Source organism: Cloacibacterium rupense (assembly GCF_014645495.1).
Classification (GTDB): Bacteria; Bacteroidota; Bacteroidia; order Flavobacteriales; family Weeksellaceae; genus Cloacibacterium; species Cloacibacterium rupense.
This window is the reverse complement of the sequence record NZ_BMLV01000001.1, coordinates 173,015-288,357: the sequence shown is the minus strand read 5'-3', so window position 1 is coordinate 288,357 and position 115,343 is coordinate 173,015. Positions and strand designations below refer to the sequence as shown.

At 31.8% G+C, this 115,343-nt stretch carries 107 protein-coding genes and 1 other RNA gene (1 of these 108 cut by a window edge); 36 read left to right on the top strand and 72 right to left on the bottom strand.

Features of this window, described 5'->3' with window-relative positions:
- Window positions 1–66: the start of a dual-specificity RNA methyltransferase RlmN gene (gene rlmN / locus IEW40_RS01335; protein ID WP_188616276.1), read on the bottom strand. Its footprint begins 966 nt before the window's first position; the window shows 66 of its 1,032 coding nt (coding positions 1–66); the start codon lies at window positions 64–66; its stop codon lies beyond the left edge, outside the window.
- 184 nt (window positions 67–250) lie between these two features.
- On the opposite strand from rlmN, the gene IEW40_RS01330 reads away from it, so the two are divergent.
- Window positions 251–1,030: a copper resistance protein NlpE N-terminal domain-containing protein gene (locus IEW40_RS01330; RefSeq protein ID WP_188616275.1), complete on the top strand. Its 780-nt coding sequence runs from the start codon at window positions 251–253 to the stop codon at window positions 1,028–1,030.
- A gap of 76 nt (window positions 1,031–1,106) precedes the next feature.
- On the opposite strand, the gene queA is transcribed toward IEW40_RS01330, so the two are convergent.
- The 6 genes from queA to IEW40_RS01300 all read right to left on the bottom strand — a co-directional run bounded on the left by queA (window position 1,107) and on the right by IEW40_RS01300 (window position 10,703).
- Window positions 1,107–2,156 (bottom strand): tRNA preQ1(34) S-adenosylmethionine ribosyltransferase-isomerase QueA, encoded by a 1,050-nt coding sequence (gene queA, locus IEW40_RS01325; RefSeq protein ID WP_188616274.1) that lies wholly within the window; start codon window positions 2,154–2,156, stop codon window positions 1,107–1,109.
- A gap of 105 nt (window positions 2,157–2,261) precedes the next feature.
- On the bottom strand, window positions 2,262–2,753 hold the full coding sequence (locus IEW40_RS01320; RefSeq protein WP_188616273.1) for a DNA-deoxyinosine glycosylase: 492 nt from the start codon (window positions 2,751–2,753) through the stop codon (window positions 2,262–2,264).
- 63 nt (window positions 2,754–2,816) lie between these two features.
- A complete protein-coding gene (locus tag IEW40_RS01315) occupies window positions 2,817–4,817 on the bottom strand; it encodes a S9 family peptidase (RefSeq protein ID WP_188616272.1) in 2,001 nt (666 codons plus the stop codon).
- Window positions 4,818–5,032: 215 nt separating this feature from the next.
- Window positions 5,033–5,560, bottom strand: a complete 528-nt coding sequence (locus tag IEW40_RS01310) for a DUF1697 domain-containing protein (protein ID WP_188616271.1) — start codon at window positions 5,558–5,560, stop codon at window positions 5,033–5,035.
- Window positions 5,561–5,623: 63 nt separating this feature from the next.
- Window positions 5,624–7,114, bottom strand: a complete 1,491-nt coding sequence (locus IEW40_RS01305) for a DUF8728 domain-containing protein (protein WP_188616270.1) — start codon at window positions 7,112–7,114, stop codon at window positions 5,624–5,626.
- 103 nt (window positions 7,115–7,217) lie between these two features.
- A complete protein-coding gene (locus IEW40_RS01300; protein ID WP_188616269.1) occupies window positions 7,218–10,703 on the bottom strand; it encodes a glycosyltransferase family 117 protein in 3,486 nt (1,161 codons plus the stop codon).
- A gap of 271 nt (window positions 10,704–10,974) precedes the next feature.
- Between IEW40_RS01300 and IEW40_RS01295 the strand changes: the two genes are divergently transcribed.
- The 5 genes from IEW40_RS01295 (at window position 10,975) to IEW40_RS01275 (ending at window position 17,170) form a co-directional block, all read left to right on the top strand.
- The gene (locus IEW40_RS01295) at window positions 10,975–12,012 is read left to right on the top strand and encodes a PLP-dependent cysteine synthase family protein (protein ID WP_188616268.1); all 1,038 of its coding nucleotides are present in this window, start codon (window positions 10,975–10,977) and stop codon (window positions 12,010–12,012) included.
- Window positions 12,013–12,072: 60 nt separating this feature from the next.
- Window positions 12,073–13,344 carry an aminotransferase class I/II-fold pyridoxal phosphate-dependent enzyme gene (locus IEW40_RS01290; RefSeq protein ID WP_188616267.1) on the top strand — a complete coding sequence of 424 codons (1,272 nt, stop codon included), beginning with the start codon at window positions 12,073–12,075 and terminating at the stop codon, window positions 13,342–13,344.
- A gap of 211 nt (window positions 13,345–13,555) precedes the next feature.
- On the top strand, window positions 13,556–14,020 hold the full coding sequence (locus IEW40_RS01285) for a glucosaminidase domain-containing protein (protein WP_188616266.1): 465 nt from the start codon (window positions 13,556–13,558) through the stop codon (window positions 14,018–14,020).
- 130 nt (window positions 14,021–14,150) lie between these two features.
- Complete coding sequence (locus IEW40_RS01280; protein WP_188616265.1) at window positions 14,151–15,512, top strand: SGNH/GDSL hydrolase family protein; 1,362 nt, start codon at window positions 14,151–14,153, stop codon at window positions 15,510–15,512.
- On the top strand, window positions 15,509–17,170 hold the full coding sequence (locus IEW40_RS01275; protein WP_188616264.1) for an MBOAT family O-acyltransferase: 1,662 nt from the start codon (window positions 15,509–15,511) through the stop codon (window positions 17,168–17,170). The genes IEW40_RS01280 and IEW40_RS01275 overlap by 4 nt, the downstream gene beginning before the upstream one ends.
- A 236-nt stretch (window positions 17,171–17,406) precedes the next feature.
- Here IEW40_RS01275 and IEW40_RS01270 read toward each other — a convergent pair whose 3' ends face one another.
- Complete coding sequence (locus IEW40_RS01270; protein ID WP_229663345.1) at window positions 17,407–18,720, bottom strand: GDSL-type esterase/lipase family protein; 1,314 nt, start codon at window positions 18,718–18,720, stop codon at window positions 17,407–17,409.
- A gap of 71 nt (window positions 18,721–18,791) precedes the next feature.
- Here IEW40_RS01270 and IEW40_RS01265 point away from each other — a divergent pair, with 71 nt between their 5' ends.
- A complete protein-coding gene (locus IEW40_RS01265; protein ID WP_188616262.1) occupies window positions 18,792–20,993 on the top strand; it encodes a B12-binding domain-containing radical SAM protein in 2,202 nt (733 codons plus the stop codon).
- 98 nt (window positions 20,994–21,091) lie between these two features.
- Here IEW40_RS01265 and IEW40_RS01260 read toward each other — a convergent pair whose 3' ends face one another.
- Window positions 21,092–21,376 carry a FoF1 ATP synthase subunit delta/epsilon gene (locus IEW40_RS01260; protein ID WP_188616261.1) on the bottom strand — a complete coding sequence of 95 codons (285 nt, stop codon included), beginning with the start codon at window positions 21,374–21,376 and terminating at the stop codon, window positions 21,092–21,094.
- Window positions 21,377–21,445: 69 nt separating this feature from the next.
- A complete protein-coding gene (gene atpD, locus IEW40_RS01255; RefSeq protein ID WP_188616260.1) occupies window positions 21,446–22,954 on the bottom strand; it encodes a F0F1 ATP synthase subunit beta in 1,509 nt (502 codons plus the stop codon).
- Window positions 22,955–23,056: 102 nt separating this feature from the next.
- On the opposite strand from atpD, the gene IEW40_RS01250 reads away from it, so the two are divergent.
- Entirely contained in the window at window positions 23,057–23,977 is a 921-nt protein-coding gene (locus IEW40_RS01250; RefSeq protein WP_188616259.1) for a bifunctional riboflavin kinase/FAD synthetase, read from the top strand.
- Here IEW40_RS01250 and IEW40_RS01245 read toward each other — a convergent pair.
- Window positions 23,974–24,648, bottom strand: coding sequence for a TetR/AcrR family transcriptional regulator (locus IEW40_RS01245; protein ID WP_188616258.1), 675 nt, complete (start codon window positions 24,646–24,648; stop codon window positions 23,974–23,976). The genes IEW40_RS01250 and IEW40_RS01245 overlap by 4 nt on opposite strands.
- Before the next feature lie 163 nt (window positions 24,649–24,811).
- On the opposite strand from IEW40_RS01245, the gene IEW40_RS01240 reads away from it, so the two are divergent.
- Complete coding sequence (locus IEW40_RS01240; protein WP_188616257.1) at window positions 24,812–25,453, top strand: leucine-rich repeat domain-containing protein; 642 nt, start codon at window positions 24,812–24,814, stop codon at window positions 25,451–25,453.
- Between the two features lie 131 nt (window positions 25,454–25,584).
- Here IEW40_RS01240 and IEW40_RS01235 read toward each other — a convergent pair whose 3' ends face one another.
- Window positions 25,585–25,935, bottom strand: coding sequence for an MmcQ/YjbR family DNA-binding protein (locus IEW40_RS01235; RefSeq protein ID WP_188616256.1), 351 nt, complete (start codon window positions 25,933–25,935; stop codon window positions 25,585–25,587).
- Between the two features lie 85 nt (window positions 25,936–26,020).
- On the opposite strand from IEW40_RS01235, the gene IEW40_RS01230 reads away from it, so the two are divergent.
- Together IEW40_RS01230 and IEW40_RS01225 are read left to right on the top strand one after the other, a co-directional pair.
- Window positions 26,021–27,397, top strand: coding sequence for a T9SS type A sorting domain-containing protein (locus IEW40_RS01230; protein WP_188616255.1), 1,377 nt, complete (start codon window positions 26,021–26,023; stop codon window positions 27,395–27,397).
- A gap of 36 nt (window positions 27,398–27,433) precedes the next feature.
- Window positions 27,434–28,090 carry an NAD(P)H-binding protein gene (locus IEW40_RS01225; RefSeq protein WP_188616254.1) on the top strand — a complete coding sequence of 219 codons (657 nt, stop codon included), beginning with the start codon at window positions 27,434–27,436 and terminating at the stop codon, window positions 28,088–28,090.
- Between the two features lie 69 nt (window positions 28,091–28,159).
- On the opposite strand, the gene IEW40_RS01220 is transcribed toward IEW40_RS01225, so the two are convergent.
- The 9 genes from IEW40_RS01220 to IEW40_RS01180 all read right to left on the bottom strand — a co-directional run bounded on the left by IEW40_RS01220 (window position 28,160) and on the right by IEW40_RS01180 (window position 36,634).
- The gene (locus tag IEW40_RS01220) at window positions 28,160–28,675 is read right to left on the bottom strand and encodes a glutathione peroxidase (protein WP_229663365.1); all 516 of its coding nucleotides are present in this window, start codon (window positions 28,673–28,675) and stop codon (window positions 28,160–28,162) included.
- Window positions 28,676–28,791: 116 nt separating this feature from the next.
- Window positions 28,792–29,478 carry a hypothetical protein gene (locus IEW40_RS01215; RefSeq protein WP_188616252.1) on the bottom strand — a complete coding sequence of 229 codons (687 nt, stop codon included), beginning with the start codon at window positions 29,476–29,478 and terminating at the stop codon, window positions 28,792–28,794.
- A gap of 24 nt (window positions 29,479–29,502) precedes the next feature.
- Window positions 29,503–30,165 (bottom strand): histidine kinase, encoded by a 663-nt coding sequence (locus IEW40_RS01210; RefSeq protein WP_188616251.1) that lies wholly within the window; start codon window positions 30,163–30,165, stop codon window positions 29,503–29,505.
- Between the two features lie 66 nt (window positions 30,166–30,231).
- Window positions 30,232–30,993, bottom strand: coding sequence for a 3-deoxy-manno-octulosonate cytidylyltransferase (gene kdsB, locus IEW40_RS01205; protein WP_188616250.1), 762 nt, complete (start codon window positions 30,991–30,993; stop codon window positions 30,232–30,234).
- Between the two features lie 80 nt (window positions 30,994–31,073).
- Window positions 31,074–32,327 (bottom strand): pyridoxal phosphate-dependent aminotransferase, encoded by a 1,254-nt coding sequence (locus IEW40_RS01200; RefSeq protein WP_188616249.1) that lies wholly within the window; start codon window positions 32,325–32,327, stop codon window positions 31,074–31,076.
- 166 nt (window positions 32,328–32,493) lie between these two features.
- Window positions 32,494–34,245, bottom strand: coding sequence for a phospho-sugar mutase (locus IEW40_RS01195; protein ID WP_188616248.1), 1,752 nt, complete (start codon window positions 34,243–34,245; stop codon window positions 32,494–32,496).
- A gap of 81 nt (window positions 34,246–34,326) precedes the next feature.
- Window positions 34,327–35,031: a GIN domain-containing protein gene (locus IEW40_RS01190; RefSeq protein WP_188616247.1), complete on the bottom strand. Its 705-nt coding sequence runs from the start codon at window positions 35,029–35,031 to the stop codon at window positions 34,327–34,329.
- Window positions 35,032–35,037: 6 nt separating this feature from the next.
- Window positions 35,038–35,991 carry a glycosyltransferase family 2 protein gene (locus IEW40_RS01185; RefSeq protein WP_188616246.1) on the bottom strand — a complete coding sequence of 318 codons (954 nt, stop codon included), beginning with the start codon at window positions 35,989–35,991 and terminating at the stop codon, window positions 35,038–35,040.
- Window positions 35,992–36,055: 64 nt separating this feature from the next.
- On the bottom strand, window positions 36,056–36,634 hold the full coding sequence (locus IEW40_RS01180) for a DUF4199 domain-containing protein (protein ID WP_188616245.1): 579 nt from the start codon (window positions 36,632–36,634) through the stop codon (window positions 36,056–36,058).
- A gap of 73 nt (window positions 36,635–36,707) precedes the next feature.
- Between IEW40_RS01180 and ffs the strand changes: the two genes are divergently transcribed.
- Window positions 36,708–36,805, top strand: an RNA gene (gene ffs / locus IEW40_RS01175) — signal recognition particle sRNA small type.
- 31 nt (window positions 36,806–36,836) lie between these two features.
- Here ffs and IEW40_RS01170 read toward each other — a convergent pair.
- The 3 genes from IEW40_RS01170 to IEW40_RS01160 all read right to left on the bottom strand — a co-directional run bounded on the left by IEW40_RS01170 (window position 36,837) and on the right by IEW40_RS01160 (window position 39,673).
- Window positions 36,837–37,517 carry a metal-dependent hydrolase gene (locus IEW40_RS01170; protein ID WP_188616244.1) on the bottom strand — a complete coding sequence of 227 codons (681 nt, stop codon included), beginning with the start codon at window positions 37,515–37,517 and terminating at the stop codon, window positions 36,837–36,839.
- A 310-nt stretch (window positions 37,518–37,827) separates the two neighbouring features.
- Window positions 37,828–38,757 (bottom strand): 1,4-dihydroxy-2-naphthoate octaprenyltransferase, encoded by a 930-nt coding sequence (gene menA, locus IEW40_RS01165; protein WP_188616243.1) that lies wholly within the window; start codon window positions 38,755–38,757, stop codon window positions 37,828–37,830.
- A 76-nt stretch (window positions 38,758–38,833) separates the two neighbouring features.
- A complete protein-coding gene (locus IEW40_RS01160) occupies window positions 38,834–39,673 on the bottom strand; it encodes a 1,4-dihydroxy-2-naphthoyl-CoA synthase (protein ID WP_188616242.1) in 840 nt (279 codons plus the stop codon).
- 222 nt (window positions 39,674–39,895) lie between these two features.
- On the opposite strand from IEW40_RS01160, the gene IEW40_RS01155 reads away from it, so the two are divergent.
- The 4 genes from IEW40_RS01155 (at window position 39,896) to IEW40_RS01140 (ending at window position 44,156) form a co-directional block, all read left to right on the top strand.
- Window positions 39,896–41,032 (top strand): putative porin, encoded by a 1,137-nt coding sequence (locus IEW40_RS01155; protein ID WP_188616241.1) that lies wholly within the window; start codon window positions 39,896–39,898, stop codon window positions 41,030–41,032.
- A 174-nt stretch (window positions 41,033–41,206) separates the two neighbouring features.
- Window positions 41,207–42,343, top strand: a complete 1,137-nt coding sequence (locus IEW40_RS01150) for a Re/Si-specific NAD(P)(+) transhydrogenase subunit alpha (protein ID WP_188616240.1) — start codon at window positions 41,207–41,209, stop codon at window positions 42,341–42,343.
- A 10-nt stretch (window positions 42,344–42,353) separates the two neighbouring features.
- On the top strand, window positions 42,354–42,662 hold the full coding sequence (locus IEW40_RS01145; RefSeq protein ID WP_188616239.1) for an NAD(P) transhydrogenase subunit alpha part 2: 309 nt from the start codon (window positions 42,354–42,356) through the stop codon (window positions 42,660–42,662).
- Window positions 42,663–42,749: 87 nt separating this feature from the next.
- Window positions 42,750–44,156, top strand: a complete 1,407-nt coding sequence (locus tag IEW40_RS01140; RefSeq protein WP_188616238.1) for an NAD(P)(+) transhydrogenase (Re/Si-specific) subunit beta — start codon at window positions 42,750–42,752, stop codon at window positions 44,154–44,156.
- Between the two features lie 158 nt (window positions 44,157–44,314).
- On the opposite strand, the gene IEW40_RS01135 is transcribed toward IEW40_RS01140, so the two are convergent.
- On the bottom strand, window positions 44,315–45,241 hold the full coding sequence (locus IEW40_RS01135; RefSeq protein WP_188616237.1) for a cation diffusion facilitator family transporter: 927 nt from the start codon (window positions 45,239–45,241) through the stop codon (window positions 44,315–44,317).
- An 86-nt stretch (window positions 45,242–45,327) separates the two neighbouring features.
- Here IEW40_RS01135 and IEW40_RS01130 point away from each other — a divergent pair, with 86 nt between their 5' ends.
- Window positions 45,328–45,759: a hypothetical protein gene (locus tag IEW40_RS01130; protein WP_188616236.1), complete on the top strand. Its 432-nt coding sequence runs from the start codon at window positions 45,328–45,330 to the stop codon at window positions 45,757–45,759.
- 191 nt (window positions 45,760–45,950) lie between these two features.
- Here IEW40_RS01130 and IEW40_RS01125 read toward each other — a convergent pair whose 3' ends face one another.
- The 4 genes from IEW40_RS01125 to IEW40_RS01110 form a co-directional block, all read right to left on the bottom strand.
- On the bottom strand, window positions 45,951–47,363 hold the full coding sequence (locus tag IEW40_RS01125) for an APC family permease (RefSeq protein ID WP_188616235.1): 1,413 nt from the start codon (window positions 47,361–47,363) through the stop codon (window positions 45,951–45,953).
- 26 nt (window positions 47,364–47,389) lie between these two features.
- Window positions 47,390–47,860 carry a hypothetical protein gene (locus IEW40_RS01120; RefSeq protein ID WP_188616234.1) on the bottom strand — a complete coding sequence of 157 codons (471 nt, stop codon included), beginning with the start codon at window positions 47,858–47,860 and terminating at the stop codon, window positions 47,390–47,392.
- Window positions 47,861–48,023: 163 nt separating this feature from the next.
- Window positions 48,024–50,561 (bottom strand): adenosylcobalamin-dependent ribonucleoside-diphosphate reductase, encoded by a 2,538-nt coding sequence (locus tag IEW40_RS01115; protein ID WP_188616233.1) that lies wholly within the window; start codon window positions 50,559–50,561, stop codon window positions 48,024–48,026.
- 278 nt (window positions 50,562–50,839) lie between these two features.
- Window positions 50,840–51,946, bottom strand: a complete 1,107-nt coding sequence (locus tag IEW40_RS01110) for a M14 family zinc carboxypeptidase (protein WP_188616232.1) — start codon at window positions 51,944–51,946, stop codon at window positions 50,840–50,842.
- A 359-nt stretch (window positions 51,947–52,305) separates the two neighbouring features.
- Between IEW40_RS01110 and IEW40_RS01105 the strand changes: the two genes are divergently transcribed.
- Both IEW40_RS01105 and IEW40_RS01100 read left to right on the top strand, forming a co-directional pair.
- On the top strand, window positions 52,306–53,391 hold the full coding sequence (locus IEW40_RS01105) for a TerC/Alx family metal homeostasis membrane protein (RefSeq protein ID WP_188616231.1): 1,086 nt from the start codon (window positions 52,306–52,308) through the stop codon (window positions 53,389–53,391).
- A gap of 236 nt (window positions 53,392–53,627) precedes the next feature.
- On the top strand, window positions 53,628–54,161 hold the full coding sequence (locus tag IEW40_RS01100) for a helix-turn-helix domain-containing protein (protein WP_188616230.1): 534 nt from the start codon (window positions 53,628–53,630) through the stop codon (window positions 54,159–54,161).
- A gap of 90 nt (window positions 54,162–54,251) precedes the next feature.
- On the opposite strand, the gene rplS is transcribed toward IEW40_RS01100, so the two are convergent.
- The 4 genes from rplS to rpsA form a co-directional block, all read right to left on the bottom strand.
- The gene (gene rplS, locus IEW40_RS01095; RefSeq protein WP_188616229.1) at window positions 54,252–54,605 is read right to left on the bottom strand and encodes a 50S ribosomal protein L19; all 354 of its coding nucleotides are present in this window, start codon (window positions 54,603–54,605) and stop codon (window positions 54,252–54,254) included.
- A 119-nt stretch (window positions 54,606–54,724) separates the two neighbouring features.
- Window positions 54,725–54,952 carry a hypothetical protein gene (locus IEW40_RS01090; RefSeq protein WP_188616228.1) on the bottom strand — a complete coding sequence of 76 codons (228 nt, stop codon included), beginning with the start codon at window positions 54,950–54,952 and terminating at the stop codon, window positions 54,725–54,727.
- A gap of 30 nt (window positions 54,953–54,982) precedes the next feature.
- Complete coding sequence (locus tag IEW40_RS01085; protein WP_188616227.1) at window positions 54,983–55,240, bottom strand: hypothetical protein; 258 nt, start codon at window positions 55,238–55,240, stop codon at window positions 54,983–54,985.
- Between the two features lie 277 nt (window positions 55,241–55,517).
- A complete protein-coding gene (gene rpsA / locus IEW40_RS01080; RefSeq protein ID WP_188616226.1) occupies window positions 55,518–57,296 on the bottom strand; it encodes a 30S ribosomal protein S1 in 1,779 nt (592 codons plus the stop codon).
- 268 nt (window positions 57,297–57,564) lie between these two features.
- On the opposite strand from rpsA, the gene IEW40_RS01075 reads away from it, so the two are divergent.
- Window positions 57,565–58,872 (top strand): DEAD/DEAH box helicase, encoded by a 1,308-nt coding sequence (locus IEW40_RS01075; RefSeq protein WP_188616225.1) that lies wholly within the window; start codon window positions 57,565–57,567, stop codon window positions 58,870–58,872.
- Between the two features lie 45 nt (window positions 58,873–58,917).
- Here the strand turns inward: IEW40_RS01075 and IEW40_RS01070 are convergent, their stop codons facing one another.
- On the bottom strand, window positions 58,918–59,817 hold the full coding sequence (locus IEW40_RS01070; protein WP_188616224.1) for an SMP-30/gluconolactonase/LRE family protein: 900 nt from the start codon (window positions 59,815–59,817) through the stop codon (window positions 58,918–58,920).
- Window positions 59,818–59,900: 83 nt separating this feature from the next.
- Between IEW40_RS01070 and IEW40_RS01065 the strand changes: the two genes are divergently transcribed.
- Window positions 59,901–60,245 (top strand): MerR family transcriptional regulator, encoded by a 345-nt coding sequence (locus IEW40_RS01065; protein ID WP_188616223.1) that lies wholly within the window; start codon window positions 59,901–59,903, stop codon window positions 60,243–60,245.
- A 64-nt stretch (window positions 60,246–60,309) separates the two neighbouring features.
- Window positions 60,310–61,647, top strand: a complete 1,338-nt coding sequence (locus IEW40_RS14285; RefSeq protein ID WP_188616222.1) for a ComEA family DNA-binding protein — start codon at window positions 60,310–60,312, stop codon at window positions 61,645–61,647.
- A gap of 1 nt (window position 61,648) precedes the next feature.
- Here IEW40_RS14285 and IEW40_RS01055 read toward each other — a convergent pair whose 3' ends face one another.
- From IEW40_RS01055 to IEW40_RS01040, 4 genes are all read right to left on the bottom strand, one after another.
- On the bottom strand, window positions 61,649–62,374 hold the full coding sequence (locus IEW40_RS01055; protein WP_188616221.1) for a phage tail-like protein: 726 nt from the start codon (window positions 62,372–62,374) through the stop codon (window positions 61,649–61,651).
- An 88-nt stretch (window positions 62,375–62,462) separates the two neighbouring features.
- Window positions 62,463–63,302, bottom strand: coding sequence for a phage tail-like protein (locus IEW40_RS01050; RefSeq protein WP_188616220.1), 840 nt, complete (start codon window positions 63,300–63,302; stop codon window positions 62,463–62,465).
- A gap of 26 nt (window positions 63,303–63,328) precedes the next feature.
- Window positions 63,329–64,135, bottom strand: coding sequence for a phage tail-like protein (locus IEW40_RS01045; protein ID WP_188616219.1), 807 nt, complete (start codon window positions 64,133–64,135; stop codon window positions 63,329–63,331).
- 349 nt (window positions 64,136–64,484) lie between these two features.
- Window positions 64,485–66,380, bottom strand: a complete 1,896-nt coding sequence (locus IEW40_RS01040; RefSeq protein ID WP_188616218.1) for an endonuclease — start codon at window positions 66,378–66,380, stop codon at window positions 64,485–64,487.
- Window positions 66,381–66,548: 168 nt separating this feature from the next.
- Here IEW40_RS01040 and IEW40_RS01035 point away from each other — a divergent pair, with 168 nt between their 5' ends.
- From IEW40_RS01035 to IEW40_RS01010, 6 genes are all read left to right on the top strand, one after another.
- Entirely contained in the window at window positions 66,549–67,688 is a 1,140-nt protein-coding gene (locus IEW40_RS01035) for an acyl-CoA dehydrogenase family protein (RefSeq protein WP_188616217.1), read from the top strand.
- Window positions 67,689–67,820: 132 nt separating this feature from the next.
- Entirely contained in the window at window positions 67,821–71,087 is a 3,267-nt protein-coding gene (locus IEW40_RS01030; RefSeq protein WP_188616216.1) for a zinc-dependent metalloprotease, read from the top strand.
- A gap of 107 nt (window positions 71,088–71,194) precedes the next feature.
- Complete coding sequence (locus IEW40_RS01025; protein ID WP_188616215.1) at window positions 71,195–72,415, top strand: cation:proton antiporter; 1,221 nt, start codon at window positions 71,195–71,197, stop codon at window positions 72,413–72,415.
- Between the two features lie 17 nt (window positions 72,416–72,432).
- Entirely contained in the window at window positions 72,433–72,900 is a 468-nt protein-coding gene (locus IEW40_RS01020) for a pyrophosphohydrolase domain-containing protein (RefSeq protein ID WP_188616214.1), read from the top strand.
- Window positions 72,901–72,920: 20 nt separating this feature from the next.
- Complete coding sequence (locus IEW40_RS01015; RefSeq protein ID WP_188616213.1) at window positions 72,921–73,436, top strand: thioredoxin domain-containing protein; 516 nt, start codon at window positions 72,921–72,923, stop codon at window positions 73,434–73,436.
- Between the two features lie 28 nt (window positions 73,437–73,464).
- Window positions 73,465–74,070 (top strand): DUF4230 domain-containing protein, encoded by a 606-nt coding sequence (locus tag IEW40_RS01010; protein WP_188616212.1) that lies wholly within the window; start codon window positions 73,465–73,467, stop codon window positions 74,068–74,070.
- A gap of 98 nt (window positions 74,071–74,168) precedes the next feature.
- Here the strand turns inward: IEW40_RS01010 and leuB are convergent, their stop codons facing one another.
- The 4 genes from leuB to IEW40_RS00990 form a co-directional block, all read right to left on the bottom strand.
- Window positions 74,169–75,290 (bottom strand): 3-isopropylmalate dehydrogenase, encoded by a 1,122-nt coding sequence (gene leuB, locus IEW40_RS01005; protein WP_188616211.1) that lies wholly within the window; start codon window positions 75,288–75,290, stop codon window positions 74,169–74,171.
- Window positions 75,280–75,879: a 3-isopropylmalate dehydratase small subunit gene (gene leuD, locus IEW40_RS01000; RefSeq protein WP_188616210.1), complete on the bottom strand. Its 600-nt coding sequence runs from the start codon at window positions 75,877–75,879 to the stop codon at window positions 75,280–75,282. Before leuD ends, leuB begins: the two co-directional genes overlap by 11 nt.
- Window positions 75,880–75,975: 96 nt before the next feature.
- Window positions 75,976–77,352: a 3-isopropylmalate dehydratase large subunit gene (leuC, locus tag IEW40_RS00995; protein WP_229663344.1), complete on the bottom strand. Its 1,377-nt coding sequence runs from the start codon at window positions 77,350–77,352 to the stop codon at window positions 75,976–75,978.
- Between the two features lie 185 nt (window positions 77,353–77,537).
- Entirely contained in the window at window positions 77,538–78,701 is a 1,164-nt protein-coding gene (locus IEW40_RS00990; protein ID WP_188616209.1) for a 2-isopropylmalate synthase, read from the bottom strand.
- A gap of 145 nt (window positions 78,702–78,846) precedes the next feature.
- Here IEW40_RS00990 and IEW40_RS00985 point away from each other — a divergent pair, with 145 nt between their 5' ends.
- From IEW40_RS00985 to rplT, 5 genes are all read left to right on the top strand, one after another.
- Window positions 78,847–80,382 (top strand): hypothetical protein, encoded by a 1,536-nt coding sequence (locus tag IEW40_RS00985; RefSeq protein ID WP_188616208.1) that lies wholly within the window; start codon window positions 78,847–78,849, stop codon window positions 80,380–80,382.
- A 157-nt stretch (window positions 80,383–80,539) separates the two neighbouring features.
- Window positions 80,540–82,477 (top strand): threonine--tRNA ligase, encoded by a 1,938-nt coding sequence (thrS, locus tag IEW40_RS00980; RefSeq protein ID WP_188616207.1) that lies wholly within the window; start codon window positions 80,540–80,542, stop codon window positions 82,475–82,477.
- An 83-nt stretch (window positions 82,478–82,560) separates the two neighbouring features.
- Complete coding sequence (gene infC, locus IEW40_RS00975; protein WP_188616206.1) at window positions 82,561–83,091, top strand: translation initiation factor IF-3; 531 nt, start codon at window positions 82,561–82,563, stop codon at window positions 83,089–83,091.
- 153 nt (window positions 83,092–83,244) lie between these two features.
- A complete protein-coding gene (rpmI, locus tag IEW40_RS00970; RefSeq protein ID WP_069799163.1) occupies window positions 83,245–83,442 on the top strand; it encodes a 50S ribosomal protein L35 in 198 nt (65 codons plus the stop codon).
- 119 nt (window positions 83,443–83,561) lie between these two features.
- Window positions 83,562–83,906, top strand: a complete 345-nt coding sequence (gene rplT / locus IEW40_RS00965) for a 50S ribosomal protein L20 (protein ID WP_188616205.1) — start codon at window positions 83,562–83,564, stop codon at window positions 83,904–83,906.
- A 56-nt stretch (window positions 83,907–83,962) separates the two neighbouring features.
- Here rplT and IEW40_RS00960 read toward each other — a convergent pair whose 3' ends face one another.
- The 13 genes from IEW40_RS00960 to IEW40_RS00900 all read right to left on the bottom strand — a co-directional run bounded on the left by IEW40_RS00960 (window position 83,963) and on the right by IEW40_RS00900 (window position 95,222).
- Entirely contained in the window at window positions 83,963–84,403 is a 441-nt protein-coding gene (locus tag IEW40_RS00960) for a hypothetical protein (protein WP_188616204.1), read from the bottom strand.
- A gap of 65 nt (window positions 84,404–84,468) precedes the next feature.
- On the bottom strand, window positions 84,469–85,089 hold the full coding sequence (gene hisIE, locus IEW40_RS00955; protein WP_262891237.1) for a bifunctional phosphoribosyl-AMP cyclohydrolase/phosphoribosyl-ATP diphosphatase HisIE: 621 nt from the start codon (window positions 85,087–85,089) through the stop codon (window positions 84,469–84,471).
- 49 nt (window positions 85,090–85,138) lie between these two features.
- A complete protein-coding gene (gene hisF / locus IEW40_RS00950; protein WP_188616202.1) occupies window positions 85,139–85,891 on the bottom strand; it encodes an imidazole glycerol phosphate synthase subunit HisF in 753 nt (250 codons plus the stop codon).
- A 30-nt stretch (window positions 85,892–85,921) separates the two neighbouring features.
- Window positions 85,922–86,278 carry a four helix bundle protein gene (locus tag IEW40_RS00945; RefSeq protein ID WP_188616201.1) on the bottom strand — a complete coding sequence of 119 codons (357 nt, stop codon included), beginning with the start codon at window positions 86,276–86,278 and terminating at the stop codon, window positions 85,922–85,924.
- Between the two features lie 45 nt (window positions 86,279–86,323).
- Window positions 86,324–87,046 (bottom strand): 1-(5-phosphoribosyl)-5-[(5-phosphoribosylamino)methylideneamino]imidazole-4-carboxamide isomerase, encoded by a 723-nt coding sequence (hisA, locus tag IEW40_RS00940; RefSeq protein WP_188616200.1) that lies wholly within the window; start codon window positions 87,044–87,046, stop codon window positions 86,324–86,326.
- Window positions 87,047–87,111: 65 nt separating this feature from the next.
- The gene (hisH, locus tag IEW40_RS00935; RefSeq protein ID WP_188616199.1) at window positions 87,112–87,696 is read right to left on the bottom strand and encodes an imidazole glycerol phosphate synthase subunit HisH; all 585 of its coding nucleotides are present in this window, start codon (window positions 87,694–87,696) and stop codon (window positions 87,112–87,114) included.
- Between the two features lie 85 nt (window positions 87,697–87,781).
- Window positions 87,782–88,879, bottom strand: a complete 1,098-nt coding sequence (hisB, locus tag IEW40_RS00930; RefSeq protein ID WP_188616198.1) for a bifunctional histidinol-phosphatase/imidazoleglycerol-phosphate dehydratase HisB — start codon at window positions 88,877–88,879, stop codon at window positions 87,782–87,784.
- A 71-nt stretch (window positions 88,880–88,950) separates the two neighbouring features.
- Window positions 88,951–89,979 (bottom strand): histidinol-phosphate transaminase, encoded by a 1,029-nt coding sequence (gene hisC, locus IEW40_RS00925; RefSeq protein WP_188616197.1) that lies wholly within the window; start codon window positions 89,977–89,979, stop codon window positions 88,951–88,953.
- Between the two features lie 66 nt (window positions 89,980–90,045).
- The gene (hisD, locus tag IEW40_RS00920) at window positions 90,046–91,329 is read right to left on the bottom strand and encodes a histidinol dehydrogenase (RefSeq protein ID WP_188616196.1); all 1,284 of its coding nucleotides are present in this window, start codon (window positions 91,327–91,329) and stop codon (window positions 90,046–90,048) included.
- Window positions 91,330–91,438: 109 nt separating this feature from the next.
- Entirely contained in the window at window positions 91,439–92,296 is an 858-nt protein-coding gene (hisG, locus tag IEW40_RS00915; RefSeq protein WP_188616195.1) for an ATP phosphoribosyltransferase, read from the bottom strand.
- Window positions 92,297–92,521: 225 nt separating this feature from the next.
- Window positions 92,522–93,613, bottom strand: a complete 1,092-nt coding sequence (locus IEW40_RS00910; RefSeq protein WP_188616194.1) for a glycosyltransferase family 4 protein — start codon at window positions 93,611–93,613, stop codon at window positions 92,522–92,524.
- A gap of 157 nt (window positions 93,614–93,770) precedes the next feature.
- Complete coding sequence (locus IEW40_RS00905) at window positions 93,771–94,583, bottom strand: 2,3,4,5-tetrahydropyridine-2,6-dicarboxylate N-succinyltransferase (RefSeq protein ID WP_188616193.1); 813 nt, start codon at window positions 94,581–94,583, stop codon at window positions 93,771–93,773.
- 96 nt (window positions 94,584–94,679) lie between these two features.
- Window positions 94,680–95,222 (bottom strand): C40 family peptidase, encoded by a 543-nt coding sequence (locus tag IEW40_RS00900; protein ID WP_188616192.1) that lies wholly within the window; start codon window positions 95,220–95,222, stop codon window positions 94,680–94,682.
- Between the two features lie 258 nt (window positions 95,223–95,480).
- On the opposite strand from IEW40_RS00900, the gene IEW40_RS00895 reads away from it, so the two are divergent.
- Window positions 95,481–96,125: a hypothetical protein gene (locus tag IEW40_RS00895; protein ID WP_188616191.1), complete on the top strand. Its 645-nt coding sequence runs from the start codon at window positions 95,481–95,483 to the stop codon at window positions 96,123–96,125.
- A gap of 368 nt (window positions 96,126–96,493) precedes the next feature.
- Here the strand turns inward: IEW40_RS00895 and IEW40_RS00890 are convergent, their stop codons facing one another.
- From IEW40_RS00890 to IEW40_RS00825, 14 genes are all read right to left on the bottom strand, one after another.
- Window positions 96,494–97,408, bottom strand: coding sequence for an ATP-grasp domain-containing protein (locus IEW40_RS00890; RefSeq protein WP_188616190.1), 915 nt, complete (start codon window positions 97,406–97,408; stop codon window positions 96,494–96,496).
- Between the two features lie 155 nt (window positions 97,409–97,563).
- Window positions 97,564–98,388, bottom strand: a complete 825-nt coding sequence (locus IEW40_RS00885; RefSeq protein WP_188616189.1) for an SIR2 family NAD-dependent protein deacylase — start codon at window positions 98,386–98,388, stop codon at window positions 97,564–97,566.
- A 474-nt stretch (window positions 98,389–98,862) separates the two neighbouring features.
- Window positions 98,863–99,300, bottom strand: a complete 438-nt coding sequence (locus IEW40_RS00880) for a hypothetical protein (RefSeq protein ID WP_188616188.1) — start codon at window positions 99,298–99,300, stop codon at window positions 98,863–98,865.
- A gap of 333 nt (window positions 99,301–99,633) precedes the next feature.
- The gene (locus IEW40_RS00875; RefSeq protein WP_188616187.1) at window positions 99,634–100,479 is read right to left on the bottom strand and encodes a hypothetical protein; all 846 of its coding nucleotides are present in this window, start codon (window positions 100,477–100,479) and stop codon (window positions 99,634–99,636) included.
- Between the two features lie 130 nt (window positions 100,480–100,609).
- Complete coding sequence (locus IEW40_RS00870) at window positions 100,610–102,100, bottom strand: hypothetical protein (RefSeq protein ID WP_188616186.1); 1,491 nt, start codon at window positions 102,098–102,100, stop codon at window positions 100,610–100,612.
- Between the two features lie 188 nt (window positions 102,101–102,288).
- Window positions 102,289–102,909, bottom strand: a complete 621-nt coding sequence (locus IEW40_RS00865) for a dihydrofolate reductase family protein (RefSeq protein ID WP_188616185.1) — start codon at window positions 102,907–102,909, stop codon at window positions 102,289–102,291.
- Between the two features lie 208 nt (window positions 102,910–103,117).
- Window positions 103,118–103,759 (bottom strand): hypothetical protein, encoded by a 642-nt coding sequence (locus tag IEW40_RS00860; RefSeq protein ID WP_188616184.1) that lies wholly within the window; start codon window positions 103,757–103,759, stop codon window positions 103,118–103,120.
- A 679-nt stretch (window positions 103,760–104,438) separates the two neighbouring features.
- Window positions 104,439–104,870 carry a hypothetical protein gene (locus IEW40_RS00855; protein WP_188616183.1) on the bottom strand — a complete coding sequence of 144 codons (432 nt, stop codon included), beginning with the start codon at window positions 104,868–104,870 and terminating at the stop codon, window positions 104,439–104,441.
- Window positions 104,871–105,209: 339 nt separating this feature from the next.
- Complete coding sequence (locus tag IEW40_RS00850) at window positions 105,210–106,211, bottom strand: tetratricopeptide repeat protein (RefSeq protein WP_188616182.1); 1,002 nt, start codon at window positions 106,209–106,211, stop codon at window positions 105,210–105,212.
- A gap of 13 nt (window positions 106,212–106,224) precedes the next feature.
- Window positions 106,225–107,001 (bottom strand): hypothetical protein, encoded by a 777-nt coding sequence (locus tag IEW40_RS00845; protein WP_188616181.1) that lies wholly within the window; start codon window positions 106,999–107,001, stop codon window positions 106,225–106,227.
- 31 nt (window positions 107,002–107,032) lie between these two features.
- Window positions 107,033–107,647 carry a hypothetical protein gene (locus tag IEW40_RS00840; protein WP_188616180.1) on the bottom strand — a complete coding sequence of 205 codons (615 nt, stop codon included), beginning with the start codon at window positions 107,645–107,647 and terminating at the stop codon, window positions 107,033–107,035.
- Window positions 107,648–107,697: 50 nt separating this feature from the next.
- Window positions 107,698–108,510 carry a hypothetical protein gene (locus IEW40_RS00835; RefSeq protein ID WP_188616179.1) on the bottom strand — a complete coding sequence of 271 codons (813 nt, stop codon included), beginning with the start codon at window positions 108,508–108,510 and terminating at the stop codon, window positions 107,698–107,700.
- Between the two features lie 20 nt (window positions 108,511–108,530).
- Window positions 108,531–109,376: a hypothetical protein gene (locus tag IEW40_RS00830; protein ID WP_188616178.1), complete on the bottom strand. Its 846-nt coding sequence runs from the start codon at window positions 109,374–109,376 to the stop codon at window positions 108,531–108,533.
- Between the two features lie 623 nt (window positions 109,377–109,999).
- A complete protein-coding gene (locus IEW40_RS00825) occupies window positions 110,000–110,908 on the bottom strand; it encodes a hypothetical protein (protein ID WP_229663343.1) in 909 nt (302 codons plus the stop codon).
- Between the two features lie 297 nt (window positions 110,909–111,205).
- On the opposite strand from IEW40_RS00825, the gene IEW40_RS00820 reads away from it, so the two are divergent.
- A complete protein-coding gene (locus tag IEW40_RS00820; RefSeq protein ID WP_188616177.1) occupies window positions 111,206–111,556 on the top strand; it encodes a DUF2200 domain-containing protein in 351 nt (116 codons plus the stop codon).
- Window positions 111,557–111,620: 64 nt separating this feature from the next.
- Here the strand turns inward: IEW40_RS00820 and IEW40_RS00815 are convergent, their stop codons facing one another.
- Window positions 111,621–112,016: a hypothetical protein gene (locus IEW40_RS00815; protein WP_188616176.1), complete on the bottom strand. Its 396-nt coding sequence runs from the start codon at window positions 112,014–112,016 to the stop codon at window positions 111,621–111,623.
- Between the two features lie 190 nt (window positions 112,017–112,206).
- Between IEW40_RS00815 and IEW40_RS00810 the strand changes: the two genes are divergently transcribed.
- Entirely contained in the window at window positions 112,207–113,079 is an 873-nt protein-coding gene (locus IEW40_RS00810) for an AraC family transcriptional regulator (RefSeq protein WP_188616175.1), read from the top strand.
- 438 nt (window positions 113,080–113,517) lie between these two features.
- Here IEW40_RS00810 and IEW40_RS00805 read toward each other — a convergent pair whose 3' ends face one another.
- Window positions 113,518–114,282: an SDR family NAD(P)-dependent oxidoreductase gene (locus tag IEW40_RS00805; RefSeq protein WP_188616174.1), complete on the bottom strand. Its 765-nt coding sequence runs from the start codon at window positions 114,280–114,282 to the stop codon at window positions 113,518–113,520.
- A gap of 89 nt (window positions 114,283–114,371) precedes the next feature.
- Entirely contained in the window at window positions 114,372–115,298 is a 927-nt protein-coding gene (locus IEW40_RS00800; protein WP_188616173.1) for an AraC family transcriptional regulator, read from the bottom strand.
- Window positions 115,299–115,343: the final 45 nt, after the last annotated feature.

Sequence of the window (115,343 nt, the reverse complement as noted above, 5' to 3'; positions counted from 1 at the left end):
TTTTTCGCCAAGAGTGACAAAATATTCTTTGAGTTGTTCTAAAGTTAAAACGCGGATATCTTTCAAAATAAAATTTTAAAATTATAATTACAAAATGTAATCAAATATTAACAGACCACAAAGATAAGTCTTTTAAAAAAAATCAAAACGAAAAAAAAGTGGTCTATTATTTGATAACATATGAAAACTGATTATTTATTTGTAAATTTACATAGATAATAATCATGTTTAACCTTAAAATAAAATGAAAATGAAAAGCTTTACAAAAAAAACTGTTTTCGCATTAATTTTGGCTTTCTTATTCGTAAATCTCACCTCATGCCAAAACCAAGTGAGTAATAATAATACTCATAATGCTCAGAATTCCTTAGATTATGATGGCATTTATAGAGGCACATTGCCTTGTGCTAGTTGTGAAGGTATTAAAACTACCATCTACTTAAACCGAGATTCTACGTATAAAGTGGTAACTTCTTACTTAGGAAAAGAACAAAACACTCAAGAAGAGACTGGTAAATTTACTTGGGACAAAACTGGTACTATTATTAAATTAAAAAGTAATAACTCTTCTGCAGTTACCCAATATTTTGTAGGAGAAAATATGCTTACTCTATTAGATAAAAGTGGAAATAAAATTACAGGAAATCTAGCACCTAATTATATTTTGACTAAAGAGAATTATGCGCTGCTCAATAAAAAATGGAGACCAATAGAAATACTTGGTAAACCAGTAATTCTAAACGAAAAAAACACCAAAGAACCCACATTAACTTTTGATGATAATAGCAATAGATATTTAGCGGTTACAGATTGTAATAACATTTCTGGAGGATTCGAGATTTTACCTTTTAATAAATTAAAATTTTCACCAGGAATGTCTACTATGATGGCTTGTGAAAGCATGGAAATAGAACAAAAACTTGGTGAAGTTCTAAGACAAGCCGATGGATTTATCATTAATGGAGACGAACTTACTCTAATTAAAGGTAGAATGGCACCTTTAGCAAAATTTAAAACTCCAATGCACTAAGAATTGATTTAGAAAAATTAAATAAAAAAGAACCTTCAATTTTTTTGAAGGTTCTTTTTTTATATGGATGATTTTTTTATAAAATCAACATTGCATCTCCGTAAGAATAGAATTTATATTCATTTTTGATGGCTTCTTCATAAGCATGCATTACAAAATCTCTTCCAGCAAATGCTGCAATCATCATAATCAAAGTAGATTTTGGAGTATGAAAATTGGTAATCATAGCATTTGCTACACCAAAATCGTATGGAGGATAGATAAATTTATTGGTCCAACCTTGATATGCAGAAAGTTTTTTATTAGATGACACAGAAGTTTCTAGAGCTCTCATGGTAGTAGTACCTACCGCACAAATTCTACGGTTTTCTTCAGCCGCTTTGTTGATGATATCTGCTGTTTTTTCATCAATAATTGCTTCTTCACATTCCATTTTGTGCTTAGAAAGGTCTTCTACTTCGATTGGATTAAAAGTACCTAAACCTACGTGTAATGTAACTTCTGCAAAATTAATTCCTTTGATTTCTAATCTTTTCATTAGATGTTTAGAAAAGTGTAAACCTGCAGTTGGTGCAGCTACAGCACCTTCTACCTTTGCATAAATCGTTTGATAACGCTCTGCATCTTCTGGTTCTACGTCTCTTTTGATGTATTTAGGAAGTGGAGTTTCACCAAGTTCTGTTAATTTTTGACGGAATTCTTCATAGCTACCATCAAAAAGGAATCTAAGAGTTCTACCTCTAGAAGTGGTATTGTCAATAACTTCTGCCACTAGAGATTCGTCTTCTGTGAAGAACAATTTATTACCAATTCTGATTTTTCTAGCAGGGTCTACCAATACATCCCAAACTCTGGTTTCCCTATCGAGTTCTCTTAGTAAGAAAACCTCAATTTTAGCGCCAGTTTTTTCTTTGTTACCATATAATCTTGCAGGGAAAACTTTGGTATTGTTAAAGATAAATAAATCGTCTTCGTTAAAATAATCTATTACATCTCTGAAAAGTTTATGTTCAATGGTTTGAGTTTTTCTGTCAAGAACCATTAATTTAGCTTCGTCTCTGTTTTCTGATGGGTGTTCTGCCAAAAGATGTTCTGGCAAATGAAAATTAAAATCTGATGTTTTCATTAAATCTTTTTTAAATTACGGTTTAAAAATTTCGAGCTGCAAATATACGATATGAAAACAGGGGTTGTCAAGTGTTTTTAGAAGTATTTTAAAAAATCTTAAAATTTATTGCAATTTTTCTAAAATAATAAACCACGATTTTAGCTTTTCAAAATAGCTCAACCCCGCATAAGCAGGACTAGTAGAAGGTAAAACAACAATAGGCAATCGAAAATTTTTTCCTAATATTTTTATGAGATTTTTGTGAGATTTTTGTCCATTGCAGAAAACAGCTTTTATATTCGGGAAATTCTGGAGTAATTCTTCTATTTTATTAGCTTCCTCATTTCTAATTTCAGAATCTAGACTGCCTTTTCTTTCACAAGAGTCTATCACATCCCAAAGTGCAATGTAATGTTTTTCTAGAATTTTAATTCTTTCTGTATAATCTATAGTAAAATCTTCATTAAAAATCTCACAAATAATTTTCCAAAATTTGTTTTGTGGATGGGCATAATATTGTTGCATTTCCAAAGATTTTACTCCAGGAATAGAACCTAAAATCAGTATTTTAGAATCTTTGTTGATAATTGGTGGAAATGATGAGATTTTTTGCATAAAAAATTGCGATAGAAATCTACCGCAATTTAATATTAATTCTTATTTTTTAATTTTTAATTCTCACAAAGTTTCTTTCAACCAATCAAAGAATTCTCTTTGCCAAACCAAACCATTTTGAGGGTGTAAAACCCAATGATTTTCGTTCGGAAAATAGAGAAATTTGGTTTTAAGACCTTTCAATTTCGCTGCTTGAAAAGCTTCTTGACCTTGTTCATAAGGAACTCGAAAATCTATTCCCCCTTGAATGACCATAATTGGTGTATTCCATTTTTCTACAAAATTGCTTGGGTTGTAATCTGTATAAGCCTTTGGCTGAGGATTTTGCCAGTAATTACCACCTAAATCCCAATTGGCAAACCACAATTCTTCCGTAGTTCCGTACCAAGATTTCATATCAAAAAGGCCATCGTGAGCAATAAATGTTTTGAATCTATTTTCGTGAATTCCTGCCAACATAAATACGCTATAACCACCATAACTAGCTCCTACAGCTCCCATTCTACTGCCATCTACAAATGGTAAAGTCTTTGCAAAATCTGCCGCTGCTAGATAGTCTCTCATTGGTTGTCCGCCCCAATCTTTAGAAATATCTTCGTTCCATTTTGTTCCCCAACCTGGCATTCCTCTTCGGTTTGGTGCTACCACAATGTAACCATTAGCAGCCATTAAAGCAAAATTCCAACGGGTAGAGAAAAACTGTGTTAAGGCAGACTGAGGACCACCTTGACAATATAAAAGTGTAGGATATTTTTTATTTGGATCAAAATTTGGAGGATAATGAAACCACACTCCCATTTCTTTTCCGTCAGAAGTTTTCACCATTTTCAATTCAGATTTACTAGGTGTAAGATTGGCATAATTTTCTTTATTTACCTGAGTAATTTGAAGCATTGAACCATCTTTCAAATTCAACTTAAATAAATCTGCATTATGGTTAATATCAGTTCTAGTTACAAAGGCAAAATCATTCTGAAAAGCCACAATTTCATTTACATCAAAAGTCCCATCTGAGATTTGTTTCACTTTTGCATCTTTAGGATTAAGAGCAAAAAACTGTTTGGTTCCTCTTTTAGCGGTTGTGAAATAAATCATTTTAGAATCTTTGCTCCAAGCTACATCACCTACTATGCTTTCATCCCAATTTTTGGTAAGATTTATTTTCTTTTTAGAAGTCCAATCCATCACTACCACATCATTTTTATCTGCCTCGAAACCATCTCTTGCCATAGATTGCCAAAGAAGAGATTTTCCGTCTGGCGAAAATTTAGGGTTTACATCATAGCCAAGCATTCCTTCTGTAAGGTTTTCGGTTTTACCAGAAGCTAAATCATAAGCATAAATATCTGTATTAGTGCTGGTTGCATATTCTTTTCCAGATTTTTTCTTACATACATAGAGCAATTGAGAAGAATCTGGATTCCAAATAAAATCTTCACTACCGCCGCTTGGTTTTTGTGGCGTATCAAATTTTTGTCCGTCTAATAAATCTTTGGCTTTAGAAACATCATCCGAGATACTGGCTACAAAAACGTGATTGTATTTTCCTTCGTTCCAAGCGTCCCAATGTCTGTGATTGAGGTCTGTATAAATCTGCGCTGTCGTTTTCGGTAAATCAGCATATTTATCTTTTCCCAAAAGATTTTCTACTTGTACCGCCTTGCTAAAAGCTACTTTTTTACCATCTGGTGAAACCACGATATTGTCTGCATCGCCAATCGTATAAAATTCTGCCCAAGACAAACCAATGTCTTTAGAAATATAAATTTTATCTCCTTCTGTGGCGTAAACTCCGTTTTTATCCCATTGAAAAATAGATTTTTTACCTAAAATATCCATTTTCTGGATTTGATTTTTTTCAAAATTAAGGTAAAAATTTTGTCTATTGGTTTTCTCTGTTTTTAGGTCAACTTTTCCTACGGAATAGATGATTCCTGCGTGAGAAGGTTCTACAGCCGTCACCGAAAATTTATTGAGTGTCCAAAGAATTTCTGGGGTCATTACTTGTTGAGCTTTCATAAGGAAAGGCGCTGCTAGAGCGATAATTGTATGTTTTAGTTTCATTATTGAGGAATGATTTTTTGAATGAGTAAATTTACTTAATTTTATTTAATGTAAAAATTAATAAACCACAAAAGGAACAAAAGAAATGTCTGAAAAAAGGTATTTCAAAAGAAAAAAAAGTAAAAATTTTTGTTGGTCTTTACTTCTTCGAAATCGTACTTATCAACTAAAAAGATTTAATCTTGCAATTAAAAATGTTATTCTAAAAATTGTTATTAAAACAATTTTTTCACCACTTTTTCGATGGTATTGATGTTTCTGCTGGTGAATTTATCTTTGAAGGATTTTTTACCCAAAATTTTACCAAATTCACTGTCGAGAGTGTTTCCTTTTGGGATTTTCCAATAGAAATTTTGATTGATGATTTCCGCTTCTTCGTCCTTTTGATGATCTACTTTTTTGAATTCCTCGAACAAAACATCTTCATCTCCGTTTTCGCAGATAAAACTATAAATATGCAGGTTTTCATTCTTTTGAAACGGTAAATTTTCTAGAATTTCTTTAAGTTGAACATCCGATTTCAAAAACAAAAAAGCTTCATAATCAAAATGTTCTGAAAGTGCTTTTTCTAGTTTTACTCTTAATTCTAAAGGATTTTCTTCACTTTCAAACAAAATATTTCCAGTTGCTAAAACGCTGGAAACGTTTTTCATTCCTTGCCTTACAAAAACTTCTACTACTTCTGCCATTTTCATTGCAGTTCCTTTTACGTTGACTCCTCTCAAGAATGCACAATATTTCATAGTGTTGGGGTTTGAAATCGTTTGAAAGTTTGATTTTGTTACAAAAATTAGAGCCAAACTGAACTACTTTTTTTCGTAAAGATTGTAATCTGTTCCCGAAGGTTTTAAGCGATAAATTTTTTCTAAAATTTTATTATCCGATTGTAAATGGTCTTTAATCCTGAATTCCTTCAAAAATTTGTAATTATTTTTATAGAAAACAGAATCTTTTCCGTTGAACAAATCGGTAGGAGCTAAAAGATATTTCGGTTTTCTATGTTCTGCAGTGTTTCGCCAATAGTTGGGCTTATCTTTCTTGATTTCTTTCTGAATTTCTTTGTCTACCAAACCCACTTCATCAATCGCTTTTAGCCCAGAAAAATACGGAATATAACCCGCAGGTTCTAGCAAAATATATTGATTTTTATCTTTTTCATAGTTTTTTAAGAATAGACCGATGCTTCTTCTGTAGTTCCATTCTCCGTTGCCTGTGGCGATAGAATGTATGGTTTGGAATGACATCATTGGTAAAATATAGAAAATCAGCAATAATGATATCCAAAGAATTTTCTGTGTTTTTTGCTCTAAAACAAATACCAAAACCACCGAAAAAAGCAATATCTGAGGCACCCAATAATACCAATCGAAATAACTTCTTTGCGAAATGAAAACCAATTGTTTACACCAACCAAATAGGAAAATTATCCAAATAAAATAGTTTCTTACTTTAGATTTTGAAACCAGATAAATAAAACAAACCAGTTCAAAAACTAGAACTAAAATAGTAAAAGGATTAAAATCACCAGGAAGTTTCAGCATTCCCCAATAATTGCCATAATTGAGTAAAAAGTATTTCCATTGAAGACTTAAACTCATGTTTTTGGCATATGTAGCACTTTTGGCAACAATGGTATTATTGACCAATTCGCCGAAGTAAAACCAATTAAAACTGAGCACAGAAATTATGCCTAAAACGCCTCCCAAAACAAAAAACCAATTGATTTTTCTGTTCCAAACAATATCTATCAAACCTACAATTCCTAAGAAAATAACGGTGTCTATTCTGGTAAAAAGGATTAATATTGGGAAAAGAATTTGTGCCCAGATTTTCTTTTCTTTCAGTCCGAAATATAAAAATGCCATTTCTAAGAAAAATAGAATTCCATACTCCATTCCGAGAATAGAGATTTTAATTGAAGGTGGTAAAATTCCAAATAAAAAGATAAAAATTGCCTGATGAATAGGATTTTTAAGAATTAATTTAGACAAAAAATAGCTTCCAAAAGTGAACAATATAGAATTAAAAATAAGTAAAGGATAAATAAAATGCTCTTTACCAAAAATCAAATTAAAGAAATAGGAAACAAAAACGTATAAATGTGTGGTAGAAGCCGAAATTTTGGTAGCCCCATTAAAACCAATAACACCGTAATCTAGAAGGTTTTGGGCAACTCTCCACGTGATAAAAGCATCTTCCTGAATATGGTGAGTTAATAAAAAAACGAGTTTTACCAAAACGGTAATTGCTACAAAATATAAAGGTAATTTTCTATATTTTTCGGTGATTTCAGACATTGTGTTTATGTTATTATCTATGCAAATATAGTTTTAAATTTTTACAGAAATAATGAATAAGAAACAAAAAAAACCGAACTCAAAAAAGTTCGGTTTTAAAAATTTATTTGGTTGCTTCCATTAGCTTCCTAGTAATCTCAGCTTCTTTTTCGTTGGCGTAAGTAGAATCATAAGGTTTCATCACTTCGAAAAGGTAAGAATAGAATGGTGTAATTTTCTTCACGTTTTCTGCTTCATCATACGCTTTTTCTTTGCCCAGCGCTTGTAAATCTTTAATAAAATTATTGAAACGCTTATCTACAGGTGTGATAGATTTCACCAAATAATCATAGGCTTTGTCTTCTTTTCCTATTTTTTTGTAAGCATTAGAAACAGCGCCCACCACTATAGAATATAAAATAGGTTGAGAGCTCATTTGTTTTTTCACAAATTGCTGCTCGTGATGAGAAAGACTGAGATAATAATCATATTCTTGGAAAATATCTTTCTTGAGTTGTTCTGCCAATTGTAATCCTTTTTGCTCTTGGCCTGCAACTATGTAGCCATAGACCATAGAACTCAAAGAACGTGGGTCGTTATATTTAGAAGATGGAATTTCTTTACTGGCTAAGTCTAAAATTTCTAGAGCTTTTGCTTTTTTACCTTCTAAAATTAATCCTTCAGCAGCTCTACTTGCCGAACTTCTGTAACTTACAATATTAGAAGTACAGGTTTCATCAAAATGAACTTTTAAATCTTTAAAATTGCCCCATCTGTAATTTTTAACAACATTATAAAGGTTTTCTGCATCTACTCTACCCATTTCACCATCTTCTGTTTCTTTAGTAAAAATAGGAACCAATCTGTAACTAAAGCCATCAAACTGAAGATAATCATTAAGATAGAAAATATTTTGATCTTCATAAATACCACCTGTAGAGAAGTTGATAGGTCTATTCCAATCGAAATTGGCAAGAATATCCATCAACATATAATCTGCCTTAAACATATTTCCTCTTTTGTAATTGATGGTAATGTAATCTACCGCTTTGGCTGCATCTTTGGCATTAATGATACCAGATTTTACAGCATTGGCTTTATTTACTGGTAAAACAAATTTAGAAACAGGTAAGAAATTAAATCTTTCAAATTTTTCTTCACCGAAAAGAAGTTTTAAGACTTCGTCTTTTTCTGGAGATTTATTTTTTAAGAAATTTACCGCTTCTTTAATGTTCATAGAATCTTGAATCATGTATTTTTTGAAAGGCTCAAAAACACTTTCTGGAACTCCAGCTTCTACATTATTTTGTATCAAATATTTCCAATTTTCAGGATTTAATACTACCACTTGGTCATTGGTTCCGTCTCTGTAATCATCATGATTAAGATTTGATGGAACTGGCATTGCATTGTACGTTCTGCGTTTTACTTGGTCTATGTTCCAAGGTGTACCTAGAAGAGTAAAGTTGACTACTTTTACATCATCTCTGAATCTTTCTGTCTCCTGAATAGCCCAAACTGGATAGGTATCGTTATCTCCATAAACAAATAAAATATCATTTTTAGGCAAAGATTTTAGCATAGAATAAGAATAATCATATGCAGCATATCTTTCACTCCTATCGTGAGGAACATAATTCTGGAAGCCCATCATAAAAGGAATTCCTAATAATAAAATCCCAACTAACCAAGTAACCGATTTAGATTTAATTTTTTCTTGTAAAAACCATAAAATAGCAGCGGCACCGAAACCAATCCAGATGGCAAAAGCATAGAAACTGCCTACCATAGCATAATCTCTTTCTCTTGGTTCAAATGGTTTTACACCAGTGTAGAAAATAATACCAAAGCTGGTTAAAACAAACAAAGAAAGGATAGCCCAGAATCTTCCGAAATCTCTATTGAATTGGAAGAAAGCTCCTAAAATTCCTAATAATAAAGGTAAAAAGAAAAAGTAAACGGTACTTTCGTTATAGAATTTTGCTGGCATATCTTTTTGATTTCCCCATTGGTAATTATCAATCGCAGGAATACCAGAAATCCAATTTCCGTTGGTATTTTCCATATGCCCTTCAAGGTCGTTTTGTCGTCCTACAAAGTTCCACATGAGGTATCTTACAAAATAATAACCTACCTGAAATGTTGCCAAATAATTTAAGTTTTGAGATAAAGTAGGTTTATGTACTTTTATTAAATCATATTCTTTTGCTTGTTTATAATCCTCCAAAGAAATACTTCCGTCTTCAAATTTCTGTCTTAATTGGTCAAAAACTTCTTTAGCTTGTGGATTGTCTGCTACATCTTCGTTGTCATAATTCAATTCAAAATCTGGCGCACCATACATAGAAATATAATTTGACATTACAGATTCATCTTCATTAAACATTCTTGGGAGAAAACTTACATGGTCTTTAGAATAAACATAATTAAAACGTTCACCTACAATATCATATTTCCCAGTTTTATCATTTTTCTCGTAGATATCCCCAGTTTTTTGAGTTTTGAAGCTTCCATCATCATTTTTTTGGATTCCACTATTATCTAAATAAGCGGTATAGTTTTGTCCGTAGATGGTAGGCCAATCTCCGTATTGCTCTCTATTGTAGTAATCTAACATCCCAATAGCGTTGTCTGGGTCGTTTAGGTTCATTGGTGGATTAGCGTTTGCTCTAATAGGAATTACTAGCCAACAAGAAAAACCAATAATCATATAAACTACAGAAAGAGCGATGGTTTGGAAAAGTTTGCTCCCAGATTTTCTAGCATATTTTAATGCAAAATACATTAATAAGAAAAGAATGATAAATGCAACGATAGTTCCTGAGTGAAAAGGTAAACCAATTCCATTAACAAAGAAAATTTCTGATTTACCAAATAATGACATGATTAAAGGAAAAATTAGTTTGAAAACAACTATCAGTATTGCTAAAGTAACAGCATTTCCTATTAAAAAACTTTTCCATGTAAATTCGTAATTTCTAGCGTAATATATAAGACACACTGCTGGTATTGCAAGCATCACCATCATGTGTACTCCTACAGAAAGACCTGTCATGAAGAAAATCAAAATCAACCAACGCTCATTGTCTTTCTCATGGTATTCATTTTCCCATTTTGTAATTAACCAAACCAAAAGAGCAATGAACATAGATGCCATAGAATACACCTCTCCTTCTACAGCAGAAAACCAAAATGTATCTGAAAATGTAAAACTTAAAGCACCAACAACACCGGCAAACAATATCGCTATTTCTTCAGTTAAGGACACTTCTTCAAAGTCTTTATCTAGAAGTCTTCTTACCAAATGTGTAATGGTCCAAAATAAAAATAAAATGGTGAATGCACTGAAAAGCGCAGACATCGCATTGATGATTAGTGAATATTTAGTAGGGTCACCAAAACCAAAAATAGCAGCTACTGCACCCATTAATTGGAATAATGCTGCACCAGGTGCGTGTGTTACTTCTAATTTCACCGCAGAGGAAATGTATTCTCCACAATCCCAAAAACTAAAATTAGGCTCAATGGTTGAAAGATAAGTAAAAAAAGCAATGGCAAAGACCACCCATCCTAAAATAGTGTTCCATTTTTTGAAAGTCCAACTCTTCATAAGTATATTAAAAAATTACAATTGTGCGAAATTAAGTTTTTATTTTCAAAAAATGATTTATTGTATTCTAATTAATAAATATTTAAGATAAAATGATAAAAAACAAAATTTAAACAGTTGTTTGGTGATATTTTTAAATAAAATAGCATTCAAAAACTATGATAAAAATCACTATTTATGGCAATCTCGTCAATTTGTTAGTTAAAATTTATTAAAATATATGTTTTTTTTATATTTTTGCATTTAGTTTTATTAGAGATAAAAGAAGAAAATGAAGAACGTTTTTGATAACATTCTCGGGTTAATAGGAAATACACCTTTGGTTAAGCTAAATGAAGTAACCAAAGATATACCAGCAAAAGTTTACGCCAAACTAGAATCTTATAATCCGGGGCATTCTACTAAAGATAGAATAGCGCTTCATATCATAGAAGCAGCAGAAAGAAAAGGGCTTCTAAAACCAGGAGCTACCATTGTAGAAACTACCTCAGGAAACACAGGATTCTCTATTGCTATGGTAAGCATCATCAAAGGCTATAAATGTATTCTTTCTGTAAGTGATAAAACAAAACCAGAAAAAATCGCTTATCTAAAAGCTCTTGGTGCTACTGTTTACGTTTGTCCAGCTTCTGTTCCTGCAGATGACCCAAGGTCATATTATGAAGTAGCCAAAAAAATAGCAGCAGAAACGCCGAACTCTATTTATATCAATCAGTATTTTAACGAATTGAATATAGATGCGCATTACTCTTCTACTGGCCCTGAAATATGGGAACAAACAGAAGGTAAAATCACCCATATTTTTGCTTGTACAGGAACTGGTGGAACACTTTCGGGCTCAGCAAAATTTTTGAAAGAGCAAAACCCAGAAATTAAAGTTATTGGTGTAGATGCAGATGGTTCTATATTAAAAACTTACCACGAAACAGGTAAAATTAATTATTCTGAAATTCACTCCTATCAAATAGAAGGTCTAGGGAAAAATTTAATTCCAGGAGCACTATTATTTGATAAAATAGACAAATTCATTAGGGTAAATGACGAAATGAGCGCTTACACAACTAGAGAAATTGCCCTTAAAGAAGCTATCATGGGAGGTTACACCACTGGAGCTGTTTTGCAAGCATTAAGACAATATGCTAATTCTAACCCTTTTAAAGAAGATGATTTAGTGGTTCTTATCTTCCCTGACCATGGTTCTAGATACATTACTAAAGTGTACAGTGATAGATGGATGGAAGAACAAGGCTTTATTAACAACTGTTTCCACAACTACGAAGAAGTTTTCAAAACAGAAATCATAAAATAAAAAACTTATAAATGCCTTATTGGCATTTATTTTTTGATAATATTTAAATAAAAATTCTTAATGGATATTTTTGAAAGAATTATACAAAACCCTGGCCCACTAGGTCAGTTTGCTGATTATGGTGAAGGATACTTTATTTTCCCAAGATTAGAAGGCCCAATAGGTCCTAGAATGAAATTTCAAGGAAAAGAAGTAATTTTTTGGAGTGCAAATGACTATTTAGGACTTTGCAATCACCCAGAAGTATTAGAAGCAGATGCTAAAGCTGCCGCAGAATACGGTATGTTTTATCCAATGGGTGCTAGAGCAATGTCTGGAGAAACAGACCAACACTTACAATTAGAAAAAGAATTGGCAGAATTCGTCAATAAAGAATCTGCTTACTTACTCAACTTTGGTTACCAAGGAATGGTCTCTACCATAGATGCATTGGTATCTAGACATGATGTAATTGTTTATGATTCTAATTCACACGCATGTATTGTAGATGGCGTACGTTTACACATGGGTAAAAGTTTCATGTTCCGTCACAATGACATGGAAAGCTTTGAAAAAAACATAAAAAGAGCGACCAAAGTAGCTCAGGAAAACGGCGGAGGAATTCTTGTAATTACAGAAGGGGTTTTCGGAATGACTGGTCAACAAGGAAAACTAAAAGAAATTGTAGCTTATAAAAAAGATTATAATTTCCGATTATTGGTAGATGATGCTCATGGTTTCGGAACTTTAGGAAAAACTGGTGCAGGTGCAGGCGAAGAACAAGGTTGTCAAGACCAAATTGATGTATATTTCTCTACTTTTGCCAAATCTATGGCTGGTTTCGGTGCATTTATTGCGGGAAATAAAGAAATCATTAGATATCTGAAATTTAATCTTCGTTCTCAGATTTTCGCTAAATCTCTAACAATGCCAATGGTTATTGGTGGCTTAAAAAGATTAGAACTTCTAAGAACTAGACCAGAAATAAAAGCTAAACTTTGGGAAAATGTAGAAAAACTACAAAATGGTTTATTAGAAAGAGGATTTAATCTAGGAAATTCTAATACTTGCGTTACTCCCGTTTTTATGCAAGGTACCCCTGTAGAAGCTACTCTTTTGGTGAAAGATTTAAGAGAAAATTTCGGAATTTTCACTTCAGTTGTGGTTTATCCTGTAATCCCTAAAGGAAGTATCTTACTAAGATTGATTCCTACGGCCTCACATACTGATGCCGAAATAAATGAAACTCTTGCCGCTTTTGATGCGATACATGACAAATTAATCAATGGAGTTTATAAGGAACAAGCCGAAAAGCTTCTAGAAGAACAAGGTTTAGAGTTTAAACCTTTATAAAAAAGAAAAACCTACAGAAAACCGCTCTATCAGGCGGTTTTCTTCATTTAAAAATGGGTTTTAATAAATATAATTTGAAATTCCAAAATTTTAACAGACTTTAACACAAAAACCGTCTTTTTCTTAAAAAACACGTTATAATTTGTTAAAAATTAGGCTTTTAGTATTTTGTTGAGGTAAATTTGCAGCATAAAATTTCAAACATACAATTATGAAGAACACTTTCAGTTACGTAAGAATTGTAATTTTGAGTTTGGTATTAAGTTTGGTTTCTTTAAACATTTATGCACAGAAACACAATTACTTAGAAAAAAACAAAACTCTAGCAGAAAACCTTTCTACAAAATACGGAATCCCAAGTTCTATTATCCTTGCGGTAGCCTTTGTAGAATCAGGTGGCGGAAGCAGCAAAAATTCAAAAGTTTTAAATAATCATTTTGGAATTGTAGGAAAGAACAATATCGGTTCTAAATACAAACAGTATAGTTCTGCTGAAGAAAGCTACGAAGCTTTCTGTAAGCTAATTGCAAAAAAGAAATATTACACTTCTTTGAAAGGTAACAATGACTTTTCTACTTGGGTAAAAGCAATAGCATCTGCTGGCTATTCTACACAACCACAAGAATGGATGAGAAGAATTAATCTAATCATTCACAAATACCAACTTAAAGACTAATTAATTTTAGCAAATTTTTCAAAATTACATATCAAAAGCTCCAAAATATTGGAGCTTTTTTTTATGAAAACACATATTGTGTATCATTTGAAATCTGATTATCTTAGCACGTAAAATCTCTCACAAATTTATGAATAAAAATAGCAATTGGCGAGTGGTGACTCTAATCTCCATTTGTTTCATTATATACCTTATTTTATCCATTTTCAGCTTTGCTTTTGATTTCAAATGGGAACCATTTGAAAAAGTCAACTTAATTACTGATGTATTTGATAAAAATAAAAAATCTGAAATCGTAAAAGAAGACCTACAAAAGAATAACCCTGAAAATTCTAAATCTAATTCCAAAAATCTAGTTCAAGATTTTGAACTTTATAAAAAACCAAACTTCATTACCAATTTTTATAAAGGTGATAGTGTAACTGCACTTACAGAATTTGCAGAAAAACTTCATCAATTAAAAACATCCAAAAAAGGAAAAATCAGAATTGCCTATTTTGGAGACAGTATGATTGAAGGAGACCTTCTTACTCAAACTCTTAGAAAACTGCTTCAAAAAGAATTTGGTGGTTATGGCGTAGGTTTTTTACCCATACATTCTAAAGTTGGTGGCTTTAGACAAACTGCATCTGTAAAATCTTCTGGCTGGGAAACCACAAACTTTATGGACAAAGGTGCCAAAAATATGTATATCTCTGGTTTTAGCTTTTCTGGTTTAGGAAATGGAAGTTTTACAGACAAAACAGTAACAGCACCACCTTCTTTGCAAAAATTCTTAATTTATGGAGAATCTAATGGCGGAAACATAAACTATGACGGAACATCTATTTCTCTACAAGGAAATGATTTGGTCAATTCTCAATTGCTTTCTAATAACAATGCTACTTCTTTCGAATTGAAAAGTAATTCTGCAACCACACCGTTTTATGGCGTAAGTTTCGAGTCTGAAAATGGAATTATTCTTGATAATTTTTCTTTCCGAGGAATTACTGGTGTAGAATTCAGAAAAATAGACGAAGATTTTTTAAAAGCCGTACAAAAAGCCAATCATTATGACTTGATTGTAATGCAATATGGTGTAAATTTATTATTTAGACCAAATGATACAGATTACTCTTATTATACCAAAAATATGACTCCGGTTTTAGAAAAATTTATTTCTGCTTTTCCTAAAACAGATATTCTTTTGGTGAGTAGCGCAGATAGAGCTTTTCGATATAATGGAGAATACCAAACCGCAAAAGGTTTGCCTAATTTATTAGAAACGCAAGCAAGATTGGCTTACGACCATCATTTAGCTTTTTTCAATCTCTTTGAAACTATGGGTGGCGAAAATTCTATTGTAGATTGGGCCTCGCAGAAACCGCCTCTTGCCAACAAAGATTATGTGCATCCTAACGGAAAAGGAGCAGATATTTTGGCAGAAAAACTATTCCACGCAATAATGAATGATTACAATAACTATAAACCTAAAACAGAAACTACCCCATGAAAACATTAGAAAATCTTTTCTCTACTTTTGATTGGAGTGCTTTCTTTCAACAGTTTCTATATGACAGTAAAAATCCTTTGTTGTTTAATAATGGGTTTTTTGTGTATTTCTTCACACTTTTTATTCTTTTGTTTTTTTTGTTAAGACATCATCACGCAGCTAGAAGATATGTTTTTACGTTTTTTTCTTTGTATTTTTTCTACAAAGCTAGTGGTTGGTTTGTAGGTTTGGTTATTTTTTCGGCATTGGTAAACTACCTGCTCTCTAATGCTATTTATAAATCAAAAAACAAATCTGGAAAAACATGGATTTTGGTTCTGAGCATTATTTTTAACCTTGCCCTACTCTTTTATTATAAATACACTAATTTTTTCATTACACTTTCTAATGAAATTTTCAGTACAGAATTTCATCCTTTAAATATTATTTTACCTATTGGTATTTCATTCTTCACTTTCGAAAATTTGAGTTATACCATAGATGTTTACCGAGGAGATTTCAAACCTGCCAATAAATTCACAGATTATTTGTTGTTTCTTTCGTTTTTCCCAAAATTAATGATGGGGCCAATTGTAAGAGCACACGATTTTGTTCCGCAAATCAACAAACCTTACATCTTATCCGAAAGAGATTTTGCAATGGGTTTTTATTTGATTATTTCTGGTCTCATCAAAAAACTCGTCATTTCTGATTACATTACCCTTAATTTGGTGAATTATATTTTTGATACGCCATCACTACATACGGGTCTCGAAAATTTATTTGCTGTTTATGGTTATGCAATGGTTATTTATTGTGATTTTAGTGGTTATAGTGATATTGCCATTGGTATTGCACTTTGGTTAGGCTTTAAAATCCCTGCCAATTTTATGTCGCCTTACCAAAGTAAAAATATTACAGAATTTTGGCGAAGATGGCACATTTCACTTTCGTCTTGGTTAAAGGATTACTTGTACATTCCTTTGGGTGGAAATAGAAAATTCTCTATTGCTTCCTTTATTTTTGTGATAGGATTTTTGGCAGGAGCATTTTTAATGTCTGTTAATTTGTTCAAATTAAGCTATTTATACGCTTCTATCGTTTCATTAGTTTTACTTCTAATCTTCTTGCTTCCGGCAATCATTACCAGAAATTCTAAAGGAATTGCAGCAAATTTCAATTTATTAACCACAATGTTACTCGGTGGATTTTGGCATGGCGCAAGTTGGAACTTCATCATTTGGGGAGCCATACACGGAATTGGGCTGGGAATTCACAAAATTTGGATGCTCATTACAGGAAAAGCATTTTCTGGCTTTAACAATAGTAAAATTTACAGAATTTTAATGGGAATCATCACGTTCCATTTTGTATGTTTCGGATGGATTTTCTTTAGAGCAGAAGATTTTGATGCGGCAATGACGATGATTAATCAAATTCTTTTCAATTTTGATGCGCAAGTTTTCTGGCCATTCTACGAAAATTATAAAGAAGTTCTTTGGATGATTGTTTTAGCAATGGCCATTCATTTAATTCCAGATGATGCAGCCGAAAAATTGATTGCAAAAACCAAAACGATTCCTTTGGTAATTTACATCATCATTTTCTTTGCATTTTTGATTTTATATGGTTATTTCAAATCTGCGGAACAAGTAATGCCAATTTATTTACAATTCTAAAATATAAAAAGCACTGAGAAAATCAGTGATTTTTAATGTATTTTTTTAGTACTAACAAAAATAATAAACCACAAAAGAGACAAAAGATTCATTAGCTTATAAGCCATTCAAAAGAAAAAAAACTAAATATTACACTTTTTTTCCTTTTTAAATTCTTGTTTCAAATCATTTCTTTTGTCTCTTTTGTGGTTAAAAAATATAATTTAAAAAATTGTGATGTACTAAATAATGTATTTTCATTTAAAATTATCGGAAAGTGCATTCCAAATTTTCTGTGCCTGAAACTCATAACCAGGTCTTAAGAAATGAACTCCATCTGCATTAGCCTCTTTCCTATTCAGTGATTTTTTGAAATACCCGCGTTCACCAGTCGCTTCATATAGATTAAAAAACGACACGTTATTTTGTAAAGCACTTTCCTTAATCCAACTCACAATTTCTTTAATTTGATGTGGTTTTAATTGATTATCTGTGGGTGAAATCAATAAAATAGGAAGGTCAGGATTCTGTTCTTTAAATTTTGAAACCAAATCTGAAACATTTTTTTGAAATTCTTCTTTAGTAATGGTACTTAGAGATTCATTAGTTCCTAAAGCAATCACCACAAAATCTGGATTTATAGATTTCAATTGCTCCATTTGAAGTGGAAATTTCAGAAAATCTGCATACTTAGCTCCATTTACACCTACTGTATTAAAAACAACGCCTTTATTTACATTTTTCAAAAATTGAAAACCATAAAACGTATTTCCAGAACTTGCATTGGTTTTCATTAAGAATGTATTTTGAGGCTCAGAAAGTTGCACCAAAGTTTTATTTCCAGAAAACTGATAATCAGCAATTTTCTCTATTGAATTTTCAAATTCAGGATTGTAATTAAAAGAAATTTTATCGATTTGATAAGAATTTCCTTCCATAGGATTTTTAATTCCAGCTCCGTTTAGTTGAACCAATTTTGTAGTAGTGGTATAAAATTTAGACGCTAATTCTGGAAAAGTTTCGCCAGATGAAACAGTATATTTTATTCTTTCTGCTGATTTAGAAACAAAATTGCTTAAGGTTTGATTTTCTTTATACAATTGAAATTTTTCACCATTCATTTTTTCATCATTGAAAATCAATATTTTATCGAAAAATTCGTCAGGATTTTTGAATTTTATTTCAAGGAAACTCTCTTTTTGGTTTCCGATGACAAAACCAGAAGCTCCCATTTGCTGAAAAACATCTTGCTCATATACCAATCTGAAATTCTGCCAAGTTTGGTTGGTAGCCGAAGTAAAATCATCTGGGCCATTAGAATTGGCAACTGCATAAGGAAAAACCAATCCTCTGCCTGCATTACCAAATTTTTCTTGAAATTTATTTCTCAAAAAACTGGTTATCCAATCTGCTTGAATGTGAGAATCTCCCAAAAATAAAATTTGAGTTACTTTATCTTGATTAAGTTTTTCTACAAAAGGCTTTAAAACCTCTTTATTTTCAATGCTTTGAGATTTAATAACAATAACTAAAAGCAAAGCTATTCCGCTCAGAATTGATGTCCATTTCATTTTCATTTTGTGAATTTATAAAAAATATTTGTAAGACATTTATAAATCTTACCTTTGCAAAAATTTATCATTTGAAAGATCTTCTTCTTATTACGCCTCCGTTTACGCAGCTCAATACACCATATCCGGCAACTGCGTACCTGAAAGGTTTTTTGAATACCAAAAACATTCCAAATCATCAAATGGATTTGGGAATTGAAGTCATTTTACAACTTTTTTCTAGAGAAGGGCTTACCAATTTATTTCAAGTTTCTGGTTCTGGATTTCAAGAATTTGGTCAAGAAATTTCTGAAAATTCGCAGAGAATTTTTGCATTGAAAGAAGAATATATTAAAACAATAGATGATGTAATTGCTTTTCTGCAAAACAAAAAGCCAACATTAGCGAGACAAATTTGCAGTATGAATTTTCTGCCAGAAGCTTCAAGATTTAATCAACTTGATGATATGGAATTTGCTTTCGGAAATATGGGTTTGCAAGACAAAGCGAAACATTTGGCAACCTTATTTTTAGAAGATTTATCAGATTTTATTGTAGAAAATGCAGACGAAAATTTTGGCTTTAGCAGATATGCAGAAAAACTCGGGAGAAGCGCCAATTCTTTCAATGAATTATATGAAAAACTCAATGCTGAAAAGACTTTTATTGATGTAATTACCTTAGAAATTTTAGAAAAAAAGCTGAAAGAAATTCAGCCTAAATTGGTGTGTTTTTCCGTTCCATTTCCTGGGAATTTGTATTCAGCTTTTAGATGCGCACAATTCATCAAAACTCATTTTCCGAATGTAAAAACGGCTTTTGGAGGTGGTTTTGCGAACACAGAACTTAGAGATTTAAAAGATAAAAGAGTTTTTGAATTCTTTGATTTTATTACACTTGACGACGGAGAATTACCTATAGAACTACTCTACCAAAATATTTCTGAATCTAAAAACGAATTTAAACGTACTTTTTTACTAGAAAAATCTGAAGTAATTTATAAAAATAATTCTGAAAAACACGATTACAAGCAATCTGAAATTGGTACACCCGATTACACTGATTTGCCTTTAGACCAATATATTTCTGTGATTGAAATTGCCAACCCGATGCACAGTTTATGGAGCGACGGAAGATGGAATAAGCTCACGATGGCGCACGGTTGCTATTGGGGAAAATGTACTTTTTGTGATATTTCTTTAGATTACATCAAGCTTTACGAACCTATTTCTGCCAAAATTTTGGTAGACAGAATGGAAGAACTCATCGAAAAAACGGGAGAAAATGGCTTTCATTTTGTAGATGAAGCAGCGCCACCAGCTTTGATGCGAGAAGTAGCCCTTGAGATTTTGAGAAGAAAACTCGTGGTCACTTGGTGGACAAACATTCGTTTCGAGAAAAATTTTACCAGAGATTTGTGCTTTTTACTGAAACTTTCGGGTTGTGTAGCCGTTTCTGGTGGTTTAGAAGTTGCGAGTGATAGATTGTTAAAGCTCATTAATAAAGGAGTTACGGTAGAACAAGTTGCCAAAGTTTGTAGAAATTTCACTGAAGCCGGAATTATGGTTCACTCCTATTTAATGTACGGTTACCCTACGCAAACTGAACAAGAAACCATAGATTCTTTAGAAATGGTAAGACAGATGTTCGAAATGGGGATTTTACAGAGCGGATTTTGGCATCAATTTGCGATGACGGCACATTCGCCAGTTGGATTAAATCCTGAGGAATTTGGGGTAATTCCGAGTGTAAAGGAAATAACTTTTGCCAATAATGATATAGAATTTAGAGATAAAACAGGAATTGACCACAGTAAGTTCAGTTTTGGACTGAAAAAATCACTTTTTAACTATATGCACGGAATCTGTTTTGAAAATCCTTTGCAACAATGGTTTGAATTTAAAATTCCGAAAACAAAAATCCATCCAGATTATATACACGATTGTCTTTTGGAAGAAGAAAATTTTAACACCAAACCGAATTCAAAAATCATTTGGACAAGTGGAAAACCATTGGTAGAATTTTTCACTAAATCTAAAAAAGGAAATACTTGGGAAATGGCAACGCTTACCTTCCACGAAAAAACGAATGTTTTTAGCATTAACCTAGAAAAAGATAAAGCCAATTGGTTATTAGAAACTATTGATGAAATTGCTTTACATAAAAACAATAAAGCATTAAATTTCAATGATTTAAAGTCAAAATTTGAATTAAATTTTGATGATTTTGAGTTATTTTGGTATTCAAAACCAATGCAAACTTTGAGAGAAAATGGCGTAATTTTGACTTTATAAATTTCTTTTTTTGGAAAAATGTAATCTAAGAAATTTAAGAATATTTCATAAAAAAACTCGAGCTTTTGGCCCGAGTTTTTCATTTATTTGAGAAAATTTTAATCACAAAGGATAATTCCTTTATCATTATTAAATTCTACTACACCACTGTTTATTTGGTAAGAAAAAACACTATTCTTTTCGTTTTCTTTGGTGAAGAATTTTGCAAAATTATCATTTGCAATCTCCTTTGTAAACAATCTTACTTTACCATTAACTAAAGAAGAAACAATAGCGGCGTGATTTTTCATAATATGGAAATCACCATTTTTTCCGGGAAGAAGAACAGAATCTACTTCGCCTTCAAAAACTACAAATTCCGGGGTTAATATTTTAATATTCATTTTAATTAGCTTTTGGCATTTGGCTTTAGGCAAATAGCTATAAGCTATAAGCTATAAGCAATTAGCAAATTATGCGTTTTCAGCAAGCATTTTTTGTCCTGCTTCAATAGCTTCTTCAATAGTTCCTTTCAAATTGAAAGCAGCTTCTGGCAAGTGGTCTAATTCACCATCAATAATCATATTGAAACCTTTGATGGTATCTTTAATATCAACCAAAGCACCAGGAATACCTGTAAACTGCTCTGCTACATGGAATGGCTGAGATAAGAATCTCTGAACTTTTCTAGCTCTATAAACTACCAGTTTATCTTCTTCAGAAAGTTCTTCCATACCAAGAATTGCGATAATATCTTGTAAAGCTTTATATCTTTGAAGGATTTCTTTTACTCTTTGTGCACAGTCGTAATGCTCGTTTCCTAAAATCTCTGGAGTAAGAATTCTAGAAGTAGAATCTAGTGGATCTACTGCAGGATAAATACCTAAAGAAGCAATTTTTCTAGAAAGTACTGTAGTAGCATCTAGGTGAGCAAACGTAGTTGCAGGAGCAGGGTCAGTTAAGTCATCCGCAGGTACATAAACTGCCTGAACAGAAGTAATAGAACCATTTTTAGTAGAAGTAATTCTCTCTTGCATTGCACCCATTTCAGAAGCTAGGGTTGGTTGGTAACCTACCGCAGAAGGCATACGCCCAAGAAGTGCAGAAACCTCAGAACCAGCTTGTGTAAAACGGAAAATGTTATCTACGAAGAAAAGTACATCTCTACCTTGACCTTCACCATCACCATCTCTATAATATTCTGCTAATGTAAGACCAGAAAGTGCTACTCTAGCTCTTGCACCAGGAGGTTCGTTCATTTGTCCGAAAACGAATGCAGCTTTAGATTCTTTCATGAGTTCAGTATCAACTTTAGAAAGATCCCAACCACCGTTTTCCATAGAATGCATAAACTCATCACCATATTTAATGATACCAGATTCTAGCATTTCTCTCAAAAGGTCATTTCCTTCTCTAGTTCTTTCACCTACACCAGCAAAAACTGATAAACCACCGTGACCTTTAGCAATATTATTAATTAATTCCTGAATTAATACTGTTTTACCAACACCAGCACCACCGAATAAACCAATTTTACCACCTTTTGCATAAGGTTCGATAAGGTCTATAACTTTAATACCAGTAAAAAGAACTTCAGCAGAAGTAGATAATTGATCAAATTTAGGTGCTTCTCTGTGAATTGGTAATCCATTAGAATGCTCGATATTTTTAAGACCATCGATAGAATTACCCACTACATTAAAAAGTCTTCCGTTTACTTCTTCGCCAATTGGCATTGTAATTTGTCTTCCGTATCCAATTACTTCTTGTCCTCTTTGTAAACCGTCAGTAGCATCCATTGCGATACATCTTACCATATCTTCACCAATGTGCTGTTCTACTTCTAGTACTAGAGATTCTCCGTTTGTTTTTATTATTTCAAGGGCATCATAGATTTTTGGTAATTCTTCTACTTCCTGAAAAACAACGTCGATAACTGGACCGATAATTTGTGAAATTTTTCCTTTAATTTGGTTTGCCATTGCTTTATTTTTTCTTGCGTGCAAATATAGTGATTCTTTAGAATTTATATACTATAAATCAATATTTTTTTTCATCTTTGCACTCACAAAATTTATGCAGTTTTGAAAATCGTAAGAGAATTTGAAAATTATACAGAAAACTCTCCTAAAGTATTATCTTTAGGAATGTTTGATGGGGTTCATCTTGGTCATATCTCTATCATTAATCTCTTAAAATCTGCAGCTAAAGAAAAGAATTTGGAAACCGCTTTACTCAGTTTTTGGCCACATCCAAGGAAGGTTTTTAATCCTAATGATGATTTAAAATTACTAAATACTCTAGACGAAAAACTCTATTTATTAGAAAAAGCAAATTTAGATGTGGTTTTTCTAAAATCCTTTGACGAAAATTTCAGAAACTTAACTGGTGAAGAATTCGTAAAACAAATTTTAGTTGAAAAACTAAACGTAAAACACATTATCATAGGTCACGACCACGTTTTTGGGAAAAATAAATCTGGAAATTTTGAACTTTTACAAAAACTTTCTCAAGAATTGGATTTTGAAGTTCAACAGTTAGATGCTGTAAAAGAAGGTGATTTCAATATTAGTTCTACCAAAATTAGAAATTGTCTAACCAACGGAAATATTTCAGGTGCTAACAAGATGCTGGGCTACCATTATTCTGTTTCAGGAAAGGTGATTGATGGCAAAAAGCTAGGTAGAACTATTGGTTATCCTACGGCAAATATAGAAGTTGACGAGCTAAAACTTCTCCCGAAAAAAGGAGCTTACATTGTAGAAGTAGAAGTTAAAAATAATTTCTTTAAAGGCATGCTAAGCATTGGTACCAACCCTACGGTAAATGGCGATAAACTTACCGTAGAAGTTTATATTCTCGATTTCAACCAAGATATTTATGGTGAAGAAATTACTGTAAAATTCAGAGATTTTCTACACGAAGAAATTAAATTTGAATCTTTAGAGAAATTGATTGAAAGACTAGATGAGGATAAGAAATTGACTGAAAATTTCAAATTTTAGTCTAGAATATCAAATACAAAATTTTCTAAAAATTCTAAGACATAGATAGAGTGATTTACTTCTTTACTATTATCAGTTAACCTTGGTAAGTGCATACTAAAATACTGTTGGTAATGTGCAGTTTCTATAATTGTGCTAGACAGTGATTTTGAAAATTTATAATCTTTTTTGCACTCTAGAATAATTTCAGCTACAAAAGCACATAATTCTTTGTAAGGTTTGAAAACCTGCTCCTTATTAATCAGGTCGACATCTTTTACCAAGTAAACTTTACTACTTTCAGAAATAACTATTTCATATAACTTTTGCAAATCATAGTTACCAAATCCTGCGCTTACAACCTCGTTATTGGTAATTAATCTCAGGATATATCTAAGTTTATCTTTTGGGCTAGCTTTTCCTTTTACATTAACTTGAGAATGATAATATAAGTAACTCCAATACCAATTAAGTATATAAAGCAATAGTTTATGCTTGTTAGGAAAATACCTATAGATAGTAGCTTCTGTAGAATTGATGTACTGAGAAAGTTTTTTAAATGTAAAATTCTCATATCCTATTTCATGCATGAGTTCTATAGAATTTTTCACAATATTTTTGCCAACTTCGCTAGAATCTGGATCCCTTAAAAATAAAGAAGGATTTACTCTGAATGTCAATTGAAATTCCATAAAACAAATTTAAAAAAGAATTTTTAATAAATAGTTATAATATCTAGTTTAAAATAATTACAACTGAATATAATAGTTATAGATACATTAAATGATAGTAATACTATCTCAAAAAGATTTGTTTATATCTTTACAAAAAATAATAAAAGAATGTTATAATATTATGAGAAATATAATCTTCATCTTTTTAGTAACATCATTAAATTTATTTTTCGCGCAGGAAAATAAATCAAATATTATTGAACGAAAAGAATTTACCAATATAGAAAATGCACTGAAAGAGCCAGAAAATGTATTTAGACTTAAACTTGACAATCAAAAGCTAAACATTAATGATGACGTGTGGCTACAGTTTCCTAATCTAGAATATCTCAGTTTAAAAAACGACCACCTCAATAAGATACCAGATGGAATTGCTCAACTAAAAAACCTTAAAATACTTGACTTAAGTGGTAATGATTTTAAAATACTTCCCTCATCTTTTAAGAATTTGAATAATCTAGAAGAATTATATCTGAACAATGAAAAAAATATGAATCTAGAAAAAACTATTGAAACGCTAACTTTTTTACCCAAGCTTAAAATACTACATCTTGAAGGTGACCAACTAAAAAAATTGCCCAAAAACCTCTCTAAAATCAAAAATCTAGAGACTCTATACCTCAATAATAATGATTTTAAGGAAATCCCAAAGGAAATTGAAAATATAAAAGACTTAAAATATCTAGACTTCAGAAACAACAAATACACCCCAAAAAACTATAATCAATTAATCGATAATTATGGTGTCATTATAAAATTTTAATATAGATCATCAGCGCAAAACTTTTAGACTTGTTATTAATCAAACTTCATTTTTCATATCATTTAGTTATTTTTTTCATATCGCGCTGATGATTTTTTCATTATAACTTTAAAGTCTACCTAAAAAATTGTCTAACTAAGAATCTCCTCCTTCACTTTCTTTGTCAGGCTATCAAAAACCAGTTGATAAGAGTCATCAATTAATTTTTTAATGAATTCAGGTTTCAAACCTTCGCAAACCACCGAATTCCAATGTGTTTTATTCATGTGATAAGCGCCAGAAATTTGGTGATATTTTTCTCTTAATTCTTGGTTGTAGTCTTCCTTATTTTTGGCAGAAAAAACTATAGGTTGCGCGTCTAATGCCATCAACAAAAACATTTTACCTCCTACTTTAAAAACCAAAGCAGTTTCATTAAACGGAAAACCTTCGGTTACTCCTTTTTTTGTTAAACAATATTCACGGATTTCTTCTGCTACCAATTTTATTTATCTATTTTTCTCAAATTTAAGAAACTTATCGTTAAAAATCATAAATTTGTAATAATTAAAACACAAATTAGATAATATGAAATCAAAATTATTCTTTTTTTTAAGTTTCATATTGGCTTGTTTTTTCAAATCACAAATTGTAAACATTCCTGATACAAACTTTAAAGCATATCTAGTGTCTGATACTAATATCAACACCAATGCTGACACAGAAATTCAGTTATCTGAAGCCATTGCTTTCAGTGGAAGTATAAATTGTAACAATAGAAATATTTCAGATCTAACAGGCATTCAATCATTTACAAACATCACATCAATTAATGCATCTTATAACAATTTAACAAGTTTAGATGTAAGTAGTAATATTGCATTAACCGGATTATACTGCTTTGGAAATCAAATAACTAGCTTGAATGTGAGCAATAATACGGCTTTACAATACTTATTATGTTTTAATAATCTAATCAACAGTTTAGATGTAAGTAATAATCTTGCATTAAATACATTATCATGCTTTAGTAATCAACTCACAAATTTAGATGTTACTAAAAACACCGCTCTGGTTTCTTTAAATTGTTTAGATAATAAAATCACTAGTTTAGATGTAAGCAATAACACTTTGCTACAAAATTTGTCTTGTGATGATAATTTATTAACTAGTTTAGATGTTTCAAAGAATATAAATTTAGTGGGTTTGTCTTGTTATAATAATCAAATTAGGAGTTTAGATGTTTCTAAAAATTTATCTTTAAAAACTCTTGATTGCTATTTTAATAAAATTGGAAGCCTTGATGTAAGCAAAAATACAGCGTTAACATATTTACATTGTGGTAGAAATTTCATTACTAGCCTAAATATAAGTAATAACATTTTGTTACAAGATTTTTCTTGTGTTGGCGATCAAATAGGAACGTTAGATGTAAGTAAAAATACTGCTTTACAACTTTTAGATTGCCGAGGTTGCGGTCTTACAACTTTAGACATTACCAATAACACAGCTTTAACAACGTTGTTATGTTTTGCTAATTCTTTAACTCAGCTCAATCTTAAAAACGGCAACAATACTATTCTGAACTCTATGCAGGCTTTTTCTAATAGTCAACTAACCTGCATTCAAGTAGATGATGTAACATTAGCTAATTCTTATGCTACTGCATACACCTGGCAAATAGATAGCATTGCAAGCTTCAGCACTAATTGTTCTTATACTTTAGCTACTTCTAATGATAAAAAAATTAAAGAAACCATGTTTCCTAATCCCACACATAATATTGCACATTTTACAACTAATGCTAATTACGTTAAAGTGTACAATTTTTTAGGACAAAAAATTTTAGAAAAAAGAGAAACTTCTTTTATTGACTTATCTAATTTAAGAGATGGAATTTATTTTATAGTCCTTTTTGACAAATACGGAAAAGAAATAATCAAAAGTAAAGTCATAAAAAAATAAATACTATTATTAAATTCAAACATTATTCAATTTCTCATGAAAGCTCTCATCATCGGTGCAACTGGCGCTACAGGAAAAGATTTACTTCAAAAATTGATTGAAGATAACGAATTTGAAGAAATTCACGCTTTCATAAGAAAACCTATGAAAAGTGAAAACGAAAAGGTGGTTTTTCACGTTGTAGATTTCGAAAAACCAGAAGAATGGAAAGATTTGGTTACAGGCGATGTAGCATTTTCTTGCCTCGGAACTACCTTGAAAGATGCTGGAAGCAAAGAAGCACAACGAAAAGTAGATTTTGATTATCAACTCAATTTCGCCAAAGCTGCTAGAGAAAACAATGTGGAAGATTTTGTATTGGTTTCCTCATATGGTGCTAATCCCAATTCTAAAATATTCTATTCTAAAATGAAAGGCGAGCTAGAAGAAGCAATTAAAAATCTACATTTCAATAAGTTAACCATCTTCAATCCGGGAATGCTCGACAGAAAAAACACCAATAGAACTGGTGAAGTATTAGGCGCTAGAATTATAAAATTTGTGAATAAACTAGGCTGTTTAGAGAGCCAAAAACCACTACCAACAGATGTTTTGGCGCAAGCGATGATTAATGCAACTAAAATAAAATCAAACGGTTATTCTGAAATAAAATTAGGTAGTATTTTCAGTTTTGCAGAAAAAGGAAAAGAATAATAATTGCCACGAATGCACTAATTTTATTAAAATATAATTAAAAAATTATTCGTGTATTCGTGGCAAATTCTATTTCAAATATTTTGTAATAGAATCTGAAGTTGGTTTTGTAGTACTGATGAAGGTATCTATCAACTCTCCTTTCTCATTCAAAAGAAATTTAGTAAAATTCCAAAGAATGGTTGTGTTTTTTACGCCATTCAGTTTTTTGTCTGTTAAAAACTTAAATATCGGAGCTGTATCATTACCTTTTACCGAAACTTTAGCCGCCATTGGGAAAGTTACTCCATAATTTTTCTTACAAAAAGTAGCAATTTCTTGATTGCTGCCTGGTTCTTGTCCCCCAAAATTGTTTGCAGGGAAACCTACTACCACCAACTTGTTTTTATACATTTCATACAACTTTTCTAAATCTTCGTACTGAGGTGTAAATCCACATTCTGAAGCGGTATTTACAATCAGGATTTTTTTTCCTTTAAACTTAGAAAAATCAATGGTTTTACCGTCTAGAGATTCTACCTTAAAAGAATGAATAGACTTTGGTGTCTGTGCTTTTGAGCTAAATAAACCAAAAAATGAAAACATAAGAATGAATAAATATTTATAAGATTTCATAAAACTATTTTTTTCAAATGTAAGACATATATTCATAAAAAAAAGCGTTATAAAACGCTTTTAGATATTTTCTATCATACTCCTAATTAAGGAATATATAGCATGATGAGTTCTCTTGTTTTCATTTGATAGGTTACAAACATTTGAATCGCTTGTTTCTCTAGTACAATAACTTCTTTGTAAGTTACACAATCTCCTAATTTATCATCCGTAGAAAACTCATGGCCTTGGTATTGAATTTCTTTAGTTTCCCCAAAAGTTTCGTTTACTTTATTAAAAAGTTCTTTAATAGATTCTTCTTTTACATTAGAATCTTTAGAAAAACTCTCTGCAAGCTTTTTGTAGTCTTTTGAAATGATTAAATAATTAACATTTTCTAAAGAAGGAAGAAAGCTTAAAACCCCTTCTAATTCAGAGATTTTAAATTTATAAGAACGACCTTCTCCATTATTCAAATCTATACTTACTCTTACTTCATTAAACTTTTTTTTATTTTCTTTACTTAAATTAGAATAGAAAAGATAAGCCATATTACCAGCATGTTTGGTAAGATTTACTTGGTCATTATTTAACAACGGACTTTTATTAATCTTAATTTCGAAATAATCCTTAGAAATTCCGTTGTGATTTTCGAAGCCTTTATTATAATTGATGAGACCGCCATAGAACTGAGCGATTTTATCGAGTGCTAATTTTTCGTCGCTAGATACATTTACCTTGTTACAAGAGTTAAAAAATAGAAATAAAATAAAAATGGGTATTAGTTTTTTCATAAAATTAGGTTTTGATTTTTTTATTTAAAATTTAAATGTATTTTCTGGGAATGCTTTATTTATCTCTATTCTATTGAGAATCATCACATAATCTCCTTCTTTTTTGGGTGTGTTAGATTCTATTCTAAATGGCATTATCAGGTTATTAACCTTTTTAAAATCAGAATAAATGAGTACTTCGTCTTTTTTAACTTCTTTCAGAAGAAAATAGTTTTGTACATCAAAATAATAGACTGTTTTATTTACATTTTTAGTCAATTCTACTTTGAAACAATCTTTTTCACCTACTTTTTCTTTTCCTAAAACCTGAGCGGTAAATCCTTTATTTTCGTAATCTATAAAATCTGTATCAAAACTTTCTGCTACATAATCTTTCTGAATTTGTAATTTATTAACCACATAATTCATGGCATAGCCATTTTTACCATCATAACCTTCTACTACATTTTCCTTTTTCCCTACAGTAACTAAGGTTTTTGTCAGATTAGGTCTTTGCTGAAAAATTTTAATAGGATATTCCTCATTTACTCCCAAAATTACTTTGCCTTGAAGTAAAATAGAATTTAGCAATTTCCATTGGGTAAGGCCACCCGTAATTTCGATGTTTTTATCAATAATTTGCTTGGCCGTTTGTGCCGAAAATAGGGCATTTATTAGAATAGTTGCTAGTAAAAGTAGTTTTCTCATTGATTTTTTTTTCAAGGTTTCAAATATAAGATTTTGTAATTAAATCCTCTTCAAATTTTTACATTTTCAAATTAATTTTCTAGCTTTTTCTAAATCTTCTGGTACGTCTATTCCTACTCCAACAAAATCTGTCTCTATCATTTTGATTTTCATGCCGTTTTCTAGATAACGAATGGCTTCTATTTTTTCTGAAATTTCTAGTGGTGTCATTTCAAGTGTAGAAAATTTAGTAAGCGCTTCTTTTCTGAAAGCATACACACCAATATGCTTATAATAAAAATGTTCTACAGAGGTTTCTCTAGGATAAGGAATTACGGAACGACTAAAATACATCGCAAAACCCTGTAAATCAGTGATTACTTTTACATTATTAGGATTTTCTACTTCTTCTTTTTCCTTTAGTCTAATTTTAAGCGAAGCCAATGAAATTTCTTTGTCAACATCATTTTCAAAAACTTCGATGAGTTGTTTCAAAGGCTCTGTTTTCAAGAAAGGTTCATCACCTTGCACATTAATCACGATATCACAAACCATACTTTGCACCGCTTCTGCAATTCTGTCGCTTCCCGTTTCGTGTTCGCCTGTCATTACAGCTTTTCCACCGTTTTTGGTAATTTCTTCAAAAATAATTTCTGAATCAGTTGCCACGAAAACTTCATCAAAAAGTCTAGTTTCCACTACATTTTGGTAAGTAGTAGAAATCACAGTTTTGTCTCCCAAAATTTGCATTAATTTCCCAGGAAATCTACTTGCAGCATAACGAGCTGGTATTACAGCGATGATTTTAAGAGTTCCGAGTTCCGAGTTTCGAGTTCCGAGATTTTCCATATCTGGCGATTTTTTGAAAAAATATAAAAATAATAAAGCCACAAATGCACAAATATTATTAATGCATTTGTGGCAAAAAATTAAGCTAATTTACTTAAAGCAGCCTCCAATTTCGGGAACATTTTTTGTAAATCTTCTACAGAACAAGCACCAACTGAAGCTCTAAACCATGGCATTTCTCTAGAATTTCCAAATGCTGAAAATGGTACTAATGCTACACCCGCTTTTTCAATGAGATAGAAAACCAAATCAGTAGAATCTTTCAGAACTTTTCCGTCTTCTGTGGTTTTTCCTACATAATCTAGTTTGATGGTCAAGTACAACGCTCCCATTGGTTTTATGCTATCAACAGCGAAATTTTTAGATTTCATTTCTTGAATTCCAGCGTGTAAAACCTCTAAACTGTGTGCTATTTTACCTTTATAATCATTCACAAAAGCATCTACAGCTTCGGTATTATCTAAAAACTCTGCCACTGCTTGTTGCTCTGGTTTTGGAGCCCAAGCTCCAACGTGAGTTAGCAAGGCTTTCATTTTATCCATTACTTTGCTCGGACCAAATCCCCAACCCACTCTTACGCCAGTTGCCGCAAAACATTTAGAGGTTCCGTCAATATAAATCGTGTAATCTTTCATTTCTGGAAATAAAGTTACCGGATTGAAATGCTCAGAATCCCCGAAAGTAAGCATTGCATAAATCTGGTCGTACATTAAATATAAAGGTTTTTCACCTTCTTTTCTATTTTTATTTTCAGCAATAATAGCTTCACAAATTTCTGACAATTGTTCTTTGGTAAACATGGTACCAGTTGGGTTCAACGGTGAACAAAGCGCCACCAACACAGCTCTTTCTAAGTGCGGAGTGATATCTGCTGCTGTTGGTAAAAAATTATTTTCAGGTCTTACTTCTATTTCTACAGCTTTTGCAGAAGTAAGGTAAGAATAGTGATTATTATTCCAAGAAGGAACAGCATAAACAACCTTATCACCTTCATCTACAATTGTTTTGAAAGTTGCATAAATCAAAGGTCTAGAACCACCAGCCACTAAAATATCGTCTGTTGAATAGTCTAAATTCCAACGAGATTTTAGGTCTTTAGCTACCGATTTTCTTAAAGATAATAAACCGTTTGCTGGAGGATAATTCGTTAAATCATTATGATACGCTTTTTGAATATTCTCTTTCAGAACAGCAGGAATTGGATATATTTTTGAATCTAAATCGCCAATCGTAAGATTAGCAATTTCAGCACCTTGAGCTTTGAGTTCGTTTACTTGATTACCTATTTTGATAATTTCTGAACCAATAAGGTTCTGAGCGAGTTTTGATACCACTTTTTATAGAATTAAGGGTTAATAATTTGAAAGTTCAAATTTAAAAAATATAAAACAAAAGACTTCAATAATATTCATAAAAAATACCGCTGATTAAGCAGATTAGGCTAATTAAAAAATAAGCAAAACCAACAAAATCAGCGATAGATTATAATTAATATAAATTTTAGAGTTTTAAATCTGCTTTTACAATGTCAAATTTCTTTTCTAATCTTGCAACTTCATCTTTGTAGTCTGCTTCGGAAGAAATAGAACCTTTAACAGAAAAATAAAACTTGATTTTTGGTTCAGTTCCAGAAGGTCTGATACAGATTTTAGTTCCATCTTCTGTATAGTAAATCAATACATTAGATTTCGGAATATCATTCATTACTTTTTTCTCACCAGAAATGGCATTAAAACAAGTTTGTTCTTGGAAATCTTTAACCTCTTTTACCAATGAACCAGCCAAAGATTTAGGAGGATTGTTTCTAAAATCTACCATCATTTGTGCAATTTCTTCGGCACCAGTTCTACCCTTTCTCACTACATTTACCAAAGCTTCTTGATATACACCTACTTTTTTGTAAATGTCTATCATATATTGATACATTGTTCTGCCATTGGCTTTGCACCAAGCAGCAATTTCACAAGCCAATAAAATAGAACCACAACTGTCTTTATCTCTTACGAAATCACCTGTCATAAATCCGAAAGATTCTTCGCCACCGCAAATGAATTTTTCTACACCTTCAGCATCGTGAATCATTTTACCAATCCATTTAAAACCAGTAAGTCCAGCTTTGCAATCTACACCATATTGCTGAGCTAAATCAAAGAAAACATCAGAAGTAACAATGGTAGAACCAATAAATTCTTTACCTGTAATTCTTCCTGCATTTTTCCATTGGTTCAAGATATAATCTGTAAGAATCATATTGGTTTGGTTACCGTTTAGCAACTGAATTTCGCCTTCTAGGTTTCTTACCGCAATCCCTAATCTATCACCATCTGGATCACAACCTATTACAATATCACCATTGGTAATATTAGCCAAATCTACCGCCATTTGTAGCGCTTTTGGTTCTTCAGGATTCGGAGATTCTACCGTTGGGAAATTTCCACTAGGAATCATTTGTTCTTTTACCAAATCTATTTTTTTGAAACCTGCTTTTTCCAGAGCTTTTGGAATAGTGGTATAAGTAGTTCCATGGATAGAAGTGAAAACAATATTCAAATTTTCATAACCAATTTTATCTTTTTGGTAAAGCGATTCTGCAATACATCTATCTATGTAAACATCATCTTGGTCATCGCCAATCCACTCTATCAAATCATCATTCCCATTAAATTTTATATCTTCAAATTTGGTAGCATATACTTCTTTGATGATGGCATCATCATTTGGTGGAACAATTTGTGCACCGTCATTCCAGTAAACTTTATAACCATTATATTCTGGTGGATTGTGAGAAGCTGTGAGAACAATACCTGCATTACATTTTTTATCACGAACCGTGAAAGAAAGCTCTGGAGTTGGTCTGTGTTCTTTGAAAAGCAACACTTTAATTCCGTTTGCAGTCAAAACATCAGCACACATTTTTCCAAATTCCTTAGAATTATTTCTCACATCATAAGCTATGGCTACTTTTATTTGGCTCGTCTTCGACTTCGCCGAACCTTCGGTTTCTTCGCCTGGAAATTGCTGATGAAGATAATTTGCCAAACCTTGTGTAGCTTGTCCGAGTGTATATTTGTTTAATCTATTGGTTCCAACGCCCATTATTCCTCTCATTCCGCCAGTTCCGAATTCTAATTCTCTGTAAAAACTGTCTTCTAATTCTGGAGAATTGGTATCAATCCAATTCTGAACTGTAGCTCTGGTGTCAGCATCAAAAGTATCTGATAACCAAAGTTTTGCTTTTTCTACCGTTGTCATATATATTGTTTTTTTGTTTGATGTGGTTTGACAAAGTTTCAAACTATAAATAAAAATTTTCTTTATTCATAGAACATCGACTTATCTTAACTTTCTGTTTTCCACAGAAGATTGGTCTTTTTTTGTTAATTTATTGAGAGGTTCTCCATAGAAAATAAGTTTTGAGGTATTTTCTAGAGTTCCTTTCATTTCATTATCAATATTTAATCCTGCTGAAGTGCCATTTTTAGCATTCATTTCTAAATTTTCTACATAAAAATACGGCGCCATAATGCTAGCAGAATCAGCTAATTTTAAATTCAAAATTTTGGTTTCTCCAAGGATATTAGCATTAGATTTTTGAGCCATATCAACCTTACTTTTGTCAGAGATAACTGCTCCCATAAATTTAGAATTATCTTTCAAATTTAGCAAAAATTCAGATGATTTTACTTGTCCGGAAACATTCATTTCTACGTGGTCCGAAAGTGAAATTTCATTTAAATCATTTTTCCCAAAAATATTAATGCTGTAGAAATCTACATTTTCAGGTTTACGATTTTCTTCAATAGTTAGAATGCCGTTTTTTACTTCTATATCTAGGTTTTTGTATATATTAGGATACGTTTCTACACTTACCAAATTTTGTTCAGCCTTCGCAAAAAACACTTTGAAATCTCCTTTAAGATTCAATTTGGTGAAATTTTCTACTGTTACGTCTTTCACTTCTATTTCACCTTTTGGAGAAATTTTGGAGCAAGAAATGAATCCTAGAAATAGGATAAAAAGTAAGGCTATTTTCTTCATATTGAATTACAAAATTTTCTCTACATGATAATTCTGATGTCCTCTACTTTGTCTAATCACCAACTCACCTAAAAACCCTGCTACAAAAAGCAAAGTTCCCAAAATCATCATCGTTAATGCGATATAAAACCAAGGATTTTCTGCGATGAGATTTCCATAAACGTGATAGTAATAAACGTCTATCAGTTTAGTTGCGCCCAACCAAAATGCAGATAAAAACCCGAAAATAAACATCAAAGTTCCTACCGCGCCAAAGAAATGCATCGGTCTTCCTCCAAACTTGCTTACAAACCAAAGGGTGATTAAATCTAAAAAACCACGAACAAATCTTTCTGTCCCGAATTTAGAAGTTCCGTAAGGTCTAGCCTGATGTTGCACTGGTTTTTCTGTAATTCTCTTGAAACCTGCATTGGCTGCCAAAACAGGAATCCATCGGTGTAAATCACCGTAAACATCAACCGATTTTACGACCTGTTTTCTGTAAGCTTTTAGACCGCAGTTGAAATCATTTAATTGAACTCCAGACAAATTTCTAGCTGCAGAATTGAAAAGTTTTGATGGTAAATTTTTCGTCATAACATTGTCAAAACGTTTCTTTTTCCAACCAGAAACCAAATCATATTTTTCATCAACAATTTTGCTGTACAATTCAGGAATTTCTTCTGGAAAGTCTTGTAAATCAGCATCCATGGTAATTACTACATTACCATTTACTTTTTCGAATGCTGCGTGCAATGCTTGTGATTTTCCATAATTTCTAGAAAATTTAATGCCATGCACGTGGCTATTTTTTTTAGACAAATCATCTATAATTTGCCAAGAAGTATCTGTACTACCATCATCTACAAACCAAACTTCATAAGTATAATTGTGCTCTTTGCACACATTGTCTATTCTTGCATAAAGCTCATGCAGAGATTCTTCTTCGTTTAAAAGGGGAATTACAACTGATAAATCCATTCAATAATTTTAAGGTACAAAATTAATAAATAAAAACGTTAGATTGGCGAGAATATGAGATATATTATGCCTCTACTCTGCTTCTAAAGAAACTTCCGAAAAATGTAGAAAGAATGGTATAAAAAACCAAAACAGCAGCAAAATAATAGGTAAACTGTCTAAAATTAAACATATCCTTGTCTTTGACCATTTCTGGTGAAAAACTTTGCATACTTTTTTGGTAATCTTTGTCTAGGTCTTGCTTTTCTTTTTCAGTTTTCATAATTGACCTTTGCTTTTGATAAATCTCCGTCAATTCTTTTTTATTTCTTTCCACAAACTGAAAATTCAAAGTATCCTTAGCGTCTGTATCTACAAAATTTAAGAAACCAAATATGCTAATCATAGATAAAAGTCCTGCGATAAACATAGGCTTAAAAGCTCTACCAAAAGCATCTTTGAAACTAAGACTTCCTTTTTCTTTTTTCAAAGAATTCACTGATAAATACGCTGCAATAGTATATAAAGCTGGCAGTGCAAATGCATTGAGCAACATACTCGTGTTAAAATAATTGGTATTATATGCAAAAAAATAGGCAGCAAAAAACACCAACATATTCGCGATAAACAACACGAAACCAACAGCATAAACGTTTTTAATCATATTTCTAAATTTATTTTTTTATTTTTTTTCTATTTTGAATTTTGAATTTTGAATTAATTCTGTATTTTTGCACCGGCAAGTCCTAAACAACCAGCTCCTGAGAATCCTCCAGGGTGGGAACGCAGCAAAGGTAATCGGTTGTAGCGGTGTGATTTAGGTAGCTTGCCATTTTTTTATGTCTTTTTTTGAAAATTTTCTATAATTATACTTCAAATTCTTCACCTAATTCTGGTATCGAAAAATCAATATTTTTTTCTGTAAATAATTGTTTAGCAGTATCATGATTGATTTTTATAGGGTCAAAAGTATCAAAATGACAACCAATTACTCTTTTGGTTTTTAATAATTCTGAAGCTGCAAAAGCTGCTTTTCTTGCACACATTGTGTAATGACCACCAATAGGTAAAATAGACAAAGTAATCTCCCCAAAAAGTTGATGAAAATAAGCCATATCAGCCATTACACCAGTATCACCTGCGAAATACACATTTTTACCTTGAAATCTGAAAATATAACCACAAGGTTGTCCGCCATACGTTCCATCTGGGAAACTAGACGTGTGATGTGCTGCAACCATCGAGATTTTCATGTCATCAAACTTAGCAGAACCTCCGAAGTTGATATCAATAGAATTGGGATGATTAAAATATCCACAAATTTCTGGTTGACCAATTACTGCACAATCAGGATGTTTTTCTAAAACTTCTTTTACATCTGCAATATGGTCACCATGTGCGTGAGTTATCAACACATAATCAATTTTTTGCGCAGAAATATCAAAACCTGATTTGTCTTTCTGAAAATTGTAAAAAGGATCAGAAAGGATATTTTTACCGTTGTAAGTGAACAAAAAACAGTTTTGCCCGAGGAATTTTATTTTCATTTTATATTTATAAATTAATCAACAATTACAGACATACTAATGTTATAGTAATAAATTATATACAAACAAAAACATATAACAAGAATTTGTAATATTAGAATTACAATATTTGATGATATTTTATTTTTTACTATAAAAATTGAAATTATAAAATCAATTATTAAAATTATTCCTAACATTAAAGGAGTAATTGCAAGTTCATACAATGATAATTCGCCAGTCAATAGCTCTTTAATCAATAACAAAAAAAAACCAAGGAATGTAATTATTGATAACCAAGAAACTATTTTATAAAATTTTTTCATAATTTTTAACTAAAATAATTCAATCCAAAAGCGACCAAAAGACTCATCACGAAAGTAATCATCGCCACTTGTTTCAAAAAAGGATCTAGCTCTTTTGGTTCTTTTACCATCATTATTTTTCTACGCAAAGACATCAGTGGAAATACGGTTACAAAGAAGATGAACGCATAATATTTACCCTGTGCTTGCAAATCATTAATCATCATGTATGTTAACACCAAAATTGGCGGAAGCACCAAAATAATCATTTCATAAATCATTGCATTTTTGAAACCTAATCGCAATGCTAATGTTTTTTTACCAGATTTTTCATCGTTTTCAATATCTCTCATATTGTTGAGATTAAGAACAGCTGCACTTAGTAAACCAATGGCTGAAGCAGGTAACAAAATATCCCAATCAAAAGTTTTGGTAAACAAAAAATAACTGCCGCAAACAGAAACCAAACCGAAAAATATAAAAACCATAATATCACCTAAACCTAAGTAACCATAAGGTTTTTTACCAACGGTATAGCCAATTGCTGCTAAAATACAAGCAACTCCTAAACCTATGAAAGTGTAAAATTCATTAATAAAATTCGGAAAAAACGCTTTGTAAAGCAAATAAAAAGTTGCCACCAAAGACAAAATAGCAAACAAAATTACCGCATTTCGCATTTGTTTTGCTGAAATTTTGCCAGAAGCTACTGCTCTTTGTTCGGCCTCGCCTATTCTATTTTTGTCGGTTCCTTTCACCCCATCGCCATAATCATTGGCGTAATTAGACAAAACTTGATACAACAAAGTCACCAAAAGCGCCAATGCAAAAATAGTCCAATCCCAAGTTTCTCCATTTTGTAAAAGTTTCCATCTTGCGATGAAAGACCCCATAATAATTCCGCTTATTGATAGCGGTAAAGTGCGCAGTCGAGCTGCTTGTATCCAATTTTTCATAATTGATGAATAATGAATGATAATTGATAACAATGCTGAAAAAAATCAATCATCAATTATCATTTATCAATAATATTTAAGAAATCCATTGATTTTCACCGAAATCTGGTTTACGTTTTTCTAAAAATGCGTTTCTACCTTCTTTGGCTTCGTCTGTCATATAAGCTAATCTGGTAGCTTCACCTGCAAAAACTTGTTGACCAACCATTCCATCGTCTGTTAAATTCATTGCGAATTTTAGCATTCTGATAGATAAAGGAGATTTTGCCAAAATTTCTTGGGCCCATTGATAAGAGGTTTCTTCTAATTCCGCATGAGGAATTACAGCATTTACCATTCCCATATCTTCGGCTTCTTTAGCAGAATAATTTCTACCCAAAAAGAAAATTTCTCTGGCTTTTTTCTGTCCTACCATTTTAGCCAAATAAGCAGAACCATAACCGCCATCAAAACTGGTAACATCAGCATCAGTTTGTTTGAAAATAGCGTGCTCTTCACTTGCTAAAGTCAAATCACAAACTACGTGTAGTGAGTGCCCTCCTCCAACTGCCCAACCGTTTACCACCGCAATTACTACTTTTGGCATAAAACGGATGAGACGTTGAACTTCTAAAATATTAAGTCTATGTCTTCCGTCTTCGCCTACGTAACCTTGATGACCTCTTGCTTTTTGGTCGCCACCGCTGCAAAAAGCGTGGCCGCCATCCTTAGGGCTTGGTCCTTCGCCTGTTAATAAAACCACCCCAACAGAAGAATCTTCTGAAACGTGGTAAAAAGCGTCATACAATTCTGAAGTGGTTTTCGGACGAAATGCATTGCGAACTTCTGGTCTATTAATAGCAATTCTAGCTACACCATTGCATTTTTTGTAGGTAATATCTTCGTATTCTTTTACGGTTTCCCAATTAATATTCATAGAAAAAAATTTTGCGTAAAGATAACGAATATTGACCAATTTCTAGACGAAATCATCATTATTAAGTCTAAATAGAACTGAAGAACTTTAAAATCTATCATTGAAAAATAATATAAAATCAATAAAAATTACCAAAAAATGATTTTATTCATACATTAAATAAATTTAGAAAAAAAATACCTAAGTACCTTTGCACCTGTAAAAAATGTAGGTATGAAAAATATGTTGAAACCAATACTAACAAGCTTTTTTTCTTTAAGTTTAGTAGCATTAATCAGTGGTCAAGAAAAAAAAGACACTTTAAAAATCGAAACTCCCAAAGTAAAAGAATTTAAAATTTTTAACAAAAAAGCAACCATAGGAGCTTTATTGGTGGGTGATTATGCCAATTCTCTTACCAAAGAGGTAGATATGAATGGAAAACACAATCCTTCTGGCGCGAATAATGGTTTCTATTTGGTCTATTTCAGGGTGAATGGAAAATTTGCCATTAATGACCAACTTTCTGCACAAATTTTGGTGAATTTTGCTGATTTTAAAAGCGACCCAAAAAATAAAGTTTTAGAAATTGCTGCTTTGAAATGGACTCCTAGTACTTATTTCAATCTACAAGTCGGACAATTTAGACCTTATTTTGGGTTAGAAGATATGTTTCCTGCAGAAATTTTGAAATCTTACACATGGTCTAATCAGTACTCTCTTTTAGGAAAAAGCAATTGGGAAAGTTTCCAAATTGGTGCTGCTGTTTCTGGTTCTTTAATTAAGAAAAAAATTCCTTTGAGATATTACTACACTTTCTACAACGGAAATGGTAAAAATCAATTGCAAGATAATGATAATTCTAAAAATCATGCTATCCGTTTAGAATATGACATTTTACCAAAATTACAAATCGGTATTAATGAAGCGCTTACTAAAGTGGAAGGTCAAAATGCTGACATGTTTGGGGCTGATATTACATTTAATACCAAATTATCTAAACTTTGGAACGCTGGTTTTAATTCTGAATTCAAATACGGAACCAATATTTCTGCGTTCTCTGCAGCTACACTCGCTGGAAAAACTATTTCTAACTATAAAATGACTGGGTTTTACATCATTCCTTTTATTTCTAGAACAATTAATGAAAATAATAAAAGCTTCATAGAATTTACTTGCAGATATGAATATTTGGAAGATGTTAATAAAAATGGAAACATCGGTAGATTTTATACCCCTATGCTTAGTTATGTAATTGGAGATGATTACACTTCTAAAGTCTCATTGGTTGGTGTAATTTCTGATTACAGCAAAGACATCATCAATACCAATCAATATAGCTCTAGTCTTTTACTTTTACAATATCAGATTAGATTCTAATCATTTTTCTTTAAAAAGTTACAGCATTTTTTGTGTAACAAAAATTACATTATTTTCATTCTTAAACTGATATTATTCATAAATTTTAAATAAATTATCTATAAACATAATCAAAATCATATTTTTTTATTCGAAATATCGTTATATATTTGAGTACCTCAAAAATCTAATAATATGATCATAGGTATTTTAAAAGAACCAAGTTTCGAAACTAGAGTCTCTTTACTTGCAGAATCCGCTGCAGCACTTATAAAAAAAGGCAATAAAGTAATTGTAGAATCTGGTGCAGGTGAAAAATCCTTTAACAACAATCAAGAATATGAAAAAGTAGGCGCAGAGATAAAATCTAGAGCCGAAGTTCTAAAACAAGCAGAAATTTTGCTTTCAATACATCCTCCTTTAGACGAGGATTTTTCAAAAATTAATTCTAAAATTTTATTGGGAGTTTACCAACCGTTGTCTAACGGAGAAAATGTGTTAAAATCTATTGAGAAAAAAATGACCACTTTTTCTCTAGACATGCTTCCAAGAACTACCAGAGCTCAGGCAATGGATGTATTGAGCTCTCAAGCCAATATTGCAGGTTATAAAGCAGTTCTTTTGGCAGCTCATTCATATGGAAGATACTTTCCTATGTTTATGACTGCGGCTGGAAGCATAGCACCTGCTAAAGTTCTAATTTTAGGAGCTGGTGTTGCTGGTTTGCAAGCCATAGCAACCGCAAAAAGATTAGGAGCAGTGGTAGAAGTTTTTGATACCAGACCTGCTGTAAAAGAAGAAGTAATGAGCCTTGGGGCTAAATTTGTAGAAGTTGATGGTGCTGCAGATGCCAGTTCTGCTGGTGGTTATGCTGTAGAACAAACCGAAGAATACAAACAAAAACAACAACAACGAATTGCTGAAAGTGTTGCAAAATCTGATATTATTATTACCACCGCACAAATTCCAGGGAAAAAAGCTCCGATTTTAATTACTGAAGAAATGCTTAATTCTATGAGAGATGGTTCTGTAATTATAGATTTAGCAGCTTCTACTGGTGGAAACACACCACACACCAAAAATAATGAAACCGTGAATTATAAGGGAGTTTCTATAATTGGAAATTCTTCTTTACAATCTACCATGCCTTCTGATGCTAGTAAATTGTATGGGAAAAATGTTTCAAATTTCCTTCAACTCATCATCGATAAAGATGCGAACCTTAATCTCAATTGGGAAGATGATCTAGTGAAAGGTGCCTGTATTACACACAATGGTGAAATAATAAATGATAGAGTAAAATCTGCGCTATCACCTGCTATGAACAATTAAAAATTATTTTATGGATATTATAGAGTGGTTTACTCAAAACCAGCAAATCATCTACATTGTAATTCTGATGATTTTTGTAGGAATTGAAGTTATAGGTCATGTGCCTAGTGTTTTACATACTCCATTAATGAGTGGCGCAAACGCCATACACGGAGTGGTAATTATTGGAGCTATTATAGTAATGGGAAAAGCAGAACCAGATAATTATTTGGCTTTGATTTTAGGTTTTCTCGGTGTGATTTTAGGAACATTAAATGTAGTTGGCGGCTTTGTAGTAACAGACCGTATGCTAGAAATGTTTAGTAAAAAGAAAAAATAATGCGCAGGATGTCTGATGTTTGATGATGGATGTTTAAAAATTACACCCAACTTCTAACACCCAGCATCCATCTAAAAAATCAAAATCATGGGATTACTTACAATACTTTATTTAATAGGCTCTATTACCTTTATTTTAGGATTAAAAATGCTCTCTAACCCTGCCACTGCTAGAAAAGGGAATTTATTAGCCGCAGCAGGAATGGTAGTAGCCATTTTAGGAACTATTTTTCTCTATCAAGATGACGAAGGTCAAAAATTAGGAAATTATGCTTGGATTTTTGGGGGAATTCTCATCGGTACCATTGTAGGTGCTTTAGCTGCCAAAAAAGTAAAAATGACGGCTATGCCACAAATGGTAAGTATTTTCAACGGAATGGGAGGCGCTTGTGCTGCTCTTATTTCTTTGGTAGAATACAATCATTTGGTTCACAATTCAGAAAATTCTGTTAATTTAGGAACACTTTCCATCATACTTTTAGGGCTAATCATCGGTTCAGTTTCATTTGCAGGAAGTATGATTGCTTGGGGAAAACTCAATGGAAATATCAAAAAAGACTTTGCTTTTCCGGGCCAACAATTTATTAATATCGGAATTCTATTAGCCATTTTAGGATTATCTGTTTATTTAGTTTTGAATTTCAGTCCAGAAAGCAATTATTTATTCTATGTAATTTTCATATTATCATTGCTTTACGGTTTACTTTTCGTTTTCCCAATTGGTGGAGCAGATATGCCTGTTGTCATTTCTTTATTAAATTCATTTACGGGAGTTGCCGCAGCTTGTGGAGGATTTTTGTATGACAACAAAGTCATGTTAACTGGTGGTATTTTAGTGGGTGCTGCAGGAACTTTATTAACCATTTTGATGTGCAACGCCATGAATCGTTCTTTATTAAATGTACTGATTGGTTCTTTCGGCGGAAACAAAAAATCTGAAGGCGGAAGTTCTTCTAGCGGAGGGACTGTAAAAGAAGTTACCCTGAGTGACACTGCCGTTTTAATGACCTATGCCAGCAAAGTAATGATTGTTCCAGGATACGGATTGGCAGTAGCTCAAGCTCAACACGCTTGTCACGAATTAGAAAAATTACTAGAAAGCAAAGGTGTAGATGTTTTCTATGCGATACATCCCGTAGCTGGTAGAATGCCAGGACATATGAATGTACTTTTAGCAGAAACCGATGTTCCTTACGAAAAATTAATGGAAATGGAACAAGCCAATGAAGAATTTTCAACTGCAGATGTAGTTTTAATTCTTGGAGCAAATGACGTAGTAAACCCTGCTGCTAAAGAAGACACATCCTCTCCTATTTACGGAATGCCAATTCTAGAGGTAGAACTCGCTAAAAACGTAATTGTAAACAAACGAAGTATGAAACCTGGTTATGCAGGAATAGAAAACGAATTATTCTACAGACCAAAAACTTCGATGCTTTTTGGTGATGCCAAGAAAGTACTGCAAGATTTAATTTCTGAAATTAAAAATCTGTAAAATTAAAGATTTTCGTTCCCTCAAATCTTAAAGGAAGAAAAATCTTTGATTTTTATAAACTATAAAAACAAAAACTCCTGTTCAAAGTTTGAACAGGAGTCTTTTTGTATTAAATCAAAATTTCCAACTCATAACTCATACTTCATTACTTATAACTTTTATAGCATTTCTTCCTCCAAGAATTCTCTATCATTAAAATAAATTTCTAAAGTAGAATGCTGTACATTATAATGTTCTAGTTCGTGTTTTACTTTATCTTTTAGATTTTCAATCTGGTCTAGAGAAAGACTTTTATCTACTTGAAGATGAGCTGTAAGTGCATTTTCGGTAGTACTCAGTGCCCAAATATGAAGATGTTTAAAATCTTTTACGCCTTCTATTCCAAGAATTTGTTCTTTTAATTTATTGAAATCTACTCCTTCCGGAACTCCGTCAAGAGCTAGTTTTAGACTTTGAGTAAACAAACTCCATGTTCCATAAAGAATCACCAATGCAATTACAATACTCATCACAGCATCTAGCCAAAACCAATTGGTAAAAATAATCACCACACCAGCAATTACCACACCCAAACTCACCAAAGCATCTGCTGCCATGTGTAGATACGCCCCTTTCACATTAAGGTCAGCGTCTTTATCTTTCATGAAAAAATATGCAGTCAGAGAGTTGATGATAATTCCAACAAATGCTACAATTGCCATAATTTTACCTTGTAAAGGTTGGGGATTATAAAATCTAAAAATAGCTTCGTAAATAATACCGCCAACTGCCAGAAACAGAATAATCGCATTAAGCAATGCTACCAAAACCGTCACTTTTTTGTAACCGTAAGTATATGATTGTGTAGCTTTTGAATACATTAATTTAAAAGCAATTAAAGCCAAAATCAAACTCACCACATCGCTTAGATTGTGACCCGCATCTGAAAGCAATGCCAAAGAATTTTGCCACCAACCAACTACTGCTTCTATCACAACAAAAGCCGAGTTGAGAAAAATACCTATATAGAATGCGTTTCTTAATTTTTTTGAGTTCAAATCTAGTTGTGGAACGTGACTATGACTGTGTTCGTGAGAATGCGACATGAAAGAAATTTTAGTCAAATTTCGGGAATTTTTTTGAGAAAGTTTAAGTGAATTGTGTAAATTTGAGAGATATCAGTAATATAAAAATGACAAAGTTTAAAATTTACACAGAATCAGAAAAATTTGTATGGACAAGAAAAAGAATTTTATTTGGAATCGCTTTACTTTCTTTTGTGATTCTAGCAATTAAATTTTATTTAATAAAGAATGCTGAATTCATTAACGACAGTTTAGCACAAATTATGGGATTCATTTCTGTAAGTGCAATATTTTTAGGATTAATAAATTCTTTTTTTCCACAACAACTAAAGGGAAAATTAAACGGAGAACTTATTTTTGATTTTTCAAAAATTGCAATCAATAATGATAGTTACAATTTAGAAGATATAAAGTCTATTCAAATTAGTACTGGTCCTTTTAAAGGACAATTAATTTCAAGCGGAATGTCTGCGTTTTCTGATAGATTTTCAGACGGAATCAATAATGAATTAATTATTACTCTAAATACAGGAAAATAATAAAGTGTAACTTTCAAATTGAACATAAAAGAAAAATTTTTCAAGCAACTAATGAGCTAAAAAATTATGTTGATTTAGGTATACTATCACATGAAAATTTTGCTAAAATTTCAGCTAAATCATAATGAATTTCCCAATAAAAAAAGTCGGACAAAAGCCCGACTCTAATCATTAATTTCTTTATTAATTCTTTAATTCTCAGAATTCCTTCTATTAATCAAATAATACACTGGTAAACCTATCAAAATAAGAAGCAATCCTGGCCAAGTGTAATTTGGTTTGTAAATAAATAAAAGCACACAAAAAGCTGTTCCAATCAGCAAATAAATCAATGGCGTAACAGGATACAACCACGTTTTGTAACTTCTTTCTACGTCTGGTTTTTTAATTCTCATGTAGATTACACCAAAAACGGTAATCATATAAAATAAGACAATTACAAAAGATATCATATCTAATAAATCGCCGTATTGTCCGCTCAAAGCAAGAAGCGAAGCCCAAATTCCTTGCATCCAAAGAGATTTTTCGGGAACACCATTTTTATTATTTTCGATAGCAGATTTTAAGAAAAGGCCGTCTTTTGCCATCGTCTGAAAAACTCTAGCTCCTGCCAAAACAATCCCATTGACACAGCCAAAAGTAGAAATCATGACGAGAACCGCCATAATAATAGTTCCTACACTTCCAAACATTTTCTCTGAAGCAGCAACTGCTACTCTATCATTCGCAGCAAAAGCGATGGAATCTCTGTCTAATGCATTCAGGTAAACAAAATTCACCAAAAGATAAAGAACCATCACTGAAATCGTTCCCAAAACCATTGCTTTTACCACATTTTTCTGTGGATTTTCTATCTCTCCCGAAACGAAAGTTACGTTTTCCCAAGCTACAGAACTAAATACAGAACCTACCATTGCAGCGGCAATTCCACCAAAAAGCGTAGCTCCAGAAATAGAATCCCAACCGATTTTCAAATAATTTCCTTTTTCATCTTTGACCAAATTATTGAAAGAATCCCAACCGAAACTCATGTTACCATTCCAAAAAGATTCTTTCACCAAAATAAATCCTAAAAAAATCAAGCCTAAAAGCGCAACAATTTTAGAACCTGTGAATAAGTTTTGAAGCAATTTTCCGCTCTCAACACCTCTAGTATTAATATAAGTAAGCAACAGAATAATCGCAATACCAACAATTTGAATCCAAGTAATTTTAAAATCTCCACTTTGGAAAATCGGAGCTGCATCATTGAGTGCAGGAAAAAGATACGCCGAAAATTTCCCAAAAGCTACCGCAACTGCAGCGATTGTACCCGTTTGTATCACGGTAAACATTCCCCAACCGTACAAAAACCCAAGTTTTTTTCCGAAAATTTCTGTAATGTAAGTGTATTGTCCACCCGCTTTTGGAAACATTGCCGAAAGTTCTCCGTAACTTAACGCGGCTGCAACCGTCATAATTCCGGTAATAATCCACACGACGATGAGCCAATATCCAGAACCGAGATTTCTCATCATATCTGCTGAGACAATGAAAATTCCGCTTCCAATCATAGAACCCATTACGAGCATGGTTGCGTCCCAAAGTTTTAATTTTTTATTCATAGTTTAAATTTGTTTCGAGTTTCATGTTAAGATTGTGGTTGTGATTTACTTTTCATAACAAGATAACCAATAAATATTAATGGGAAAATTTCTACAATAAACTGAATTATACTAACATAAATTGACGAATAGAACTCTAAATATTTGGTAATATTAGCGTTATAAATGTTCATATCAAATATATTATAAAAAAAAGCATTTGCGAAGTTTAACAAATAACCTACAACTAAAATTATATTTGAGGTTTTGAAAAGTTTTTCATTAGAAATTTTTTCCGTTTTTAATTGTTTAAACAAATATAAAAGTCCAAAAATAATAATTGAAATTTCAATAATTAGACCTATAAGATAGGTCAAAACATTATTTGAGCCAATATAAGTCAATAAATCCCTAATTAACCTTACTGAAAATCCTTGAATCATACTCAATCCAAGCCAAAAAAATATGGTAGACGCAGAAATTAAAAATAAATTTCTTTTTGAAGAATTATTATCCATTATTATTTATTAACAATCTCAAAGATATTATAAAATTAAAAAGCCACAAAAGTTTGTGGCTCATTGTTTAATGAATTGTATTAAATTATTTAGATTCCTACGAAAAGACAAAATAAAAATCAACTTTTTATTCTTCGGACTTCCGTCTTCCATCTTCCGACTCTTATCCACATTTAGAATTTCCACAATTTTTACAAATCAGGCAACCTTCTTGGTAAACCACTTGATCAGAACCGCAATTACTGCATTTTTGTCCGTCTGCTTCTGTTCCATCAGGAATATATCGTTTCAAAGCTCTTGCTACACCAGCTTTCCAAGTATTGATAGATTCTGAATCTAGTTCTAGTCTGTTAATTAATTCTACCACATTTTCAATCGGCATTCCGTGCCTTAAAGTTCCTGAAATCAATTTGGCGTAATTCCAAAATTCTGGATTAAATTTATGAGAAAGTCCTTCAATGGTGGTTTTATAACCTCTCAAATTTTTAAATTGAAAATCATATCTAGAAACGCCATTTTCGTCTCTATTTTTGATAATTAAACCTTCATTTACCCAACGTGGAAGCAAAATACCTTCTTCATCATCAGACAAACCTGTGAAAATTTCGTAAGGACGACCATCAACCAAACCAACGAAAGCAATCCATTTTTCTTTATTATTTTGAAATCTCACCACATCAGCTTCTAGAATTTGAGGTCTTTTTTTAGGAAAAGCTTCCGTATGTAGATGAGATTCTTCTTTTTCCTCCTCTTTTTTGTCATCTGCGGCCACCAAAACTCCACTTCTAGAACCGTCTCTGTAAACCGTAACACCTTTGCAACCCACTTCCCAAGCTTTGATATACAAATCATTTACCAGTTCAACTGTTGCTTCATTTGGAATATTGATAGTTACTGAAATAGAATGATCTACCCATTTTTGAATAGCACCTTGCATTTCTACTTTGCTCATCCAATCTATGTCATTAGAAGTTGCTTTGTGATATGGAGATTTTTCTATTAATTCTTGAATTTCTTCGTTAGAATATTTTTTAGAAGTGTCATAACCATTGGCTTGCATCCAAGTTTTAAAATGATGATGAAAAACGATGTATTCTTCCCAAGAATCGCCTACTTCATCAATAAAATCTACTTTTACATCTTTATCATTAGGATTTACCTTTCTTCTACGCTTATAAACTGGCAAAAACACAGGTTCAATCCCCGAAGTAGTTTGAGACATCAAACTGGTACTTCCAGTTGGAGCTATGGTTAATAAAGCGATATTTCTTCTGCCATATTTCACCATTTCTTGATACAAATTTTCGTCTGCTTCTTTAATTCTTAAAACGAAAGGATTATTTTTTTCTCTTTCAGCATTATAAACTTCAAAAGCGCCTCTTTCTTTCGCCATTTCTACCGAAGAACGATAAGCAGAAAGTGCCAAATTTTTATGAACTTCCACCGAAAAATCATTGGCTTCTTTGCTTCCGTATCTTAAATTTAAAGCAGCCAACATATCACCTTCAGCTGTAATTCCTACGCCAGTTCTACGTCCTTGCAATGTTTTTTTACGGATTTTTTCCCAAAGATGCCTTTCTGTATGTTTTATTTCTTCATTTTCAGGATCTGAATTTATTTTTTCTAAAATGGCGTCTATTTTTTCCATTTCCAAATCAATGATGTCATCCATCATCCTTTGAGCATAAGCAGCGTGTTTTCTGAATAATTCAAAATTAAATTTCGCTTTTTTGGTAAATGGATTTTCTACGTAAGAATACAGATTTATCGCAATTAATCTACAAGAATCGTACGGACAAAGCGGGATTTCGCCGCAAGGATTAGTAGAAATCGTCTCAAAACCTAAATCTGCATAACAATCTGGCAAAGATTCTTTGATAATGGTGTCCCAAAATAAAATACCTGGTTCAGCTGATTTCCATGCATTGTAAACAATTTTTTTCCATAATTCCTCAGCATAAATAGTCTTAGAAAATTTCGGGTTCTTACTAAAAACAGGATATTTCTGCACATACTCAGAAGCAGATTTCACAGCTTTCATAAACTCATCATCTATTCTCACCGAAATATTCGCTCCAGTAACTTTTCCTTGCTCTAATTTAGCATTGATAAAATCCTCAGAATCAGGATGATTAATAGAAACTGACAACATTAAAGCACCTCTTCTTCCATCTTGCGCCACTTCTCTGGTAGAATTAGAATAACGCTCCATAAATGGCGCTAAACCAGTGGAAGTAAGCGCAGAATTTTTTACTGCAGAACCTTTCGGACGAATGTATGATAAATCGTGCCCAACTCCACCTCTCCTTTTCATCAATTGAACTTGCTCTTCGTCAATTTTCATAATGCTTCCATAAGAATCGCTATCATTCCCGTTGCCGATTACAAAGCAGTTAGAAAGCGATGCAATCTGGAAATTATTACCAATTCCCGTCATTGGAGAACCTTGCGGAATAATGTATTTGAAGTTTTTAATTAAATCAAAAATCTCGGTTTCAGAAAGTGGATTTGGATATTTTTTTTCCACTCTTGCAATTTCAGAAGCTATTCTGTGGTGCATATCATCTGGTGTTTTTTCGTAGATATTACCATCAGAATCTTTTAAGGCATATTTTGTTACCCAAACTCTCGCTGCCAGATCATCTCCTTTGAAGTATTTTAGCGTTTCTTCGTAGGCAAAATTATTAGTTACTTTCTCCATAGTTATATTAATTTTTCACCAATCAAAAGTAAATAAAAATACAACTACTTTATGTTAAATTTAACAACGCCTAAAATTTTTTGTAAACTTTTTTAAAAAATAAAAATTTTAAAATGTTATTAATCAATTATTTAAGCTAAAAAATTTGTGAACTTTTATGATTTATATCAATTTTCAAGTAATTAATATGAAAATTTTTGTTCATAAAAAAACCTAACTAATTTTCAAATAAAGTTAGGTTCTAAGATATAATTGAATAACTATTTATAAAAAAGATATTATTCTATTGTGAAATTCTGAACAGCATCTAATTTTGGAAATTTATTTTGTGAAATAAACTTTTTGCCAGCACAATTTATCTCTTTCCAACCTTTTTTCCTATGTAAATCGCCTACTTCTACAACAATTGGAACGAAAGAAATTTCATCATCACCATCTTTTATCTCTTCTTTATACTGAATGGCTATGTCTAAAACACATTCAAAATCCGTATTAAGCTTAACATTTCTATAAATAATGTCGAAATGAGATTCCTTATTTTCTGGAATTTCAAAATACCTTTCGTAGCCAAAGGTTTTATTTTCTAACAAACCAATACTAGAAAGCGCTGTAAACAAAGCAATTGTATAATATTTACGTGTTCCAAATCTCTGATAATCATCAGGAAAATGGCCACCTTCAAACAAAATAACTGGAATGCCTGCTTTCATTAAATTATCACCAGTAGAAGTAGGATAAAATTCATCAGAATATCTTGCAATTTGATTAGGAATTTGAGCCTTCAAAGCATTATAAATTGCTGAAATAACCGCCATACTTTTCTTTCTGGTTTCCGTAACACTTCTTTCGAAATCTTGAGAAGGTGCTAAAAATGAAAGTGTTGCAGGATTTTTACTATTTGTGGAAAATAACGTCCTCTGTTCGTGGAGATTAAAGGCGTAATCATATTTTTTAGAGAAAGCTATCTCTTTTAGCAATTGCATTTCGCAACTTGCTCCTTGTAGATAATCTCTGTTCATATCAATATCAAGTGCATTTCTTCTAGCCCAAGCTTTAGAACCATCAGGATTGAGCATAAAAATGAAATCCAAAGAAATATTCTTGAAAATTCTTTCCTTCAATTCTGGTTGAGATTCTAGAGAATACCACAAATCTAACATACAATGTGTAGAATTGCTCTCATTTCCGTGCATTTGGGACCAAGCCAAAATATTGATATCACCAGAACCATAAGAAAATTTATAAATAGGGAATCCTAGAGTAGATTTTCCGATTTCTGAAACGTAATCGCTGAGATTCTCATAAATAAATTGATGAAGACTTTCTGGCGAAATATAGCGATTTGGGAAATTAGGGTTTTTCTGATACTGAAAGTTAAAATTCATAGTGTGGATAAAATTTCGTTCTTCAAAAATACAACAAAAAGAAACAACCTCCTAATTAACATTTGTAAACTAGCTAAACAAAAAATAATGCCACTTTGTCTGTGGAAAAAATTGTTAATTACATTAATTTTAATTAATTTTTATAAAATATTATAAATGAGTATTTTATGAGTTTTAAATAAAGTTTATTTTTAATTATACTTTAAGTGTTTTTCACTTACTTATTCCCCATTTGTATAGTTATACCATTAAACATATAATAGTTTATTTAACATAATATTAAATAAAATTTACACAAATGTAAATTATTGGATTTTTAATATTTTGGCTATCTTTGAAGCCTATTTTATAAATATTATATGAGCAACGAGATTATTTTTTTACTATCCTTTGTAGTATTCATATTTTTCATCTTAGCACTAGATTTAGGACTTCTTCACAAGAAATCTGATAAAATTTCTTTGAAACAAGCTGGACTTATGAGCTTTTTTGTGGTGTGTTTAGCACTAGGATTTTACTTTTTATTGACAAGTTACGGTCACCTACTCCACGGCATTGATAGTCTAGAAAAACTACAAAACGTTATAACAAAGCATCGTCATCCAGTAAAAATCATACCTGGAGATTTAGAAAGTAGCATTGCATTATATAATCAAAATCTTGGTTTAGAGTATATTACAGGTTATTTGGTAGAATATGCGCTCTCTGTGGATAATATTTTTGTAATTGTGTTGGTATTTTCAGCATTTGGTGTTGCACAAAGAAATTATCACAGAGTGCTTTTTTGGGGCATTTTAGGGGCAATTATTATGCGTTTCATTTTCATATTCATAGGTGCGGCTTTAATAGCTAAATTCAGTTGGATAATGTACGTTTTTGGAGGTTTTTTGGTATTTACAGGAATTAAGATGTTCTGGAGCAGAAACGAAGAAGAAGAAATAGATCCTCAAAATCATCCTGTAGTAAGGTTTGCCAACAAATATTTCAAAGTACATAATGCGTTTGTAGGCAATAAATTCTTTGTAAAAATAGACGGAATCAAGAAAATGACACCTCTATTTTTAGTTCTTATCATTATAGAATTTACCGACTTAATCTTTGCAGTAGACAGCATTCCAGCGATATTTTCGGTGACTAAAGATCCTTATATTGTTTTTTTCTCTAATATTTTCGCCATTATCGGGTTACGTTCTATGTTCTTTTTATTGGCAGGTATTATAGACAAATTCAGATTCTTAAAAGTAGGACTGGCTGCATTACTTACTTTCATTGGTTTAAAGATGTTATTGCATCATTATCTAGATGATTTAGGATTTACAACCACCCATTCATTAATTGTAATTGTGAGTATTTTAGGATTGAGCATTTTTACCTCTTTGCTTTTCCCAGAAGATAAGAAAGAAAAGAAGCATAAAATTGAAATTAATGAAGATAACGTAGAATAAATACAAAACTTCTTAAAATATAGAATACCTTCAATTTTGGAGGTATTTTTTTTGAATTTACTTTTATAAACAATAAAATTTATATCAATTTTAACATTAATTTATTTATGTAAACTGCATATAAATACTTTAAATAAAGAGTTTTTTAAAATTATTTACAAAAGTAAATTGTACAGTTTTTTCTTTGTTTACATTTGTATTTACTTTTGTAAATTATATTTATTACATTTGTAACTATGGAAATTAACGAAAGAATTACAAAAGTTTTAGAATATTCTGGTTTTTCTGCTTCAGAATTTGCAGACGAAATAGATGTACAGCGTTCTAGTATTTCACATATTATTTCGGGGAGAAACAAACCTTCCCTAGAGTTTGTTACAAAAATTAAAAACAGATTTCCCGAATTGAGTTGGGACTGGATAATTTTGGGAACTGGTGAAATGAAACAAACCGACTCTCCTTTTTCAACTTCTGAAAAGCAGGAAGAAAATTCTGCTCCAGATCTTTTTACGTTAATTGATGAAGATTATAAAAATGAAGTTTTTGTTCAAGAAAATATTCAAAATGAAACGCTGCGAGAATTAAATAAATCTTTCCCAAGTCCAAGAAAAGAAATTTTAAGCGATTCTCAGCGATTAGACATTCAGGAAAATATTTCAGAAGCACAAAACATTGTAAATGAAACAGTTACAAAAAACAATACTGAAGGTAAGATTAAAAGAATAGTTTTCTTCTACGAAAACGGGAAATTTGAAGCTTTTGAGCCTTAAAATTATAATTGATGAATGATAATTTAAAAATAATAAAAAAAGCATTCCAAAAAAATTTGGAATGCTTTTATTCTTTTTCTAGAGAGGTGATTACTTTTTGTAAGCAGCGTCTTTGATTCTTGCTTTTTTACCTCTAAGATCTCTAAAGTAGAAAATTCTAGATCTTCTAACTTTCCCTCTTCTATCAACTTCAATTTTTTGTAAAGCTGGCATGTTGATTGGGAAAACTCTTTCTACACCTACATCACCACTCATTTTACGGATAGTGAAAGTTTTAGTAGCACCAGTTCCTCTCAACTGAATCACAACTCCTTTGAAGAACTGTGTTCTAGTTTTGTTACCTTCTTTAATTTCGTAATACACTGTAATGGTATCACCTGTGTTGAATTCTGGGAATTCGTTTTTTGTAATGTACTTGTCTTGTACGTACTTAATTAAATCCATTGTTTAATCTAAAAAAAGTTGAAAGCTAAACAACGTTCACGTCTTTCGTCAGAGGTTGATTAACAGGTTGCAAAATTATTAATTTTCTTTGAAACTAACAAATATCTTTTACACAAATTTTAGGATTGCAATGCAAAAATACATTCTTCTCTAATTTTCCAGAATTTTTCTAGAGAATATTGAATTTCAGGATGTTGTAGTAAGTATTTCTCAAGAAAATATTGATGATATTGTAATTTAAAATCTGTGATCTGATTCGGATTAATTTCTATTTCTTCTGCCAATTCATTTACGAAATCATTTTCTGATGAGTTTTTTCTCGTACAATCTAAAATTTTTCCTTTCACTCTTAAATAGTTATGAGCTTCTGGCGTTTCTTAAAGGTTGTACTTTTCTAAAACAGGTTTTATTTTCGGAGTATTCTTAGCATTCATCATAAAAATTCCGAGCATTAATTGAACATTTTCCATTGAAAATTCATCTGAAATTCTTTTAAGATAAGCGTGTTTTGTACTGCAAGTTCCGCCATTTTCTTCTATTATAACGTTAATATTTTCCTTATCAGAATTTCTCTTGTAAGGAAGGTTTTTAACGTAATTACAGGCTTCTTCGAAGGTTTTGAATGGATTTTTCATTGTTTTTTTTAAAACAAAGGTTTATTTTACTAATTTTTTTTCGAATTAAATTTATTCTGAAAAATTGTTTCGCTCCTACGGAGCTCATTTTAAACAATCAATTTTATTGCTAAAAACGTTTTGTTCTTACATAGCAAATTAATCAAAATAAAAAACCGTTTCGCAAAAAACGAAACGGTTTAAATTTATGAAAATTTCGGAAGATCCCGATAATTCGGGATAAATCTCTGTTGCTACTCTAGACTTCGTTATTCACTTGTCTATTGCAGACATAGATTTATTTACCTTCTTCCATTCTTTTCTTCAATTCTGCTAAAGCATCGATATCACCAAGTGTAGATTTTTCTTCGTTTGAAGAACTAGCAGCTGGTTTAGCTTCTTTTGCAGCTTTTTTCTCTTCATCTCTGAAGATACCAGTATGAGATACTACTACTCTTTTGAATTCTTTGTTGAACTCGATTACTTTGAAATCAGCAGTTTCACCTTTTTTGATTTTAGAACCATCTTCTTTTTCTAATAATCTAGAAGGAGCGAAAGCTTCTACTTCTGCATCTTCGAACTGAACTTGAGCACCTTTATCGAAAACGTCTGTTGCAGTTCCTGAGTGTACAGTTCCTTCAGCATATTTAGTTTCGAATTTATCCCAAGGATTTTCAGTTAATTGTTTGTGACCTAAAGAAAGTCTTCTAGCTTCAGTATCTAATTCTAGAACGATTACATCTAGTTTATCACCAACTGCACAGAATTCTGATGGATGCTTGATTTTCTTAGTCCAAGAAAGATCAGAAATGTAGATTAAACCGTCAATTCCTTCTTCTAATTCTACAAAAACACCAAAGTTAGTGAAGTTTCTTACAGTACCAACGTGCTGAGAACCAACTGGATATTTAGTTTGAATATCAGCCCAAGGATCTGTAGAAAGTTGTTTGATACCTAAAGAAATTTTTCTTTCTTCTCTATCTAAAGTAAGAACTTGTGCTTCTACTTCGTCACCAATTTTCACGAAATCACCTGCACTTCTTAAGTGAGTAGACCAAGACATTTCAGAAACGTGAATTAATCCTTCTACACCTGGAGCAACTTCTACGAATGCACCATAATCAGCAAGAACTACTACTTTTCCTTTTACTTTATCACCTACTTTTAAGTCAGCAGAAAGAGCATCCCAAGGATGAGCTTCTAATTGCTTCATACCTAATTGGATTCTAGTTTTCTCATCATCAAAATCAAGGATAACCACTTTCACCACTTGTCCGTCTGAAAGGATTTCTGATGGATGGTTAACTCTAGACCAAGAAAGATCTGTAATATGGATAAGACCATCAACACCTCCTAAATCAATGAATACACCGTAAGAAGTAATGTTTTTAACAGTTCCTTCTAGAACTTGACCTTTTTCTAATTGTGCGATGATTTCTTTTTTCTGACCTTCAATATCAGCTTCGATTAACGCTTTGTGAGAAACTACTACGTTTTTGAATTCAGGATTGATTTTCACTACTTTGAATTCCATAGTTTTTCCTACAAATTGATCGTAATCTTTAATTGGTTTTACATCAATTTGAGAACCTGGCAAGAATGCTTCGATACCGAAAACATCTACAATCATACCACCTTTAGTTCTAGATTTTACGAAACCATTTACGATTTCTCCAGATTCGTGGTATTCATTTACTCTATCCCAAGCTTTAAGCGTTCTCGCTTTTTTGTGAGATAATTGTAATTGGCCAGATTTGTCTTCTCTTCTGTCTACCATTACTTCTACTTCATCACCTACTTTAAGACCTTGGTTGTAACGGAATTCGTTAAGAGAAATTACACCTTCAGATTTGAAATTGATATCTACAATCGCTTCTTTGTCTGTTAATCTTACTACTTTACCGATGATTACATCAGATTCTGCAAGATCGTTAAGAGAACCTTTGTAGATTTCTTCTAAATCACTTTTTTCTTTTCTTGCATCAGCGTCAAGACCTGATTCGAAAGAATCCCAATCAAATTGTTCTGGTGCTACGTTTGCGTTATATAACGCTTCTTGGTTTGTCAATTCAGACATAATAAAAAAATTTGTATTCCTTCTTTTTTAGCTTTGGCATCATGTGGATTCTAAAAAATACGGAAGATGTTAATCATTAATGTTTTACTTCGCCAAAACTACTTCCACAAAAGTGGTGCAAAAGTACAATTTTTTTATAAATCAGCAATGGCTTTTTTGCTAATTTTTCAAGAATTTATTTATCTAAAATATACTTAATCAATACATTAATTTAATACATTATCAATAAGTTTCTGATAAACCGAAACCTTTACCTTAAATTTGCAAAATGGAATTACAACCAATCTACGAAAAATTACAGATTCAGGAAATGAATCAAATGCAAAAATCTACTTACCAAGCTTCTGGAAACGAGCAAGATATTATTTTACTTTCGCCTACTGGTTCTGGTAAAACGCTTGCTTTTTTGTTTCCTGTGCTTAGAAATTTAGAGAAAAATAATTCTGGAATCCAAGCCATTATTCTAGTTCCTGCAAGAGAATTGGCACTTCAAATAGAACAAGTTTTCAAAAATATGGGAACCGATTTTAAGGTAACCATTTGCTACGGTGGACACGATAAAAAAATTGAAATCAATAATCTTACTCAGGCTCCTGCTGTTTTAATAGGAACACCTGGAAGAATTGCTTATCATTTAAAAAACAACAATTTCGAACCAAAAACCATCAAAACTTTGGTTTTAGATGAATTCGACAAAGCTTTAGAATTAGGCTTTGAAGAGGATATGAATTTCATTATCAATTCTTTAAAAAATATTTCTCAGCGTTTTCTTACTTCTGCAACTCCGATGGATAATATCCCGAAATTTGTTGGATTAGAAAACGAAAAAATCATCAATTTTTTAAAATTAGGCGAAGCAAAACCTAATATTCAACTAAAAAAAGTGATGACGATTCCAGAAGAAAAACTGGAAACACTTTTTAAACTTATTTGCAAAATAGGAAACAAAAGAACGCTAATTTTCTGTAATCACAGAGATGCAGTGGATAGAATTTCTGAACTTTTAAAAGAAAAAGGCATTGATAGAGAAACGTTTCACGGTGGTATGGAACAAGACGAAAGAGAACGTGCTTTGCTGAAATTCAGAAACGATTCTACCCGAATTTTAATTACTACAGATTTGGCTTCCAGAGGATTAGACATTCCAGAAGTAGAATCTATTGTGCATTATCAATTACCACCAAAAGAAGACGCTTTTATCCACAGAAACGGACGAACTGCTAGAATGCATGCCAAAGGTTTTGCTTACTTAATTATGACTGAGGAAGAAAATTTCCCTTTCATTAAAGGAAATACGCCTGAAGAAAATATTTCGGAAAATTACAGAATTCCTTCAAAAACTCCTTTCCAAACGATTTACATTAGTGCAGGAAAAAAAGACAAAGTAAACAAAGTTGACATTGTAGGTTACCTCATCAAAAAAGGAGAATTGGCTAAAGAAGATGTTGGTATTATTGAAGTAAAAGACACCACTTCTTACGTTGCTGTTGCCCGAAATAAAGTGAAAGATGTCCTAAAAAAACTCGCTAACGAAAAGCTAAAAGGCAAGAAAATAAAAATGGAAATCGCTTATTAAAATAAATGCCAAAGATAAATTTCTTTGGCAATTTTATTTAGTTTTTTATTTAATTCCTGCAACATTCATTTTCAAGGTGTAAACTGATTTTGAAGCGGTTACAAATAAAGTAGAAAAATTTTCTCCTCCGAAAGTTACATTTGCCGTCCAATTTTCTGGCACTGCAATATTTAAGATTTTAGTTCCATTTTTATCAAAAACAGTTACACCTTTCCCAGTTAAATAAAGATTTCCGAGATTATCTAAAGTCATTCCGTCTGAGCCAAGATCGCAGAATAACTTTTTGTTTCCCAATTTTCCTTCTCCTAAAATATCATAAACATAAGTTTTATTAGCATCAATATCAGAAACATATAATTTTTTCAGTTTTTGACTTCCAACAATTCCATTAGGTTGAGTAAAAGTATCTAATTTGGTGATTTTACCTTCAGAATTTCTATAATACAAGTTTTTTTCAAAGATTTCTTGATAAAAATCTTGCCAATAATCTCTTACATAAAGTGGATCTGTGAAGTAAATTCCGCCCTTTCCATCGAGCCAAAGATCATTTGGACCGTTTAATCTTTTGCCATTAAAATCTGTGGTGAGAATTTCTGCAATTCCAGATTTACTGATTTTTAAAATTTGTCCTTTTTCGTCTGAACAAGTGATAAGATTATCATTTTTATCAAAAAAAGTTCCGTTTGCTCTTCCACTTCCTGTTCTAAATTCTGCTATTTTATTGGTTTTCCAGTCCCAAAAATAGATTTTATCATTTGGTTGGTCTGTAAAATAAACATTCCCAAAACTATCTGATGCAGGACCTTCGGTAAAAGAAAATTTATCAGAAACCAATTGAATTCTTGCATTTTTCTGTACAATTTCTTTAGAATTTAAGACTCCTTTTGAATTACAATTTATCAATAGAAGTAATAAAAAAAACAGAACACTATATTTATAAGTCATTTTTAAAAGAATTTCTTTGCAAGTTACAATTTGTAGTTTTCCCCGAAAAATTTTTTATCTTTGAATTTCAGATTTTATCAAAAATGAAACTCAATTTACCAGATAAACTTTATTATTCTATTGGCGAAGTAGCAAAAGCATTTGACGTAAATGCTTCATTGATAAGATATTGGGAGCAAGAATTTCCTATTATCAAACCTAAAAAGAATAAAAAAGGAAACCGATATTTCACACCTGAGGATATCAAAAACCTAAAGATGATTTATCATTTGGTAAAAGAAAAAGGTTATACATTAGACGGTGCTAGAATTGCGCTTACTACCAACAAAAAAATAAACGAAGCGGTAGAAATGATTGACAGACTAGAGTTTGTAAAATCTGAACTGATTAAGCTTAAAAATTCTTTGGTAGACAAAGATGAAGCTTAATTTATTTTCTTGAGTCTTTTTTTTAAAAATTTTTATTATTTTTAGGTTATAAAACTTATAACCTATGAACCCCAAATTACCTTATCAAATTAGGAAAAGACAATTCTATGCTTTAGCAATTTTCGGTGGAGCGATACTAATTTCTCAACTGATATTCAATCATTTTAATAAAAATCCAGAAAATACTTTCCAAAAAATAGAATTCTCAAACTCTAAAAAACAGGAAATTATATTAAGTGAATTTGACCCTAATTCATTAGACGAAAAACAATGGATGCAACTAGGTTTTTCTGAAAAACAAGTAAAAACCATCTTAAAATATAAAAATATTGTCGGTGGAAATTTCTCATCAAAAGATCAATTAAAAAAATGTTACGCCATTTCCGAGGAAAAATTCGCAGCATTAGAACCATACATTCTTTTACCCGAAACCTCATCTTCAAAAGAGTTTTATACAAAAAATTATCAAAATTTCGAGAAAAAACAACTCAAAATTAGTGGAAAATTCAATCCAGACTTATACACAGAAAATGATTGGCAAAAAATGGGTTTTTCAGAAAAACAGTCTGCTGCTATAGTGAAATATAAAAAATATTTGGGCGGGAGTTTTATCAGCAAAGAAAAATTTAAAGAGTGTTTTATCATAAATGACGAAAACTATAAAAAGCTACATCCCTACCTTATTTTGCCAGAAAAAGCACCTGAAAATCAATTAGAAAAGAATAGAAACATCGCTTTTGAAAAACCAAAAATTAAATATTTTGAATTTAATCCTAATGAATTAAATGCGGAAGGTTGGCAAAAACTGGGTTTCAGCGAAAAACAAGCACAAGTAATTATAAATTACAGGGATAGAAATTTAAAAGGCAGCTTTAAATCATTAGAAGACATAGAAAAATGTTTTGTAATATCTGCTGAAAAATTTAATGAAATGAAGTCTTTCATAAAATTATCAACCCATGAAATTGCAGAGAATAAAAACAATAATTATATTCCTAAACCCTTGGTTAATAAAACTGATTTTAGCAAAACAAACCTTAATAAACTCACCTACGCTCAGCTTATAGAATTTGGTTTTGATGAAAAATCAGCGGGTAGTTTTATAGGTTTTAGAAATAAATTAGGTGGATTTGTAAGTGAAAACCAGATTTTCGAAACTTACAATATTGATAAAAATTTAGCGGAAAAACTGATTAAAGTTTCTCCGCTTGAGAATGATAACATTCAAAAATACAATTTATTAGATGCTCCTGAAAGTTGGTTAAAAAATCATCCTTATTTTAGATATTATGCTAATAAAATTATTTTTCTAAGGGTTTCGTTTCCTAGCGAAAAAGAAATTTTAAGAAAATTAAAAGCAAAACCTGAAGATGAAGTTAAAATGAAGCTTTACTTAAAATAATTTAATTACCCGATTCAGCCAATTGAACAGTAAGGAATATTCTAGCCATCTGGTCATTCATATTATTACAACTATTACTAGCAGAGCCTCCGTAAGTTATATTAGTGTAATTATTAGACATTTTGGGTAGATTATATGCATACACCTTTACTATTTGATTTCCAATTGTTAAGTTTTCAAAAACACCCGAGAGATTAAATTTTTTCCAAAGACAAGTAGCATTAGTAGAATAAGCATTAAATTTTCTCACTAATTTCAACTTATCTACCCCACCTTCATTAACAAAGATACCAATTGCAAATTGATAAGAAGATGCATTATTGGTATTATCAATTTGCGTCATCCCTTCCACGGTTACTAAATTTGTATTAGTTGCTTTTGAAACACTTATTGTTGCAGAGACATTGAGGCTTGTCCATCCCGTTGTACCTGAATTCAGTGTAAAGTTAGGCATCGTAGCTGGAAAAGTGGTTATTGTGGTTTTAGAAGTTGAATTACCTGTGAAATTCTTAGTAACATCTATAATACCATCTGCATCAGAAGCTTCAAACATTCTTACCCAACTGTTTTGAGTCCAAAAGTTAAATTTCCCAGTTGTTAAATTATAAAACATAACACTTTCTATTGGAGAGGTAATATTAGCTGATGAACTCATTCTAGGCATTAAAAACCCTTTATTATTATCTGCTATCTGTAATATTGCAGAATCATCGGGCTTATTGTACATAGTAGCATTTGTGGTTATTAACACTTGTGAATGTATACAACTAAATACTAAAAAACTACATAATATGATAAGGTTCTTTTTCATAAGATTAAAATTCATAAGGTTGATTAACAAAAATTGTTGCACTAAGCCTAGCTTCATCATCAGAAATATTGGTACAAGCTGAGGAAGGATTCTTACCTCCAAATGTTAAACTAAGATCAGTCTGAGAAGATGATACAGTTCTATTTCTGATAGCAAACTTCATAATATGAGGTCCAACTGTTAAATTACTGGTTACGGCATATATAGTAAATTCTCTAAAAGAACATGCTTGATCAAAATCTATAGATATAGGTTTTATGTCTACTAATTTATCATCCACAAAAAAACCAAAACTTGCTACAGCTCTACCAGATGCAGCAGTATTATTAGCATGTACCATACCAGAAATTGTTATCAATAACTGATTATTAGCCCTATCTATTGTTATATTTTTAGTGAGTTCTGTTACTTCAGTCCAAGTGGGGTTAGCCGTAATAGCTTCTCCAAGCGTATGATTTGTCTCTCCATAAAATTCATTGGAAGACCTATTAAATGTATACTTATTGGCAGAAATTTTAGAATAATACCGTGTATGATTAATTATATTGGATTGATGAATCTCATTGATAAAATAATCCCATTTTAGTCCATTCCAATAATAATAGCCTTGTTTACCGTACAAATTAGTATTGGTGTTATAAATTATTAGAGATTCTTTAGGGTTAGGAATGGTTGAAACATCAGTATATCCTGATATACTTACATTAGGGAAAGTGACCCCCATATTCTCACTGTATATATCTAAAGTAGAAGAAGGATTAGGATCTAATGTATTGATTCCTACCTGAGGAAAAACCTTAAATGTAGAAAAAAATATTAGAATGAATATTAGTAATGCTTTCATCTTTTGTGTTTTATATTTATAAATATCTATTTTTCAGTAATTTGAATATTAAGAATTGATTTATCCATACTATTATTAATATTAGTACAAGAAGAAACTTTACTTCCGTAGGTTATAGCTTCGGAAGCATTACCAAAATTAACTCTACTGGTTTCATAAACAGCAACTGTATGACTTCCAGAAGTAAGATTATTAACTGTTAAAAAAATATTGTAATCGTTAAATAAACAATTAGCTGTACCATAGATAATAAAGTTTTTTTGACCAGCAAGTTGATTGTCTATAAAAACACCTATCGAATAGGAGATATAAGTAAGTGTACTACCTGAAGAATTAACTTGTAAAATACCGCTAGAAGAAACACTAATGGTATTGTTAGGTGATGATAAATTTATTGTCTTACTAAGCCCTGGAATCAACTGCCAATCATGAGCAGAAGGAGCTTCTCCTATGGTATATGTTTGAGCTCCATTATATGTTGTATCAGCAATAGCTGCAGTAGATATTACACTTTCTGATCTTGTTATTCCTAAAACTTTATAAATATTAGAAGAATCTATTATTGGATTCCATTTATTACTTTTCCAATAATAAAATCCTTTTCCTGTAATCGCATTAGTATTATAAACAAGTAAAGATTCTGCAGGTGAATTTACAGGTGAAGAATTATTCAAATCTGGTATGTTAATATTAGGCAGAAGTACACCTTTATTTGTAGAAACTACCTTAAATATCTCAGAATCATCAAAATTCTGTGTTCCTATACCAATATGTTGTGAGAACATTACAGCAAATACATAATTTGCTATAACCATGTATAGTTTTTTCATCATTTGTGTTATCTTTTGTGTTTTGTAGTATGTTTATATTTTATAAAAACTACCACACTGCAAAATAACATTGATTTTTAGAATTATTCAATACGTAATTTGTATTATTTTACATAATATTAAAAGAATAGCTGCATGAATGCAGCTATTCAAAATCAAAACCAATAAAAACAATCTTCTATTCTCCTTTATAAAGAAATAAAGATGTATATTTTAAATTAAAAAATCTTCTTTATTATTTCAAAGCAAAATTATTGTTTTACTTTTATAGTATCAATACGCAAATTTACGTATTTTCTATAAATAACAAATTATAAAAATAAAAAAATTAAATAGATTATATAAATAACTGTTATTTTTTTATAAAATTAAATGATTTAGTGTCTAATTTTAATATGTATAACCCACTATTTAAATTAGAAATATTTAAATTTTTCTCAGCAATAAATGGATTATTTATTTCCTTGATTAATTTACCAGAAAAATCAAATATTTGTGCTTTTCGAACATCAGACACATCATTTCCTTTTACAAATATATAATTTGATGCCGGATTTGGATATATTTCTATATCAAAAATTGGCATATCTGGTGTAGAAACTTCCAAATAATTACCTAATCCTGATGAGTAATTAGAAGGATAACTTGTCCATTCAGAAATTGTATAATTTACATTAGGGTCTTTCACATCTGAATTTCTGTAAAGAGAAACATTACCAATATTATTATTCGTATTTTGCAACCCTACCGCATCTACGCTCTCATAAGCCATTTCGTAATTATTGGTATTAGCATTAGATAAGTACTTTTTGCCGAAGGCTAATTCTACATATTGACTTCCTGTAAAACTTAAAGCAGGTGAATTTGTTATAAACTTTGCCAGATTAGTATCGAATGAAGAAAAAGAAGCATTAGGATGAATAATCACAATGCTTTCACCAGCTGATAACTTTCCTTCTAGCTCATATGAGTCTGAAAAATAATACGAATTACTTCCTTTTAATTGAGTTCTAATGTAGTAATTTTCTAAGTCTACTTCATGATTAGTAAGATTAGTTACTTCTATAGCTTTATTATTACCACTTCCTTCAATATATTTTGTTATCATCAAATCTTTAGCTAAAATATCAGAAGATATAGTATTAACATTTACTATGTTACTATCTAGAGAAAAATTATAAGAAGAATCGTAAGCTTTAACGGTAAAATTAGACGAACTAGATGATAAAAGTCTATCTATAGTAGTAAATGTAGAATTAGTAGACTTATAAAAAACCCCATTTACATATACACCATACCCTAACACATCAGAATCTAAACTCGGGTCCCAAGATAAGGTTACAAAAGACTCTCCTATTGCAACTGTTTTAAGTTGACTTGGAGCTTGAGGAGCAATATTATCAGAAGAATTACTCCAGATTAAATCTACCCATTCTGGATGGTCAATAAACGGATTTCTAATTTTCTGAATAGAATATATTACCTCATTCCTATCTCTTTCTCTCTGAGAAACAGGATCTAAAGCATTCCAATCTTTTAACATATTAATGTACCAATTTTCATAACCTCTTTCCTTATTCCCATCAAGAGGAGAAGTTGATAGCATAAAATCAAAATTATTAAGATTTCTCTCATACCTTGTTACAAAATACAAAAGGAATCTAGCAACATCTCCTTTGAATTCGTCTATCGGTTCATAAACAGTATTGGTATAGCCAGGAGTTGTAGATTTTCCTAATTTACTACCATTAGTTGCAGTACAAGGTGTTGTATTCGGGCTATTACAGTCATTAGCTGCTCCATTATTCCTAGCATAAGGAAAGTTACTCCTCAATTGATTAATTCTAGCATCAGCAGGAATAACGAAATGTAAATCAGAATACATAGGATAGATACCATAGAAAGTACTTTGCGGCATCCCATGTTCTCTATTCCATCCTTGGCCTTCTGCAGTTGCAGAACTGATAATATTAGTTAAATTATAGTTATATGCATCTACTCCGTTTGGCTTTTCAGAATATATATCGAGGATTGTATTATCATTTTCATAATACTTGTCTAAATCTGTTTGTCCATACAATGTTTTTAAATCATCATATGTGTAAGAATAAACTTGTTTAGAAATGATTTCATTTATTTTGGTTTTTAGAGGATAGCCTACAAGACCATCAGTTCCATCATAATATCCAGACGGAATTTGAGCAAAATTTACCAAAGGTAAAATTGCAAAGAATAGTAATTTTTTCATAATAGAGTAAGTCCGACGACAAAATTATAAATTAAAACAATACAATCTATTTTAATTTTTAAATTTAAACTTCATGTAATATGAAATATATTAGGTTAATTAATTTTATGTATTTTAAAAAAATTGATTTTTACATTGATTTATTTATATTTGGAAAAATTATTTCAAATGCAATTAGAAATTATGGATAATCTAAAAATGATAGCTGAAACAGCTAGAGATTTTGCAGAAATTAATATACGACCACACATCATGGAGTGGGACGAAAACCAAATTTTCCCTAAAGAATTATTTCATAAATTAGGTGATATGGGATTCATGGGAATTATAATCCCTGAAGAGTACGGTGGTTCTGGACTTGGATATCACGAATACGTTACTATTGTAGACCAAATCTCTCAAGTAGACCCATCAATTGGGTTATCAATAGCTGCGCACAACTCACTATGCACTAATCACATCTATGAATTCGGAACAGAAGAACAAAGAAAAAAATGGTTACCAAAACTAGCATCTGGTCAGGTAATTGGTGCTTGGGGACTTACAGAACACAATACAGGTTCTGATGCTGGAGGAATGAGCACTACTGCTGTTAAAGATGGCAATGATTGGATTATAAATGGAGCAAAAAACTTCATCACCCATGCAATTTCTGGAGATATAGCAGTTGTAATGACAAGAACAGGTGAAAAAGGCGCTTCTAATAATTCTACAGCCTTTGTTTTAGAAAAAGGAATGCCAGGGTTTTCTTCTGGAAAAAAAGAAAATAAGCTAGGCATGCGTGCTTCCGAAACTGCAGAACTTATATTTGATAACTTAAGAGTTCCTGATTCAAGTAGACTAGGAGAAGTAGGAGACGGTTTTAAACAAGCCATGAAAATTCTAGATGGTGGCAGAATTTCTATTGCTGCACTTTCTCTAGGTATTGCAAAAGGTGCTTATAAAGCTGCTTTAAAATATGCCAAAGAGAGACATCAATTTGGAAAATCTATTGCAAATTTTCAAGCAATAAATTTTATGTTAGCAGATATGGCCACTGAAATCGAAGCAGCAGAACTACTCATCAACAGAGCTTCTGAACTAAAAAACAACAAACAAAAACTAACCAAAGAAGGTGCTATGGCAAAATTATACGCCTCTGAAGCCTGTGTAAGAATTGCCAACAATGCTCTTCAAATTTTCGGCGGTTATGGTTATACAAAAGACTTCCCGGCAGAAAAATACTACCGAGATTCTAAACTATGTACTATTGGCGAAGGAACTTCAGAAATCCAGAGATTAGTTATAGGAAGAGAAATAACTAGATAAACTTTTTAAATTAATAATATACTCATTTAATACTTCAATTATTGAATTAACAAATAATTAATCGCTGATTTCAGAAAAATTTAACACTTTTTCATATTTTATGATTAGCTTTGCTATCCTTAAAAATATTATATGAAGAAGTGTTTACTATTTTTAGTAGCAATGTTTTCTTTTGCTACTTATTACGGACAAACAGAATCTTTATGGAAATCTCCAGAAAGTTCTAAAATATCCGAAATTAAATCTAACAAAAGGGCTATTTCTAGACCTAATCTTTTTAAACTTGACCTTGTTGGCTTAAAAACAATTGCAGAAAAAGCTCCAAAACAAAACTCTGGCAAGGCAAAATCATCTGTGATTATTTCTTTCCCTGATTCAGAAGGAAATATGCAAAATTTTAGTGTTTTTAAAACCTCAAATTTTTCACCAGAATTAGCAGCAAAATTCCCAGAAATTTCTTCTTATTACGGAGAAAGCATTGATGGAAAAGCATCTAAAATCTATTTTAGTATTTCTCCTCTTGGTTTGTACTCTATTCAACTTAGATTAGGTAAAGAGGCTATTTTTATAGAATCATATGATAAAAAAAACACCACTTATATCGCCTACAAAAAATCTGACAAAAACTCTAAAGAAGAAGGTTTCAAATGCGATACAAAACATTACAATAGCGCTGTAAACGGTCTTAGTATGGCAAGAGCACTTGGTGCAGACGATGGCCTTCTTAGAACATACAGACTAGCATTATCTTGTACTGGCGAATATGGTCAATATTTTGGTGGTACTAAAGCATTAGCACTAGCAGCGATGAATAATACGATGACTAGAGTAAATGCAGTGTTTATGAATGATTTTGCCATCAAAATGGTACTGATACCAGAGCAAGAAAATATTATTTTTACCAATGCATCTACAGACCCTTATTCTAATGCAACTACAGGTGCTGATGGTGCTTGGAACACGGAATTAATGAATGTTTTACACGGAAGCACATATAATATTGGTGATGCTAAATTTGATGTAGGCCATCTTTTTGGTGCTACAGGTGGCGGTGGAAATGCAGGTTGTATTGGCTGTGTTTGTAATAATGATACTACTTATGACAGTGTAGAACAATGGTATTGGTATAAAGGTCAAGGCTTTACTTCTCCTGCAGATGGTATTCCTTCAGGTGACAATTTTGACATTGATTATGTAGCTCACGAACTAGGTCATCAATATGGAGGAAATCATACTTTTACACATAGTTCAGAAGGTACTATAGCACAAGTAGAACCTGGCAGTGGTTCAACAATTATGGGTTATGCTGGGATTACCTCACAAGATGTACAACCACATTCAGACCCTTATTTTCATGCAATATCAATTCAACAAATTACAGATTATGCAAAAAGCACTAGTGGAAATTGTTCTGTAAATACCGCTACAGGAAACACAACACCTTCTGCAAATGCAGGACTAGATTATACTATTCCTAAAAGTACTCCATTTATGCTTACAGGAACTGGCTCTGATGCTAATGGCGATGCTATAACATATACTTGGGAAGAGATGGATGTACAAAATAATAAAAGTACTGCACCATCTGCTACCAAAACTTCGGGACCAGCATTTAGATCTTACAGTCCTTCCACTTCTCCTATTAGATATTTCCCTAAAATGTCTTCTATTTTATCTGGCTCTACTACTACAGCTGGTGATGCTATTAATGTAGAAGTACTACCATCTGTTACAAGAACCTTAAAATTTAGATTAACTGTAAGAGATAATAAAGCAAATGGAGCCGCTAATTCATATGATGATATGACAGTAAGTGTAAATTCTACTTACGGGCCATTTAACATAACCTCTCAAAATACTACAGGAATATCTTATCCTCAAGGTTCATCTCAAACAGTTACTTGGAATGTAGCTAGCACAACTACTCTATCTGCAAATGTTGATATTTTACTTTCTACAGACGGAGGAAATACTTGGACTACTTTATTAGCCGGGACTCCAAATGATGGCACCCAATCTGTAAATTTACCAAATACATTAAGTACTAATTGTAGATTTATGGTAAAAGCTTCTAGCAGTATTTTCTTTAATATAAATACGAAAGATTTTGCTATTTCTGCACCTGACACTACACCTCCTACTGCACCTACTCTAAGTGCATCTGACACTACTTCGGTATCTACAGTACTTACATTCACTGGCGCTTCAGATAATGTAGCAGTTACAGCTTATGAAATTTATAAAGAAGGAGCTTTATTAACAACTGTTACGGCTTCTCCATTCACTGTTACTGGCCTCACCCCTTCTACTACTTACAATTTTGTAGTAAAAGCTAAAGATGGTTCTGGTAATGTTTCTATTGATAGCAATACGGTTTCTGTAACTACACAAGCACCTGATACTATCGCTCCTACTGCTCCTACACTATCCGCATCAGGAACTACCAATAATTCAACTACACTTTCGTGGACTGGCGCTACAGACAATGTAGGTGTTACAGCTTATGAGATTTATAAAGACGGAGCTTTATTAACAACAGTTACTGCTTCACCTTATACAGTTACAGGATTATCAGCTTCTACCACTTATGCGTTTACTGTAAAGGCAAAAGATGTTGCCGGAAATGCTTCTAGCTCTAGCAATTCTGTAAGCATAACAACTACTGCTGCTCCTGCATTTTCTGAATTATATATTTCTGAATATTATGAAGGATTAAGTAATAATAAATATATAGAAATATCTAACCCAACAGGTTCTGCTATTTCATTATCTAATTATTCTATTAAAAAACAAGCAAATGGCTCTGGAGCTTGGGGTAATGCACTAACTCTTACAGGAACAATAGCTGCAAACTCTACCTTAGTACTAAGAAATAGTAACGCAAATTTAACTTCTTGTACATTTGCCTCTCAGAGTGTTTCAGGAGCTCCTATAGATTTTAATGGAAATGACCCAATTGCACTATTTAAAAACTCCACATTAATAGATGTAGTTGGTAATTTTAACAGTTCATCTAACTTTGCGGCAGACACCAACCTTAGAAGAAACGTTTCTGTACCAAACACTACGTTTACGATTTCAGAATGGGACAGTTATTCTATAACTTCTGCTAGCCCGAATTGTAGCAATATCGGAATTCTAAATCCTACACAAAATTTAGCAACAGGTGATTTGAAAGATGCTTACAAAGATGTTATCTTGCTTCCAAACCCAGTAAAAGGAGATATTTTATACGTAAGAAATGTAAAAGAATCTTCAGATTACGAAATTTATGATGCTACTGGTAAAATCCTTAGCAAAGGAAAACTAAGCAATGGTTCTGCCAATGTAAAATCACTTTCTGCTGGTGTTTATTACTTAAAAGTAAACCAAACAGTGAAAAGATTTATCAAACAATAATTATTTAACATAAAAATTGGATATAAGCAGTCATTTTTTTTGACTGCTTTTGTTTTATTTATGAGATATTATTATATTTTTGCTTAATAATTATATTTATATTAAACATGCCTGTTACTAATATAGAACTACCTTTTTTCACTAACCTGCTTATTTTATTGGTCATTTCAAAAGTTTTTGGTGAAATTTTTGAAAGATTCAAACAGCCTGCCATGATTGGGGAAATTATAGCTGGTATCATTGTAGGGCCATCTTTGTTAAATATCATTCACAGAACTGAGGACATCAAAGTAATTTCAGAACTAGGAATTTTCTTACTCGTAATTATTGCAGGTTTAGAAATCAATTTTGATGACATTCTTAAATCATTGAAGGGTAAAAATATTATTGTTTCTATTTTAGCATTTTTCTTACCTATTTTTAGTGGTTTTGCTGTTGGGCATTTTTTTGGAAAAGAACTCATGACTACTGTATTTATAGGACTTTGTGTAGCAATCACAGCTTTACCTGTAAGTATAAGAATATTAATGGACCTTGGCAAAATTAACTCTTACATTGGACAAAAAATTATATCTGTTGCTATTTTTGACGATGTTTTGGCACTTACCATTTTAGGTTTAATTTTAAACATCAAAGATACAGATATGGAAATTGGAACTATTCTGAAAAACGCTTCCATTTCTATTCTGAAACTTAGTATTTTTCTTACAATTCTTTCATTAACTTATTTCTTGATTAAAAAATTATCAAATAGAGAAAATTATCTCGAAAGACAACTCAACAAAGTTTTACTTCTTCTTAAGGGAAAAGAATCTTTATTTGCTATTTTCTTTGTATTCGTATTATTATTTGCTACTATTACAGAATCATTAGGTTTTCACTTTATTATTGGTGCTTTTTTTGCAGCAATGCTCATCAACGAAAACTTAGTTGGAAAAAAACATTTAGAATCTTTTCACAATACTACAAACGGTCTAGCGATGGGGTTTTTGGCGCCAATTTTCTTCGCAGGAATTGGATTAGAATTTAATATTTCTTCCATTCATAACTATGGCTTGCTCATCGCCATCATATTTGTGTCTTATTTTTCTAAAATATTCGGAGGATTTATTGGCGGAAAAATTATTGGGTTAAATAACAAAACATCTTTAACCTTAGGTCTTGGTTTAAATGCAAGAGGAATTATGGAATTAGTTATTGCAAATATAGCTTACAAATCAGGATTGATAGACTCTGAAATATTCTCTATGCTTGTGATAATGGGAGTCCTTACTACTCTTTCTACCCCTATTATGCTGAAACGTAGTTTCAAATCAATTGAAAATTAAAAACAATATAAATTTTAATGGAAAAAATAGACAGTCTGAACCAAGTAGCAGAATTTCACAAAACTTTTAATGCTCCCATTTTAGAAACACCACAAATTCCTTCTAAAGATAGGTGTGAACTGAGAGTCTCTCTTCTTCAGGAAGAACTCAATGAACTGAAACAAGCCATAGAAGATAATAATATTGTAGAAATCGCAGATGCACTTTGTGATTTGCAGTATGTACTTAGTGGTGCTGTTTTAGAATTTGGTTTAGGAGAAAAATTCGTAGAATTATTTAACGAAGTGCAACGTTCTAACATGTCTAAAGCGTGTGATACAGAATTGCAAGCTCAAGAAACGGTGGAACATTACAAAGCAAAAGGTGAAGAGGCTTTTTACGAAAAATCTGGCAATAAATACAATGTTCATAGAATTTCTGATAATAAAGTTCTAAAAAGCAAATATTATTCTGCGGCTGATTTAAAAAGCATCCTCAATAAATAAAACTCAAAAAAAAATACAATATGAAAAATATAATCACTTTAATCATTTTAGTTATGACCCTTAATTCTTGTGCCGAAAAAGTAGTCATCAACAGAGAAATAGACACTACTGAATATGGAAAAATGCTTCTAGGAGCACAATCTTTTGACCAATTCCAAAAAGAGCCTTACAAAGATTGGTACAACGAAAGTTATAAGATTTACCCTACAGATAAACCAACGATTGAAAGCCTTAAAAAAGCAAAAATTAACTCTTACAATATTACTGTGTTTCTAGGAACTTGGTGCGAAGATAGTCATAGAAATTTCCCAAGGCTAATAAAAATTTTGGATGAAACAAAATTCCCAAAGAACAAATTACTCATCATAGCTGTAAACAGAAAAAAGCAATCTCCTAATGGTGAAGAAGTGAAATACAACATCACAAAAGTGCCAACTATTATTCTAGAAAAGTATGGCAAGGAAATTGGTAGAATAACTGAAGAACCAGAAACAGGTTATATTGAAAAAGATTTATTGAACATTATCAAAAAATAAACCCGTTTCGATTTAATCAAAAAAATTCATGAATTACATTAAACAAATTATTGGGTTTTCAATAGGCGTAATCATCACATTATTAGCCGTTTATTTCTTTAAAAACTTTGGAAAAGACGAAGCCAATACAGATTATTACATTCTTACCAACCAGATTTCTAAAATGAATAAAATGGTGGTTTTAGAACAAGATTTCTCTAGTATGCAAAAAACTAAAATTACCTCTAAACTGCTAGGAGTCTATATTTTGCCATCTTTAGAAAAACAAATAGTAATTTTTACGAAAGCAAAAGCTCAGGTTTCTTATGATTTGAAAAAAATGAAATTAGAAGTAGATTCAGATAACAAGAAATTGATTATCAAAGAATTACCAAATGCGGATATCAAAATTTTTACTGATGCTGAAATATCTTCACTAGACGATTCTTTCTTTGACAGATTTACCCAAGAAGACTTCAAAAGAATTACATCTAATGCTAAAAAGAATGCTGAAAAAACAGTTGACCAAACCAAACTAAGAAGCGAAGGTAGAAAACAATTATTACAAAACCTAAATGATATTTTTGTACTTGCAAAAGCCCTGAATTACGAAATTGTAGATGAAACCAAAACTCTAGATTTATCTAAATTATAAAAAAAGACACTCTAATAGGCGTTTTTTTATACACAAAAGCGAAGAATAAATTCCTCGCCCTTGCTACAAATAACAATAATTCTAAAGTCTTACAATAATTACACAATCGTAGATTTACCTAGTTTTACATTTTCAAAATTGTAATAAGATTTTTCTGAAAATTTAATATAATCTACTATAAAATCTCCTACCTCACTGGTAGAATAATTTTGTTCTTTATTCAGGTCTTCTGTCACATATCTATGGTCAATAGCATGTTCTACAGCTTCTCTCAATTTGTTTGCTGCCACATCTAATTTTAAATAATCTAATAACATTGCAGCACTCAAAATAGATGCAATAGGATTGGCAATACCTTTTCCTTTTGCCTGAGGATAAGAACCGTGAATAGGCTCGAAAAGGGCATTATCATTACCAATAGAAGCCGATGGTAGTAAACCGATGGAACCACCTATTACACTGGCTTCATCAGAAATAATATCACCAAACATATTTTCTGTTAAAATCACATCAAACTGTTTCGGATTAAGAATCATTTGCATGGCAGCATTATCTACAAACAAAAATTCTAATGTAACATCTGGATAATCTTTCGCAATTTCTTGCACCACTTTTCTCCAAAGTCTAGAAGTATCAAGTACATTAGCTTTATCTACCAAAGTCACTTTTTTTCTTCTTTTTTGAGCATCTTGAAACGCTAAATGTGCAATCTGTACAATCTCATCTTTGCTGTATTTACAAACATCATAAGCGTATTCTCCGTTTTCATCAGTAAATTTTTCGCCGAAATAAATCCCACTAATCAATTCTCTGTAAATCTGAATATCAGTACCATCTACTACTTCTTTTTTCAACGGACTTTTCTTGGTAAGAGAAGTATAAGTCTTAATCGGACGAATATTTGCAAATAATCCCAATTCTTTTCTTAGTTTCAATAAACCTTGTTCTGGCCTTACTTTAGCATCAGGATTATTGTCAAAATAAGGGTCACCAATTGCCCCAAAAAGGACTGCATCAGCATTCTTACAAACAGTTAAGGTTTCTTCTGGCAAAGGATTTCCTGTTTCAAAAATGGCTTCTGCACCCATTTTGGCGTACTCAAACTGAAAATTATATTGAAATGCCTGTGCAATGACATTCAAAACTTTTACACTTTCTGCAGTGACTTCTGGCCCAATTCCATCACCTGGAAGAACTGCTATTTTATAATTATGACTCATATACTTTTTGTGTTTTTTGTTCAAATTTTTCTATTTCTGCTTTTTTACTGATGAGGAAATCGATATCATCATAACCGTTCATCAGACAGATTTTTTTGTAAACATCTAGCTCAAATTTTTCAGATTTTCCGTTAAAACTAATGTTTTGTTCTTCTACATTTACCCTGATTTCAGTTTCAGGATTTTCTGTAATGGTTGATAATAAATCTTTCAAAAATTCATCAGAAACTTTTACAGGAAGCAAACCATTATTGAGTGCATTTCCTCTAAAAATATCTGCAAAATAACTAGAAACCACTACTTTAAAACCATAATCCGTCAAAGCCCAAGCTGCGTGTTCTCTACTACTTCCGCAACCGAAATTGTTTCCTGCAACTAATATTTCACCGCTGTATTTTGGGTTATTCAAAACAAAATCTGCAATCGGTTCATTGGTTTGAGAATTATATCTCCAATCTCTGAAAAGATTATTTCCAAAGCCTTCTTTATTGATACTTTTCAAAAATCTAGCAGGAATAATCTGATCGGTATCTATATTTTCCGCAGGCAAAGGCACTGCTTTTGATTGTAATAAAACTAATTTTTGCATAATTTAAAATTCAATGTTCTCAGTTCAAAAATTGACTTAAGATTTATATAAAATTTGTGTTTTCTTTATTGGTTTTCAATTATTAAAATTGATTTTTTAATTCAAATTTTGATAACCTACAATTTTTCCTTCCACAGCTACTTTTGCAGCGGTAAGTGGACTTGCCAAAATGGTTCTAGCACCTTGTCCTTGTCTTCCCTCGAAATTTCTATTGGAGGTAGAAACGCAATATTCACCTTCAGGAATTTTATCATCATTCATCGCCAAACAAGCAGAACATCCAGGTTGTCTGATTTGGAAACCAGCTTCATTAAAAATTTTGTCTAAACCTTCTTCATAAATTTGTTTTGCTACTTGTTGAGAACCGGGAACTAACCAAGCTATAATATTTTCTGCCTTTTTCTTACCTTTTACATAATCTGCAGCAGAACGGAAATCTTCAATTCTAGCATTGGTACAACTTCCTATAAAAACATAATTTACTTTAATTTCCGAAGGAGATTGTCCTGCATTCAAGCCCATATATTTCAAAGCTTTTTCCTCAGATTCGTTTTGTGGAGTTGGTACGGTTTCATTTACAGAAATTCCCATTCCTGGGTTGGTTCCGTAAGTAATCATTGGCTGAATATCTGCTGCATCAAAAGTAAATTCCGCATCAAAAACCGCTCCTTCATCTGTTTTTAAAGTTTTCCAATAAGCCAGTTTTTCTTCCCATTCTTCGCCTTTTGGTGCAAATTGTCTTCCTTTTACATAATTAAAAGTGGTTTCGTCTGGTGCAATCATTCCACCTCTAGCTCCCATTTCTATGCTCATATTGCAAACCGTCATTCTACCTTCCATCGACATATTTTCGAAAACTTCCCCAGCATATTCACAGAAATAACCTGTTCCTGCATCTGTTCCCGTTTTAGAAATAATATAAAGAATCACATCTTTGGGTTGAACTTCAGGGTCTAATTTTCCGTTAACCGTAACTCTCATTGATTTTGGTTTGTTCAAAAGCAAACATTGGCTTGCAAAAACCTGCGCTACTTGACTTGTCCCTATTCCAAAAGCAATACTACCAAAAGCACCGTGTGTAGAAGTATGACTATCTCCACAAACAATGCTCATTCCTGGTTGTGTAATGCCCAATTCTGGAGCAATAATGTGTACAATCCCTTGATATTGATGTCCTAAACCGTACAATTCAATATTATTTTTTTTGCAATTTTCTGTCAATTGCTGAACTTGCGTTCTTGATAATTCATCACGAATTGGCAATTCTTGATTCAAAGTAGGTACGTTGTGATCGGCAGTTGCTACGATTTGTTTTGGTCTGAAAATTTCTAAATTTCTAGATTCCAATTCTGCAAAAGCTTGCGGACTGGTTACTTCGTGAATTAAATGTTTGTCAATATAAATAATTTGTGGCCCATTTGGAACAGTATCTACTACGTGTGCATCCCAAACTTTATCAAATAATGTTTTCATTTTTATGTCTATATTATTTTTTACCGCAAAAGAGACAAAAAGTTTTCTCAATTATAAAGAATTACAATAGAAAAAAAAGTTTATTTTCCTTTTTTTACTTTTAAATCTCTTGATTGTCTAATATTTCTTTTGATGCTTTTGCAGTTATTTTTTTTATTATTAAATCGTAAATCGTAAATCGCAACTTAAACCGATTTTTGACTAAAAGTAGCCATCATTACTTGTAAATCTTCGTTTACGACTTCTTTTTTGGTATCGGCAATTTTCAAAAATTCTTGGTATAAATAATCCAATTCATTTTTTGTAACATCAAAACCAATATTTTTAAATCTGTAAGCCAAAGCAGAACGTCCGCTTCTTGCCGTTAAAACAATCGAAGATTCATTAACACCAACTTCGGCAGGATCAATAATTTCGTAAGTTTCACGGTTTTTAATCACACCATCTTGGTGAATTCCTGAACTGTGCGCAAAAGCGTTAGAACCTACAATCGCTTTATTTGGTTGAACTGGCATTCCCATCAATTCTGAAACCATCAAACTCATTTCGTTCAACATTTTTGAATTGATATTTGTATCTAGATTCAAATCTTTATGCTGTCTTAAAATCATTACCACTTCTTCCAAAGCAGTATTTCCTGCTCTTTCTCCTAAACCATTGATGGTACATTCTATTTGTCTGGCTCCATTAATTACCCCAGAAATAGAATTAGCGGTTGCTAAACCTAAATCATTATGACAATGACAAGAAAGCACCGCTTTTTCAATACCTTTTACGTTTTCACGTAAATATTTCATTTTTGCGCCGTATTGTTCTGGTAAACAATAACCTGTAGTATCAGGAATGTTAAGAACTGTAGCACCTGCTTTTATGACTTCTTCGCAGACTTTTGCTAAAAATTCATTGTCTGTTCTTCCAGCATCTTCGGCATAAAATTCTACATCTTCTACAAAAGTTTTAGCATATTTTACCGCCTCAATTGCTCTTTCTAAAACCGCTTCTCTGGTAGAATTAAATTTGAATTTTATATGATTATCAGAAGTACCAATTCCTGTATGAATTCTAGGTTTTTTAGCGAATTTCAAGGCTTCTGCAGCAGTTTCTATATCTTTTTTATTGGCTCTGGTTAAACCACAAACCGTAGCATTTCTTACGATTTTAGAAATTTCGGTAACCGAATAAAAATCTCCCGGACTAGAAATCGGAAAACCTGCTTCTATAATATCTACGCCCAATTCGTCTAACTTTTCGGCAATGACTAATTTTTGTTCGGTATTTAATTTGCATCCCGGGACTTGTTCCCCATCTCGCAATGTTGTATCAAAAATTTCAATCTTTTCGGGATTCATAATCAAGTTTTTTAACTAATTTTGAACAAAACTAATATTTGATTACATTTTTAAAACATTTAAAACCTAAAAATTACAATATTCGAGTATTCAATTTTAAACTTAATAAATTGATATACAATATTTTACTTATCAAAAATTTACAATGGCAGAATTGCAAAAAGACTTCTTATTTGTACTGATAAAATCGCTTTCTACCTCAGAAAAGCGACAATTTAAGTTGTATGTAAACCGTCTCGGAATTAATGTAGATGCTAAATTTCTGCTTCTTTTTAATGAACTCGATAAAATGAATGAATATCAAGAAGAGATTATCATTCAGAAAAAAATCTCAACCAAACAACAACTTTCTAATCTGAAAGCACATCTTTACAAGCAAATATTGGTAAGTCTTAGAATGAATCCTATCCACCAAAACAATAGAATTCAATTGCGAGAACAACTAGATTTTGCCAATATTCTCTATCAAAAAGGATTGCACAAACAAGCCTTGAAAATTCTAGACAAAGCCAAACAATCTGCCTTAGAATTAGACGAAAAAACCATCGCTTCGGAAATCATTGAACTCGAAAAAGTAATTGAATCTCAATTCATTACCCGAAGTATCGACGGAAGAGCAGATGAACTAATACAACAATCTTCGGAGGTAAGTTTGCAAAATCAATACGCCACTCAATTGTCTAATCTTTCGCTAAAATTATACAGTGAAATGCTTACGCACGGTTATGTGAAAAATGATGAAGATAGAAAAAAAGTAATGCATATTTTTGATTCTCAAATCAAAAAAATAAAACTTGAAAAGCTGAATTTCACCGAAAAATTGTGGTATTACAAAGCTCACGTTTGGAAAAATCAATTGCTTCAAGATTATAAATACACCTTAAAATACGCTTATCATTGGGTAGAACTCTTCCATCAGAAGCCAGAAATGATGTTCAGTCATCCTGTTTGGTACATCAAAGGTTACAACTATTTGTTGAAAATTCTTTTTTTGTACGGACAAGTTGATCGATTAGAAGAAAGTTTCAATAACTTCAAAAAGACGGTAAATTCTGAAAATTTTGTACAAAATGACAATCTTCAATCTCTGATTTTTTTAACGCATTATAATTCTTTGATGAACATTCATTTCATTAAAGGAGAATTTTTTGCAGGCACAAAACTAATTCCAGAAGTGGAGTTAAAAATGGAAAAATTCAAAGATAAAATAGACGAACATCACTATTTGATTCTTTATTTAAAGATGGCAGCTCTGCTTTTTGGTTCAAAAAAATACCCAGAATGCATTTCTTATGCAATGAAAATCATCAATTCTAAAGGAAATGTACAAGAAGATTTGCTTTTCCACACCAGAATTTTGGTTTTGATGGCAAAATTTGAATCTGGAATAGACGAAGATTACGATGAATTTGTAAAAGCAACCCAAAAATTTGTTCAGAAAATGAAATATTCTGATGAAATCCATCAAGTTATCATCGAGTTTTTTAAAAATTTGAACGGTTTACTTCCTTCAGAACAACAAATCCTTTTCAAAAACTTTGAAAATCAGCTCAATACATTTTCAGAAAACGATTATTACAAACGTACACTACTTTATATAGACATTCACGGTTGGGCAAAATCTAAAGTGAAAAATGTAGATGTGGTGGAAATTATCAAAGGAAAAGTGAAGAAAGGGTGAAAGTTGGAAGTTAGAAAATCAAACAATATCAAACTATTTCAAACTAATTCAAACAAAATCAAACCACTTCAAACCATTTCAAACAACATCAAAACAAATTACGTTTCTTTCCTAAAAGTTTACTATTTTTGCACTTGATTAAAATTATAGAACCAAAATGATAAAAATTACTCTTCCAGATGGAAGCATCCGTGAGTTTGAAGGCGCAGTTTCGCCTTTAGAAGTGGCTAAATCTATTTCAGAAGGTTTGGCTAGAAACACCATTTCTGCATTAGTGGACGGTAAACAAGTAGAAGTTACCACACCAATAACGCAAGATGCCACGGTTACGCTTCTTACTTGGAATGATGATTTAGGCAAAAAAGCGTTTTGGCATTCTTCTGCGCACCTTTTAGCACAAGCGATTTTAGAATTTTATCCGAATGCTAAATTAACGATTGGCCCTGCTATTGAAAGCGGCTTCTATTATGATGTAGATTTCGGTGATGAATCTCTTTCTGAAAAAGATTTTGAAAAAATTGAGAAAAAAATGCTGGAAAATGCTAGAAAAGACGCTACTTTTAGTCTTTATGCCGTTTCTAAAGCAGACGCTCTAAAAGAATATGCTGACAATCCTTACAAAACTGAATTGATTGAAAATCTGCAAGATGGAGAAATCACTTTCTGCACTCACGACAATTTCACAGATCTTTGTAGAGGTGGACACATTCCTTCAACAGGAATTGTTAAAGCGGTTAAAATCTTAAATGCAGCTGGAGCTTATTGGAGAGGAAACGAGAAAAATCCTCAGCTAACAAGAGTCTATGGTATTTCTTTCCCTAAACAAAAAGATTTAACAGAATATCTAGAAAGATTAGAAGAAGCCAAAAGAAGAGATCACAGAAAATTAGGTAAAGAGCTTGGAATTTTCGCATTTTCTGAAAAAGTAGGTGCTGGTTTACCACTATGGTTACCAAAAGGAACTGCACTGAGAAAAAAATTAGAAAATTTCCTCTCTGTTGCACAGAAAAAAGCAGGTTACGAATTTGTAATGTCTCCGCATATTGGTGCTAAAGAATTATATGTAACTTCAGGACACTGGGATAAATACGGTGCAGACAGCTTCCAACCGATAAAAACTCCAAACGAAGGAGAAGAATTTTTGTTAAAACCAATGAACTGTCCTCACCACTGTGAAATCTACAAAACATCACAATGGAGCTACAGAGATTTACCAAAAAGATATGCCGAATTCGGTACCGTTTATAGATACGAACAATCTGGAGAATTGCACGGTTTAACACGTGTAAGAGGATTTACTCAAGATGATGCACACCTTTTCTGTACACCAGATCAATTGCTAGAAGAATTCAAAAAAACCATTGATTTAGTGCTTTATGTGTTTGGTTCTTTGGGATTTGCAGATTTTACGGCTCAAATTTCATTAAGAGATCCAGAAAATAGAGAAAAATATATCGGTTCAGACGAAAATTGGGAAAAAGCAGAAAGTGCTATTGTAACTGCTGCTACAGAAAAAGGATTAAATACCGTAACAGAATATGGTGAAGCTGCTTTTTATGGCCCTAAATTAGACTTTATGGTAAAAGATGCTTTAGGAAGAAGTTGGCAGTTAGGAACTATACAAGTAGATTATAATTTACCAGAAAGATTTGATCTTTGGTACACTGGTAATGATAACGAAAAACACAGACCAGTGATGATTCACAGAGCGCCGTTTGGTTCTATGGAACGTTTCATCGCGATTTTAATTGAAAATACAGCGGGAGATTTCCCACTTTGGTTGAGTCCAGAGCAATTTATTATCCTTCCGATTTCTGAAAAATATGTGGATTATGCAAAAAAAGTTTCACAATTATTAGAAAATCACGATATTAGCGGACTGATAGATGACAGAAATGAGAAAACGGGTAAAAAAATCCGTGATGCAGAGTTGAAAAAAATACCTTTTATGCTGGTTGTAGGTGAAAACGAAGAAAATGAAGGTACCATCTCTGTAAGAAGACGTGGAGAAGGTGATTTAGGTGTAATGAAATTAGAAGATTTTGTTTCTTATTTCAAAAAAGCATCAGAAACAGGATTTGAATTTAATGCTTAATTCAAATTAAATAATTAAAATAGAAGATAACTTTAAAATTTAATACTATAGCACAGAAATTTAATAACAGAGGAAGAGGACCAATGCGTCGCCCTGTTCAGGAAGATTTACATCAAATAAACGACAAAATCCGTGCAAAGGAAGTTCGTTTGGTTGGAGACAATGTAGAACCAGGAGTTTATCCTTTATCTAAAGCTCTTCAAATTGCAGAGGAGCAAGAACTTGATTTGGTAGTAATTTCAGACAAATCAGATCCTTATATCTGTAGAGTTTTGGATTACAAAAAATTCCTTTACGAACAGAAAAAAAAGCAAAAGGAATTAAAAGCGAAACAAGTAAAAGTGGTGGTAAAAGAAATCAGATTTGGTCCTCAAACTGATGATCACGATTACGAATTTAAGAAAAAACATGCCGAAAAATTCTTGGAAGAAGGTTCTAAACTGAAGACTTATGTATTCTTTAAAGGACGTTCTATTATTTTTAAAGATCAAGGAGAAATTCTTTTATTAAGATTGGCTCAAGAACTAGAACACGTAGGTAAAGTAGACCAAATGCCAAAACTAGAAGGCAAAAGAATGATTATGATGATGAGCCCGAAAAAAGCGGCAAAATAACTTATAATAATAAGCAATTATATAAAACTAAAGAGATTTCTTACCCGAAATCTCTTTTTGTATTATATTTTTTTGTAATTTTGCACCCTTGAATGTGTAATGCACATTTTATAGAAAAGATATTGATAACAAAATATATAAAAAAGCAAGAAAATGCCAAAATTAAAAACTAAATCAGGTGCTAAAAAGCGTTTTGCTCTTACCGGTACTGGTAAAATCAAAAGAAAAAATGCTTACAAAAGCCACATCTTAACTAAGAAAGAAACAAAGCAAAAGAGAAATCTTACGCAAACTTCTTATGTTGCTACTGTGGATGAGAAAAGCGTTCTTCGCCAATTAGCAATCAAGTAGTTTTTATAAATCAATCGGTTTATAAGAATTAAAAAATTCAGAAATTTTAACCCTGAAACGGTGCCTAAAAGAGAATTTTAAATGTAATTCCGCCCTTTTCAAAAAAAAACAATTAAATTATGCCAAGATCAGTAAACGCTGTAGCGTCTAGAGCGCGCAGAAAAAAAGTTCTAAAACAAGCTAAAGGTTTTTTCGGTAGAAGAAAAAATGTTTGGACTGTAGCTAAAAACGCGGTAGAAAAAGCAATGCAATATGCTTACCGTGGTAGAAAAGAAAAGAAAAGAAGTTTCAGAAGTCTTTGGATTACCAGAATTAACGCTGGAACTAGAGAATACGGAATGTCTTACTCTCAATTTATGGGAGCTCTTAAGAAAAACAACATCGAGCTAAACAGAAAAGTTCTTGCAGACCTTGCAATGAACCATCCTGAAGCTTTCAAAGCTGTTGTAGATCAAGTAAAATAATGTAAAACATTTTTTGTTATCAATATAAAAAATCCCGAGAAATTCTCGGGATTTTTTTATTTTGTTAATTCAATATATTTCTTTTGTAAAATTTTGAGTTCTTGTTCATTAACTTCTAATCTTTTTATATTTTTTTCAATTTCAATATTAATTTTACTTATTTTTTTATTAATTTTTAGTTTTTCTTCTTCAGAACTTAAACCCAATAATTTAGACTGAAGATCTATCTTTTTTTGATTTAATATTTTTAATTTAGAATCTAGTTTTTCTTTTTGAGCAAAGTTAAATTCGAATTTTTCATCTAAATCTTTTAATTGATTGGCAATACTTGACTTAGCACTTGTTTGCATATCATTGAGAGCTTTAACCCCAACATAATTAGAAACTTGTCTGTCATAAATATCCTTATTAATTCTCGTACTATTTAGCTCTTGTGCAGATTGAGAAAAGCAAAAAAATCCAAAAATAAGATGTAGGGAAAGAATGATTTTTTTCATTGGTTATTTTTATTGTAAAAATACAAATTTACAACCAACCATAAATAAAAACTTTCTATTAATATTTAATGTCTTCCTCTCAAAACCTCTTCGATGTCTTGCAATTTGAAATTTTTAGCTTTTATCAAAATTAAAAAGTGATACAATAAATCTGCTGCTTCATTTTTGAACAAATCGTCATTATTATCTTTCGCTTCAATTACCAATTCTACCGCTTCCTCTCCTACTTTTTGAGCCACTTTATTGATGCCTCTTTGATAAAGTTTTGAAGTATAAGAATCTTCTATTTTTTCATCAATTCTTTGGTTGATAATCGCTTCTAACTCATACAAAAAACCTTTGGTTTCTTTTTCTCCGAAACAGCTGAAACTACCTGTATGACAGACTACATTCGTAGGTTTTACTTTGATGAGTAAAGTATCATCATCACAATCTTTTTCGATGCTTTTTACAAACAAATAATTTTCAGATGATTCACCTTTTAACCAAATTCTATCTTTGGTTCTGCTAAAAAAGTGAACTTTACCTGTTTCTTCTGTTAATTTTAAAGCTTCTTCGTTCATAAAACCGAGCATTAACACTTGTAATGTGGTTTCGTCTTGTATAATTACGGGAACTAACCCGTTTCCTTTTTCAAAATTGATTATTGAGTTCATTTGTTTGATATGATTTGAATGATTTGATATGGTTTGATTTTGTTTGAATTTTCGTACTATTCACCTTGTACTTTTCCCTTTATCTTATAGGTATATTTTGCTGTTTTAAAACTTGTTTTAAATCATTGATATTAATTTCTCCGAAGTGGAAAATACTCGCTGCTAAAGCTCCTGTTGCCTTGGTTTCATTAAAAACTTCTGTAAAATCTTCTATCTTTCCTGCACCTCCTGAAGCAATTATAGGAATGTTAACAATTTTAGAAATTTCATTAAGCAATCTCACATCGAAACCTTGCTTTGTTCCATCAAAATCCATTGAAGTGAGTAGAATTTCTCCTGCACCCAAATTTTCTACTTGCCTCGCCCAATCGTGTGTTTTATAATCGGTTTTTATTCTTCCTCCGTTTACAAAAACAAAATCTTCATCTCCAAATTGTTTAGAATCTATCGCCACAACTACACATTGACTCCCGAATTTATCTGCGAAAGTTTTAATTAAATCAGGATTTTTAACCGCAGAAGAATTGATGCTGATTTTATCTGCACCTGCTTTTAAAAGATTATCAACATCAGAAATTTCTGAAATTCCGCCACCAACAGTAAATGGAATATTGATTTCCTCTGCAATTTTTTCCACCAATTGCACCAAAGTTTTTCGGTTTTCGTGCGTGGCTGTAATATCTAGAAAAACCAGTTCATCTGCGCCTTCATCTACATATCTTTTTGCCAATTCTACAGGATTTCCCGCATCAATCAACCCCACAAAATTAACGCCTTTTACAGTTCTTCCGTCTTTTATATCCAAACAAGGAATGATTCTTTTCTTTAACATCTTTTTAATTTACGATTTACGATTTTTGATTTACGATTTATTATTTCTGGCTGATTTTATTGATGCAACAATAATTGCTAAAATTTCGTTGGCTTCATTTAACAATCTCTGAATTAAGTCTTTATGATTCACTGTTTTCTCAAGCAAAATTTCAAGAAAAAAAGTACATTCATCACACTCTTCTTCTACAATTTTGAGTTTATTGATAAAATCATTGCTCGATTTTGCTCTAGAAACTACTCTATAATTTGCACTAACAGACAACGCTGCTCTTCCTAACTGATTTTCAATTAATTTAAAAGTTTTAGAATTAGGTAGAATCTCTAACAATTCTAAAATATCCAAAGAAAACTTTTTGGTGCGATTTCTCATTTCTAATGAATTCATAATGATTAGTTTTTAAAATTAAATTTAGTTGTTCATCTTCACAAATCAAAAATCTGAAATCGTAAATCGTAAATCTTCAAGAGAAATTCTACCTTCATAAATGGCTTTACCAATGATGGTTCCAGCACAGCCAATTTCTTTCATTTTTTGCACATCTTCTATGTTCGAAATTCCACCGCTTGCAATGAGTTCAATTTTTGAGTTTTCTATAATTTCTTGGTACAAAGCTGTAGATGGGCCTTGCAACATTCCGTCCTTTGAAATATCCGTACAAACCACTTCTCTAAAGCCTTTTTTCTGATATTCTTTAATGAAATCTACCACATCTGTTTCAGAATTTTCTAACCAACCCGAAGTTTTGATTTTTCGATCCAAACAATCTGCTCCCAAAATCAATTTTTCAGCTCCAAATTTTTCTAACCAAGCCAAACACAACTTAGGATTTACCACAGCAATACTTCCTAAAGTTACTTTATTTGCACCACTATCAAAAGCTTTTTGCAAATCTTCTTCAGAACGAATTCCTCCTCCGAAATCAATGATGAGATTCGTATTTTTAGCGATATTTTCAATTACTTTTTGGTTGATGATTTTCTTGGCTTTTGCTCCGTCTAAATCCACTAAATGTAAATATTGAATCCCGAAATCTTCAAATTCTTTGGCAACTTCTACAGGATTTTCGTTGTATATTTTTTTGGTATCATAATCACCTTTAGAAAGCCTTACACACTTTCCGTCGATGATGTCTATTGCAGGAATAATTTTCATATTTTTTATTTACGAATTACGATTTATGAATTACGATTTGATTTTTTTAATCCAAAATCGGAAATCTAAAATCTAACTTTCAAAAAGTTTTCTAATAGTTTAAAACCAGCATCACCCGATTTTTCTGGGTGAAATTGAGCCGCGTAAAAATTATCTTTTTCTAAAGTTGCACTGAAATTATTAATGTAATCACAAACCGAGCTTGTATTTTCACAAATCTCAGCATAATAACTGTGAACGAAGTAAAAATTATCTGTGTCTGAAATATTTTCTAACAATTTTCCTTTCATTTCCGAAACATTACTCCATCCCATATGTGGAACGATATCAGAATTGGGGAACAATTTCACCTCACAATCAAAAATTCCCAGTGCTTTTGTATTGCCTTCTTCCGAAGCATTACACATCAGTTGCATTCCGAGACAAATTCCCAAAACAGGTTGTTTCAAATTCGGAATTACTGCATCTAAACCTCTTTCTTGAAGTTTTTTCATTGCCGAAGAAGCTTCTCCCACTCCTGGAAAAATCACTTTTTCTGCTTTCTTAATCGTTTCGATGTCAGAAGTAATCACCGCTTCAAAACCTAATTTTTTCAAGGCATTTTGAACAGATTTCACATTTCCTGCGTCGTAGTCTATAATTGCTATCATATTTATTTACGAATTACGATTTGAGATTTACGATTTTTAGAATCCATATTTTTAAATTACAAATCGACAATCAAAAATCTAAAATTTAAAGAGTTCCTTTTGTACTTGGAAGGTTGAAATTTTTGTCGGTTTGTGCGACTGCATTTCTTAAAACTTTCGCTAAAGCTTTGAAAATACTTTCGATTTTGTGGTGTTCATTTTCTCCTTCCACAGAAATATTCAGGTTGCATTTTGCACTGTCTGAAAACGATTTGAAGAAGTGATAAAACATTTCTGTAGGCAGTTCTCCTATTTTTTCACGCTTAAATTCTGCATTCCAAACCAACCAAGGTCTTCCACCGAAATCTATGGCAACTTGCGCCAAACAATCGTCCATTGGCAATACGAAAGCATATCTTTCGATACCTTTTTTGCTTCCTAAAGCTTGCAAAAAACAATCTCCTAAAACAATCGCAGTATCTTCAATGGTGTGATGCTCATCTACTTCTAAATCACCATTTACTTTTACCGACAAATCAAAATTTCCGTGTTTTGAGATTTGTTCTAACATATGATCAAAGAACTTCAAACCTGTATCAATATTGGATTTTCCGCTTCCGTCAAGATTCAACTCAACCAAAATATCGGTTTCTTTGGTAGTTCTTTTTACTTTGGCTTTTCTTGGAATCTGTTTTAGAAATTGATAAATTTCGTCCCAACTTTTGGTGGTAAAAGTCGCTTCATTATTGCTTTCATCTGAAATAAAAATAGATTTTGAACCTAAATTTTTCGCCAATTCCACATCGGTTTTTCTATCACCAATCACGAAAGAATTTTCTAAATCATAGTTTCCGAAAATGTATTTTTGAAGCATTCCTGTTCTTGGTTTTCTGTTCGGAGAATTTTCGTGCTCGAAACTGTCATCTACACAAACTTCACTAAAAAATACGCCTTCATTTTCGAAAGCTTTCATCATTTTTTCTTGAGGCTTTATGAAGTCTTCGTACGGAAAACTCTCCGTTCCCAAACCGTCTTGATTGGTTACCATTACCAATTCATAATCCAATTCTTTGGCAATTTTGGCTAAATTTTGAAAAACTCTTGGATAAAACTCTAGTTTTTCTAACGAATCCACTTGAAAATCAATGGGTGGTTCTATGATTAAAGTTCCGTCTCTATCGATGAATAATACTTTCTTTTTCATTATGATTTTTTTTAAGTTTTGGCTAAAGCCAATTTGAATATATTTTTTTGAAAACGGGCTAAAGCCCGTTCCTATTGAAAATTTTTAAGTGATTGTAATAATTTTTGATTTTCTTCGGTGTTACCAATGGTGATTCTCACGCAATTTTCTACGACTTTATTTCGGTTTCTGATGATTATTTTTTCCTCAACCAAATAATTATACAATTGATCTGCATTTTCCACTTTAATCAAAAGAAAATTGGCATCGGAAGGATAAATTTTCTTAACATAAGAGAAATTCTGCAATTCTTTTTCTAAAAAAATTCTTTGTTCTAATATTTCGTTTAAGTTATTTCTAAATATTTCTTGATTTTGAAGAGATTGATAAACTTCTTTTTGGTTGAGAACACTGATATTGTAAGGAGGTTTTACTTTGTTCATCAACTCTAAAATCTCTGGTTGCGCAAAAGCCATTCCAACTCGTAAACCAGCCATTCCCCAAGCTTTGCTAAAAGTTTGCATCACCACCAATTGTGGATAATTATCAATCTCTGAAATCCAAGATTTTTCTTTGCTAAAATCTTCATACGCTTCATCTACCACCACAATTCCATTGAAATTTTGTAAAATTTCTAAAACTGAATTTTTGGCGATTAAATTTCCTGATGGATTATTTGGTGAACAAACGAAAACCAATTTTAGGTTTTCATATTTCAGAATTTGTTCTAATTCTTCCGAAAACTCAATTTGAAAATCTTGATTTAAAGGATATGAAACCACTTCTACATCATTGATATTAGCAGAAACTTCATACATTCCGTAAGTTGGATTGAAGATTAAAATCTTATCTTTTTTGGGTTCCGCGAAAATTCTCATTAGCAAATCAATCACTTCATCACTTCCATTTCCTAGAAAAATTTTGTTGACTTCAATGTTTTTTAGCTTAGAAATTTCTGTTTTCAAAGCTTTTTGATACGGGTCTGGATAACGATTATAATCTCCGAAAGGATTTTCGTTGGCATCGAGAAAAACGCCTGCATCTGCCGAAAATTCGTCTCTAGCACTAGAATATGGCGTGAGATTTTTGATATTTTGTCTTACTAAATTTTGTATGTTCATTTTAAATTGATGGTTGATAGTTGATTGATGTTTAATTAACAACTTTACAGTTTTACGATTTTACAATTATTGAATTTCTTGCAAACGAAGTGTCACTGCATTTTTATGAGCAAAAAGTCCTTCTTCTGCTGCCATTTTTTCAATGGTTTTTCCTAAATTTTGAATTCCTTTTTCAGAAATTTTTTGAATGGTAATTTTCTTCACAAAACTGTCTAAAGAAACGCCACTATAAGCTCTTGCATTACCATTAGTAGGCAAAGTGTGATTGGTTCCGCTGGCATAATCTCCTGCACTTTCTGGCGTGTAATTTCCTAGGAAAATAGAACCTGCATTGGTAATTTCCGACAAAATATTCTCAGGATTTTCTATGGAAAGAATTAAGTGTTCTGGAGCATATTCATTGCTAAATTCAATACATTCTTTAATGGAATTCAATAAAATAAAACTACTGTTCTCTAAAGCTTTTTCAGCAATATCTTTTCTTGGTAAATCTTGCAATTGAGACTCGGTTTCTAGTTTTACTTTTTCTAAAATTTCTTTAGAAGTCGTCAAGAAAACCACCTGAGAATCTGCACCGTGCTCTGCCTGAGAAAGTAAATCTGCAGCAACAAAACTTGGATTAGCGGTTTCATCTGCGATTACCAAAACTTCACTCGGTCCAGCTGGCATATCGATGGCTATTCCTAATTTCTGAGCAAAAATCTTGGCTTCAGTAACAAATTGATTTCCTGGTCCGAAAATTTTATACACTTTCGGAACTGTTTCCGTGCCTAAACTCATTGCTGCAATCGCTTGAGCACCTCCAATTTTAAAAATTTTAGAAATTCCGCAAAGATTTGCCACATATAAAATAATAGGATTTATTTTTCCATTTTTTTGAGGAGGCGAACAGAGAATAATCTCTTTACAACCTGCAATTTGCGCTGGAACAGCCAACATTAACACCGTTGAAAAAAGCGGCGCAGTTCCACCAGGAATGTACAAACCAACTTTATCAATTGCTCTGCTTTCTCGCCAACAAACCACACCTTCAATGGTTTCAATTTTTAAAGAAATTTCTTTTTGAGATTGGTGAAATTTTTCAATATTTTTTTTGGCAATGTTAATGGCTGTTTTTAGTTCTTCATCTACGAAATTGATGGCTTCAGCAATTTCTTGTTCAGAAACTTCAATAGCTTCTAGAATTTGATTATCAAATTTTTCTGCGTAAAATTTCAAAGCATTATCGCCTTCATTTTCTACTTTTTCGAAAATTCCTTTGATGAGATTTTCGATGTCATTTTTTTCAAAGACAGGTCTTTTGGTAAGGCTGTTGAATGTATTTTTGGGTGGAAATTCTATTGTTTTCATTTGTCTATCGCAAAATATTTTTTAATTTTAGTTGGAATAAATTCCAACGCTACAAAATCGGTCGTCGCTCTGCGACTCCTCAAAATTCTATCTTCTGACTTCTTACTTTTTATAAAATCATTTTTTCAATTGGGATGATAAGAATACCTTCTGCACCTGCATTTTTGAGTTGGTCTATTACTTCCCAGAATCTTTTTTCTTCAATTACAGAGTGCAAACTGCTCCAACCTTCTTCTACCAACGGAACGATTGTTGGGCTTTTAAGAACAGGTAAAATATCAGAAACTTCTTGAATTTTATCGTTTGGAACGTTCATTAAAATGTATTTGGTGTTTTTTGAACGAATCACCGCTTGAATTCTAAAGATTAATCTATCTAAAATTTCAAGTTTTTCTGGAGTTAGCTTTTTATTTTTTGCTAAAACAGCCTCAGATTTCAGAATAGTTACTGTTTCTCTGAGTCCGTTTTTGAAGAGAGTACTTCCAGAGCTTACAATATCACAAATTCCGTCTGCTAAACCAATATTTGGAGCAATTTCTACAGAGCCAGAAATCACGTGAATTTCAGCTTGAATATTGTTTTCTGCAAGGAACGTTTTAACGGTATTAGGATAAGAAGTGGCTATTTTTCTGCCTTGAAAATATTGCAAATCATTGGTTTCAACATCTTTAGGAACAGCCAGAGAAACGCGGCATTTTGAAAAACCTAATTTCTGAACAATTTCGATATCTTTTTGTTTTTCGATGAGTAGATTTTCTCCTACAATGGCTACATCTACTACTCCATCTTCTATATACTGAGGAATGTCTGAATTTCTGAGGAAGAAAAGCTCTATCGGAAAATTTTCTACTTGAACTTTTAGTTGGTCTTTTCCGTTGTCATAAGAAATTCCGCAATCTTTGAGGAGTTTAATAGAATCTTCGAAAAGTCTTCCGCTTTTTTGAACTGCAATTTTAAGTGAACTCATTTTTGGTTTTATTTTTAAAAAGCCTTGAGTTTTGCAGTTGAAGAAAAGAAAAATCCGCCTGAAAAACTCAAGGCGGATTGTTATATTTTGTTTTTAACTATAATACATAACGCATAATCAACTCGCCTTTAGATGAGATGATGATGGTGATGAATTAAGTTGATATTGTTCATTTTTGTTTGAATTGTGATGCAAATATATAAATGTTTTTGGAATAAAAAAATATTATATCAATTCTTTGTACACTTTTATTAAATTTTGTGCAATATGTTCGTCATTAAATTCTTGTACAAATTCTAAGGATTTATCTGCTCTTCGTTTGCGTTCTTCCTCGTTGTTCCAGAGGTGAAGAATTTTTGCTCTGATGTCTTCTACTTGCAAAGGATTAACATACACAGAATCTGGTCCACCCGTTTCTGACAGACAACTCACATTACTGGTAATGACTACAGTACCGCAAAAATGCGCTTCTATGAGAGGAATTCCGAAACCTTCGCAAAGACTAGGATAGATAAAAATATCTGCTAAACGGTATAGACAAGCCAGCTCTGGCATTGTTACGTTTTGCAGAAAATAAGCTTCGATTTTATTTTTTTTGATGTAAGCTTCTACTTTTTTGTAGTAATGGGTTTTCTTACCTACTACCACAATCGGGATTTGGGTATCCTTCAATGCTTTGACAACAGAAAGTAGGTTTTTTCTTTCTTCTATGGTACCTACATTGAGAATATACCTATCAGGAAGGTTGAATTTCTCTTTTACCGATTGAAGGAAATCATTAGTTGGTATTTCTTTAAAGGTTTTATGACAACCTTGATAAACTACTCTAATTTTCTCTTCTTTGACCTTAAGAAACCTGATGATATCTCTTTTTGTTTGTTCTGAAATAGCAATGATTAAATCTGCCTGATGAGCTGCATTTTTGAACTTCCAGAAATAGATTTTTCTATCTATGAAAGAATAGAATTTGGGATAATGCAGGAAGATTAAATCGTGGATGGTGACAATCTTTTTAATAGGCTTATTGCTCCATTTCAGGGGCAATTCACCAGAAAGACCGTGGAAAATATCTGCATCTAAATCTTGGGCATCAAAACCCATTTTTAGTTGACGAGAAAACTGACCTCTGCTGATAGGATGAAACGAAACATTGGGTAAATCTAGGATTTCTCTGCCTCTATCATTTTTGCTTTTGGCTAGGAGAAGATACTTGTTCTCTGGAAAGAAGCTTGCCACAATACGAACCAAATCTCGGGAGTAGTTGCCTAAACCCGAGGTATTATGGAAGAATCTTTTAGCATCAAAAGCTATTTTCATTCGTTAAGATTGTATGTACAAAGTTAAAAGTACGAAATATTATTTAGAAATATAGTTGTCTATTAGCCCTGATTGTAGCGGTTACCCCGCAACTGGCTTTGGACAAGCCTTGGCGTGAGGAGTAATAGCGGAAAGCAGGAAATAGCTCCTAAAAAAACTATACTGCCACGTTGTTTTCTCTCAAAGCATCATTAAGAGAGGTTTTTTTGTCTGTACTTTCTTTACGTTTCCCGATGATGATGGCGCAAGGCACTTGGTACTCTCCTGCTGGAAATTTCTTGGTGTAAGAACCTGGAATTACCACAGAACGAGCTGGTACTCTGCTCTTGTATTCTATTGGCGTATCACCGGTAACATCTATAATTTTGGTAGAACCCGTAAGCACTACATTAGCACCCAAAACGGCTTCTTTTTCTACGTGAACACCTTCTACCACGATACATCTAGAACCTACGAAACAATCGTCTTCTATGATTACAGGAGCTGCTTGTAATGGTTCTAAAACGCCACCAATACCAACACCACCACTTAGGTGAACATTTTTACCAATCTGCGCACAACTACCAACTGTAGCCCAAGTATCAACCATAGTTCCTGAATCTACATAAGCCCCGATATTAACATAAGAAGGCATTAGGATAACACCAGGAGCAATGTATGCCCCCTCTCTAGCAACTGCATGAGGTACTACACGTACACCTTTTTCGGCATAGTTTTTTTTGAGTGGCATTTTATCATGGAACTCGAATGGCCCTACTTCTATGGTTTCCATTTTTTGGATTGGGAAATACATTACCACTGCTTTTTTCACCCATTCATTTACTTGCCAACCGTTTTCTGTAGGTTCAGCTACACGCAACTGACCAAGGTCTAATTGCTTAATTACTTCTCTGATGGCATCTTGTGATTCTTGGTTTTGCAAAAGTTCTCTGTTATCCCAGATTTGTTCAATGGTCTGTTGTAGTGACATATATAAAAGTTATAAGTTAAAAATTATAAGTTAAAAGCTAACTCAAGGGAAGCTCTTATTCTAATTAAATACTAATTCTTGGCAAAAATAAGAAATTTATAGGACTCTTCTAGCAAAGAGGAAGGCTTTATTCCAATAAGCGTCATTGAGAGAGGATATGATAACCCCTTTGGAGGTAGAGGCATGAATGAAGGTAACCTCACCACGAGATGAGATATCTTTTACGATGCCCACGTGATTTACTTTGGCTGCACCAGAGGTAGCGAAGAAGAGTAAGTCTCCTTGTTTAACCTGTTGAATGTCTATTTTCTGACCTTCTTTGGCTTGGTCTTCTGAACGACGAGGAAGCTTGTAATTGTTCTCTGAGAAAACTGTAATGACCAGACCACTGCAATCTAACCCCTTTTTGTTGGTTCCGCCTAGTCTGTATGGAGTACCTAAGTAGTCTTCGGCGTCATTTAAGATTTTTTTTACCTTATAAGAGGGGTTGCCATAGGCTGAAGAAGTAAGGTTTCTGAGGTTAGTTTTAGAAGAAGACGGCTTGCTGGGTGCTTTGGAATATGCTGGTTTAGAAGAACCACAAGACCAAAGTAATCCTGACAAAACGACTAGATATACTATCTTCTTTAACTGCTTCATATTTACTGTTTCTATTTTTAGCTCTAAGGTTCTGTTGCGGGCTACTTACCAAACGATTAAGGCATCTGTGATATTGTATCGCTTAGTACAAGTTCTAGACTTGCCTTACACTAACCTTAGACATTGATTTGACTAGATTTTGATACAAATATAACATTAATTTCCTATATATCAACTATACTACAACTATACTACAACTATACATTAAACTTGTGTATGTGTAACCTATTGCTTACCTTTGACTTTCATTACGATACAATGGCACGTTATAAGAGTATTTTGCAGTTTAGAGGTTCACTAGATGGTTTGGTTTTTTATCAACTGAACGGTATACCTGTGGTAAGAAAAAAGAGTGGTTTTGATAAAAACAGTTTTAAAACCAAGGACAACTATGCCCGAGTGCGAGAAAACAGCAGTGAATTTGGGCATTGTTCTAAAGCTGGAAAAATGCTAAGACATGCTACTAGGCCTTTTTCTGAGAAAAGTGGTGACCAATTTCTTTATCAAAGTTTTGCTAAGTTGATGACGGAAATAAAAGATTTAGACCGTTTTTCGGATAGAGGAAAAAGAAGCGTTGCGCAAGGTCTGAAAACGGAAGTTGGGAAGAAATTGTTGGCTAATTTTGTTTTTGGAAAGGTAGATTCTATAAAAGCTTTTATAAAAACGGTAAACATAGATGATAAAATTAATGTTGTTTTGGAGCAAAACACTGAGGCAGAGCAAATTCATTTGATTTCAGTATTGCCGAATTATTCAAAATATTCATTTGAGAGAAAAGAAGAAACAATGATGGTGAATGGAGAAAATCGATTTTCTTTTGAGAAGCATTTTAATGAGGAAGATGTGGTTTATTTTTTGGTTTTGAGTAGAGGAAAAGAAGTTTTGGCAATGGGTTTTTTGTGATGGGTATTAAAAAATGAATTAGTAGGTTAATGGTTATTATATTTCCCGCTGATTGCGCAGATTACGCTAATTATTTGGGATGTTTTTTTTGAAAAAATGAGGAGCTGGAAGTCAGAAGTCAGAAGTTAGATGGTGATGATAGATTAAATACTACACCGTCTTTCTAACGAGTTTGAAAGACTTTTTTATGGTCACGGATTATAAATCCTACATCTGGAGCTTTTTGTTATTAAATGCTACTAAGTTACAAACTTCGGAGAGGTGGAAAGAGCTCCCAAAGCTTCCGTTCAACAGGAGTTTCATTGTTCGTGCTCCGCACGCAACGACACGAGGCGATAGCCGAACTGAGCGAAGCTAAACTCTAGCTATTAGCAGCAGCAAATTTTTAATTGTTTGTAAAATTCATTTCTATCTATTTTGTCGGGAAGTCCTGCAACTTGTCCGTCTCCAAGTTCTATTATGATTAATTCTCCATTTTTTTGTCGAGCAATGTCCATACTGAAAAAGTTGCTTTCAACCTGTTTTGCAATTTTTTCAAATTCTGTTGTGTCAGGTTTAGAAAGTTTGTATTCGCCTTCTTCCCAATAATCGTAAATTCCTACGAGCTTTTTGTTACAAAAAAACAAACGATATTCTTCTGTCAATGGCATTCCACTTTTTGAGTGAATTGTCAAGTCGTTTAGTTCTACAAATTCTCTAACAGCAATTCCTTCGTTTAAATATTTGTCACGTAGTTCTACAAGTTTAGTTATAGATTTTTTTAGTTTGTCGGTGTCAGAAGCATCAGCAACAAAGCAAGCGGTTTCCCAATCGTGCTTTTCAGATTTTACATAATCTTTCAGAATTACGGCTTTTTGTCCGAATGCTTTTGATTTTTCTATGAGTTTGTCAATACTAGTTTCATTCTCAAATTTCTCAAAAACGGTTTTTGGTGTTCTGTTTTCAATGAATTTTAAACTGTCTGGTAAATAGTGACAGTTTTGATATTCTTCTGCATTATTTATGAGTTTGAAGTTTTTTGTTAATAAGTCATTATAAAGAATTGAATATTGATTTGGTGTCAACATCCAACCTCTGTAAATTACCTTTACCAATTCTTCATTTTGTTTTATTCGTTTTGTTGCAATCGAAAATCTGTCTGCACTTGTCAAGTCTTCAAAGTTGAATAAAAGCGTTTCAAATCCATTTTCTTTTGCAGAAATAAATTGGTCTTCAAAGTCTTCGTCAACTTTGTTTGTTTGAAATGGACTTTCACAAAATAGTATGTAAAGCTGCTCTGTCATTCTGTTTGCGGTGTCTCGGTTTTGTTGCTGCTAACGTATCCATGTTTGGCATCAGTTGCGAGCTTCGGAACCGATTATTTTCTGTTAAAGATAAAATTTCTTGCGAAATATAAACGTGAATTTATTACAAAATTTGCAATCTTGCCAAACGCCTATTAGCAGATGTTTTTTATTATTTCATTTATAATTTTTAGAGTATTTGTTGAAGTTTCTCGGATGATAATTTTATTTTTTTTGTCTTTTATGAGTTCTGTAAATAAATTATCTTCTGTGTTTATGTCAACAATTGTTCCTCCATATTTTAATGTTGTTTCTGCAATTGCCATTGGCAAATTTGTTGCTCCAGATGTTCCGACAATAAAAAGAATACCTGAATTTTTAGCAATTTTTAATGAACTAAATTTTTTATTTGTTTTTTCGTCATAGTATTCGTCAAACCATAAAATGTTAGGTCTCATCCAAGCTCCACATTCTTTGCATTTTAATAGTTCAATTTCTTTTTCTGTTAAATCTTCATCAATTTCTTTTCCTTTAATTTCTTCAGGAAGAAATTGTATGCCTTTACAACCATTTGAACATTTAATTTCTCTATTATTTCCGTGAATTTCATAAATTCTCTTTGATCCAGTTCTTCTATGAAGATTATCTATATTTTGAGTAATTAAGTGGAATTTGTCATTTAATAGATTTTCAATCTCTACAATTTGTTTATGACTTTCATTTGGCGATGCATTCTCAAACATTTTTTTTCTAAAAAGTGAATATTGCCATACTTCTTCTGGATTTTCTTTAAAATATTTAAATGTCCCAAATTCTTCTGGTTTGTGAAACTTAGTTCCTTTAATCCATATGCCATCAATTCCTCTGTATGTAGGAATTCCACTTTCTGAAGAGATTCCTGCACTAGTTAAAAAAGTAAATAAATTTCTATTTTTTTTATTATAAACTTGTTTTATAATTTCCTCAAGTTGTTCTTTCATTTTGCGTTTTTAAAATATCTGCTAACTCTCCAATATACGCAACACAAAACTAAACCAATGATGTAAAACAAAATATACGTTTTAAAGAATTGTAAGTATTTGATAGGATGTAATTTTGAGTTGATGCTTATTTGTTTTTTATCAAAAATAAACAAATTTTATGATTAAGAAATACGGGAAGTCGGATTTTTGGTAGAAATTGATGAAAATCAGTTGATTTTATAAAAAAAACTGTAACGTTAGGCACGGATTGCAAATCCTAGTCATCGGATTATAAATCCTACATCGGGAGCTTTTTGTTATTAAATGCTCCGAAGTTACAAACTTCGGAGAGCTGGGCAATATGTTTTTCTAAATAAAAAGTAAATTAATAATAGCCATTATTTATTATTGTATAATAAAGAAATTTTAGTTTATCTTACAAAAAAAAGAGCCATCTTAAAATTATTAAGATGACTCTATAATGAATATTTTTCACCACATCTTCCAGCTATTTTCTACAGCAATGATACTGTCTCTATTTAGGCTTTTAGGCGGATTTAACCATCCTAATTTAGGGGGAATTTCATTTAAAGACAAGGGAAAATGAGTGAAAATTATTGAATTTGATGGATTCCTTTTTTCCAATTTCACTAAGAAATATTTTCCAACAGTTTCATATACTTTACCACAACGATATCTTGTATCATTCCATTGCTTATACGTTTTTCCGTTATAAGAATATGTATAATAAAACCTTTCAGCAGAATATTTATATCTAATAATCTGAATTCTACATACTTTTCCACGTGTATATATTCCGTTATTTTTTATTTTTTTTATATTATTATCCCAATAACGAATGATAAATATGAATAAAAAAGCTAAAATAATAGAATAAGGTTTACTAAGATAATAATAAATCTTCTTCAAAATCTAATGGTTATTTTTTTGTTCATTGGAAGAACTACTCGATTTATTTTTATGAAAATCAGAATAAATCGAGTTTTGTTGTTGCTTAAATTGCTCGAGTTCACTTTTCATTTTGTCATTATAAGCAAGTTGTTTGACGGTATATGATTGATTACCCCTACTGCTGCAAAGTGTCCTGACTTTGAGCCAAACTTACTCATCATAATTATTATATTTCTAAAATTCATATGTTTTATTTGTTGTAGCTCAAAGTTGTAAACTTGGTGCAGCGGTGAACTTTTTTTAATTAATTGCTTCGAAGTTACAAACTTCGGAGAGCTGGGTCTTCTTTCTCTATTCACTGTCAATATTGTAAATGTAGTTATCAGAAAGCAAGTATTTAAATCTTTCTTTTTCCATTTCCCAATGTCTGTCCTTTTTCATTTTAGCGATTATTGCTTTTCTTATTTCAGGGTCGTTAAATTTAAACAGCTCATCAACAGTTTTATAATAGTCAGTTGTCCCTGTATTTTTAAATTCTGTTTCGTTCAAATACTTAACAAGAGCTGTTTTAATCTTATCTGCATATTCAGCTTTGTGCCAATTGCATAAATAGAAGATTGCTTCCCTTTGTCCTTGTTCAAATGCCAAAATCGAAATTTGCTTTTTATAGGGTTCAACATAAACTCTATTTTCCATTGCTCTATTTAAAAGTAACCAATACGGGTTTTTACTAAATATTACAATACTGTCAAGTTCTAAAAGTATTTTGTCTGTTGGTCTTTTAGAAGTATTCACGTTGTTCCAATATCTATGATATAATTCGCTGGAAATATTGTCCTGTGATTTTATGCAACCACTAAAAGTTCCGACCTGTCTGTCTTGCAAGACGAATTTTTGAAAAATGTTTTTTAGGTCTGGGTAAATATTGTCAGCTAAAGCCCAACTTGCATAACAGGCAACAGTTGCATTTTTGTTGTCAGTCAATTGAACCAATTCTTCTGTTGTAGCGATTTCTTTTAATTGCTTAAAGTTTTTATAGTTTTCACTTTCAGCCCCTGCAATGCCAACGTGTTCTTCCTGAACTTCATTGATTTTTGCAATTTGTTCAACTATTGTTGTCAATTTTTTCGATTGTCCAAACGATAAATTAACACCTAATAGTGTCATTAAGAAAAATATGTTCGTCAATTGTTTCATAAATATTGCTTGTATGTCGTTCTGTTAGCCTTGCCCATAACGGAACGGATATTTGTGAAGAAACGCCAAAAACGATACTGGATATGCGTTGGAGGCGTTTTTTTTACAAACATCATGTTATCTGTAGTTTTTATTCGTTCACCTTGATTTTTTTTATCCAAATACTTCCCACGCCAGGAGATTTCCATCCAGTAATCATAAATTCGTTCTTGTTGGTTTCAAAAACTTTATTAGAGGAAAATCTCTCATTATTAAAATCATCAGCACTTTTCCATGTCCAAATTAAATTACCATTGTTATCGAATTTTGTTAGGGTTGTATAGTCGTAAGCATTGTAATTAGGGTAGTATATTTCATGCATCAAACAGAACAATTCATTATTGCCATTTATTTTTATATCTCTACCTTGATAAATAAAATCTGTTCTTGAAGGCTGTTTGTTCTGCCATAGAATTTCACCATTCATATCAAACTTCAATATCCATTTCTGCGGATCAGTAAAACCACTTGTTCCACCATAAAATCCCTGAACAAATATATTATTATCCTTTATTAAAAAATTTTCAAAAGAGTCGTCGCCGCCTAGATCTCCGTAATATTTAGTCCAAATTGTATTTTGAATTCCATTATTGAAATTCATTTTATTAATCATTCCTTCATAAGTTACCGATCCATTTTCAGGAATCTTATCTCCTTTGAAAACATTAATAATATTGCCATCACTAAGGTATTTTGCATTATTAATCCAATTATTTGTTTTTATTGTTTTTTGAGAAATTATATTTCCGTTATTATCAACAAATAGTTCTTCTGCATCATAAATATGTCCATTCCCAGTAATAATTTTAAAAGTATTATTTTCGTAAGAATAGCCACTTATATAATTACTTTGCATACCATTCAAATCAAGAACAGGATATTCCTTTTGCCAAATGAAATTCCCATTTGTTGGATTTAATTTAGTTATTATTGTAGATTTTTGATCGTACTTTCCGGTAAGTACTGCTACGTTACCGTCTGACAATAGTTGTATCTTATAAGTGCCGGGAGATGGAGAATCTTGAATTAATTTACTCCAGATTAAATTTCCATTTAAGTCTATTTTGTGTAATGTAATTTTTTTTACTTCTGTAGGATACTGCTGAATTTGTCTAGTTAATAAAAATAAAAAAGACATTGATTCATCTAATTCACTATTCATTAAATATATAAAACTTCCATTTTCAGGACTGAGTCCTATATTTTTATCAAGTATAGTTAAAAATGAAACATCCTTTGTAATTACTGAAACAACATTACTATATTTAGCACTATTATTTTCTATGTAAGAAATCTTACAAAAATATTTAGTATTTGGTGTTAAATTATTGATTTGAATATTGTTTGAATTATTTAACAAAAATTTATTTTCACAATTCAGTAAATCAAAATTTTCTGATTTACTATATATTAAATACTTATCTCCAGAAATATTTTTTATATTATAATTCAAAGTAATTGAAGTTGTTGTAAAACTTGAAGTAGACAATTCTACTGAACTTTTAGTATCAGCACCAAAATCATCTCTATTGCATGATATTAAAAATATAAAAAGAATTAATGATAAAAGTTTTATTTTCATTTTATGATATGTATTTTGTTGCACATATAGTTTAGGAAAAATTACAGATAACGTTCCCAGGGCAGGAGCCGTAAGTGAATGTACAGATAAAAGTGATTTCGAAGCACAAAACTTAGGTTACCGAAAAATGTGATTTCGAAGCACGAAATCGCTTATGGCGCTTGTCCTGTGTTAGCGGTTCGTTGTTTTTATTTTTTAGTCAGTTTATATCTTAAATGTGTTGTCAAGTCGGAAGGTATAACTTCTGTAATTTGTAAATCATATTTGTCTTTATCTATGCCGTCAAACAGTCGGATACCACTACCTAAAAACACTGGTGCAATGTGAATAAAAAATTCGTCCACAAGACCTGCATTTAGAAACTGTTGGATTGTATTTGCACCTCCTTGTATTCTTATGTCTTTGCCTTTTGCCGATTGTCTTGCCTTGTTCAAAGCACTTTCTATTCCGTCATTTATGAAGTAAAATGTTGTCGTGCCTTCTTGAACCCAAGGTTCTCGTTTTTCGTGTGTCAAAACATACACGTCTGCTTTGTATAAGTCGTTTGTCCAACTCGCTTCGCCTTCTTCAAACATTCGTTTCCCCATAATAAATGCTCCTGTTCTAGCAATTGTTTCTCGAATGTATTCTCCGTCTGCACTGTCTTCTTTTCCTCCTTCAAACCCAAGATATTCCCAAAAAGCCTTTTGGTTAAACATCCACGAATGAATTTGTCCTGAAACTCCACCCATAGGATTTTTTGGTCCTCTGTTGTCACCTGCGAAAAAGCCGTCAAGTGATATTCCGCTGTCAAAGATTATTTTGCTCATTATTTATTGTTTGTCAAATTTTATTTTTTATCTGTTGGTTCTAGTCTGCACTGTCGTCCTACAATTACCGCTAACGGTTCGGGTATTGCCGCAGTGGGGGATTTTTAGCACCACTGTTGATTATAAATACCGCTCTTCAAATATAGTACTAATGTTCAATAGAATTACGTCAGCCCCCATTGCAGCAATACCTTGTTAGCCGTAGTTTTTATTCTATTATCTTATTCCTCCAATATTCTAAATACTCTAATAAAGTGGAGTCCTGATTCAAATAAATATGAGTTGAACCTGGAGTTCCGAAATAAGTTTTTGACTCTAATTCATCTTGAGAAATACAAAATGATTTTAATATGTCCAATAAAACATAGCTTTCCCAACTTTCTAATATGACAAATTTTCGCTCTCTATAATATCGAATATATTTTCCTAATAAATATGAAAATTTTTGTTTATCATTTAAGTTATTATTATTTGAGAAATAATTGTAAGGTGAAAAAATCGCAAATTTTTCTTCAAAATTTATTTTTTTAAAATATTTTGTTAATGATGATGATTCAATTTCAGAATGTCCAGCATCTGATTTATAAAGAATTAAATCATTATTTAGATTTAATTTTTCTACTAATTTTTCACAAATTTTTTTAAAAATTTGTGCTATCTCGTATTCATTCACAAAAAAACAATGAATTGTAATTGAGTTTTCATCTTTTCTTTTTGACAATGGTGGATTTAAAATAAAACCATAAATCAATGTTAAGTAATCAATCTCAATATTGTTATAAATGCGTTGTTTTATCCACTCTTTTTGTTTTAAACTTGTAATTTCAGTTTCAATGTATTTTTTTTTCACGGTTGTATTGTAAAATTACGGCTAACTCATAAATATACGCAATTAGATACTAAAATATTGATTTAAAACAAAATATTCGTTTGTAAACAATTGTAAGTATTTGATAGGAGGTAATTTTGAGTTGATGCTTATTTGTTTTTTATCAAAAATAAACAAATTTTATGATTAAGAAATACGGGAAGTCGGAATTTTGAAGGAAATTGATGAAAATCAGTTGATTTTTGAAAAAACATTGATTTTCTAGGTTTTGGCTAAAGCCAACTATTTTCATTTTTTTTAACGGGCTGAAGCCCGTTCCTATTGATGGAAGGGGTATTGGTTAGTGGTTGAAAATGAAGATTTTAATTTTCATCTGTCCTAAAGGATGTAAAATCTTCATTCTCTTAAGTGATGAGTTTTACACTACCCCGTCTTTCGGACGAGTTCGAAAGCCACCCCTTCAAGGAAGGGGAATGGTTACAATTGTTGATTATTGGAGAATATTTTCTTTGCCCCAACTTTATAGGGAGGAAAATTGTTTTTTTAATGTGAGGTGCTCAACCTCCTAAAGGAGCAGTTCAGTTGCCTTTAGAATCTTTTGGAGGTTTAATGTTAGATGGGTATACACCCGGCCTCTTTATTTAGAGAAGAATAGTTTTTAAAGCTGCGAAGAGAGAGAGAGATTTCGGAGAGCAGGTTATTATCTGCATTTATAATTTCTTTTATCAAAAGTAATTTCTAAAAACATTGGCTCATAAATTTCATTTTTATTTTTGTCAATTCCCATAAATCTGGATTTAATTTGTTCATTATGTGTATCTATATTGACTAAATAATTTTTAATAGAATCTGTATTGTTGTATAAATCTTTAGCTTTAATCATCAATAGTTTTTCACTTGTAATCACATCGTCTAACCCATTATTGTCTAAAATAATCGTATCTTTTTTCAATTCATATTTACCATAAAAATGTTTTTTACTTGCCCAAGGTCCACTTTTAATAACATAAGTTCCGTCAGAATAAAAGTAAAGAAATGCCCCAAAATTTTGAGCTTTTAAGATTTTCTCTTTACTCTGTAAATTTTCATAATGAATAATAATAACTGGTATTAAAATGATGAAGAATGACAATATTAAAGTTTGTATAAATGAATTTTTATTTTTCTTTATAAGAAACTGTTTTTTATTTTTTTGAAAAACTTTGAAATAATTATAAATGAATATTAAACCTAAAACAGGATAAATAAAAATTTGGAAAATATTGTCATAATGATATGCATTATAAATTATAAAAATAATCGATAAAATTATTAATAAAGCTATGGTAAAATTATGTGTGTGATTTTTCATAAATTAAAATATTGATGCAGAATGGTTTGAATTACATACCCCGCCTCTATTTAGAGAAGAATTAGTTTCTAAAGCTCCGAAGGGAGAGATTTCGGAGAGCTGGTGATACATTTTCAATTATTATCTGTTACTTCTCCATTCTTCTAAACTCATCGTTTGTTTAGTTTTAGGATTATAGAATTTTATATCAAAGTTATTTTTGGGGTAAATATAAAAATCATATTTTGTGGTTAATTTCTCCAAATTACCAATATCACTTATGTTGTCACTTTCAATATTTCCAATTTTTATCCAGTAATAATCTTTTTCATTTTCTTGAGGCGACTCAACAATGTAAACACCACATTTACATTTATTCACTTCTGGCATATTTAAGAATAAATCAAAAATTTTACTTCTGTTTACATCATCAGAATCTGCAATATCAAAATTTGGATTTCCTGTAGGAAAGTATATTTCATTTAATAATTTTGGATTAGGCTTAGAAAGTTCATTATATCTATTTGCAGCCAGTTGGTAATAGGCGTAATGCTTAATTGATTTATCATTTTTTATTTTTTCATAAATTTTAAAAGCCTGCTTCTTGTCTCCTACACATTCATAATAATTAGCACGAGCATAATCTGTTAAATAATTTCTAATGCTATCAATCAAAGGTTTTGCTTTTTCTGGTTTTCCTAATTTAATGTAGTTGGCTGCCAATGCTGCGGCATTATCATCAGAAAAGTCATCTTCTTTTTCAAGAATTTCTAAGGAACTTTTATAATCTCCAATCCTGTATTTTGTTTCAGCCATAAAATAACTAAAAGAACTCAATAAAGAATTCCTAACCATTAATTTTATTTTATCGGTTTCTTTTTTTGCATTTTGTATAACACTATCTGCTTTTTTTATTGCTAAAGTTGGATTTTTTTCACTTAAACTATAAAGTGAAACTAATATTGAATCATTTTTATTAGATTCTTTAGATGCCAAATCTAAATTTTCATGAATTTCTTTATGATGACTTTCATCTTTGATTTGCTCCCCAAAGACAATAATATCATTTGAATTTGGCTGTATTTTTTGATTATTACAAGCCAAAAAAAATAAAAAAACTGAGGTAAGAATTATTTTATTCATAACAAGTTGTTTTTTAAGCTAATCCTGCAATGTTGAAGTAATTAAATTTCCCGGTTGTTAAATTCAGTTCTGCATAAACATTGCAGTTGCCTCCGTCGTTCATCATTGATTCATAATATTGATAGCTTTCTAACAAAGAAGTATTTTTACAAAAAAAATGAGCTTGAATTAATATTTCATTTTTATTATTTCTTACAGCAACAATCTGTTTTAAATATTTGTCGAAGGTTTCTAATCTTTTATTATTAGAAAATTCTTTTTTGAAGATTTGATCTATTTTTAGTAATTCTTGGTTATTCAAATCATAATTAGAATATTCTTTTTGCCATTCTTGTTTATTGAACTTCTTGTAAAATGTAAATATTGCATAATTAGGAAACTTTTGGGTGTCTAAATTGTTATTGACATTTAGTTTTGTTATTTCAAATTTCATTCTCTCAGGATATTCTCCGTCAATAAATTCTATAAAACCATTTTTTAGAACTGCTGTCTCCGAAATATTAAAATCTAGTAAAAAAGGAGAAAATTTGATGGTGTCATTATCTATCTTTACCAAACCTTGAAATGTTTCACTTTTAGAATGATTTTCTTCTTTTACCAATTCGGTGAAAATATAACTGCTATCCGAAAGTATTTTAAAAGTCCTATTTATTTTAATTAAGTCATTAAAATTCTGAGTTGCAAGTAACAATACTTCTTTTTTCTCTGTTTCAGATTTAGAATTATAGTCATTAAAACCCAAGAGCATCATGAAAACGAGAATTAAGACTGGTGAAATGAGTATTTTCATTGATAAAAGATTAATTTTTAACCATAGGAATCTAAGAAATCTGTTTAATCACTGCATTTTTACAAAGCGGATATGTACTTACAAAAGGTTCTATTAGTTTGTTCATTTCTACAAAAGAATCACCATAAAAGTAAAGTGCTGTTTTCTCTGGAAATTCCCAGAACCTTACTGTTTCGTCTTTGTCATCAATTAATCTTTTGATTTCAGAGACTACAAAGTTAGAATCTGAATTCTGATAAACTTCTGGTTCTAGATTTACTCCATCTAGATAAATTGCCAAACCTTCATTATCTCCAAACTCAATCACTTCATTGGTTGTTTCAATGGTTATTTTAGAGTTTTTGGGTATTTTTTTGGTTTTTAGGAAGTTCATTATTTTTTGAACTGCAATATTGGTATCTACATCAAGTGCTAATTCTACTTCGATATCTACAAATTCTATTTCACCATCTGCATCTTGCAAGGTTCCCCCTCCTGATATTTCGCCTAAATTATTAGTTTTTAGAAATTCATCTAAAGGGTCTTCGTAGTATTCTCCTCTATCAAAAGGTTGGATTCTGTCATTCAGGGTAATTACAATATATTGATGATTTTGTGAAGCGGAATGGTCAGGTTTTGCGCCGAATATTTTTTTTAAAAAGTTCATTTATATTGCTTTTATGATTAATAATGAGATTTTTTTACTTTTTATATTTTCTAAAATGGAGATTTTACTTTTTTTAAAGTGTCCTTTTTACCATCATATTCAAAATAAGTACTGTAAGCAGGCGAATAAACAAAGAACTTTTCTAACTTAGTAAAAGGAGCATATAACTTAAAAGTACATATATCTGTTGCAGAAATAAAAGAATTTGTTTTCAGGTGACTATGTGTGGACATAGACATTTCGCCTTGTGCGGTAGATGTGTACTGAGGAATAAGTCTAGAATGGAATTTTTTGGATTCTAGTATATTACCAATTTTATCTGTTACGAAAAGGTAATCATTACCAAATGGTATTACTCCAGAATCATTAGCGCCAGTAATTATGTATGTTCTAAACTTATTTCCAGAAGGGATTGTAATTAAATTTAGGCTAAAACCTTCTGGTACTCCTACTTCGTATTTTGGGTCAGACAATTGTGAGATTAATTTTTCTCTATTATTTTTTAGATCTAATTCCAAAGAATTCAGGTCTCTTTCTTTTAGTCTATGTTTAATCGCTTTTTTAGAATTATTTAGAAATAAATATTCTACCATCACTTTATCTGCTTTTTTATTCAAAAAAACAGTTTTTACTGTATCATTTGATTTATAAGTAAGGTACTGCCCTACTTCATTTCTTAGCATTTTGTTTTCTCTAATTATGTCTGAAGCATTCCATGAAGCATTTTCTAGAGAATATAACAAATTACCTTCACTTTTTATAGAATCTAATTTTAATTGAAATTCGTTGTCCGAAATTTTATTCTCTTGTGAAAAAATAGAAATTGACCACATTAAAATAAGAAAAATTGAAATTGGTTTCATTAGTTTATATATTTTATTAATTATTTAAGTTTGATTTCAAATCCTTTTTTAAATGCTTTTAGTTCTGGTTCTGTGAGTTCTCTACCATTAATGCTCTTCCATAAATCTTTGGCTTTATCAAAATCATTATAACCTAAGCTTTTAACTGCGGCAGACCACATTAAAATTGCAAAATCCTTTTTATTATATAAAATACTTTCGTAAGCAATTAATCCTTCGGAATCCTCTAATTTCTTTTTAAAGTCAAACTTACCGCCTTCTTTTGATTCTGATTTGATATATTCTTCTAATCTATTATCTGTTTTGGATGCCGATTTTATTTTATCTACTACAACATCTTTAAATTCTGAAAGCACCTTTTGAAAAGGGATAATTTCTAAACTCGTATTGCTGATATGAAATTGGTTATCCGTAATTTTAGAATCATTATTTTTGATTACAGCAAGCTCCTTCGCCCTATGTTCCGTAATTTTTCCTCGAAGCGAAGAAGGAATAATAATATTAGAATTATTGTTAGGAATTATTACATTATAAAAATAAGAGTCATCTTTAGGACTTGGAATTAACATTGCCATTCCTTGTACATTTCCCTTATCTATCAATATAAAATAGTAGGAAGGTAATTTGGTAGAAAAATTTATAAAATCCTCTATTGAAGGACTTTCACTAACAAAAACAGAAGATAATTTATTATCTATATTATCTTTGATGGTATAATAATTAGAGATTATTTCGAAATCGTCGAGATTCGTCTTTTCAATATTCACGCTATTAAAAACAGGGTTTCCATTTTTATCAATTTGCGAAAAAAACTTTACATGGGTAAAGAATAAAAGGAAAGAAATTAGGGGTAGTATTTTAAACATTGTTTTTGATTTTCAACAATTAATTAAATAATCAAATCCAATGAAAACCAGCAAGAATTCTATATTAAGACTGTAATTATTGAGTTTTTGATTATATGTTTTATACAAATATACTGAATGTGCAAGAATTACCAATACTAGAGGGCACAATTTTGATTGGAATTGATGAAAATCAGTTGATTTTTGAATAAAAAAACATTGATTTTCTAGGTTTTGGCTAAAGCCAATTTTAATTTCAATTTTTTAAACGGGCTAAAGCCCGTTCCTATTGATGGATGGGGAATTGGTTAGTAATTGAAAATGAAGACTTTAATTCTCCTCATTCCTAAAGGATGTAAAATCTTCATTTTCTTAAGTGATGAGTTTTACACTACCCCGTCTTTCGAACGAGTTCGAAAGCCACCCCTTCAAGGAAGGGGAATGGTTACGATTGTTGTTTGTTGGAGAACAATTTTCTTTGCCCCAACTCTATAGGGAGTAAAATTGTTTTTTTAATGTGAGATGCTCAACCTCCTAAAGGTGCAGTTCCGTTGCCCTGAGAATCTTTCGGAGGTTGATAAGTACACACTCCGCCTTAAGGGTATCCTTCTTTTTAGAGGGGAAAATAGGGAGAGGTTAGTTGGTTAGTTTAAATTTTTTCTATTTCTAAAGACCTGCCAAGAGTTGACGCTATTTTGCCAGATGACGTAGAGTCCTGGTGCAATGGAAGCTATGGGATTGAGGTAGACTTGAGCCATCCAGATGGCGAGAATGGTATTTTTTTGTCCGAGTCCTTGTCCACCAGCCACGGTGTTTTGGTATTTTCTACCGATTTTTCTACCTATCCAAAACTGAAAAACGCAGACTAAGAAAGAGAAAACCGCCAGTAAGAGTTCTATTTTATAGTAAGATTCACCTTGAGAAAGGATAAAATGGAGGGTTCTGCCAGAGACTATGGTGAGTGCTAAGCTCCATAAATAGAAGGAAAAATCTGATTTTTTTTGTAAAAAATTAGCCGTTTTAGGGGCATATTTATTGATAAAAAACGCGATGAGTAAAGGTAATATTAGGAGCAGGGCTACCCTTTTGGAGATATGCCAGGCAGAGTCTAAAAAAGGTAAATTGTGGAATCCTATTTCTGAAAATAGCAAGGGTGCTACCAGAACCAAGAGCAAATTGCTTAATAGTGAATAAGAGGTAAGGTTTTCTACATTTCCGTTTAGCATTTTGGTGATTACTGGTGCAGAAGTAGCTGTGGGAGCCACTATGCAAATCATAGTTCCTTGTGCTAAAATAGAATTATACGGATTGATGAGATAGTACACTACTCCACTTGCTGTTACCTGAAATAGGAGCATCCAAAAGTGCATTTTAGAGAAATAAATATTGCTCCAGGAGATATTAACAAATGTAAGCAGCAACATGATGAAGATTAAATAAGGCACCAAAAAAGATAAGGCAGACATTTGTTGATACAAAATAAAACCTAAAAGCATGGCAATAGGCATCATGTAGGATTTTAATTTTCTCAGGAGAAGCGATATTTTTTGCATGAAAAGCAAGTATTGTACAAAAATAAGGAAAATCCAAAACTTAAATGTGAAATATGTTCTATTAATTGTTGAGTGGTTAGTGGTAAAGTTGTAAAAATGTAAAGTTGTAAAGTTGTAAAGTTGTGAAGTTGTAAAGTTGTAAAGTTGTAAAAATGTAAAGTTGTAAAGTTGTAAAGTTGTAAAGTTGGTTGATTAGTTGGTTAGTGGTATAATGGATTAGTGATGTGGTTGGACTAATTTGGTAGATGCTATTTTGTATTCATAAAAAATCAATATTTTAGCATAAAATAAGAATCGATGAACAACACCCGAGTTTATAAAATGTCTTTTGCGAGTGTCTATCCACATTACGTGCAAAAGGCAGAGAAGAAAGGCAGAACGGAGTCTGAGGTGAAAGAAATCATCTATTGGTTGACGGGTTATGACGAAAAGGGATTGAAAGAAATTTTAGAAAATAAAACTGATTTCGAAACTTTTTTTGCAGAAGCGCCGGCATTGAATCCTAATGTTTCTAAGATTACAGGAGTCATCTGCGGTTACCGTGTAGAAGAGATAGAAGACCCCCTAATGCAAAAAATAAGGTATTTGGATAAGTTGATTGATGAATTGGCGAAGGGAAAGGCGATGGAAAAAATTCTTAGGGCATAAAAAAGGGAGTATCAGTATACTGACACCCCCTTCACAACAGTTTTAAATAATTTTTTTGTCGTGATTAGTCAACAAAAAAAGTTTTTTCGAAAACCTCTCCATTTCTTTCGATTCTGATGACATAAGCATTAGAAGTCTCAGGGTTTAGGTTAAAATGGATGTTAATTTTTCCATTTTTAGGTGCTTGTACAGCACTGTAATATACATCGTCAGAAAGGTCAAATACAGAAATTTTCACTTCATCTTTCAAGTTATCCAAAGATAATTTCACCCAATTTCTTTCAACCAAAAACTGAGGTTTCAGTATATTTTCTGCATCGATGTTTTTGTCTTTCCCTGGGTTAGTAGCATTGCTGCTTACTTTTTCAACCACTACAGAATGGTTATTCGTTTTCGCTGAAGCAGTTGCTGTAAAAAAAGCAAATCCTGCAATAAATCCAAATTTTAATACATTTTTCATAATAAATAAGTTTGTGTGTTATCAAATTAATCCTGGGACAAAGGTATATGCTGAATCATCAATAATCTAGCATAGAATTCTCTTATATATGTACAATATTAACATAGGCAATTAAATTTAATATTAACAAATGTTAATATGAGACAGTTAAAATATTTATTAATTTTAACAAGTTTATGAAAAAGCGGTTATGAAGCATTTAAATCCCTCATTTGAAGCCATTAAACCTAGTATAGGGAGTAGTTTTACTACCCTTAGATTTTCTAGGAATGAAAACGCCAAAGCCAACCATTGGCACTATCACCCAGAAATAGAAATTGTTTATGTGGGTGGAGGTTCGGGTAAAAGGCAGATTGGGAGCAGCATCACCTATTTTAAGAGAGGAGATTTGGTGATGATAGGCAGTAATTTGCCCCATTGTGGTTTGACCAATGAGAATACCAAGAATGATTTTGAAATTGTGATACAATTTAAGAAAGAGTTTTTAGGCAAAGAAATCTGGCAAACTCCGGAAATGGCGAAAGTAGCTCAGTTGATTCACAGCAGTAAATCTGGACTTGTATTTGGAGATGCAACCAAGAAATTGCTTGAGAAGAAAATCATTTCGTTGCACAATGCCAGTTCGCTAAAGAAATTATCCAAATTATTAGACCTGCTGAATGAGTTGGCGAATACCGATGATTACCAAATCTTAAACGCGGGTAAATACTATTTGCAAACGCAGGTAGAAGATAATGAAAGAATCAACCTTATTCTTAATTTCATCAAGAACCATTTCAGAGAAGCTATCAGTTTAGAGGAAGTTTCGGATATTGCCAATATGACGGTACCGTCATTTTGTAGGTATTTTAAGAAGATTACCAACAAGACCTTTACGCAGTTTGTTAATGAATATCGGGTGATTCATTCACAAAAACTATTGGCAGAACAGCCGATGAGTATTACAGAAATCTGCTTTGAAAGCGGTTTTAATAATTTCAGTTATTTCAATAGAACGTTTAAGGAATATACAGGAAAGAGTCCTTCTGATTATAGGAAAGAGTTTAGTCAGGTGTTGTCTTGATGGAAGATGGAAGATGGGAGATGGAAGAAGGGTGATGGAAGAAGGGAGTTGGGAGATGGATGATGGGAGATGGGAGTTGGGGGATGGAAGATGGAAGATGGATGATGGATGATGATTGATGGATGATGGATGATGATTGATGGATGATGATTGATGATTGATGGGTGATGGGAGTTGGGAGATGGGAGATGGAAGATGGGAGATGGAAGAAGGGAGTTGGTTGATGGATGATGGGAGATGGAAGATGGAAGATGGGAGATGGAAGAAGGGAGATTGTACGTCCCTGATATTGGTTGACTACAAAATCTAATTTATGATTATTAAAAAAGGCTTAGATTGTAAAATCCAAGCCTTAACTTTTTAACTTACACACTTTCTGGGATAGTGTCTATTTTTGAGATAGTATTTGGGAATTAAATACTTAATCTAAGTTTAATTTTATATATGCACTCCACCAGAAACTTCGATGCGTTGGGCATTTACCCACTTAGCATCGTCGCTGCAAAGAAAAGCGACTACAGAGCCGATATCATCTGGTAATCCTACTCTACCAAGAGCTGTAGTATTGGCAATCATGGCATTTAAATCTTTATTATCTCTTACTGCGCCGCCTCCGAAATCTGTAGCAATAGCTCCTGGGGCAATGGTATTGACGCGAATTTTTCTACTTGCAAATTCTTGTGCTTGATATCTGGATAAGCTTTCAATGGCAGCTTTCATAATGGCATAAGGAGCATAATTGGGGTAACTAAACCTTGTTAATCCCGATGAAATATTTACTATACTCCCCCCATCACTGATTATAGGAAGAAGTTTTTGAGTGATAAAATAAGGGGCCTTCAGATGAATGTTTACCATCGAGTCAAAAACTTCTTCTGAAGTTTCGGCTATGCTGGTATAAGCGGCAACCCCTGCATTATTGACTAAAGCAAAAATGCTATCTGTTTCAAAATCTTGATTTAAAACTTCTTTGACTTGTTGAACAAAAGCGTCAAAATTTTTAGATTGAGACACTTCAAGTTGAATGGCTTTTGCTTTTTTGCCCAAAGCCATAATTTCATCGACTACTTTTGCGGCTTCACTGGCGCTACTATTGTAGGTAAAGATGATATCAAATCCTTTTTTAGCCAATTGTAAAGACATATCTTTTCCTAGCCCACGGCTGCCACCCGTTACTAAAGCTACTTTGTTTGTTGTTTTCATTTTAATCTGTATTATGTTTAGGTTGCAAATTTCTGTATTTTCATCAAAAAGGAAGTTACAAATAGCAAACTAGTATTTGTAAATTTCAATCAATTTCTAAATTTCACGGGAGACAATGTTGTATGTTTTTTAAAGAAATTAGAAAAATGAGCCACTTCATCAAAACCTAGGGTGTAGGCAATTTCAGACACATTCCATCTTGTTTTTTTGAGTAATATTTTGGCTTCTTCCGCGATTCTACCGTTGATAATTTCTGAAGTTCTTTTGCCAGTAGTTTGTTTTAACACTTTATTAAGATGATTGATATGAATGCCCAAATTTTTGGCAAAATCAGTAGGTGTTTTGAGTTGTAAGACTTGAGCTTCATTCTCTATAGGAAACTGTCTTTCTAATAGTTCTATAAACAATGAAGATATTCTACTTGCCGCATTGGTTGTGGTTTCGGCGCTTTTTATGGGATTTAATTTTTGTCCGTTATGTATTAATTCTAAGACATAATTGCGCAACAAATCATATTTATAAGCATAGTCAGAAGACATTTCCTGATTCATTTTTTTGAAGATGACTTCCATTTCAAGATATTGTTTATCATTTAATTGAAATACGAAATCACTATTCGGCAGATAAATTGGCAATTCGTCTATGAGTAAACCTGTTTTTGATTTAGACATAAACTCTTTAGTAAAAACACAAAAAAAGCCAGACTGTTTTTTACTAATTGGTGTATATCTATAGGGAATGCGTGGTGTAGCGAATAAAATGCCTTGCTGTTGAATGAGAACTGTTTTGTCTGCGTATTCTACAAGATTTTCACCTTTTATTAGACTAATTTTGTAATATAATCTTCTGTTGTAGGTCATTTCAGATTTTTTCTTTCCACTGAAATAAAATTTTTCAGTTTCGAATACATTAAAATGGCCTAGTTCAGCATTGCCTTGGCTGTCTATGATATCGATTAGTCCTGCGTTTTCGCCTAATATCTCTTTATAAAACTCTTTGATGCTTATATCAGTCATGATTGTAAAATTCAAATCATTACAAAGGTATATAATTTTTTAATG

What these genes read in the sequence shown, in the direction of transcription:
- IEW40_RS01330 (WP_188616275.1), top strand. Translation starts at nt 251, where the DNA reads ATGAAAAGCTTTACAAAAAAAACTGTTTTCGCATTAATTTTGGCTTTC.
- queA (WP_188616274.1), bottom strand. Translation starts at nt 2,156, where the DNA reads ATGAAAACATCAGATTTTAATTTTCATTTGCCAGAACATCTTTTGGCA.
- IEW40_RS01320 (WP_188616273.1), bottom strand. Translation starts at nt 2,753, where the DNA reads ATGCAAAAAATCTCATCATTTCCACCAATTATCAACAAAGATTCTAAA.
- IEW40_RS01315 (WP_188616272.1), bottom strand. Translation starts at nt 4,817, where the DNA reads ATGAAACTAAAACATACAATTATCGCTCTAGCAGCGCCTTTCCTTATG.
- IEW40_RS01310 (WP_188616271.1), bottom strand. Translation starts at nt 5,560, where the DNA reads ATGAAATATTGTGCATTCTTGAGAGGAGTCAACGTAAAAGGAACTGCA.
- IEW40_RS01305 (WP_188616270.1), bottom strand. Translation starts at nt 7,114, where the DNA reads ATGTCTGAAATCACCGAAAAATATAGAAAATTACCTTTATATTTTGTA.
- IEW40_RS01300 (WP_188616269.1), bottom strand. Translation starts at nt 10,703, where the DNA reads ATGAAGAGTTGGACTTTCAAAAAATGGAACACTATTTTAGGATGGGTG.
- IEW40_RS01295 (WP_188616268.1), top strand. Translation starts at nt 10,975, where the DNA reads ATGAAGAACGTTTTTGATAACATTCTCGGGTTAATAGGAAATACACCT.
- IEW40_RS01290 (WP_188616267.1), top strand. Translation starts at nt 12,073, where the DNA reads ATGGATATTTTTGAAAGAATTATACAAAACCCTGGCCCACTAGGTCAG.
- IEW40_RS01285 (WP_188616266.1), top strand. Translation starts at nt 13,556, where the DNA reads ATGAAGAACACTTTCAGTTACGTAAGAATTGTAATTTTGAGTTTGGTA.
- IEW40_RS01280 (WP_188616265.1), top strand. Translation starts at nt 14,151, where the DNA reads ATGAATAAAAATAGCAATTGGCGAGTGGTGACTCTAATCTCCATTTGT.
- IEW40_RS01275 (WP_188616264.1), top strand. Translation starts at nt 15,509, where the DNA reads ATGAAAACATTAGAAAATCTTTTCTCTACTTTTGATTGGAGTGCTTTC.
- IEW40_RS01270 (WP_229663345.1), bottom strand. Translation starts at nt 18,720, where the DNA reads ATGAAATGGACATCAATTCTGAGCGGAATAGCTTTGCTTTTAGTTATT.
- IEW40_RS01260 (WP_188616261.1), bottom strand. Translation starts at nt 21,376, where the DNA reads ATGAATATTAAAATATTAACCCCGGAATTTGTAGTTTTTGAAGGCGAA.
- atpD (WP_188616260.1), bottom strand. Translation starts at nt 22,954, where the DNA reads ATGGCAAACCAAATTAAAGGAAAAATTTCACAAATTATCGGTCCAGTT.
- IEW40_RS01245 (WP_188616258.1), bottom strand. Translation starts at nt 24,648, where the DNA reads ATGGAATTTCAATTGACATTCAGAGTAAATCCTTCTTTATTTTTAAGG.
- IEW40_RS01240 (WP_188616257.1), top strand. Translation starts at nt 24,812, where the DNA reads ATGAGAAATATAATCTTCATCTTTTTAGTAACATCATTAAATTTATTT.
- IEW40_RS01230 (WP_188616255.1), top strand. Translation starts at nt 26,021, where the DNA reads ATGAAATCAAAATTATTCTTTTTTTTAAGTTTCATATTGGCTTGTTTT.
- IEW40_RS01225 (WP_188616254.1), top strand. Translation starts at nt 27,434, where the DNA reads ATGAAAGCTCTCATCATCGGTGCAACTGGCGCTACAGGAAAAGATTTA.
- IEW40_RS01220 (WP_229663365.1), bottom strand. Translation starts at nt 28,675, where the DNA reads ATGTTTTCATTTTTTGGTTTATTTAGCTCAAAAGCACAGACACCAAAG.
- IEW40_RS01215 (WP_188616252.1), bottom strand. Translation starts at nt 29,478, where the DNA reads ATGAAAAAACTAATACCCATTTTTATTTTATTTCTATTTTTTAACTCT.
- IEW40_RS01210 (WP_188616251.1), bottom strand. Translation starts at nt 30,165, where the DNA reads ATGAGAAAACTACTTTTACTAGCAACTATTCTAATAAATGCCCTATTT.
- kdsB (WP_188616250.1), bottom strand. Translation starts at nt 30,993, where the DNA reads ATGGAAAATCTCGGAACTCGAAACTCGGAACTCGGAACTCTTAAAATC.
- IEW40_RS01195 (WP_188616248.1), bottom strand. Translation starts at nt 34,245, where the DNA reads ATGACAACGGTAGAAAAAGCAAAACTTTGGTTATCAGATACTTTTGAT.
- IEW40_RS01190 (WP_188616247.1), bottom strand. Translation starts at nt 35,031, where the DNA reads ATGAAGAAAATAGCCTTACTTTTTATCCTATTTCTAGGATTCATTTCT.
- IEW40_RS01185 (WP_188616246.1), bottom strand. Translation starts at nt 35,991, where the DNA reads ATGGATTTATCAGTTGTAATTCCCCTTTTAAACGAAGAAGAATCTCTG.
- IEW40_RS01180 (WP_188616245.1), bottom strand. Translation starts at nt 36,634, where the DNA reads ATGATTAAAAACGTTTATGCTGTTGGTTTCGTGTTGTTTATCGCGAAT.
- IEW40_RS01170 (WP_188616244.1), bottom strand. Translation starts at nt 37,517, where the DNA reads ATGAAAATAAAATTCCTCGGGCAAAACTGTTTTTTGTTCACTTACAAC.
- menA (WP_188616243.1), bottom strand. Translation starts at nt 38,757, where the DNA reads ATGAAAAATTGGATACAAGCAGCTCGACTGCGCACTTTACCGCTATCA.
- IEW40_RS01160 (WP_188616242.1), bottom strand. Translation starts at nt 39,673, where the DNA reads ATGAATATTAATTGGGAAACCGTAAAAGAATACGAAGATATTACCTAC.
- IEW40_RS01155 (WP_188616241.1), top strand. Translation starts at nt 39,896, where the DNA reads ATGTTGAAACCAATACTAACAAGCTTTTTTTCTTTAAGTTTAGTAGCA.
- IEW40_RS01150 (WP_188616240.1), top strand. Translation starts at nt 41,207, where the DNA reads ATGATCATAGGTATTTTAAAAGAACCAAGTTTCGAAACTAGAGTCTCT.
- IEW40_RS01145 (WP_188616239.1), top strand. Translation starts at nt 42,354, where the DNA reads ATGGATATTATAGAGTGGTTTACTCAAAACCAGCAAATCATCTACATT.
- IEW40_RS01140 (WP_188616238.1), top strand. Translation starts at nt 42,750, where the DNA reads ATGGGATTACTTACAATACTTTATTTAATAGGCTCTATTACCTTTATT.
- IEW40_RS01135 (WP_188616237.1), bottom strand. Translation starts at nt 45,241, where the DNA reads ATGTCGCATTCTCACGAACACAGTCATAGTCACGTTCCACAACTAGAT.
- IEW40_RS01130 (WP_188616236.1), top strand. Translation starts at nt 45,328, where the DNA reads ATGACAAAGTTTAAAATTTACACAGAATCAGAAAAATTTGTATGGACA.
- IEW40_RS01125 (WP_188616235.1), bottom strand. Translation starts at nt 47,363, where the DNA reads ATGAATAAAAAATTAAAACTTTGGGACGCAACCATGCTCGTAATGGGT.
- IEW40_RS01120 (WP_188616234.1), bottom strand. Translation starts at nt 47,860, where the DNA reads ATGGATAATAATTCTTCAAAAAGAAATTTATTTTTAATTTCTGCGTCT.
- IEW40_RS01115 (WP_188616233.1), bottom strand. Translation starts at nt 50,561, where the DNA reads ATGGAGAAAGTAACTAATAATTTTGCCTACGAAGAAACGCTAAAATAC.
- IEW40_RS01110 (WP_188616232.1), bottom strand. Translation starts at nt 51,946, where the DNA reads ATGAATTTTAACTTTCAGTATCAGAAAAACCCTAATTTCCCAAATCGC.
- IEW40_RS01105 (WP_188616231.1), top strand. Translation starts at nt 52,306, where the DNA reads ATGAGCAACGAGATTATTTTTTTACTATCCTTTGTAGTATTCATATTT.
- IEW40_RS01100 (WP_188616230.1), top strand. Translation starts at nt 53,628, where the DNA reads ATGGAAATTAACGAAAGAATTACAAAAGTTTTAGAATATTCTGGTTTT.
- rplS (WP_188616229.1), bottom strand. Translation starts at nt 54,605, where the DNA reads ATGGATTTAATTAAGTACGTACAAGACAAGTACATTACAAAAAACGAA.
- IEW40_RS01085 (WP_188616227.1), bottom strand. Translation starts at nt 55,240, where the DNA reads ATGAAAAATCCATTCAAAACCTTCGAAGAAGCCTGTAATTACGTTAAA.
- rpsA (WP_188616226.1), bottom strand. Translation starts at nt 57,296, where the DNA reads ATGTCTGAATTGACAAACCAAGAAGCGTTATATAACGCAAACGTAGCA.
- IEW40_RS01075 (WP_188616225.1), top strand. Translation starts at nt 57,565, where the DNA reads ATGGAATTACAACCAATCTACGAAAAATTACAGATTCAGGAAATGAAT.
- IEW40_RS01070 (WP_188616224.1), bottom strand. Translation starts at nt 59,817, where the DNA reads ATGACTTATAAATATAGTGTTCTGTTTTTTTTATTACTTCTATTGATA.
- IEW40_RS01065 (WP_188616223.1), top strand. Translation starts at nt 59,901, where the DNA reads ATGAAACTCAATTTACCAGATAAACTTTATTATTCTATTGGCGAAGTA.
- IEW40_RS14285 (WP_188616222.1), top strand. Translation starts at nt 60,310, where the DNA reads ATGAACCCCAAATTACCTTATCAAATTAGGAAAAGACAATTCTATGCT.
- IEW40_RS01055 (WP_188616221.1), bottom strand. Translation starts at nt 62,374, where the DNA reads ATGTACAATAAGCCCGATGATTCTGCAATATTACAGATAGCAGATAAT.
- IEW40_RS01050 (WP_188616220.1), bottom strand. Translation starts at nt 63,302, where the DNA reads ATGAAAGCATTACTAATATTCATTCTAATATTTTTTTCTACATTTAAG.
- IEW40_RS01045 (WP_188616219.1), bottom strand. Translation starts at nt 64,135, where the DNA reads ATGATGAAAAAACTATACATGGTTATAGCAAATTATGTATTTGCTGTA.
- IEW40_RS01040 (WP_188616218.1), bottom strand. Translation starts at nt 66,380, where the DNA reads ATGAAAAAATTACTATTCTTTGCAATTTTACCTTTGGTAAATTTTGCT.
- IEW40_RS01035 (WP_188616217.1), top strand. Translation starts at nt 66,549, where the DNA reads ATGCAATTAGAAATTATGGATAATCTAAAAATGATAGCTGAAACAGCT.
- IEW40_RS01030 (WP_188616216.1), top strand. Translation starts at nt 67,821, where the DNA reads ATGAAGAAGTGTTTACTATTTTTAGTAGCAATGTTTTCTTTTGCTACT.
- IEW40_RS01025 (WP_188616215.1), top strand. Translation starts at nt 71,195, where the DNA reads ATGCCTGTTACTAATATAGAACTACCTTTTTTCACTAACCTGCTTATT.
- IEW40_RS01020 (WP_188616214.1), top strand. Translation starts at nt 72,433, where the DNA reads ATGGAAAAAATAGACAGTCTGAACCAAGTAGCAGAATTTCACAAAACT.
- IEW40_RS01015 (WP_188616213.1), top strand. Translation starts at nt 72,921, where the DNA reads ATGAAAAATATAATCACTTTAATCATTTTAGTTATGACCCTTAATTCT.
- IEW40_RS01010 (WP_188616212.1), top strand. Translation starts at nt 73,465, where the DNA reads ATGAATTACATTAAACAAATTATTGGGTTTTCAATAGGCGTAATCATC.
- leuB (WP_188616211.1), bottom strand. Translation starts at nt 75,290, where the DNA reads ATGAGTCATAATTATAAAATAGCAGTTCTTCCAGGTGATGGAATTGGG.
- leuD (WP_188616210.1), bottom strand. Translation starts at nt 75,879, where the DNA reads ATGCAAAAATTAGTTTTATTACAATCAAAAGCAGTGCCTTTGCCTGCG.
- leuC (WP_229663344.1), bottom strand. Translation starts at nt 77,352, where the DNA reads ATGAAAACATTATTTGATAAAGTTTGGGATGCACACGTAGTAGATACT.
- IEW40_RS00990 (WP_188616209.1), bottom strand. Translation starts at nt 78,701, where the DNA reads ATGAATCCCGAAAAGATTGAAATTTTTGATACAACATTGCGAGATGGG.
- IEW40_RS00985 (WP_188616208.1), top strand. Translation starts at nt 78,847, where the DNA reads ATGGCAGAATTGCAAAAAGACTTCTTATTTGTACTGATAAAATCGCTT.
- thrS (WP_188616207.1), top strand. Translation starts at nt 80,540, where the DNA reads ATGATAAAAATTACTCTTCCAGATGGAAGCATCCGTGAGTTTGAAGGC.
- infC (WP_188616206.1), top strand. Translation starts at nt 82,561, where the DNA reads ATGCGTCGCCCTGTTCAGGAAGATTTACATCAAATAAACGACAAAATC.
- rpmI (WP_069799163.1), top strand. Translation starts at nt 83,245, where the DNA reads ATGCCAAAATTAAAAACTAAATCAGGTGCTAAAAAGCGTTTTGCTCTT.
- rplT (WP_188616205.1), top strand. Translation starts at nt 83,562, where the DNA reads ATGCCAAGATCAGTAAACGCTGTAGCGTCTAGAGCGCGCAGAAAAAAA.
- IEW40_RS00960 (WP_188616204.1), bottom strand. Translation starts at nt 84,403, where the DNA reads ATGAAAAAAATCATTCTTTCCCTACATCTTATTTTTGGATTTTTTTGC.
- hisF (WP_188616202.1), bottom strand. Translation starts at nt 85,891, where the DNA reads ATGTTAAAGAAAAGAATCATTCCTTGTTTGGATATAAAAGACGGAAGA.
- IEW40_RS00945 (WP_188616201.1), bottom strand. Translation starts at nt 86,278, where the DNA reads ATGAATTCATTAGAAATGAGAAATCGCACCAAAAAGTTTTCTTTGGAT.
- hisA (WP_188616200.1), bottom strand. Translation starts at nt 87,046, where the DNA reads ATGAAAATTATTCCTGCAATAGACATCATCGACGGAAAGTGTGTAAGG.
- hisH (WP_188616199.1), bottom strand. Translation starts at nt 87,696, where the DNA reads ATGATAGCAATTATAGACTACGACGCAGGAAATGTGAAATCTGTTCAA.
- hisB (WP_188616198.1), bottom strand. Translation starts at nt 88,879, where the DNA reads ATGAAAAAGAAAGTATTATTCATCGATAGAGACGGAACTTTAATCATA.
- hisC (WP_188616197.1), bottom strand. Translation starts at nt 89,979, where the DNA reads ATGAACATACAAAATTTAGTAAGACAAAATATCAAAAATCTCACGCCA.
- hisD (WP_188616196.1), bottom strand. Translation starts at nt 91,329, where the DNA reads ATGAAAACAATAGAATTTCCACCCAAAAATACATTCAACAGCCTTACC.
- hisG (WP_188616195.1), bottom strand. Translation starts at nt 92,296, where the DNA reads ATGAGTTCACTTAAAATTGCAGTTCAAAAAAGCGGAAGACTTTTCGAA.
- IEW40_RS00910 (WP_188616194.1), bottom strand. Translation starts at nt 93,613, where the DNA reads ATGAAAATAGCTTTTGATGCTAAAAGATTCTTCCATAATACCTCGGGT.
- IEW40_RS00905 (WP_188616193.1), bottom strand. Translation starts at nt 94,583, where the DNA reads ATGTCACTACAACAGACCATTGAACAAATCTGGGATAACAGAGAACTT.
- IEW40_RS00900 (WP_188616192.1), bottom strand. Translation starts at nt 95,222, where the DNA reads ATGAAGCAGTTAAAGAAGATAGTATATCTAGTCGTTTTGTCAGGATTA.
- IEW40_RS00895 (WP_188616191.1), top strand. Translation starts at nt 95,481, where the DNA reads ATGGCACGTTATAAGAGTATTTTGCAGTTTAGAGGTTCACTAGATGGT.
- IEW40_RS00890 (WP_188616190.1), bottom strand. Translation starts at nt 97,408, where the DNA reads ATGACAGAGCAGCTTTACATACTATTTTGTGAAAGTCCATTTCAAACA.
- IEW40_RS00885 (WP_188616189.1), bottom strand. Translation starts at nt 98,388, where the DNA reads ATGAAAGAACAACTTGAGGAAATTATAAAACAAGTTTATAATAAAAAA.
- IEW40_RS00875 (WP_188616187.1), bottom strand. Translation starts at nt 100,479, where the DNA reads ATGAAACAATTGACGAACATATTTTTCTTAATGACACTATTAGGTGTT.
- IEW40_RS00870 (WP_188616186.1), bottom strand. Translation starts at nt 102,100, where the DNA reads ATGAAAATAAAACTTTTATCATTAATTCTTTTTATATTTTTAATATCA.
- IEW40_RS00865 (WP_188616185.1), bottom strand. Translation starts at nt 102,909, where the DNA reads ATGAGCAAAATAATCTTTGACAGCGGAATATCACTTGACGGCTTTTTC.
- IEW40_RS00850 (WP_188616182.1), bottom strand. Translation starts at nt 106,211, where the DNA reads ATGAATAAAATAATTCTTACCTCAGTTTTTTTATTTTTTTTGGCTTGT.
- IEW40_RS00845 (WP_188616181.1), bottom strand. Translation starts at nt 107,001, where the DNA reads ATGAAAATACTCATTTCACCAGTCTTAATTCTCGTTTTCATGATGCTC.
- IEW40_RS00840 (WP_188616180.1), bottom strand. Translation starts at nt 107,647, where the DNA reads ATGAACTTTTTAAAAAAAATATTCGGCGCAAAACCTGACCATTCCGCT.
- IEW40_RS00835 (WP_188616179.1), bottom strand. Translation starts at nt 108,510, where the DNA reads ATGAAACCAATTTCAATTTTTCTTATTTTAATGTGGTCAATTTCTATT.
- IEW40_RS00830 (WP_188616178.1), bottom strand. Translation starts at nt 109,376, where the DNA reads ATGTTTAAAATACTACCCCTAATTTCTTTCCTTTTATTCTTTACCCAT.
- IEW40_RS00825 (WP_229663343.1), bottom strand. Translation starts at nt 110,908, where the DNA reads ATGCAAAAAATATCGCTTCTCCTGAGAAAATTAAAATCCTACATGATG.
- IEW40_RS00820 (WP_188616177.1), top strand. Translation starts at nt 111,206, where the DNA reads ATGAACAACACCCGAGTTTATAAAATGTCTTTTGCGAGTGTCTATCCA.
- IEW40_RS00815 (WP_188616176.1), bottom strand. Translation starts at nt 112,016, where the DNA reads ATGAAAAATGTATTAAAATTTGGATTTATTGCAGGATTTGCTTTTTTT.
- IEW40_RS00810 (WP_188616175.1), top strand. Translation starts at nt 112,207, where the DNA reads ATGAAGCATTTAAATCCCTCATTTGAAGCCATTAAACCTAGTATAGGG.
- IEW40_RS00805 (WP_188616174.1), bottom strand. Translation starts at nt 114,282, where the DNA reads ATGAAAACAACAAACAAAGTAGCTTTAGTAACGGGTGGCAGCCGTGGG.
- IEW40_RS00800 (WP_188616173.1), bottom strand. Translation starts at nt 115,298, where the DNA reads ATGACTGATATAAGCATCAAAGAGTTTTATAAAGAGATATTAGGCGAA.